Genomic DNA, 113,449 nt, shown 5'->3' on the forward strand with positions numbered 1-113,449 from the left:
CCTGTCCACACCGTGCGGCTCTGGCAGCAATGCTAACCCGCGTTTGATTCCTCACGGCGGGCCAGCCTTTGCCTCACGGGAGTCATACTGTCTAACCGATCATTTTTATGGCGAGCGCTCGGCGACCGTGCGCGATCCATTCGGCCACGAATGGATGCTCGGCGCGCAGATCGAAGCGCTCACGCCTGAAGAGATGCAGCGCCGTTACACGGCGCTGTTCGACAGCTAGTGGATTGTTATATTGGGCTCCTCGCGCTTAATCCCCCGATGCGTGAGCTCTTTTTACATCCCGCCGAACGGCTTTTCCACCGTGAGCTTGTTGGTCACCGAAGTCACCCCCGGAACACCCTTCGCGATCTCCGCGACCTGATTGATCTGGGAAACGTCGGTGACCGTGCCGCTCAGCGTCACCGCGCCGCCTTTTGCGATGACGCTTATATTGCCGGCGCTGATCTCCTTGTGCTTGCCGATCGCGGCATACACCTGCCGACGCAGCGCGCGATTGGCTTGCCTCGAGCTGACGGGGGCGGCTGAGCTAGCTGACATCGCGGGTGCGCCCGAAGCTGCACTAGCCGTCTGGCCCGACTGCGACCATGCGCTGCTCGACGCGGCCAGAATCAATATGGCAATCGCCAACGCGCGTGCCTGAATGCTTTTCATCGAATACTCCAGTTGTTATAGGCGACGTAATCAGAAGTTATGGCGGATGCCGACCATGGCCGCCGTGGTGGACACGCCAGGTGCAACCGGGGCGCCATAGACGATGGTCTGATTCATGGTCCCCCTGTTGTTGACATAACCCACCTGCGCGTAAGCCTTGGTGCGCTGGGACAGGTTGTATTCCGCGCCCACGGCGAACTCGCCCGAATGGTTCGCCGAGTTGTTCTTGTCTTTCAGGTAGTAGTACCCGGACGTGATCTTGAAACGGGGATTGAACTGGTAGCCGAGGCCCCCCGAGATCATTTCGAAGTCCGCGGTGTTGGTATGGGCCGGGTTCTTGCCGGCGCCGTACGAGGCCGACACCGAAAATCCGGCGATCGTGTACATCGCACCGAAATAGTAGAAACGGTTGTTCGCAAGCCCGGTCGCGGGGATAGCGGGCGCCGCCGGGTAGGTGATCGGGTACGGGTTGGTATCGTGGCCGTTGTAATACAACGCGGACAGATTCAGACCGTAGTTCGAATACTTGAGCACGGCCGACTCGCGCGTTCCGCCCTGGAAATGACCGGCGACGCCGCCCGGCGCGTACTCGAGCGCGAGCGACGCGCCATGGAATTTCGGCGAGTTGTAGACGAGCGCGTTGCTGTCGTACAGCGCGCCGATCGGCGCGTTCGTGCTCGTGCCTGGCCAGCCGGCCGCCTGATTGATGCCCAGCCACGCGGTCAGAATACTGCCGAAATACTGCGCGCCGCGGACGTCGGTTTCCGCCATCGCGTAGATCATCGGAATGATCTGCCGGCCGGCGTCGAAGGTACCGAACGGCCCTGATGCGCCGACCGTCGCGAACTGGTTGAAGATCGCCGTGACGCCCGGCGTGTCGGACAGACCGAACTTGCCGTTCGTGGTGTTGAACGCACCCTGCAGCTTGAAGTTGATCTTGTAGCCGCCGCCGATGTCTTCGCTTCCCTTCATGCCCCAGAAGCTCGAATAGATACCGCCGTCCTTCAGCTGATAAATTTTGCCCGTGTTCGGCGCGTGCGGCAGAAAGGTAGCGGCCGATGTGCTCTGATACAGCAGCCCCGTATCGACTACGCCATAAAGCGTCACTGACGACTGCGCATGAGCCGCGGTGGCGAAAATGGCCAACACGACAGCGCTGCTTGACTTCAACTTCATTGTGTCTCCTTCGCGTACCGGCGGTGGCGCAAAAGCCGATGCTGCGGTCGCTTCAAGTGGTTGGTGGTTTTGTGTGCGCCGGGCGTACCCGGTCGCGTTGTTGCGTGAATCGAACTGCGTTGCTGCGAAAGCCGTGCGTCAGGGCAGGTAGTAGTTGCCGAACTGATCGCGTAACTGGTTCTTCAGGACCTTGCCTGTTGCGCCGATAGGCACCGTGTCGACGAACACCACTGCATCGGGAGTCCACCAGCGCGCGACCCGGCCGTTGAAGAAGGACAGCAGTTCGTCGCTGGTCAGCTCGCTGCCCGGCTTTTTTACGACCAGCAGCAGCGGCCGTTCGTCCCACTTCGGATGCCGTGCGGCGATACACACTGCCGTCGAGACTTCCGGATGCAGATAAGCAACGTTTTCGATCGCCGCCGAACTGATCCATTCGCCGCCCGACTTGATCACGTCCTTGCTGCGATCGGTGATCTGCATGAAGCCGTGCCGGTCGATCGTCGCGATGTCGCCGGTCGGAAACCAGCCGTCGCACAATGGCGACTCGACGTCGGCGCCGAAGTACTGCTGCGTGACCCAGTGACCGCGCACCTGCAGATCGCCAGCGCTCTCGCCGCCCCATGGCAATTCATTACCGTTGGAGTCGACGATCCGCATGTCGATGCCGAACAGCGCGCGTCCCTGTTTCGCCTGAACCTTGTACTGATCCTCCATCGGCAGCGACTGCTGATGCGCCTTGAAGCTGCAGACCGTGCCGATCGGGCTCAATTCGGTCATGCCCCACGCGTGCAGTACCTCCACCCGGTGGCGCTTCTGGAACGCCTCGGTCATCGCGGTCGGACACGGCGCGCCGCCGATCACCGTGCGTCGCATCGACGAGAAGGTCCCGCCCATCGCATCGACATGCGTGAGCAGTCCCTGCCACACGGTCGGCACGCCGGCCGACAGCGTGACGTGTTCCGTTTCGATCAGTTCATAGAGCGACTTGCCGTCGAGCGCCGGCCCCGGAAACACCAGCTTCGCGCCGACCATGCAGGCGATATAGGGCAGTCCCCACGCGTTCACATGGAACATCGGCACGACCGGCAGGATCACGTCGCGCGCGGAACAGTTCAGCGAATCGGGCAGCGCCGCCGCGTAGGTGTGCAGCACGGTCGAACGATGGCTATACAGCACGCCCTTCGGATTGCCGGTGGTGCCCGACGTGTAGCACAGCGACGACGCGCTGTTTTCATCGAGCAGCGGCCATTCGAAAACGTCGTCGTGCAGCTCGAGCAGATCCTCGTAGCACATCAGCATGCCGGTCAGGTCGTTCGCTTGCGGCATGTGCGCGCGATCGGTCATCGCCACGAATACTTTCGGGCTCTTCACCCGGGGCGCGACGCTCTCGATCAACGGCAGAAAGGTCAGGTCGAAGAACACGACACGATCTTCCGCATGCTCGATGATGTACGCGAGCTGGTCGACGTGCAGTCGTGGGTTCAGCGTATGCAGCACGGACCCGGAGCCCGACACCGCGAAATAGAGTTCCATGTGGCGATAGCCGTTCCACGCGAGCGTCGCGACGCGCTCGCCCTGGCCGACGCCGAGCGTCGACAGCGCGTTGGCCATACGGCGCGCGCGCTGCGCGAGGTGCCGATACGAATAACGATGGATGTCTCCTTCCACGCGTCGCGACACGATTTCCTGTTCGCCGTGATGGCGCTCCGCGTGCGTGAGCAGCGCGGAAACCAGCAGCGACTGCTGCATCATCAAGCCTTGCATCTTTCCGTCTCCTGATTGGTTGTGGCGTCTCGCGCATGGCCTACGAGGCCTTACGTTGCCGCGCTGCCGGCTCGCGCTTGCGAGGGCGCCGCGGTCGCCGCGTCGAGACTCACCACCACCTTTGAATCCACTATTTCGACCGGGAAGGTCGTCACGCTCAATCCGCCTGTTCCCGCCATGCAGCCCGTGCGCACGTCGAAGCGCAGACCGTGCGCCGGACAGCGCAACATGCAGCCTTCCAGCTGGCCGCTCGACAGCGCGGCCCCGTTGTGCGGACATGTGTTGTCGATGGCGTGAAGCGTGCCTTCGACGTTGAACAGCACGATGCTGCGGCCATCGATGAAGGCCAGCTTGCGCTGGCCCGGCGCGAGCTCGCCGGCAACACCCACCACGATCCGACGCGACATCCCAGACTCCTTCTGATCCGACGCGGGCCGCGTCACATCAGTACCAGGCGGCGAATCAACGTCTCCGCCATCGGCCATTCGCCAAAGCCCGAAGCAGGGTTGAGGTGCCCCACTTCGCCGAGATCGACGAGGCGGCTGCCCCAGTCCTGCGCCATCTCCTGCACCCGCTCGAACCGCCCGAGCGGATCGTTGCGGCTCGCGCCGACGATGCTCGGAAACGGCAGCGGCTTGCGCGGAATCGGCAGCCAGCCGTTCTGCTCGAGCGTACCCAGCTCCGGATAGCCCGCCGGCATCGGCGTCTCGAGGTCCGCGGGCGCCGCGAGCAGCGCAGCGTGAATCTCGCGCTTGTGCTGCGCCGCCCAATGCACGGTGATCATCACGCCAGCGCTATGCGCGACCAGAATGACCGGGCCGTCGATCCGCGCGAGCGTGGCATCGAGCGCCGCGACGCGTGCCGCGCAACTGAGCTTGTCGTGCTCGAGCGGCGGCACCGACAGCACTTTCGGCAGCCGTTGCTGCAGCAGGGTTTGCCAATGCTCCGCGACGTGGTCGCGCAGACCCGGAACCATCAGAATGGTCGGTTTCAATTCGTAATTCATGGGAAGCTACCTGCTGGTTCAGTACGGCTTGTCGCCGACGATGCCGGCGCGCTCCATCTTGCGGTGGCACGGCGGGTAGTCCATCACCGCATAGTGCTGCGTGCTGCGGTTGTCCCAGATCGCGATGCTGTTCTTCTGCCAGCGCCAGCGCACCTGGTACTCGGGGATGTACGCCTGGCTGATCAGATAGCGCAGCAGATCGCCCGCGCCCGGATTCGCGTCCTGCCCGAAGCGCACGCGCTCCGGCGTGTGAAAGTTCGTGAAATGGCTCGTGAAAGCGCTCACGAACAGCACCTTCTCCTCCGTTTCCGGATGCGTGCGCACGACCGGATGCTCCGCGTCCGGAAATTGCGCCTTCAGCGCGAGACGCTTTTCGATCGGCATCGCGGCACCGAAGCTCGCCTCGATGCTGTGGCGCGCGCGCAGGTCCGCGACCTGAGCCTTCACGTACGCCGGCAGATTCTCGTAGGCGAGGACCATGTTCGCCCACATCGTGTCGCCGCCGACGGGCGGACACTCGACGCAGCGCAGCACGGCACCGAACTGCGGCGCTTCGCGCCAGGTGGCGTCGGCATGCCACGCGTTTTCGTAGCGGTCGTTCGGCTGATCCGGGGTCTTGTAGATCCGCACGAGGCCCGGATTTTCCGGATCGCTGCCCGCGACCGGATGGTCTTCCAGTTCGCCGAAGCGGCGCGCGAACGCCACGTGTTCGGCACGCGTGATGTCCTGGTCGCGCAGGAACAGCACCCGGTGCTTCAGCAGCGCCGAGCGGATCTGGGCAAACAGGCCATCGTCGTAGATGGCGTGGGCGAGATTCACCCCTACCAGTTCGGCGCCGATCGAGCACGTCAGTTGTTCGACTCGCATGGCTAGCTCCTTAGATGACGAAGATCGACGAACCCGTCGTCTTGCGCGACTCCAGATCACGATGGGCTTGCGCCGCATCTTCGAGCGCATAGCGCTGATTCAACTCGATCTTGATGCGTCCCGAGGCGATGAGCCCGAAGATTTCGCCGGCAAGCTCGTCCTTCTCGGCCGGGTCGGCGATGTAGTCAGCCAGCGCCGGGCGGGTCAGATAGAGCGAGCCTTTCATAGCCAGCAGTTGCGGATTGAACGGCGGGATCGGGCCGGAGGCCGTGCCGACGCAAACCAGCAGGCCACGGCGCTTCAGCGAATCGAGCGAAGCCTCGAAGGTGTCTTTGCCGACGCTGTCGAACACGACGTTCACGCCGACGCCATCGGTCAGTTCGCGGACGCGCCTGGCGACGTCTTCGTGGCTGTAGTTGATGACGTGGTCGCAGCCGTGCGCGCGGGCCACCTCGCCCTTGGCCTCGTTCGAAACCGTGCCGATCACGGTCAGACCCAGCAGCTTCGCCCATTGCGAAACGATCAGGCCGACACCGCCGGCGGCGGCATGCAGAAGGATCGTGTCGCCCGCCTTGAAGTCGTGAATGCGGCGCATCAGATACGCGCAGGTCAACCCGCGCATGGTCATGCCGGCAGCCGTTTCGCAGTCGATCGCATTGGGCAACCGGATCAGCGGCGCGGCCGGAATCAGGCGTTCGGTGCTGTACGCGCCGAGCGTGTTGATGAAGCCCGTGTAGGTCACACGATCGCCCACCGCGACGTTCGTGACGTCCGGGCCAACGGCCTCGACCACGCCCGCGGCCTCCACGCCCATCCCCGCGGGCAGCGGGACCGGATACAGGCCGCTGCGAAAGTAGGTGTCGGCGAAATTGAGGCCCACTGCCTGATGGCGCAGGCGAACCTGACCGGGACCGGGGTTGCCCACTTCGACGTCCTCGTAGCGCAGCACGTCGGGACCACCGGTTTCATGAAAGCGAACTGCCTTTGCCATGTTGACTCTCCAATTCTTTACTTGATCTGCACTTTGCAGAATTCGTTGCGCCAGCGGCGCAGTTACAGGTTCCGTGCGCCGCGCCGTCCGCGCAGCACCATGCGATATCAGCGTGCGGCCTGCTCGCGCAGCGTGTTCAGTCGATCCAGATCGCCCGAGTAGTTCCGTTTGCCGATCATGAATGCGGCGGCCGCGACGAGCGGTGCGAACGGCACCAGTTGCAACGCGCCCAGCAGTCCGATCCGATCGGCGATGATTCCCGTGAGAACAGCCGCCGGCGCGAGTCCCAGCAGGTTGTTCGCGAGCGTCAGGGTCGCAAACGCCGAGGCATGAATCGTCGGCGGCGTGAGGTTCGCCACCATCGCACCCGACGGGCCGCTCGCACCGGCGCAGAAGAACATGCCGGCGCCGATCACGACCAGCTGCCACGGCCCCGCGGGCATCCGCAAGCCAATCGCGAGCAGAACGAAACAGGCGAGGCAGAAGGCGATCGCGGCGCTCCACTTGCGTTCCCGCATGTTCTTGCTGAGCCGGTCGGCGAGGTTTCCGCACACCACCATGCCCAACCCGGTCACCAGCACGAACACCGCCGCGCACATCGCAGCCTTGCCGGTGGCCATGCCGTAGTAGCGATTCAGGAAGCTCGGCATCCATGCCCACACAGCGGCGGGAACCAGCAGATGGAGTCCGCTGCCCACATAGGCGCACACCACGGACTTCGTCGAAAACAACCCCTTCATCAGCGCGCGCAGGCTCATGCGCATGCCGCGCGATTGCGCCTGCCTCGTCACGCTCGCCGGCTGCAGCGGCGCAAGACGCTTTTCGGTGACGACGAGGCGGTAGATCACGACCAGCACGACCCCCATCGCCGCCATGGCGCCGAATGCCGAACGCCAGCCGAGGTGAGCCGCCACCGCGCCGCCGAGCGCCATGCCCAGCACCGAGCCGAACGCGCCGCCCGCCATGAAGGTGCCGGTCAGCGTGGAGCGCAGCCGGACCGGAAAGATGCTCAGAACAACTGCGATACCGACACTGCCATAGGCCGCTTCGCCGATTCCGACAAAGGCACGCGCCAGCAGCAACTGCCCATAGTTCGCCGAGATCGCGCAGCCCACCGTCGCGAGACTCCACATCGCCGCCATTAGCACGATGCTCTTCACGCGGCCCCAGCGGTCGGCCAGAACCGACAGCGGGAACGTGAGCACACCGACCATCAGCGCGACCACGCTGCTGAGCGAACCCAGCTGCGCGTCGGACAGATGCCATGCCGCCTTGAGCGGCGGAAACACGGCATTCAACACTTGCCGCGACATATAGTCGGAAAGCAGCAATCCGACCGTCAACGCAAACACCACCCACGCATAAGCGCGCACGTCCGTCTGAGCTGCCGAAACTTCGCCCGTCGTGGGCACTGCATTCTGAACGAGCATATTTTGTCTCCTTCCACGCTGACTCCCTGGCGGCCGCCTTGCCCGCATGGGCCGACGACTGTTATGGATTCAGCTATCTGCTCCCCGCTATGCACCGGAAGCGTTAGCCATGAAGCCCGGCCTCGGCCAATGCGCCGGCCCGGGCTCCAGGTGATCACGCCGCGCGAAGCGGCAGGTTCCTGACACCGGCCTGGCGGTTCGGCGCCATGCCGTTGGCGACCAGCGTCTCTTCGACCGTCTCGTACTGCACACCAATACGATAGATCTCGCGCGCTTCTTTGCCAGTGGCAATTTCGCGTCCCAGTTCGCGCGCGACGCGCACGCACTGCTCGATCTGCTGCACCGACGTGAAGCGCTTGCCGTGCTGATCGATGATCGTGTCCTCGATGCCGCAGCGCGGATGCAGGCCCATCGACATCGCCATCATGTTGAACGGCAGCACGTTCTTCAGCAGCGACTCGGCGGTGAGCGTGCAGCCATCCGGCGCGCGATGCACGAAATTGAAGAAGTTGAATGGATTGGGGCCGTCGAAGCCGCCACCGATACCGATCCACGTCAGGTTCAGCGGGCCCTTGTAGACGCCCTTGCGCACGAGGCGCTCGAGCGTTTCGAGCGCGTGGATGCCCGTGAGCTGGAAGTGCGGCTGGATGCCCGAAGCCTGCAGGCGGCGCAGGTGCTCCTCGACCCATGCGGGACCGGCCGGCACCGTCATTTCACTATAGGCGGCCACGAACGCGGGGTTGGCGAGCGAGGTGCCTTCCAGATACTCCGGATAGAGCAGCTCCATGATGTTCATCTGCGTGGTGTTGATCGCGACCGTCACCTGATCGGGCTTCGGATCGAGATCGGCCAGCATATGACGCGTGTCGTCGGACAGCCACTTCGCGGCCTGCCCGTCATCTTCCGGCGCAAACGAGATCGAGCCACCGACCTGAATGATCATGTCGGGCACTGCCGCGCGCACACCCGCGATCAGTTCGTTGAACTTCGACAGGCGCTTCGAGCCCTTGCCGTCCAGTTCGCGCACGTGCAGGTGCAGTACCGTGGCGCCGGCGTTGTAGCAATCGACGGCTTTCTGGATCTGCTCGTCCATCGTCACGGCAATGTCTTCCGGGAAGTCCTCCGGCATCCATTCCGGGCCGTAAGGGGCGGTGGTGATGACTACCTTGTCCTGATTCTCAGGGTGCAACGAATCGTCGAGAAATTGCATTTGTTTGCCTCCATCCAGTTTTGAAGTGACGGTGTTCCGCTATCGCGAGGTCGCATGAAAATTTGCTGGAACACATCGAACGACATGTGCCCACAATACGGCAATCGCGCGCTACACTTTTGTGATTGGACGCCATCCTTTTAGCGATTCGTGCCACTGCGCGTTAACACCAATAATTGCGCGAAGCAAGTGTTTAATGACTAGAAAAAATACCCAGCGTGTGAATCGTCCGGAGAAACTACGATGGAAACGATGGTGACGTCGGTAGCCATGAGCGGTTACTTCGAAGTGACGCGACGGCTTGGACTCAATCCGGTCGAGCTTGCGAAACAGGCCGGCATCGACGCCGGCGCGCTCGCGAATCCGGACGATCGCGTATCGGCCACCGCCTGTTGCCGGCTGCTGGAAATGACTGCCGAAAAGGCGTCGTGCCCCACCCTCGCGCTGCAAATGGCGGAAACGCGGCAGACCTTCGGCAGCGGCGTGATCAATGTCCTGCTCGCGCACAAACGCACGCTGCGCGAAGTGTTGCTGGCCGCGGCCGAATACCGCCATCTGCTCAACGAAGCGCTGGCGGTGTACGTCGAGGACGCGGACAATACGGTCACCATTCGGGAGGAACTCGTCGTCGAACGGGGTACCCCGACAAGGCAGGCGATCGAACTGGCGCTCGGTGTCCTCGCGCGGCACTCCGGTGCCCTGCTCGGCAAGTTCTGGAAACCGCGCGAGGTCCACTTCACGCATCCGGCGCCCGCAGACCTGACGTTTCATCGACGCTTCTTCGGCTGTCCGCTGGTGTTCGGCAGCGACTTCAACGGGTTCGTCTGCGCGAGCGCCGATCTCGACTACCCGAATCCGCTGGCCGACCCCGAACTCGTGCGCTACGCGGAGAGCCTCGCCTCTCCGCTGAACGCGAGCGCCGCGGAATCGGCCGCGCTGGAAGTGCGCAAGGCGATCTACCTGCTGCTGCCGCTCGAGCAGGCGAACGCCGAGCTGGTTGCACGTTATTTGCATCTGAGCGTGCGCACCATGCAACGGCAGTTGAATTCGGCCGGCACCAGTTTTTCGGATCAGGTCGAGGAAGTCCGCGGCGAACTCGCCGTGCGTTACATGAGCAATCCCACCTATCCGATCGGACGGGTCTCGGCGCTTCTCGGCTACGCGCAACAGGGATCGTTCACGAACTGGTTCGTGTCGCGCTTCCACATGACGCCGCGCGACTGGCGCGCGAGCCATGCGAAGTGACGGCCGGTGGCAGTGAAGACAAAAAAAACGGAGGGTGATGCACTGAGCATCACCCCCCGTCGTTGCCGCACCCGCTATCGCCATCCGGTCACTCGGCGCGAAGCTTCACATAGCGGCCCGGTGCGCTCTCGATTGCCTTGTACTTCCTGTTGCCGAGCTTCGTGCGCGCCTCGACCTGCTCGCCGGAATGCTGCTTGACCCAGTCGATCCAGTGATTCCACCAGCTGCCGCGCTGCTGAACCGACGTTGCGAGCCACTCATCGGCGTTCTCGTCGCAGGTATCGTTGGTTCGGTAGCTGCGCTTGTTCTTCGAGGCCGGATTGATCACACCCGCGATATGGCCGCTTGCCCCCAGCACGAACTCGGTTTGACCGCCCAGTAGTTGCGTCGACTGATAGGCGGACCGCCACGGCACGATGTGATCTTCCTCGGCCGCCATCAGATAGCTCGGAATATCGATGTTGCCGAGATCCACCGGCGTGTCGCAGAACTTCAGTTTGTTCGGCACGCGCAGACTGTTTTCGAGGTACATGTTGCGCAGATAGAAGCTGTACATCGGACCGGGCAGATTGGTCGTGTCCGCGTTCCAGTACAGCAGATCGAACGCGGCTGGGGTTTTGCCTTTCAGGTAATTGTTCACGACATACGGCCAGATCAGATCGTTGGCACGCAGCGACTGGAATACGAAGCCGAGTTCGCGTCCGGGATAGAGCCCACCGCCACCGATCGCATGCTCGCGCATCGCCACGCCCTGCTCGTCGATGAACACGCCGAGATCGCCCGGGTCGGTGAAGTCGAGCAACGCCGTCAGCAGCGTCAGGCTGGCCACGGAGTCGTCGCCGTTCGCACGCATGACCGCCAGCGCCGACGACAGCATCGTGCCGCCCACGCACCAGCCCAATGCATTGACCTGGTCGGCCCGGCTAATCGCACGCGCGACGCTGATCGCCTGCATCACGCCGTCCTCGAGGTAGGCGTCCCACGTGGTCTGCGCCATGTCCTGCTGCGGGTTGCGCCACGACACGACGAATACCGTCAGGCCCTGCTCGCAGGCGAAGCGCACGAAGGAATTCTCCGGCTGCAGATCCAGGATGTAGAACTTGTTGATGCACGGAGGAACGATCACGAGCGGCCGCGCGGCGACCTTGGGTGTCAGCGGCTCGTACTGGATCAGCTGAAACAGATCGTTCTCATAGACCACCGCGCCACTGGACGTGGCAACGCTGCGGCCCACTTCGAACGCGCTTTGATCGGTGATCGAAATCGAGCCGCTGCCCAGATCGTCGAGCAGATGCGTGACGCCCGCGAGCAGGCTCGATCCGCCCGATTCCACCGCCGCCCGGATGACTTCGGGATTCGTCGCGACGAAATTCGCGGGGCTGGCGAAGTCGATGAACTGGCGCATGAAAAAGCGCAGCTTGTGCTTGCCCTTTTCGTCGAGCGCGCTCGCCTCGACGAACTCCGCGAGTGTCCGGGCATTGATCAGATAGCTCTGTTTAAGAAGGCTGTACCAGCCGTTGCTGGACCAGTCGTCGGCGTGAAAGCGCCGGTCTCCCTGCTCGGGCTCGGCGACCGCCTTCAACTCCGTGCGCCCGCCGACCAATCCGGCGACGGCGTCGCTCCACAGTTGCGCCTGCTGTTGCAGGTAGTGGGCGCTCGTGTGGGTCACGGAGCCTCGCGCAAACGGCCCGTTGAAATCGAAGTCCGAGCCGTCGGTGTCGGGCACCGTCGTAGCGTATTCATCCTTGACCGGCGAAAAACGCCAGAAATCGAAGCCGGCATTGACCCAGCCCGTGGAAAACTCGTGTGGCATGCTGAATGGCATTCTCATGGCGGGGCTCGCTATCATGCTTCGCTGACGGCGCAAGCCGCGTCCGCGACGACGCGGTCGCGGCAGGTTGTCGGCATGACCACGGCGTCGCCTTCGATCACCACCTTGCCGCCGACCGTGCAAACGGTGGACAGCACCACGCGGCGCTTGTCGTGAATCAGTTCCTTGACGGTCACTTCGGCCTGCACGGTGTCGCCGGGTCGAACCGGCGCCTTGAAGCGCAGGTTCTGGCCGAGGTAGATCGTGCCCGGGCCGGGCAGCCGCCCCGCGATCGCCGCGGAGATGATGCTGGCGGTCAACATGCCGTGAGCGATGCGCCCCTTGAAGGGTGTGGTTTGCGCAAACTGCTCGTTGATGTGAACCGCGTTGATGTCTCCCGACGCGCCCGCGAAGAGCAGAATGTCCGCCTCCGTGATGGTCTTGGCGAACCGGGCACTCATGCCCGGTCGCAGGTCTTCGAAATCGTATCCGTTAAGCTCATTCATGATTATTCCGCTTGCTGGGCGCGCATTTGCCCTCTCTTCTGGCACCTACTGCGCGTTGTGCCGGACGCTAACCGCTGGATGCGGTTAGCCGAGCGCCTGCTCGAGTTCCGGCACGAGGGTGAACAGATCGCCAACGAGGCCGTAATCGGCCACGCTGAAGATCGGCGCTTCTTCGTCCTTGTTGATCGCGATGATGACCTTCGAGTCCTTCATGCCGGCAAGGTGCTGGATCGCACCCGAGATGCCGACCGCGACATACAGTTGCGGCGCGACGATCTTGCCCGTCTGGCCGACCTGATAGTCGTTCGGCACGAACCCCGCGTCGACGGCCGCACGCGATGCGCCGAGCGCCGCGCCGAGCTTGTCGGCCAGCGGTTCCAGCACCTTCATGTAGTTCTCGCCATTGCCCAGACCACGGCCACCCGACACGATGATCTTCGCGCTCGTCAGTTCCGGACGATCGAGCTTCGTCACTTCGCGGCTCACGAACTGCGCGAGGCCTGCGTCGGCTGCCGCTTCGATCTTCTCGACCGCTGCGCTGCCGCCTTCGGCCGCGACGGCATCAAAACCGGTCGAGCGCACGGTGATGACCTTGATCGGATCAGCCGATTGCACGATCGCGATTGCGTTGCCCGCGTAGATAGGACGCTCGAACGTGTCGGCGCTATCCACTGCCGTGATGTCGCTGATCTGCGCGACGTCGAGCTTCGCGGCGATACGCGGCGCGACATTCTTGCCGTAGGCGGTAGCCGGCGCGAGGATGTGCGTGTAGTGCTTCGCCGCATCTTGCACAAGCGTCAGGACCGTTGCTTCGACGTTTTCCGCGAGGCCTTCGGCCAGTTGCGGCGCATCGGCGAGCAGCACCTTGCTGACACCCGCGATCTTCGCGGCCGCATCGGCCGCGCCCTGCGCGTTATGTCCCGCGACCAGCACGTGAATATCACCGCCGATCTTCTGTGCCGCTGCGATCGTGTTCAGCGTCGCGGCCTTGATCGACGCATTGTCGTGTTCTGCAATTACCAGGTTCGTCATTTCTCGGGTCTCCTCACAGCACCTTCGCTTCGGTCTTCAGCTTCTCGACCAGCGTCTTCACGTCCGGCACCTTCACACCGGCGGAGCGCCTGGGCGGCTCGGCGACTTTCAGCGTCTTCAGACGCGGCGTGACATCGACGCCGAGGTCTTCGGGCTTGACCGTTTCCAGCGGCTTTTTCTTCGCCTTCATGATGTTCGGCAGCGTTACGTAGCGCGGCTCGTTCAGGCGCAGATCGGTCGTGACCACGGCCGGCAGCGTCAGCGACAGCGTTTCCGCGCCGCCGTCCACTTCACGCGACACCGTCGCCTTGCCGTCCGCCACGACGACCTTCGACGCGAACGTCGCCTGCGGCAGATTCGCGAGCGCGGCGAGCATCTGGCCGGTCTGATTGGAGTCGTCGTCGATGGCCTGCTTGCCGAGGATCACCAGTTGCGGCTGCTCCTTGTCGACGAGCGCCTTGAGCAGCTTCGCGACGGCGAGCGGCTGCAGGTCTTCACCAGATTCGATCAGGATCGCGCGATCCGCGCCGATCGCGAGCGCGGTGCGCAGGGTTTCCTGCGCCTGCGTCACACCCGCCGACACGGCGATCACTTCGGTCGCGACGCCCGCTTCCTTCAGACGCACCGCTTCTTCAACCGCGATTTCGTCGAACGGGTTCATCGACATTTTCACGTTCGCGATATCGACGCCCGTACCGTCCGATTTCACGCGGACCTTCACGTTGTAGTCGACCACTCGCTTGACTGCTACAAGAACTCTCACAACACTCTCCTTCCCACACCGATAGGGCCGAGCCCTACCGCTTTGAATGACACATTACGTCCGTTGATCGATCAGAACTGGTCTTCGCGCAACGCCAGCGCGCCTTCGCCATCGCGAGCACCGCGAACCGCCGCTTCGAGCGCGATTGCACGAGGCAGCACCTGCGTCGCGTAGCTATGCGCGGTCGCGATCTTCGCGTCATGGAAGGACGGATCTTCGTCGCGCTTGTCGGCCGCCAGCACGAGCGACCGTGCGACTTGCCAACCCGCGAGCACGATACCCGCGAGCATCAGATAGGACACACTGCCGGCGAACACCGCGTTCGGATCGCTTTTGACGTTCTCGACCACGTAGCGCACCGCGCTGTACAACGCCTCGCGGCCGGCGGACAGATGACGATGCATCGCCTGAAAAGCCGCGCTCGAACCATACGAGGGGTGCGCTTGCACCGCGGCCAGGGTCGCGTCGATCTGCGCGAGCAGCATCCCGGCCACCTCGCCGTTGTCGCGCATGGTCTTGCGGCCGACGAGGTCGTTGGCCTGGATCGCCGTCGTGCCTTCGTAGATCGGCAGAATGCGCGCATCGCGGTAGTACTGCGCGGCGCCGGTTTCCTCGATGAAGCCCATGCCGCCGTGCACCTGCACGCCGAGACTCGTCACCTCCAGCGACATCTCCGTGCTCCAGCCCTTCACGATCGGCACCAGGTATTCGTAGATCGCCTGATGATTCGCGCGCGTCGCGCCGTCCGGATGACGATGCGCGAGATCGCAATGCGACGCCGACACATAGGCCAGCGCGCGTGCGCCTTCGGTCAGCGCGCGCATGGTCGAGAGCATGCGCCGCACGTCGGGATGCTGGATGATGGCGACCGACTGCTTCGCGGAGCCATCCACGGGACGGCTCTGCACGCGCTCCTTCGCATACGCGACGGCCTGCTGGTACGCGCGATCCGAGATCGCCACGCCCTGTACCCCCACGGCGAAGCGTGCGGCGTTCATCATGATGAACATATACTCCAGACCGCGGTTCTCCTCGCCGACGAGCTGCCCGATCGCGCCGCCGTGATCGCCGAACTGCAGCACGGCGGTCGGGCTCGCCTTGATGCCGAGCTTGTGTTCGATCGATACGCAGTGAACGTCGTTGCGCTCGCCGAGCGAGCCGTCTTCGTTGACGAGGACCTTCGGCACGACGAACAGCGAAATGCCTCTCACGCCTTCAGGCGCGCCCGGCGTGCGTGCGAGCACCAGATGCACGATGTTTTCCGTCATGTCGTGCTCGCCCCAGGTGATGAAAATCTTCGTGCCGAAGATCCGGTACGAGCCGTCGCCCTGCGGCTCGGCGCGGCTGCGCACGAGCGAGAGGTCGGAGCCGGCTTGCGGCTCGGTCAGATTCATCGTGCCGGTCCAAACACCTGCGATCATCTTCGGCACGTAGCGCTGCTTCAGCTCCTCGCTACCTGCCGTCAGCAGCGCTTCGATCGCGCCGTCGGTCAGGAGCGGGCACAGCCCCAGCGACAGGTTGGCGGCGTTGAGCATTTCGATGCAGGGCGTCGACAGCAGCTTGGGCAGATCCTGACCGCCGTATTCAGACGGATGTTGCAAACCCTGCCAGCCGCCTTCGCTGAACTGGCGAAACGCGTCCTTGAAACCGGCCGTGGCGGTCACCACGCCGTCCTTCCAGGTGCTCGGGCTGCGGTCGCCGTCGACGTTCAGCGGCGCGAGCACGCCTTCGTGCAGCCGCGCGGCCTCTTCGAGCACCGCGCGAGCGGTGTCGGCGGTTGCGTCCTCGCAGCCGGGCAAGCCCGCCAGTTGGTCGATTCCGGCCAGTTCCGTGAGTGCAAACAACATTTCTTTGAGAGGCGCGACGTAGCTCATTACCATTCTTCCGATCAGATAGTCCGTAGGGAAAGTCACCCGTCTGGCACCGATGCGGCCGGGGTAACGTATGGCTGAATCGTAGCGTCGAACGGGCCCTGCCCGGTTGTCCAAACCGGACGATCTATTGACATCTCTGGCCACGTCGGAGGGAGTAAGCGCCCCGTGAGAACTGCGTCGGCGGGTGTTGCAGACGGATCGATATGACGCGATCAGCCACCCCGGCGATAGGCCGCCGGGGTGCTGCCGGTCCAGTGACGGAACGCTCTGTGGAATGCGGTGGGGTCGCCGAAGCCGACGTCGCCCGCGATGATGGCGATGGGCTCGTGCGTGCCCGTCAGGCGCTGGATCGCGATGTCGCGGCGCAATTCGTCCTTGAGCACCTGGAACGCCGTGCCCTCGGCGGCAAGATGACGGCACAGCGTTCTGACCGAGCAGTGCAGGGCTTCCGCCGCCTCTTCGATGGACGGGACGTCGGGCAGCCGGGACGCGAGATGTTCCCGCACGCGATGACTGAACAGCTGCTCGTTGAACGAAACGAAGATCCAGTCTTCCGGCGCGCGAGCGAGAAACCTGCGCAGGTTCGCCTTGCGCTGACGCACGGGCAGGTCGAAATAGCTACTGCTGAACTGCATCGAGGTCTGATTGCAGTCGAACTTCGCCGGTCCGGGAAACAGATAAAGATACTCGAGCGCGTGAGCGGGACGGGGAAAGGCGAACTGCACCTGCAACAACGCAATCCGTTGACCGATCAGCCAGGACGCGATCCCATGCGCGAGCTTGAGCATCAGTTCCTGGCCCAGCATGCCGGGTAGCGCTCCCGTGCTTCCCGGACGCAGCGCCAGGCTCGTGACGAGGTCGCCGCGGCGCGACTCGAAGCGGAAGTCGTCCAGCACGAGATGGAAGAACTGGCCGAACCGGTGCATCGCGGATTCGAGATTCGGCGCATCCAGCAGGCTCAGGCAGAGAAACTTGAGCGCGCCGCTGCGCAGCGGGCGCGAGAAAACGCCGGGCATCTCATCGTCGAGTTCGATCGCGAGCGAGCGGTAGAGCGTGGAGAACTGTTCCTCGGTGACGCGCGCTCCAGGCTGGTCCAGAAGCGCGCGCGGAATGTTCGCGCCCGACAGATGGCGGTCGACGATATCCGGCCGCGTCCCGACGCTGCCGAGGAACCCGTTGACGAGCGAGATCGGTACGGTTGCGCCTGGAGCTTGCATGAGAATTCCGCGAGGCGAAGAGGCATCAGCATAGCGCCTCCCGCCGCATCGTGGCGAGGGTTCGGCGAATCGCTCCGCAAGTGCCGCGTTCGGGGCCCCGTGGTTCCGGTAGCTTGCCGCCTATTGCGCCGATGCGTGCGAGCGCAGATATGGCACGTAGCCGTTCTGAATCTTCAGGATCTTCTCGGCGCACGCGTCATAGTCGTCGCCCTTCGCGTTGTCGGGCCCATACATGCCGCGGCACTGCGCGAACAGCGACAGCGTCGCGCCGCCCGTGCTCCTGTTCGCGCGGGTCGCTGAGAAAGCGGCTTTGCCCGAATCGTCGGGCACGTCGGTATCGATCGCGACCGCGTCCGCGCGGATCACGTGCGTGTCGGAATGCTGCTCGATATAGCGTTTCGTCGCCGCCCACGCGGCATCGCAATTCGCCGGTGTGCAGTCGATCACCGCGTCACGTTGCGCGGCGCGAAGGTTCGGCTCGCTATGAAGGATCTCCTGCTGGGCGCGTTGCGCCTGCTTTTCCGGGGACGAGCAGGCGGCGAGTGCGCATGCGACGAGTGCGAAGGCAGCGATCTTTTTCATGAGTAGACTTCGGAGGCCATGGTCGAGCGCGATTATAGCGGTGCGGGGAAAGCGATTGCGTATTCACGACTCACATGCCGGGTTGGTAACTTCGGTTGACGTCATCGCCCATAGGTGCTCGCCACCAGCAATTCCTCCCCATTGCCCGGCGGTCGCAGCCCATCCGTTCGAGCCGCGAAGTAGCGCTGCGTCAGATCCGCCGCCGACACGTGCCGCGCGTCGTCAAATCCGACTTCACGCGCCATGGCGATCATCTGCTGCGGCATGAAGAAGCTGATGAACGGTGTACCGCTCGCACGCGCGCCCTTCTCTGCCATTTCGAGTCCGGGGCGCACGTCCGGGTCCGCCATCTCCAGCGGCAACAGGAACGTCATCGCGAACGTCGAGCCGCGCGCCAGCCCGGCCACTTCGCGCAGCGTCGCCGCATTCGCCTCTTTCGTCAGATACATGCTGACGCCGGTCGACACGACGACGGCCGGCCTGCTTTCGTCGAAGCCTTCGGCGACGAGACGCTGCCGCCAGCTATCGCCCGCTTCGAAGTCGACCGGCACGAAACGCAGCCAGTCCGGCAGGCCGAAACCAAGCTCGCCGAGCCGCTGACGCTTCCACGTTTGCGGTCCCGGCGGGTCGACCTCGAACACGGTGAGCCGCGACGCAATGTCGGGCCGGCGTTGCGCGAAGCTGTCGAGACCGGCGCCCAGAATCACGTATTGATCCACACCGCGCCCGGCCTGCTCGACGATCAGGTCCTCGATAAAGCGCGCGCGCGCGACGATCGACGCGCGAAACGGCCGCGTGAACCGCGGATCCATATCGCCACGGCTGCGCCAGTCTTCGGCGGGTGCCAGCAACTGCAAGCCGACTTCGTCTTCGAGAACGTGCGGCGGCGCGTCGGCCTGCACGTGCAGCGCACGCCATAACGCGACGCGCGCGGCGGTACTGTCGGGTGCGATGTGTCGTGGATCGCTCATGGTATTTGCCCGCTCGGGTTGATGTGCCAATGCCACCGCTGCTCAATGGAAAAACGGCAGCGCGAGAAACAGTTTGATGATGATCGCGTTGACGATGTCCATGAAAAACGCGCCCGTCAAGGGCACGATCAGGAACGCGATATGAGAATGGCCGAAGCGGTTCGTGATCGCCTGCATGTTCGCGATCGCGGTCGGCGTGGCGCCAAGTCCGAGGCCGCATTGCGCCGCGCACAACACGACCGAGTCGTAGTTGCGGCCCATCGCCGGGAACGTGATGAATACCGCGTAGAGCGCCATCAGCAGCGTCTGTGCCGCGAGGATCGAGATGATCGGCACCGCGAGCGCGGCAAGCCCCCATAGGTCGAGCCGCATCAGCGCCATCGCGAGAAAGAGCGCGAGCGCGACGTTGCCGACAAGCGCGACCGCGTGCTGGTCGATCCGCACACGCACGAGCGCGAGCACGTTGTTCAGGATCACGCCGATGAACAGCGTGCAGACGAACGTCGGCAATTCGAACGCAGTGTCCGCGATCCAGTCGGCAAACATTTCGCCGCCCGCGAGGCAGATCGAGATCAGCGCGAGCGTCGTGATGATCGCGGCGGGCGTGGTGGCCTGCTGCGCCTTCGGTTCTTCGAAGACCAGCGTTTCGTCCTCTAGCTGTTTGACGCGCAGCAACTCGTCGGCGCTGATCCGCCGCATCAGCAGCCGTGCGATCGGACCGCCGAGCACGCCGCCCATCACGAGTCCAAACGTCGCGCAGCCGATCGCGATCTCGGTCGCCGACTCCAGTCCGTGACGCTCGGCAAAGATCTGGCTCCACGCGGCGCCAGTACCGTGGCCGCCCGACAACGTGACCGAGCCGCCGAGAATCCCAAGCAGCGGATCGACGCCGAGGGCGAACGCGAGCAGCAAGCCGACCACGTTCTGCAGGATCAGCAGCCCGCAGACCAGCGCGAGAAAGCGGATCAACACCGGGCCGCCCGCCTTCAAACTTGATAGATGCGCGTTCAGACCGATCGTCGAGAAGAACGCGAGCATCAGCGGCGCCTGCACCGTCGAATCGAACCTGACCTGCACGTGGGTGGTGAGGCGCGTGATCAGCACGCAGATCGCGACGATGAGCCCGCCTGCCACCGGCGCCGGGATCGAATAGGTCCTTAGCACGCCGATCCACTGCACGAGCTTTTCGCCGAGCAGCAGCACGAGCGACGTCGCGACCAGCGTGGCATATACGCCAATAGTCATGAATGGCCTCCGAGCGGGAGCGTGACAACGTTTTCTGTTTTCCCGGCGCGACGCCGCGGCGCATCGGAATGCGGCAAGGCTTTGTCGTCATCCGGAGCGCGCGCGAACCTCCGACATCTTAGCCAATCCGTCCAGGCAAAGTATGATTTTCCTTGGGTTTTATCCGGCAAGGTCGGAGCCCATATTGGGTTTCTCAGTACACGGAGTGACCGACAGATTCTCGCACTGACGTGAATTTCGCCTTCCTCGTTCGATCCGATCTCTGACGCCTGACGTACCGGTTCGGTGGACTTAATTAACGTTGCCCTACACGGGTCTGGCTTGGGTAGTCCCACATAGCATCTCTGCCTTGGCCAACGGACGGACAGCAGCGCGAGGAAGTTCTCGTGCTGCTCGCAGTTACGATGAAGCGTCTGGATGGGCGGGCACCGTGAATTGAAAGATCGCGCCGTGCGGCACGTTCGCGCTTGCCCACAATCGGCCGCCGTGTGCCTCGACGATCGAACGGCAGATCGGCAGCCCCATCCCCAAACCGGTCGGCTTGGTGGTGTAGAAAGGAGCGAAAAGGCGCTCGGCACTGTCCGCGGCAAAGCCAGGCCCCGAATCGAGCACCGTCACGAGTACACAGCCCGAGTCGGCTCTTGCCGTGCTGATGAGCAGTTCCCGCACGCCATCGCTGACACCGCTCATAACCTCCATCGCGTTGATGAGCAAGTTAAGGAGGACTTGTTGCAACTGGACCCGATCTCCTTCAACTAGCGGTAACCGGTCCGCGAGATGCGTCTGCACCGAGGCGCCGTGCTTCCACGCTTCGCCACGGGTGAGCTCAATCACCTCGCGGATTGCCTCGTTGATGTCCACCGGTTCCTTCCGTGGCGGCGTCTTCCTGATCAGTTCATGGATGCGGCCGATTACGTTCCCCGCTCGGTTACCGTCGTCGACGATCCGGCCGAGCGCCTGCCGGGCCTTCTCGACTTCAGGAGGCTGGCCGGCGAGCCATCGCAGCGCCGCCTGAGCGTTGGTGACCGTCGCGGCGATCGGCTGGTTGACTTCATGAGCGATCGAGGCCGTGAGTTGGCCCATGGTTGCGACACGATTCGCGTGCGCCAGCTCCCTTTGCACCTCCTGGTAACGCCGATCGCTCTCGTGGGCTTCGGTTTCGGCACGCTTGCGCTCGGTCAGATCCACGACGAATGCCACACCTTCCGTCCCGCTTGCGTCAAACGTGGCCAAACCGACCAGAACGGGCACACGGCTACCGTCCCTCCTGATGTACTCCTTCTCGTAAGGCTGGGCGCGCCCCGTCTGCCCGGCCTCCACCAGGGCCCGTTCGCTGCGCGGGAGCCATTCCTGCGGCGTCAGATCCCTCCAGCCTACGCGACCTGAGCCTATATCTTCACGCTCGTATCCCACGATGCGCAGAAATGCGTCATTGGCCTCGAGAATCTCACCATCGAAATTCCAGACGATGATCCCGATGATGTTGGCATCCACGAGGCGCCGGATCTTCGACTCGCGTTCGAGCAGTGTTTGTTCGGTGCGTTTGCGCTCGGTGATATCCATTACCGCGCCCACGAAACGGAAGCGATCCGGATCACGGCCGCTCACGCCATGCGCCACAGTTCGCACGTGCTTGATAGAACCATCAGCCATCAGCAGACGATGCTCGGCCGCAAATACAATCCTTTCGCTTGCGGCGCGGTCAATGATTCGCTGCAGACGGACACGATCGTCCGGATGCGTCCGGTCGATGATGGCCTGCACGGTGGGCTTGATGGCAGCGTCGAGCTCGAATATTCGATAAGTCTCATCTGACCAATAGATCTCGCCGCTCGATAGGTTCCAGCCAAAACTCCCTGTGTGGCTTAGTCGTTGGGCTTCCGCCAGATACATCTCGCTCCGGCGTAGCGCCTGCTCGACACTTTTGCGTTCGGCTCGCTCACTTGCTTCGCGCAGCGCGCGCCGCACTGCGGGCACGAGCCTCGACAGCCGCGTCTTCAGAACAAAATCGGTAGCGCCACTCTTCAGCGCCTCTACCGCCAGTTCTTCGCCAAGCGTGCCGGAAACCAGGATAAAGGGCACCTCGGGACGTTCGCGCAGAGTGACCTCCAATGCCGAGAGGCCGTCGAACGCCGGAAGTTTGTAATCCGCGAGAATCAGGTCGATTCCAACGGTTTTCAACGCAGCCTCGAAGTCCGCACGCGATTGCACGCGAACGATTTCGCAGCAGAGATGATCGGCTTGAAGGAACTCTTGAATGAGTTCGGCGTCATTCGCGTTATCTTCCAGCAACACAATGCGAAGCCCCGACATTATTGCCCCTTCCTTGTGCTGCCTGGCGGCGGCTCATTGATCAGTGCCCAGAATACGCCTAGCTCCTTGATGGCATCTATAAATTCATGAAAGTCGATCGGCTTTACTACGTACGCGTTTACCCCGAGTTTATAGCTTTGCATCATATCTTTCTCTTCGTGCGACGATGTGAGCACCACCACGGGAATGAGCTTCAAACGTTCGTCCGACTTCACTGTGTGCAGGACTTCCAAGCCATCGACCTTGGGGAGTTTCAGATCCAGTAACATGACTGAAGGGTTCTCGTCGTAGCGATCGACAAATTCCTCCCTGCAATAGAGGTAATCCAAGGCTTGCTGTCCGTCGCGGACCACCGCAACCTCATTTGCCAGGTTGTATTCATCGAGCGCTGTTAGGGTAAGTTCGACGTCTCTCGGGTCATCCTCGACGAGCAGAATGCGTCCTAGTTGGTCCATGGTGTCCTCGCAGTCTTTGCCGTTGCACCGCGTGCCTTAGGCACTGAGAAATAGAAAGTAGCGCCCTGATCCACCCTCCCCTCTGCACGGACCTTGCCTCCGTGGCGGACGATGATGCGTTGAACGATAGCTAGTCCGATGCCAGTACCTTCAAACTGCTCCGGGAGATGCAGACGTTGAAAAACGCCGAACAGTTTATGCGCATACCGCATGTCAAAGCCTGCACCATTATCTTTCACAAACACCTCCACCACGTCTTTATTCGGGTCCACGCAACCAATCTCGATTTCGGCCCGCGTTCGCATGCGTGTGAATTTCACCGCATTGGCGACGAGGTTGGCGATAACCAGTCGGAGCATGGGACGATCCCCGTAGCAGACCGGAAGAGCGTTGATTGTCCATACAATGTCTCGCCCGCTCGTTTCTTGCCCGATCTCCGCAACGACCTCCTTGACGAGCTGATCGAGGCTCACCGGCGTCTTTGTGGTCTCCACCTGTCCGACCCTGGAAAAGGCCAGCAAATCGTCGATCAGGTTACTCATTCTTTTTGCCGCCTCGACAATCGTTTGTATGTAGCGACGACTTTTATCATCGAGCGAAGAAGCCGCCTGTTTTTGTAGTAGCTCGGAGTATCCGATCACATGGCGAAGTGGCGCGCGTAGATCGTGCGAGACGGAATAGGCGAAGGATTGCAGTTCCTTGTTACTCGTTTCAAGCTGCTCAGCCCGCGCGGTGACTTCCTGATTGAGCCTGTGAATCTCGCTTTCTTTATGCTGACTCTGTTGCAATTCGGCCTGAAGGCGATCGCTGGTGTGACGAAGCTCAGTTTCGATTCGCCGTCGCGCAGCGACGAAACCGGCAAAGGTCAAGCCCCATGCCGTGAAAACTAAAAAACGCGGAAAATTTTTGCTTAGAAGACCGATGGTGTACAGCGGCTCAGAAAGAAAATAATCGTAGGATGCCACCGATAGCACGACTGCCAGCACGGAAGGCCCTACCCCTCCGTACCAGCAAGCAACCCCGATGGCGAAGTTAAAAGGGGACCCGTAGATGTCGTGGATCCCGAAAAACCGGAACACGAGCGCCAGCCCAAGTGCAGCCCCAACGCAGACGACGGATAAGCCGTAGCGCAGAATCGGTGAGCGACTTTGCAAGTCCAGGTGCAAGTGCGCCAAGCTTCGCCTCATTGCCAAAGATGCGGATCCCCTGAACTAAAAATTATAGTCGTCCCAGTTCCGATCGTTGAGCAGGCGGGGACGCCCCAACGCGGATGCGTTGGCGAGCCGGCTCATGCTTGTGCCCGTTGTCCGCCTCGATCATCGCGACGGTGCGGGTGTGGTCCACCAACGATTCGTCTGCCAAATAGACCGCCAGAAGTCTTCCGTTAAACCGATCAACACCGCTTGACAAACATGGATAAGCAAATCGGCGAATGGCAGCTCAGGGATTCAATAGCTGCCGCAGATGGGGTGCCGGGTTCAATGGGTGGGAAGTACCCATTCGGCTCTCTGGAGAAGCGGTCATTGGCAGGCTCCAGCCTGACTTCGACGCCGAAGAGGCGTGGCAGACAGGAAGCCTTCCACCGTGAAGGTACGGACGCCGCGCGTCAAGACGGGCTGCAGACCACCGCGGTCAGCAACAACGGAATCACCATGCGCACGGTAGCGTTGCTGCCAGCATCGCGCACGCGCGATTCGACCGCGTCGCTGGGAGCGGACAGCACAGCGCCGTACAGCGGGCCCGCGAACGCATTGCCGCGGCCCTTCTTGAACGTCCCGTCGTCCTGCTCGTACCCAAGCACGGCGTAGACACGAAAGCCGAAGGCCGTTATGTCGCTGCCTTGCGCTGGCCGAAACGCGTTGACCGAATTCGCCTCAACGTACATCGGATTCGGGTCGATGTACTGGTTGTTGATGAGCTGCCCGATAAACGCGTGTGGACTCGCCCTGCAGTCGAATTGCCCATCAAGCGCGTACGCGTGCGCCGCGACTGGGCGGAAGCCTGCGCCTGACACCAGCAGTATGACGAGTACTTTTAGAAGACGGATTGCCATGGTGAACTTGCCAGAACCGCGGGATCGACCGGCAAAACACGAGCCAGCCTGTAGGCTCGTAGATTTTCGCCGTCCGCGTGTGCGTGTTATGAGCGAACGATGCAGTTGGGATAGAAGTCGGCTGCAGCGGCTCGGCTCCGACCATGCCTGGCGAATGGCCGTTGTTCGCATGCGTACGCCGCCGTGATTGGCCTCGCACGAGCGTCTGAGGTTATGTGCCATCCCTGACATGCAGCGCGCCGATTGCGCTCCGGTGGCGCCGCGGCCCGCGCCGCCGAATCCCGCGCCGGTCATTCCGACCGCGAGATGGACCTTCTTTTTTCCCCATCGGCGCGCAAGCGCACGGACGTCCTTGGCGGGCACGCCGGTTTCGCCCTCCTGCCACTCGGGCGTCTTGGGAACGCCGTCGGATTCGCCCAGAAGATAGGCCCTCCACTCGTCGAATCCGGTCGTGCGGGTGGCGATGTAATCCTCGTCGTACAAGCCCTCCATGACCCATACGTACATGATGGCGGTGGCGAGAGCAGCATCGGTTTGCGGTCGGACCGGAATCCAGCGCCCGCCCAGCAACTGCGCGGTAGGGTTGCAGTGTGGGTCGATATGAACGAACTCTATGCCGAGGTCCTTGGCCCACAGGCGCCGCGGCGTGCCCTCGAATCCCGCGTAGGCCCCGTTGGTACTTTCGGGATCGCAGGACCAGAACACGATCATGTCGGCTTCCTTCAGGCAATCCTCGACGCCACTATTGCCGGATGGCACGCCGACGCGCATCGAGTTAACGAAATGCTGCATGGCGCCCCAGTACCAGCCTTCCCAGCTATCCGGATTGGCCGCGACCCGGGTGAAGCCGATCAACCGCGCAAGGGTCACAGCGCAGATCCAGTCAAGCGGCAGCCCGGTGCCATGCATCCCTTTCAGGCTCGCACCGCAGCGCGAACAACTGGCAACCTGCCCTTTCAGACGCGAAGGTTTGCGAAATAGCAGATCGCATTCCTGGCAGGCAATCAGTTTCTGACGCTCCACACGGACCGACCAGGATGAATTTTCTGGTGTCATTCGACGCGGCTGAAATGCCGGCTCATTTATGTTGTGGGTGCCTAACTAGCGCCTGGCACCACAGCTACTCTCGATGGATGGCGACCCGGTCAAGGGCCGCTCATCCCGAACTCATCGAGGGACGATCATTCTCTTGACGCGGCTACCGACTGACCGGCCGGCAGTTCGCCCATCGACTGGAACAGCGCCGCAGTATCGCTCATACGCTGGCTTGCAGCGCGAATCGAGCTGAGCTGTGCACTTAGAAACCGCTGCTCACTGGCATACTGTGCCGTAGAAGGCAGGGAGCCCATGCGATGGCGCGACGCCGTATCATCGAATGCCGCCCTCGCGGCCTCCGCCGCCGCTTCCGTCGACGCGAGTGTCTGTGCGTCGTTTTCCAGTGCGGCAAGCGAATCCGCGACATTCTGGAACGCCGACAGAACGGTGGACTTGTAGTTCAGCACCGCCGCATCGTAAGCGTCGATCGACGCCTTGCGGTGCGCGAGCAGCGCGCCGCCATGGAAAATCGGTTGCGTCAGGCTCGCACCAATGGCCCAGAGTCCGCCCGCGCCTGAGAGCACCGCTGGCCAGCTAAAGCCGCCGCGGCCCATCGAGCCCGTCAGTGACAGGCTCGGAAAGAGCTGCGCGGTCGCAGCGCCGACATCGGCGGCTGCGGCCTTCAGGGCGGCGTCGGCTGCCTGAACGTCGGGGCGCGAACGCAGCAGGACCGACGGCACCTCGACAGGCACGTGTTCGGGCAACACCAGGCTGTCGAGATCGGGAACGGCCGGGGCGTTGTCCGGCGTGCGGCCCATCAGCACCGCGAGCGCATGGATGGCTGTGGCGCGCTGCTGGCGTAACGCAGGAAGACTCGCCGCAGCCGAAGCCGCATCCTGCGTCGACGCAAGCGCCTGCGCACGCGAGACCGAGCCGAGTGCATAGCGGTGCTGGTCCTCGTCCGCGGCCGTCCTGGCCACGGCGACGAGCCGTTCGGTGAGCGCGATCTGGCGATCGAGTGCCGCCACGCTGATCGTCGTACCGACGATGTTTGCCGCCAGCGCGCGCCGCGCCGCCTCCAGTTGATACGCCTGCACGTCTACGCGAGCGGCGCTGGCCGCGTTCGCCGAACGCGTCGCACCGAACAGGTCAAAGGTGTAGGACGCGAGAACCTGTCCGGCAAAAAAGTTATAGCGAACCTCGCTGGGGCCAATGCCGGGCACAAGCGGTGAACGCCCGCGATCGACTTGTGCGGCACCATCGATTGAAGGCAGCGTCGATGCGCCGACCTGGGCGCGCAACTCCTGCTGCGCGGCCGCCAGCGTCCGCTGCGCAGCCCCGAGCGTGGGGCTGTTGCGCAAGCCTTCCTCGACGAGCGCATCGAGCGCGTCGGACCGGTAAAGCCGCCACCATTGTGGAACGCCCACTGCGCCGATATCGAACTGCTGCGCCACGCCGCCCGCTGCGACGGTCTTCGCCGGCTGTGCCCCGGCACCGTAGTGCGCAGGCGAAGGCATCGCCGGGGGCGCGCCGCTGGGACCGAACGAGCAGGCCGTCAATGCGAGTGCCGCTGTCACGGCAAGAACGGATGTTCTATACACGAGGCTCATGCTCAAATCTCCGTATGCTCGTCCACGACCGGTTGCATTCCGCGCTCGTCGTGCCGGACCCTGAAGCACGCCGCGTACAGCGCGGGCAGGAAGAACACGGTCAGTACCGTCGCAATCGTGATACCGCCCATCAGTGCGGTCGCCATCGGACCGAAGAAGCCCGAGCGCAGCAGCGGAATCAGCGCGAGGACGGCGGCGGCGGCAGTCAGCATGATCGGCCTGAAACGCCTTATCGTTGCGCCGATAATCGCGTCGAAGCGCGGCTGCCCTGCCGCGATATCCTGATCGATCTGGTCGACCAGAATCACGGAGTTGCGCATGATGATGCCGAACATGGCAATCACGCCCAGCAGCGCGACGAAGCCGAAGGGCTTGCCGAACAGCAGCAGCGCGGCCACGACGCCAATCAGGCCGAGCGGCGCCGTCAGCACGACGATGAAGGTCCGCGCGAAGTTCTTGAGCTGGATCATCAGCAACAGCAGCACGGCGATGATCATCAACGGCATTTCGGCATTGATCGACGTCTGGCCCTTCACGCTTTCTTCGACCGCGCCGCCCACCTGAATGCGATAGCCGACCGGCAGCCTGGCGGTTTCCGCCGCGAGCGCACGTTCGATGTCGTGGGTCACGTCGATGCCCTGCGCGTCGCCGCGCACGTCCGCCTGCACCGTGATGGTCGGCTGACGGTCGCGTTGCCAGATGACGCCGTACTCGAGCGTATCGCGCACGTGTCCGAGCGAACCGAGCGGCACCGGGCCGTGGGGCGTCGGAAGCGCGAGGCTCATAAGCTGCGCCGGATTGACACGTTCGCTCTTTGGCGCACGCAGATCGACGTTGATCAGCTTGTCGCGCTCGCGGTACTGCGTCACCGTGTAGCCTGATAGCGTCATCGCGAGGAAGTTCGACACGTCTTCCGAGGTGACGCCAAGCTGGCGCGCGCGGTTCTGATCGATCTCGAACGAGATCGAGCGCTCCGCCGGCTCGTCCCAGTCGAACTGGACGTTGCGCGTGCGGGGATCGGCGCGGACCTTGTCCGACACCGTCTGCGCAATCGATCGGACGGTCGCGATATCGTCGCCGCTCACGCGGAACTTGATCGGGAAGCCGACCGGCGGACCGTTCTCGAGCCGGGAGACGCGCGTGCGCATGCCGGAGAAGTCCTTCTCGAGCATGCCGTCGAGCCAACGCATCAGTTCCTCGCGGTTTTCCACGCTTTTTGCGGTAATCACGAACTGCGCGAAATTCGGCTGTTGAAGCTGCTGGTCGAGCGTCAGGTAAAAACGCGGCGCGCCGGTGCCGACGAAGTCGACGAAGTGGTCGATCCCGGCTTTGCCGTCGAGCACCTTTTCCAGGCGCTTCGCTTCACGCAGCGTCGCTTCGAACGAGGCGCCTTCCGGCAACCGCAGATCGACCAGCAGTTCCGGCCGTTCCGAGTTCGGGAAGAACTGCTGCGGCACGCGCGTGAAGGCCAGCATGGAGATCGCGAAAAGCACGACGGTGACGCCGAGCACGACCCATCGACGCTCGACGCACCACGCAACCCATCCCGACAGGTGCCGGTAGAAGCCGGTGTTGCCGATTTCATGCGGATCATGGTGTGCACCGCCGGGTTGAGGCTTGCGTTCCGGCAGCAGGTGATAACCCAGCAACGGCACCAGCACGACGGCCGCGAACCACGAAACGATCAGCGCGATGGCCGACACTTCGAAGATCGAACGCGTGTATTCGCCCGTGCTCGATTTGGCGAGCGCAATCGGCAGGAAGCCGCATACGGTGACGAGCGTGCCCGTCAGCATCGGGAATGCCGTGCTGGTATACGCGAACGCTGCCGAGCGCGCCCGGCTCCAGCCTTGCTCCAGCTTCACCGCCATCATTTCCACGGCAATGATCGCGTCGTCGACGAGCAGACCCAGCGCGAGCACGAGTGTGCCGAGCGAGACCTTGTCCAGGCCGATATTGAAGATGTGCATGCACAGCGCGGTTGCCGCCAGCACGATCGGAATCGTGATCACGACGACCATGCCGGTGCGCAGACCGAGCGAGACGAGGCTCACGACCAGCACGATCGCCACCGCTTCGCCAACCGATTTCACGAACTCATCCACCGAGTGCTTCACCGCGTGCGGCATGCTCGACACCGGCGCGAGTTTCAGACCCGCCGGCAGCGTGGCCTGCAGTTCGGCGGCTTTTGCGTCGAGCGCCTTGCCGAGGTCGATCACGTCGCCGCCCTTTTGCATCGTCACGCCGATGCCGAGCACCGCCTGGCCGCCGACGCGCATCTGGGTCACCGGTGGATCGTCATAACCGCGTGTGATCTTCGCGATGTCGCCCAGCCGGAACGTGCGCTTGTTGATGGTGATCAGCATGTCCGCGAGCGCCTGCACGTCCTTGAACGCGCCGCTCGGCCGCACGAACACGCGGTCGTCCCCGGTCGTGATGGTGCCGACGGGCGCCACGGTGTTCTGCGCGTCGATGGCCTGAGCGAGTTGCTGCGGCGTGATTGCGAGCCGCGTGAGCTGCGCATTCGATATCTCGACGAAGATGTGCTGATCGGGGTCGCCAAAATAGTCGACCTTGGCCACACCGGGTATGCGCAGCAGGACTGTGCGCAGCTTGTCAGCGTAGTCGTGCTGTTGCGCCGGCGAAAAGCCGTCGCCTTCGAGCGCATAGATGTTGGTGTAGACGTCACCGAATTCGTCATTGAAGAACGGACCGACTGTGCCCTTCGGCAGCGTCGCGGCAATGTCGCCGACTTTCTTGCGCACCTGATACCAGGTTTCCGGCACTTCCTTGACGGGCGCGGAGTCCTTCATGGCGAAGAAGATCATCGACTCGCCGGGGCGCGAGTAGCTCTTGATGTAGTCGATATACGGCGCCGCTTGCAGCTGGCGGCCGATCCGGTCCGTGATCTGTTCCTGCACCTCGCGCGCAGTCGCACCAGGCCAGTAGGTCTTGATCACCATCGTGCGGAAGGTGAACGGCGGATCTTCCGACTGCGCGAGTTGCGTATAACCGATCACGCCGAAAAGCGTGGCGAGCCCGATCAGAAAGATCACGAGCTGCTGATGGCGCAACGACCATGCAGACAGGTTAAAGCCACCTTCACCCGGCGTTTCGGCGTCGGAACGCGGGACGGGCGCGCTGTTGCCTGCGGATTCACTGTCGCGGGCCCTCATGACGGGAAGTCCTCGGGATGAAGCGGGGGCACCACCTGCACATGCTGGCCTGCGCTCACGGCGTGTGCGCCTTGGAGCATGACGCGGTCTCCGTCGCGGAGGCCCGATCCGATCGAGACGGTGCGCTCGTCATATCGCTCGATAGTGACCGGGCGCAGTTCGAGTGTGTCGCTGCCGGCGCGCACCACCCAGACAGCGGGGTGCTCACCCTGGTGAAAGAGCGCCGTCACAGGCAGCGTAAAAATCTGCCCCACGGGCGCGTCGCCGACGGCATCGAACCCCACAATCGCCGTCATGCCGAGGCGCACTGCAGGGCTGGGCGCATTCAGGGTGAGCTTGACGCGCCAGGTGCGGCTTTCTCGATCGGCAGCAGCCGATACCTCGCGCACGCGCGCCTCGAAGGTCTTGCCGGGTAGCGCCGGCAGCGTTACGCGCGCTTTGCTGCCAACTGTCAGTGAGTTCAGCGTCCGCTCGGGCGCGTCGCAGACGATGTCTACGTCGCCCGTCCAGTCGAGGTGATAGATCGATTGGGTTCCCTGAACGTTCTGGCCCGTGTCGGCGTCCTCCGAGGCAATCACGCCGTCGTGGTCCGCTGTCAGCGTCGCATAGCGCAGATTGTCCGAGGCGAGCGCCATCTGGGCGAGCGCCGAGTCGCGCTGGGCGAGCGCGGAGGCGTAGGCGTCCTGCGTCTGTTCAAGTTGCGCCGGCGCGATCAGGTTCGCCTGCGCCTGCGCCTGATCGCGGTCGAGCTGCTGCTTCGCGTAGACAAGTCGATGTTCGGCGGCATCGAGCTGGGCTCGTGCGTTGGCCAGATTATTGCGCAGGTCGGTCGGGTCGAGCAGTGCAACAACCTGTCCCGCCTTGACGGCATCGCCGAGATGAACCCGCCGTTCGATGATTTTGCCGCCCACCCGGAACGAAAGCACCGTCGAGTAGCGCGCCTGCACCTGAGCCGGCAGCGACGCACCTACCGCGCGCCCGTCGGCGTGAACGGCCAGGGCGACCACGGGCTTCGGCTCAGGAGCGGCGGCTTCGCGCGACTGGCATGCCGACAGCAGGATTGCGCTGCAAGCCGCGACCATCACGTGCGTCCGCTTGGGCGATCGTATGAACGAAGATAAGAAGATACGTGCAATTTTAGGCGCGACAGGAACGGAATGTTTCACGATGTTCACAAGGCAGAGGATTGATCCAGGTAAAAAATTTCCCGATGCTGTAGACCCGCCATGCAATGAAGCACGGTTCGCCGTCAGCATGGGTTCGCAAACAATCTCTATCAATACGCTGGACTCCTACGTATTGCCATGGCATGCCGGTGACATGTGCCCTCCCGATGGGACGCGCGCACTCAGCGTCTGATTCGCGCGCTTACATGCACACTTGCCTCACGGGTCTTTTGCTCTCTACGCCGGCATCGACAAAACTACCGATAAATCGCCTGCGCCAGCGCGCAGGGCCCGATCGAGTTCCTCCTCGGCTATCAGCTGCCGGTGCAGCACCGCCTCTCTTAGCATGCTGTATCTGGAATGCGCGCCGGGTATGCGAGCACTCTTGCCGCCAATATAGGGATTTGCCGCAGTCGCCATCGCGCGACGACACTCGGGCATCTCCCGGATCTGTTCGGAATTGGCCGCGATCTCCCTGATGCAATGCTCGGCCAGCGTCTTGCATGGATGCACCTGAACCGATTCAGCCGCGAATGTGACCGCGACGTCGCTCGCCAAAATCCGGAGTGCCATCTGACGGACGACATCGGAAATCACCGCATTCGGTCTGCCAGGCGTGACAAAGGAGTCGGTCCGCATCCACGCGAGATCGATTTCGGGCACGTCGAATAGTGCCCGGATGGATATCAGATGGAGGTCACTGCACGCGTTCGAAAGCTCGACAGCGATGTCGGTCAAAATGCCGGAAATCCGCAAATACGCGGCACACTCTTGGGTTCTTTCAATCGGAGTTGACGCCATAGGCAAACCGAGCGCGGTCATTGCGTTTACTGCATCAACCGCGTCAACTTCAACCGCTTCGACTTCATATCCGGAATGGGCCGTAGCGCCCGCGTCAATCGTCGCGCGAAGATAGATTTCACGAAGCTGCGCGGATGACTCTCGCAACCTGACCATCTGTTCGTCCAGCATAAGCGCATGCGTCAAAAACTTGAAACCCAGCGTGGTGTGAACTGCATCGTATAACTGGGTGGTTCGGTCGAGTTGCAGCAAATCGCGGAATTCCTCCGCCTTTCTGACGAGGGCGGACCGCAACGCATCGCACCCGTCACATAGGTGTTCAATCGCAACGCAGATCGAGATCCGAAGTGCGGTCGAATAGACATTGCCGCCTCCGGGACACATGCGCGCACCTGGATCCAGATGAACATAGTCGCCGCGCGGACGACCCAGAAGTTCAAGAGCGCGGTTGCATATCACCTCGTTGGCGTTCATGTCGTTCTCAGTGTCAGCGCGGCCCTGAGTCACGTCGACGAAGCACTGGTCACACAAGCGTCCTTTCTGCGCCTCCACGCAAGAGGCGACGATTGCGTCACCAAGTGGGGGTTCGAGTCGATGCAACTCGGCATTCACTTCTGCGACAGCCTGCTTGACTGCCGCCAGCGCATTCCGCAGGTTTGGGTATGCGCCTACCGGCGTCCCCGATATGGGACAGTTCTCGACGGCGCCAGGCGTGTGAATGCCATATCGCGCTTCCTCGGGTATTTCCCGCTTGCCCAGCGAATCGTATTCGACCCGGAAACCTGATCTGCCGATCTCCATATTCACTCCTGCCAAGGATGAGTGCTTGCATAAGACACGCAATAGCCAATAGCGGCCGCTCTGCTTATCAAAGGCAGAGCTGGTTCGGACGGGGTTCGTCGGTATGCGTTCCGGTCGAACGAGGCGAGAAGCTATATTCGCGGTAGGCATTGGTCCCTACATAGAGCCAGTTACGCAAAATGTTTGACATGTCACTTCCTTAGCAGCCGTTGGTGAGACCACGATCTCGTGAAGCCGGTGTATAGCCGCATGTTGATTTCCGGCGCCCAATGCGAGTAATTTCCGACGGCTAATCGGAGTGCACCGACTCGGCGCAGAAACGGGCCGAGGAAATACCCCGGTTTCGCTGTCGATGACTATCGCGAAGCCAAGGCGCGCGGACGCTAAAACGCCATTGGGGTCGATGGGGCAACGCAAAAAAGACTCATCGCACACAGGAAAGAGAAAACTTTAGCGGCATGGTGAGCGCCGAGTAGCGCGGCAATGCCTGGGCCAACAACACCGGTCTTGTCGACACCGCCGAGGTGAACGCAGCGTCACCGATGTTCAACAGGAAGTCAGATACTGTCTGGATGAGCGTTCGCCAGGAGACGACATGCGTCGCAGCGGTGACAGCGAATCCGGTATTTCGTCGTTTGACGTCCCGACGCCAAGGATGTGCTTGCGCAAACTGCAATGTCTTCACTCGTGCTCGTTCGTCAAACATGAATTACTTCTCCAGGCGGGTGTGACGGGATCTCCATTATCAGTATGCGTATCGAGGTCTGGCTCGCACGCTACCGTGCATCCGAGCCGCGCGAATGCCACTGGACCATCACGTTTCGGACGCCGCCGGATGAATCAGACTCCGTCGATTGCCCCTGTGCAAAGGCGCTGTCCACATTTCCCACGATAGACGCTAGCGACCCAGGAAGATATCGTACCGTCGGTTATCGCGCTTCTACCTGCCCGTCTAAAGCCTATACGGCGGTATAGCGCAGGCGGCGACAGGGATAAGACCAATCCGCTCAGGTGTAGGGTCCAATACCGTCGTTCAGCAGCGTGCGGAAAGCCGGCGTGTACCCATGCGTGTTGTTCCGGTGGCCGCGATAAAGCGATTCGTTTTTTCGCCATCTCGTCGCTCGCGCCTGCACCGCAGCAGCTATCGCTTTACCGAGATATCGGTGACGAGCCAAACGTTTGTCGCGTCCGTCGAGGTATCAACATATACCGTCACCAATACACTGGAGCGAAGCGGCCGCGACTGCCTCCTGGAAGTGCGCGACGACGGTCGTGGCGAAAACGGACGTCGGTTTTCCTCGCAAACGACGGAATCTGGTCGCGACGCACGCTTCACTATCCTGTGGCTGATCAATCAGCATGCCACCGGCCGCTACGACTCGCGAACCCTCGCATCAGACGAACCCGTACCGCTTACCGAGAGCGGCGAGAAGATCTGGCCACTGATCAACGCTGGCGCCGTCGTGAATCTCCTCAAGTTCGCACAGCAGATCGACAATGCCCGGATCGTAGGCATCGACGTTGGATGCATACAGCGCCTGCAGTAGCTTGCCGTCCCGGGCGTGCCGATAGTACGAAATGCCGATCCCTTCGATGTCCCGGTGATAAAACTCGTCGCTAACGAGCGATCCGACCGCGCACTCGCGGTCGTTGTCGCCGCGCAGCCGGCATGAGCCGTTCTCGTCCTCCGAGACGGCCTCCTGGTTAAGCAGATGAGCGCTGACGCGCTCGTAGATCTCTCTTGCGCACTGCATCACGACACCTGCAACCCTCAAGCAGCGGCTTTCAGAAACGTGGCCGACAGGGCAAATTGTCGAGCAATTGATGCCAGCCGCTCACTCCATTCCCATGTGCCAAATACATCGTGGACGTTCTGCAGACAACTAAGCAATTCGACAGTCACCGGATCGGACACATCGATGCGCGAGCGAAGCAGCGCGCGCTTGAGCGCCGCGACACCGATATCCATATAAGCCGGCACGTCCTTTGGCGGTTTTGCGACGTAGCGGATGGGCACGCCTTCCATTGCCGTCATATAGTCGCGCGGCTTAATGAAGCTGCCGACCGGACAGCTACCGCAGTAGCCTCGATAGGCGCCGCCGCCGCGAGGCAGCAGGGAGGCTCGCGCCTGGCCGAATAAATGCTCTACAGCGTGGTCGAAAATCTCCTGATGTGTCAGGAAGCTCCGGCTTTTCATGTCCACCTCTTTGCGTCTTTCGCATCGGCCAGTCGTTGACAACGGGCAGCCTGCGCTCTAAGTATCAAACGTCGCCGCCGGGGCAAAGGGGCTGCTGCGAATACAAGCGACGCGAAGTCTTGACGGAACCTCGATTTGGCTCGAAGCCGCCTGCGCTAGTCAGACCGGAGGCCGTTCCAGGCGCAAAGCGCGGCTGCATCGGGCATGGGTTTACGGTACAGCCGCGACCGAAATTGGGCTATCACACGGAAGGAAGGAACGCCTCTACGTTGGGATGCACCGGCACGGTGTTCAGAGTTGCGTGAATATACGGGCGTATAGGCTCCGCCTCCGAGATTTCGATAACGATTGAGTACGCGACGCGAGTGGGCGACTGTGGGGCCGTAGCCGCATGCTGCTCGAGCAGCTCTCCCGGGTCACAGCGCCAAAGCGGGGGCTCTACGCCGCGATATGGTGAGCGTGATCGTTGCCCGCGAGCGCCGGATACCATCGCTCGAAGCATGAGACACCGGCGTGGGGCTGCGCGACGGAGAGCTGGAACAGCTTTTTTGAATCGTTTTATACGACGAAAGCGGGAGGCAAGGGCATGGGCCTTGCGATTTGCAGGTCCATCGCCGAGACTCATGGCGAGCGCATCGACGCAGGCGCCGAACAAGCCTGGCAGTGCGGTGTTTCGCTTCGCCATCCCTGTCGAACGGCACGATTGTCCGCGTGCAGCAACTCAGCGCGCCTAAGACCGCAGGTTTAAAGCCCGCGGCGGCAGGGGCGGTTTGCGGCTGCGTTTGTGCTGCCGGGGCATGCAGCGGCCAACAGCAGCTGTTTTCCGGTATCTCCTGCTCTTGTGCTGCCCCCGCGTCAAGCGGGGCCGGGTGGCTGCGCTTGCCAAGGCGCGCAGAGGTAAATCTGCAGCACGCCTCTGGCATCGACGACATAGTAAGTTCCGAACAGAGGGTGTATTCCTCGCCCCATGCCGCGGTTCATGTTCTAGCCGCTTCGTGCGACGCATTGCAGACGTAGATGCAAGGGTAGCGGGCCGCTTGGGCGGCGGCAAAGCTCCATTCGGGCATCTACCCCACTCTCGTTTTACCGTGTCATACTTGAAACGCGTCTTATGGGCGCAAAACGGCGCGGACGCGTCTCTGTCAAGCGGGCGAAATGTCTCGTCAGTTCGCCGCATTCTGGCGTGTTGAGGACTCGTTTATGGCTACCGATCGGCATGTACCGTCGTCCACGGGTGGAATCCGCGGCTCGACAGTCTTCGTCGTCGACGACGAAGAGTCCATCCGCCTCGCGCTGTGCGATCTACTGGAGTCCGTCGGGTATTCCGTCGAGACGTTCTGTTCCGTGCAGGAATTCATGACGTTTCGCAAACCCGCCGGCCCGAGCTGTCTCATCCTCGATGTCAGGCTCAAAGGCGAAAGCGGTCTGGCGTTCCAGCAGGCGATGGCACGCGAGGGACTACAAATGCCGGTTCTCTTCATGACGGGGCACGGCGACATGGAAATGTCGGTGCGAGCAATGAGAGCTGGTGCATTCCATTTTTTCCCGAAGCCGTTTCGTGACCAGGATATGCTCGACGCGATTTCCGAGGCAATTTCGAAAGACTCGCAACGCCTCGAAAAGGAACACGGCCTCGCGGCTGTACGCGCCGCGTACGCCTCGCTGACGCCGCGCGAACGCGAGATCCTGGCGCTGGTGGTCAGCGGAATGCTCAACAAGCAGATCGCCGCGCAACTCAACCTGAGCGAAATCACGGTGAAAATCCATCGCGGCCAGTTGATGAAAAAAATGGGCGCGCGCTCACTCCCGGATCTCGTCTTCAAGGCCGTCGCACTCGAAATTGGGCGGCAACAAACAAAGCCGCGCCCTTAGGCTCGCGCCAGCCGCCATTGACGGAAAGAGGTCCGAAAACGCTGTTTTGAGCGCCCCTGTCTAAATCCCGACGTTGCCGAGTGCTCGCTTCAGGAGCGCCGCGTCCACGGGCTTGTCGAGCAGCGTGATGGCTGTGCTGGACTGCACCTGCGCTCGCAGCGCGTCGCTGGGAAACGCGCTCACGAAGATCGTCGGCGGCGCGGCGCCCAGTGCGACAAGACGGTCAAGCAACTCCAGTCCTGACATGCCGGGCATGCGGACGTCGGAAAGCAGGACTCCGTTTTCGGTGCGAAGGTGCGACGCCCGCGCCGCCAGATAGTCCGAAGGCAGCGAGTAAGTTTCGGTCGAATAGCCGAGCGATTGCACCAGGCTTTCGAGCGCCAGGCGGGATGATTCGTCGTCGTCGACAATCCAGACGATCCCGGAAACGGAAGCCCGCGGCTGTCGTTGCGAGGGGCTTCGGGAGGACATAAGGTCGCTTGCCAATGATTGCTTATTCAATCTAGACCCTGGAGCGTCGACTTGTCCATCATACCGACGTATGTCTGACTATCCCTTCCGGAATGATGAGACGCAGTGCGTCGGCCCCCGCATCGAGACTTGCCGGGCGCGCCCTTCGCTCAAGGTTTCATCGTACGAACGCCGTCCAAGGAACCTTGAGTACACCTCTCGTGGCTAATCTGACCGCCGCGGTGCTGCCTCGGAATGTTGCCCCCGAACCTCTTCTGACTGTCCCCATATCTTTTCCTTACGGTTGCTAGAGTCTTCTGCAGAGCGAGACGCGCAGTCCGGCAAGTTCCATTAGCGATTATTGCGACTGAACTGCTCCACGGCGGCCCGCGTCGACGTTGTCTTCAAACGCAAAAACCTACGCTTTGGATCTTTCAGACCGACGGTAAGCCGAGCCATACCGACGTATGAGCTCGACAAACAACGGTGGGCGAAAGTCCAAACGCTCGCAGAATGGATTCGATACCACCCGGCCGTCTATCTTGGCAATCATAGGCGGTGCTGCTTACAAGTCGACTCCCTTTAAAGGCACGACAGGTCCCGCCCCCGCCTATCGGTGAGCGTTGACCTGCAAGTCGTTGTGTGCGTCGACAGGCTCAGATGCGTTACGTGTTGAAGACACGCGTTTTCGTCTCGGCATGCCAGTCCAAGGTTAACCATGTTTAGCAAACGCATAGGTCATCGCTGTTTTCCGCGGGCGGAAACAAAGGCGTCCAACGGCAACAGCATCGGCGGATCGGCCGGGCTCGCAGTCACCATTTCGGCGCTTGTTGTCTGCTGGTGGGAATTGATCGAGATATCTTTGGACTTCGCATTGACCGACAGCGACGCGGCACTCGGCGCGACAGTAGGCACAAGCCTGATCGTGGTGGTGTCTGGACTCGCGGTCGTAGGCGACGCCCCCTTCGCGCGGCCCGTTTTCTGTTTTCTGTGCGCGATGAGCGTGCTTGCAGTCGGTCCGGCCATCCCGCTTGAGCTCACAGACTCGCTCCTGGTACCAGCCGTCTCGTTCATCGACTGCGTAACGAAAACATTGTATCTCGCTTGCGCGTTCTCCTCGTCTCGCAGGAATGGTCGTGACAAGTGCAACCACAGTCACGTTTTTGAAGTAGCCGTACTGCCGCCACGCGAGTGACGCGCCGACAACGCTTTTTCCCCAACCTTCATTTTGAGGTGACTTTCATGTCCTCCAACTGTTTGCATAACTGGATCTACGTCGGCACGAACGCTTACGACGAATACACCTATGTCCCATGGCTTAAGCGGAACGTCTACCGGAGAACCGTCGACCTTTGCAGAGTTTGCATCCAATAGTAGTCGATACATTTCTATCCGACTTCTCTCATTTCACCGGTAGCACTCGACGTCAAGTCGGCCTTTCTGAGGTCCGAGTGCTCGTCTTGTTCAGTTTGCGCAGGAGTGTTTAGTTCCCAATAAACGACTTGGTGGGAACTAAAGTGGACGAGATATTGAGTCGTAGCCCGGCGGGTTGGGCTGCGCGGCACGGCTCACCGAAGCTTCCTTATCCTTACACAGCAGCAAGCTTCGTACTGCTGCTTCTCGCTTTGGTGGGGTCCTACCTGCCCTACATCATTCCTTTTCAAGTCACGTTGTCTGATGCCGCTGCGCCGCCGGCGTCGCAGGCATTCATGTTCTGGGGCGCAGGGCTCTTCGTGCTACCGCTCATCGTGCTGTACACGTGTGTCGCGTATTCGGTGTTCCGGGGCGAGGTCTCGAAAGACCAGGCCTATCACTGACGTGCCCGCTCCCCACTCAACTTGCTCAAGGACTGGCCATGAAAGTCGCACTCTTCATTCCCTGTTTCATTGACGCGTTCTTTCCTGATGTGGGCATTGCGACACTGCAATTGCTGGAACGCCTCGGCTGCGACGTCGACTATCCACTGGATCAGACGTGCTGCGGGCAGCCGATGGGCAACAGCGGCTGCGAGAAGGAAGCCGTCGCCACAGAAAACCTCTTCGTGCGCAACTTCACCGGCTACGACTACATCGTCGCGCCCAGCGGCAGTTGCGTGCACCACGTGCGTGACCATTTGAGCGCGGCAGACCAGACGCCCGATACGCTGGCAGTGCGGTCCAACACCTACGAACTGGTGGAGTTCCTGCACGACGTGCTGCAGGTACGAGAGTTCCCGTGGGCCGAATTTCCGCACAAGGTCGGCCTGCACAACAGTTGCGGCACGCTGCGTTCGCTGCGCACCGCGAAGATGTCAGAGATCGATGAGCCGTTTTTCTCGAAGCCATTGACCCTGCTCAGGGGTGTCAGGGGCATCGAGTTCATCCAGCCTGACCGTCCCGACGAGTGCTGCGGGTTCGGCGGCACGTTCTGCGTGTCCGAGGAGCCGGTGTCGGCGCGCATGGGCGCCGACAAGGTCCGCGATCACAAGCGCAATGGCGCCGAGTACATCGTGTCGGCCGATTCGTCGTGCCTCATGCACCAGAAAGGTTGCTCGGACCGTCTCGAGCTGGGCCTGAAGTTCATCCATATCGCGCAGATTCTCAATGGAGCACAAGCATGACACGTGTTGACCATGTCGGCTTTTCGGAGAAGTTCATCGCTGACGAAAAGCACATCCAGTTCCACGACAAACGCCTGTGGGAGCTGCGCACCGGACGCGACGCAGAGGTGCATGGCATCGCCGAGTGGGAGGAGTTGCGCTCGCTCGCCTCGGGGATCAAGGAGCATACGCTCACGCACCTCGCGGACTATCTGGAGCAGTTCGAGCGTAATGCGACGGCCAACGGCGTGACTGTGCACTGGGCCAAAGATGCCGAAGAGCACAACCGCATCGTCTACGAGATCCTGAGTCAGCGTCACGCGAGGCTGCTCGTCAAGAGCAAGTCGATGCTGACCGAAGAGTGCGAGATGCGCCCGTACCTTGAGGAGCGCGGCATCACTGTCGTGGAAACGGATCTGGGTGAACAAATCCAGCAGTTCGATGACGAGCTTCCCTCGCATATCGTGGTCCCCGCCGTGCACAAGCTCGCCACGGACGTAGCGAAGATCTTCCCGGAGAAGATTGGCACCGACCCGAACGAGAGCAACATCCCTAAGCTTGCCGAAGCGCAGAGAAAAGCCACGCGTCCGCTTATCCTCAACGCCGACGCGGGCATGACCGGCTGCAACTTCGCGGTTGCGGAAACGGGCGGCATTACCGTCTGTACCAACGAGGGCACCGCGGACCTGAGCGCGAACGTGCCGCCGCTGCATATTGCGTCGATCGGCATCGAGAAGCTGATTCCGAAGCTCGAACATCTCGGCGTCTTTATCCGCATGCTCTCGCGCAACGCCATCGGCTCGCCGATCACCCAGTACACGTCGCACTTTCGCGGTCCACGCAAGGATAGCGAAATGCATTTCGTGCTGGTCGACAACGGCCGTTCAGAACGGCTCGGCATGGACGACTTCTGGTATTCGCTCAAGTGCATCCGCTGCGGAGCGTGCATGAACACATGCCCTGTCTACCGGCGCAGCAGCGGCCTGAGCTATGGCGGTGTCTATTCGGGTCCGATCGGCGCGATCATCAATCCGACTTTCAACCTGAAGAAGTACAGCTCGTTGCCCTTTGCCTCGACGATGAACGGCAGCTGCACGAGCGTGTGCCCCGTCAGGATCAACATACACGAGCAGATCTACAAGTGGCGGCAGATCGTCGCCGAGCAGCACGAGCTTCCGTTCGTCAAGCAGGAGGCCATGAAGGTGACCGGCCAGGTGCTGTCGCACCCGGCGCTGTACCGGGCGGCCGTCAAGACAGCCGGGACGGCCGTTTCCGTGTTGCCGCGCGCCGTGCTCTACAACCCGCTTAATGCGTGGGGCAGGCACCGTGAGGTGCCTGATGCGCCCAAGGAAACATTTCGCGATTGGTATCTCAAGAGGAGCAGCAAATGAGCAGCCGCAATATGATTTTGTCCCGTTTGCGCGAGGTCTCACCCGTGCCGCGCCGCTTGCCGGAGGTGCCGATGTTCGATAGCGCATTGCCACCGGAGGTGAAGAGCTTCCGCAAATCGCTCGACCGGCTTGGCGGCGTCTGGTGCCTACTGCCGGAGGACACCAGCCTCGAGCAATTTGTCCGCTCGCGTTTCCGCGATGCCACGGTGTTCTGTTCAGCGACGCCCGAGTTCACGGGCACGCGTGACATCGCGTTGGTTGACGATCCCCGTGCGCTCAATGACGTGGATGTCGGGATCGTGCGCCCGGCGTTTGCTGTCGCCGAGACAGGGTCCATCTGGCTGAGCGAAGCGCAATACAACGTCAATGCACTCGGCTACCTGTCGCAGCATCTGATCGCGTTGCTGGATCCCGCGGATATCGTGGGCAATCTGCATCAGGCGTATCACCGCAAGGAGTTCTTCGAGGCCAACTACGCGGTGCTGATGAGCGGCCCGTCGGCGACCGCGGACATCGAGGGCGTACTGGTTCGCGGTGCGCAGGGTATCCGGTCGCTGACGGTCATACCGGTCGCGAGGCCGGGTACCGCGCGCTAGGGCAGGAGACCTCCATGAACGGTTTAGCCGCCAGCCGCAACGCGATGATACGGTTCCTGAGCCACGGACGGCATCGCCTGCCCTGTCAGAGGCCTTCAAGGCCGGCCTCATCTGTGCCGCGCCCGCTGGGGATTGCTCAGCCACCGGGGCCAGCAGGGCTCCTGCATTTATTGGCCCACACAAGGCGGTGGCCCCGGTACAGGTTGCCGCTCGCGAACGCGCGCGGCACATAATTAGGATGCGCCTCGTATCAACCGCAGCAGGCCTTCACTTGACACGTATGTGTCGTGCCTTATTTACAAATTGGAGCCAACGAACATGTTCTGGGAGAAGAAGCTGGCGCAGTGGGTGGAAGATATAAAAACCAAGGCGAATTTGCCAGCACGGCTTGTGCTTTGGGATGGTCAGCAACATGACTTCGGGCAGTTTGCCGCGCCCCAGGTCACGTTGCACGTGAAGAGCGCGACGGCGTTACCGTATCTGGCATTGCGATGAACCACGGCATCACGTCGAGCGATTCGGATAGCGGCGAAACCGCGCGTCCGTAACTTTAGGAATTTGAAGGAAGTCTGCTACGCTGCGCGCATCACCACCCTCGCATTGAAACGATGGAAAGCCCTTTCAACGATCGCGGCGTGTCGGTCACGCGCAACGCCCTCTCATCCGCAGGTCAGGTCTTCCCGCTGCGCGATATCGTCGACGTGCAGGTCGTGACCGTGCAGAAGAACAAGGTCGTGCCGCTCGTGATCTCGGTGGCCGGGCTGCTCGGCGCAATCGTCGGGGGCGTGCTGCACTCGGCGGCGGGACTCGTATGCGGGGTGATGCTGATCGTGGTCGGTTGGCTTACCTGGGTGACCCAGGACATCACGCATCGGCTGATGGTCAAGACGGCCGACGGCGAGCGCGAAGCGCTGATGAGTACGGATCGCGAGTTCGTCGAACGCGTCGGCGAGGCAGTGCATCGGGCGAAGGCCGCAGCTGCCGCGCCGAAGGCTTGACGCGGGGCGACGATCGAACATGACGAAGCCGTGCGCGACGGATCAGCACCGGCCTCGCACGGCTTTCGATCTGCTTGCCCGCAAGAAACGACTACGTTGCCGTCATTTCGCGCTCAGTCGAGACTGAGCGGACTCACGCGCCAGATATTGCGCGCATACTCGCCGATCGTTCGATCCGACGAGAACTGCCCCATCCCCGCGACGTTCTCGATCGCGCTTTCGGCCCACGCGTGCTTGTCGACGAAACGCGCATCCACTTCGTTCTGCGCCTTCGCGAACGCGTCGAAATCGGCGAGCACCATATAGTGATCGCCCCAGTCGACCAGCGTGTGAAAGATATCCGAGAAGCGCAGCGGATCGTCCGGCGAAAAGAAGCCCGTGCGAATCTGATCGAGCGCGGTGCGTAGTGCTTCGTTTTCCTCGTAAATATGCCGTGGCCGATAGCCGCTTGCGCGCAAGTCGTCCACCTCGTCGGCGGAGTGACCGAAGATAAAGATGTTCTCGCGCCCCACCGCGTCGCAGATCTCGATGTTCGCGCCGTCCATCGTGCCGATCGTCAATGCGCCATTGAGCGCGAGCTTCATGTTGCCGGTGCCCGACGCCTCGGTGCCGGCCATCGAGATCTGCTCCGACAGATCGGCCGCCGGAATGATCAGCTCGGCCACGCTGACGCCGTAGTTCGGCACGAACACGACCTTCAGCCTGTCGCCGATCAGCGGATCATGATTGACCTTCTCGCTGACGTCGCCGATCAGCTTGATGATCGTCTTGGCCATCCGGTACGCGGACGCGGCTTTGCCCGCGAACAGCACGACGCGCGGCACCCAGTCGCGCTCCGGATTCGCGCGAATCTCGTTGTAGCGTACGATCACGTGCAGCAAGTTCAGCAACTGGCGCTTATATTCGTGAATGCGCTTGACCTGCAGATCGAACAGCGCGTCCGGATCGAAGTGCAGCTTCGTGTGATGTGCGAGCCGGTGCACGAGCCGCAGCTTGCTCTGTCGTTTGGCCTCGCGGAACGCTTCGACGAACTCGTCGTCCTTGCGCAGATTACGCAGCTGCTCGAGTTCGAACAGATTGCTGCGCCAGTGTGTGCCGATGCGCGCGTCGATCAGCGACGACAGCGACGGACTCGCCTGCGCGAGCCAGCGGCGCGGCGTGACGCCGTTGGTCACGTTGGTGAAGCGGTCCGGATAGATGCGCGCGAAGTCGGCGAAGATGTCGCGCGTCATCAGCTGCGAATGCAGCTTCGACACGCCGTTCACCTTGTGACTCGCGACGATCGCCAGATACGCCATGCGCACGCGCCGCTGCCCATATTCATCGACGAGCGAAATGCGGCGGATCATCTCGGCGTCGTGGCCCGAGTGCTCGCTGACGTGCTTCAGAAACTGCGCGTTGATTTCGAAGATGATCTCGAGATGCCGCGGCAGCAGGCGTGACAACATTTCGACATCCCATGTTTCGAGCGCCTCGGGCATCAGCGTGTGATTCGTGTACGAGAAGATCTGCGTCAAGTGTTTCCACGCCTTGTCCCACGGCACATGATGCTCGTCGACGAGCAGGCGCATCAGCTCGGGAATCGCGAGCACCGGGTGCGTGTCGTTCAGATGCACCGCGACCTTCTCCGAGAAGCGTCCGAACGTGCTGTGCGTGCGCTGATAGCGGCGGATCAGATCCTGCATCGTCGCCGACACGAAGAAGTACTCCTGGCGCAGCCGCAACTCGCGGCCCGCCGGCGTCGAATCGTCCGGATAGAGCAGCCGCGACACGTTCTCCGACATGTTCTTGGTGTCGACCGCGTTGCGGTAGTCGCCACGATTGAACGCGCCGAGGTCGAGTTCCTCGGTCGCGCGTGCGGACCATAGACGCAGCGTGTTGGTCGCGTCGGTCGCGTAGCCGGGGATCACGGTGTCGTACGCGGTCGCGTTCACATGCTCGGTGTCGATCCATTCGGTCTTGTCGCCACGCTGCACGGTGCGGCCGCCGAAGTGCACCATGTACTTGATTTCGGGTCGCGGAAATTCCCATGGGTTGCCGGCGCGCAGCCAATAGTCGGGCGCCTCGACCTGCTCGCCATTGACGATTTCCTGACGGAACATGCCGTACTGGTAACGGATGCCGTAGCCGAAGCCCGGAATGCCGAGCGTCGCCATCGAGTCGAGAAAGCACGCCGCGAGCCGGCCGAGACCGCCGTTGCCGAGCGCTGCGTCGGGTTCGAGATCGATCAGCGCGTCCATGTCGACGCCGAGGCTCGAGAGCGCCTCCTTCATCTGATCGTGAATGCCGAGCGCGAGTAGCGCGTTGGTAAAGGTCCTGCCGATCAGAAACTCCATCGACAGGTAGTAGACCCGCTTCACGTCCTGCTCGTATTGCAGGCGGGTGGTCTTCATCCAGCGTGCGACGAGCCGGTCGCGCACGGCCAGCGCGGCCGCGTGCAGCCAGTCGTGCGGGTGAGCGGTGACGGCGTCCTTGCCGACGCCGTACATCATGCGATTCGAAATTGAGCGCCGTAGCGCGTCGACGGTACTGTTGAGCTGGTCGAATTCCAGATCGACGGCTGTCATCGAAGCCTCCGGGAAGGTCGACATGGCAAACGCGAACCGCACGGGAGACGGACGGGAGGCGCGTGCCTGTCGGAGCGGTTTAAAAAAACAGAGTAGGACATTTTAGGGATCGCGCGTACTGGCGCGCGAGCGGACTGTGACGCATACGGCGTGCCCGGCTTACTCGCCCGCTGCCGCGCGACCGAGCCGCGGCGGGTGCCCGGACGCGGTGCAAACCGCGTGGCAGCGGCACTCGGGGTGGGCATCGGCGCGCGTGAGTCGGGTGACGAAAGCGGGTTGGGGAAGGCAAACGCCCGAAGCATCTGCGAGCCGCACATCGATTATTTTTCCGATGCGTGACGAGCGGATGAAGCCCCGAATAGCCTGATTTTGTGATCGAATCGGGCGGCCCGTTCTGCCGGGCGGTTCTGTCGTATGCGTGTTGGATTTGACACGCGGCGTGTACCGATTCGGAGATGGCGAACGGAATTGGCGGTTAGTTGCGTTTCATTGAGATCAAAGCGCCTCATCTTCAAGCCGCCTCCCGGTCCCTGCCCGCCTCCCTGCACGATCGTGTCGTCTCTGCAACAGTCGCGACGTTGCGCCGCACAAGCCGCCACGCTGATCCGTCGTGGACCGACAGCGCGCGCCTCACCCTCGACGAAACCGCCGCCCGAGCGCGTCGCCTCTCCGGAAGCGACCGACACCGGCATGCCCAACCCCGCGAGCCACGCCTTGTCCGATAAGCTCAGCCCCGCCGTCGGCGTCCCCACGCCGACTCTCCCCGCCGACGGCCCGATGTCGGCCGCCAACCGCCGCGCGATGGCCGCGATCATGCTCGCCGTCGCGCTCGCCACGCTCGATACCGCGATCGCCAACACCGCGCTGCCCGCGATCGCCGGCGACCTGCACGCGGCACCGGCCGCCTCGGTCTGGATCATCAACGCATATCAGCTCGCGATGGTCGCGACGCTGCTGCCGCTCGCCGCGCTCGGCGATATCGTCGGGCATCGGCGCATCTATATCGGCGGCATCGCGCTGTTCACGCTGAGTTCGCTCGGCTGCGCGATGGCGCCGACGCTGCCGCTGCTCGCCGCCGCGCGCATCGTGCAGGGCTTGGGCGCCAGCGCGATCATGAGCGTCAACACCGCGCTGATCCGCTATCTGTACCCGCCGCATCGGCTCGGTCGCGGGCTTGGCACCAATGCGCTGATCGTCGGCGTGTCGTTCGCGGTCGGGCCGACGGTGGCCTCGTTGATTCTGTCGGTCGCGACCTGGCCGTGGCTGTTCGCGGTCAACGTGCCGCTCGGTGTACTCGCGCTGAGTTTCGCGATGCCGGCGCTGCCGCATACCGCGCAGAGCCGGCACCCGCTCGATCCGGTGGCGGCGCTGCTCAACGTGGTCACGTTCGCCGCGCTGATCTTCGCGCTCGGCGAGGCGGCGCAACGCGCGTCGCTGCAGATCGTGCTCAGCGCCGCGGCGCTCGCCGGCGTGTTCGGGCTGCTGCTGATCCGCCGCGAGGCGGGCCACCCCGCGCCGATGCTGCCTGTCGATCTGTTCAAGCGGCCGGTGTTCGCGCTGTCGGCGGTGACGGCCGTGTGCTCGTTCGCCGCGCAGGGCCTCGCGTTCGTGTCGCTGCCGTTCTATTTCGAGGACGTGCTGCTGCGCAGCCAGGTCGAAACCGGCTTCCTGATGACGCCGTGGCCGGTCGTGGTCGCGCTCGCCGCGCCGCTCGCGGGCGGCCTGTCGGACCGCTACCCGCCGGGGCTGCTCGGCGCGATCGGACTCGCAGTGCTGTCGGCGGGGATGGCCTCGCTGGCGATGCTGCCCGCCCATCCTCACGTGCTCGACATCGGCATCCGTATGGCGATCTGCGGCGCGGGTTTCGGCTTTTTCCAGTCGCCGAACCTGAAGGCGCTGATGGCGAGCGCGCCGCCGGAGCGCAGCGGCGGCGCGAGCGGCATCGTGGCGACCGCGCGGCTGCTCGGACAGGCAACCGGCGCGGCGCTGGTCGCGCTGTGCTTCGGCATTGCCGGCCGCCAGCATGGGCCGACGCTCGCGCTCGGCCTCGGCGCGTTCTTCGCCGCCGCGGCGAGCCTGGCGAGCGGCTTGCGGCTGCTCGCGCCGTCGCATCGCGCGGGCGTGCAGGCGAAGGCGGCGGTCAAGTGAGATATGCGCCGGACGGCGCGTGAGGCGGGGATGAAGCCTGAATGAAGCGCGCCTCGAACGAGCGCGCACGAGTTGGAGCCAGTGCGGGAAGACGAGGCGGCAACCACGCGAGCCGCCTCGCTTGCGACCCATGCGGCGCGATCAACGTGCCGCGAAATACCCCTTCACCGCGGCAATGAACGTGTCGATATCGTCGCGCGACACATCCATGTGCGTGACGAAGCGCGACGCATACAGCATCTGCGTGAGGATGCCGCGCTCCTTGAGCCACGCCTCGAGCGGCGCGCAATGCTGCTGCGGAAACTGCGCGAACACCATGTTCGTCGCGACCGACTGCACCTTCACCTGCTCGATCGTCTCCAGCCCCGCCGCCAGATGCGCGGCATTTGCGTGGTCGTCGGCGAGCCGCTCGACGTTGTGATCGAGCGCGTACAGGCACGCCGCCGCGAGCACGCCAGCCTGGCGCATGCCGCCGCCGAGCACCTTGCGCCAGCGATGCGCGACGTCGATCAGCGCGCGGCTGCCGACCAGCACCGAGCCGACCGGCGCGCCCAGTCCCTTCGAAAAACAGATCGACACCGAATCGAACGGCTCGGCAAGCGCCGCGACCGGCTTGCCCGCCGCGACCGCCGCGTTGAACACGCGCGCGCCGTCGAGGTGGATCGCGAGGCCGCGCTCGCGCGCGAGCCTCGTCGCATCGGCGACGTACTGCGCCGGCAGCACCTTGCCGCCGATCGTGTTTTCCAACGCGAGCAACCGCGTGCGCGCGAAGTGATCGTCGATCGGCTTGATCGCGGCGGCGATCTTGTCGAGCGGGATCGAGCCGTCGGCGGCGTTTTCGAGCGGTTGGGGCTGGATGCTGCCGAGCACGGCCGCGCCGCCGCCCTCGTATTTGTAGGTGTGCGCGAGCTGGCCGACGATGTATTCGTCGCCGCGCGCGCAGTGCGCCATCAACGCGGCGAGGTTGCTTTGCGTGCCGCTCGGGAAGAACAGCCCCGCTTCCTTGCCGGTGCGCTCGGCCAGCGTGGCCTGCAGACGCAGGACGGTGGGGTCGTCGCCCCAGACGTCGTCGCCGACTTCGGCCGCCGACATCGCCGCGAGCATCGGCGGAGTCGGACGGGTAACGGTATCGCTGCGCAAATCGATCATTGTGTGTCCCTGTGCGTCCATGAATGACAGCCTACGGCAACCGGCCGCCCGTGCATTCCGGAAGGAACGCGCGCGCCGGCAAACGAGCCATACAGTGTATTCAATTCAGACGACGCTGAAAATCGGCGCATCCCCGAGAAGCGCGCCGATCCGGCTGCGATAAGCCGACAGACGCGACGGGGACGCTCAGCCGCCAGGCTTCGGCAACCACTGGAGCGGATCGACCGGCTGGCCGTTCTCGCGCACTTCGAATTGGATCGACGCGACGCCGCGGCTATCGACACCGACCTCGCCGATCGTCTGCCCTTGCGCCACGGCGTCGCCTTCCTTGACGAGTAGCTGGCTGTTCTGGCCGTACGCGGTGATCAGCGAATCGTTGTGCTTGATGATGATCAGCGGGCCGTAGGCTTCGATGCCGGTGCCCGCGTAAACCACGCGGCCGGTCGCCGCGGCCTTGACCGGATCACCGGGTTGGCCGCCGATCACGATGCCGTTGGATTTGCCCGGCGCGAACGCGCGCAGGATCGGTCCGCGCAATGGCCATTGCAGCACGCCCTGCTGTGGCACGGCGGCAGGGGCCGGCGCACCGGGTACGGCGCCCGGCGGCACGTTCGCCGTCGCGCCCGGCGCGGCTGGCGCCCCCGGCGCCACCGCGACCGGCGGCGTGACCACGCTGCCCGAGGCCATCGGCGGTGAAACGCGCAGCACCTGGCCGGGCGCGACCGCCGCGTTGACCGGCAAGCCGTTCCAGGCCGCGATTTCCTGCGGCCTTCGCCCATAGGCCGAAGCGATGCCGGACAGCGTATCGCCCGGATTGACGCGATAGTAGCCGGCGGGCACCGGGACGGTCGCGAGGCTGGTCGTGCTCGACGGCGCGTTGCTGTAGAACGGCGTGCTTTCCCACGGCATCGTCGTGCAGCCGGCGATCGCCACGCCGAGCGCCGCCGCCATCAGCAGGCGGATCGCCGTCGGTTGCCATTGTTGTGTCATCTGATTTTCCTCGACGTGTGTCTCAATCCAATTCAATCGACGCCGTAGCAATTGCCGTGCCGTCACGCTTGCACACGGTCGCGGTTGTCCGCTGCCGCCTGGATATGGTGCGCGACCGCCACACGCGCGCCGTCAAACTGCCGTGTTCTTCAGACGCTGCCCTGCTTTTCGACGACGAGCACGCGTGCCGCGCCCAGCGGATGCGCGACATGCTCGGTGCCGACCGACGCATGGAACACGTCGCCGGTCTCGAGCACTGTCGTGCGTTCGACGCCGTCTTCGCGATAGCGCATTTCGACGCGGCCGTCGAGCACGGCGAATACCTCCTCGCCGTCGTTCACGTGCCACTTGTACGGCTGGTCGGTCCAATGCAGACGCGTGGTGACGCCGTTCATGTTCGCGATGTCGAGCGCGCCCCAGGCACGCGACGCGGTGAAGCTTCTGCTGCGGATGATCTTCATGGTCGATGAGCAATTGGCAAGCGCGCAAGCCCGGCGGGCGGCGCCGTGCGCCCACGGCGACGGCGCTCGCGCGGCTGGCCCTATTATAGGTCGCGTGGCCCGCGCGACTGGGCGAGCAAGCCGCCACGGCCGTTCCGTCCGATCATTGCAGGCGATCGACCATCGCCTATACTCAGTCAAGCCGCGCGGAGCAGCTCACGACAACGTTGGGATTCTGGGAGGAATCGAGGATGAACAAAGCCACCTTTCTGGCCGTGCAACTCAACGTCGACGATGTGGCGGCGTCTGCCGGCCTCGTCGAACTGCTGAACACGCATCTGATCTTCGCCGCCGACGTCGCCGAGGCCGCCGATGCGCTCGTGCAACTGGCGAGCATCGCGGGACTGTCGAGCGGGGTCGAGGCGAGCGTCGAGCTGCCGGCGGTGGCGCTCGAACGGCTGCGCGAGGCGCTCGACAACCTGAGCGACTACGACGAATCGTGGCTGCTCGCGCTGGAGCCGAGCCGCGCGCTGTTCGATGACATCGGCCGGCGGCAGCGAACGCTGCATTGACGGGAACCGTCGCAGCACGGCGCCGTAAACGACAAAACGCCATCCGATCGAACTGGATGGCGTTTTTTCTTGCCCGCCGCGTTCGCGCTATTCCACGAAGCGGCGTCTACAGCGCACTACAACTACCCACTACATCTGCGGACTGCTACTGCGATCAGTTGCCGAAGTACACCGAGTCACGGTTGGCCTTCGCCGGGATGACAGCGTGGCCAGCTTGCGACGTGCCGGCAGCCGGAGCGCCGTAGCCGCTGGTGTCTGCGGGGTTGGCCGCGATGGCCGTGCCGCGTTGCGCATCGACGCGTGCTTGCGCTGCCTGGATGTCGGCCGGGTAGTTCACGTCGCTGGCGCTCGGGTTGTAGCCGGCCTTTTCGAGTTGAATCAGTTCAGCGCGAACCTGAGCACGGGTCGCCGGCTGACTCGCTTGAGCGAACGACGCGACCGGAACAACGAGGGCGGCGGCGATAGCAACAGCGGAAATCAGGGTCTTCATGATTAACCTCCAAAGGACTTGTTGTGTGGTGCGCTTCGGGTTTCTGCTTATCCCTCAGCGATTGAAAACAAGTTTAGAGGTGTCTCGATCTAGGGTAAACCCTTAAACCAGTGAAACTCTATTGCTGCCGTCGCAATAATCATTTGGCATTCTTTAAGTCCGCGTTTAACCCGCGAGACATTTGGTAATAATGCGGCGTTTCCTTGCCGATCCAAACGGAGCAACAGCCCGGCGCGCCCTATCACCATGGCGCGCCGGGCCGTTTTTTCAACCGCTCAGCTCCACTGCGCGTGAAAGCTGCCCGGCTTGTCGATGCGTTCGAACGTATGCGCGCCGAAGAAGTCGCGCTGCGCTTGCACGAGGTTCGCGGGCAGACGCTCCGAGCGGTAGGCGTCGAAATACGCGATCGCCGACGCGAATGCCGGCACCGGCACACCCGCGTTGACCGCGGCCACCACGACTTCGCGCAGCGCCGCCTGGTAGTTCTTCGCGATGTCGCGGAAGTACGGGTCGAGCAGCAGGTTCGCGAGCGCCTTGTCCTTCGAATAGGCGTCGGTGATTTTCTGCAGGAAGCGCGCGCGGATGATGCAGCCCGCGCGGAAAATCTTCGCGATCGTCCCGTAGTCGAGATCCCAGTTGTACTCTTCCGACGCGGCGCGCAACTGCGCGAAGCCCTGTGCGTACGAGATCACCTTGCTGAAGTACAACGCGCGGCGCACCGATTCGATGAACGCGTCCTTCGCGCCTTCGAGCGGCCTCGCCTGCGGACCTTCCAGCACCTTGCTCGCGGCCACGCGCTGCGTCTTCAGCGACGACAGCACGCGCGCGAACACCGCCTCGGTGATCAGCGGCAACGGCGCGCCGAGGTCGAGCGCGTTCTGGCTGGTCCACTTGCCGGTGCCCTTCTGCGCGGCACGGTCGAGAATCACGTCGACGAGGTCCTTGCCGGTTTCGTCGTCCTTCTTGCCGAAGATCTTCGACGTGATTTCGATCAGATAGCTGTCGAGCTCGCCCTGGTTCCACTCGGTGTAGACCTTGCCGAGTTCCTCGTTCGACAATCCGACGACCTGCTTCAACACCGCGTAGCTTTCGGCGATCAGCTGCATGTCGCCGTACTCGATGCCGTTGTGCACCATCTTCACGAAGTGGCCCGCGCCATCCGGTCCCATGTACGCGACGCAGGGCTCGCCGTCCGGCGCCTTCGCGGCGATCTCGGTGAGGATCGGCGCGACGAGGTCGTACGCGTCGCGCGGGCCGCCCGGCATGATCGACGGGCCTTTCAGCGCGCCTTCCTCGCCGCCCGAGACGCCGGTGCCGATGAAATGCAGACCCGCCTTCGCGAGTTCCTGGTTGCGGCGGATCGTGTCGGTGAAAGGCGTGTTGCCGCCGTCGATCAGGATGTCGCCTTTTTCGAGCAGCGGCTTGAGCGAGGCAATGGTCGCGTCGGTCGGCTCGCCGGCCTTGACCATCATCAGAATGCGGCGCGGCTTTTCGAGCGAGTCGACGAACTCTTCCAGCGTGAAAGCCGGCACCAGTTTGCGGTCCGGAAATTCGGCGATGAGTTCGTCGGTTTTCGCGCGGCTACGGTTGTAGACCGACACCGCGTGGCCGCGGCTCTCGATGTTGAGCGCCAGATTGCGGCCCATGACCGCCAGCCCCACCACGCCGATTGCCTGTTTGCCCATTTGAATTCTCCAGAGTCCAAAAAAATGTCGTGGCGCCGCGCCATGAGAACGGCGGCGCGGCGTCGAGGGTGAAAGGATAAAAGAAATGCGCGCTTGCCGCTTGGGAGGGGGCAAGCACGCCAGTTGCTCGTGCTCATGTTTGCGCGTGACGACAGGTATTGTGCGCGCGTCGGCGTTTGCGCGGCGGGTTCGGTTTGGGATCGGACCGAGGTTTGGCGCAAGGCGTGGACGAATGCCCGGCCCGTCGGTGCACCCGCTACCCTGCCCGCTTCGTGAACACCAGGCTGAAGTTGTTCGCGGGCATCGCGACCACCCGTTCGCAGGTGAGCCCCGCCGTGTCGCCGAGCGCGACGACCGCTTCCATATCGCGCACGCCCCATTCGGGATCGCGGCTCTTCAACCATTGATCGAACGCTGCGTTGCTCGGCGCCGTGTGCGCGCCGCCGCGCCGGTAAGGACCGTATAGATAGAGCACGCCGCCGTCGACGAGGCGCCGCCCCGCGCCGTCGAAAAGTGCCTGCGCCGCGCTCCACGGCGAGATGTGGATCATGTTGATGCAGACGACGGCGTCGAGCGCATCGACGCCCCAGTCCGGCTGATGCACGTCGAGCGCGAGCGGCGCGCGCACGTTCGCGAGCCCCGCGTGCGCGGTCCACGCCGCAATCGACTCGCGCGCCTCCTCATCGGCATCGCTCGGCTGCCAGTCGAGACCGGGCAGCGCGCCGGCGAAGCAGATCGCGTGCTCACCGGTGCCGCTCGCGATTTCGAGCACGCGGCCGCTCGCCGGCAGCGCCTCGCGCAGCACGGCGAGGATCGGTTCGCGATTGCGTTCGGCGGATGGCGAATGTTGCCGGGAGTCGGTCATGGTCGGCTCTGGGTGTTCCTCAGGTTTTGACGGTGATCCACGGGATCTACTCATTCTCAATCGCCAGCCAGCAGACCGGCGAGCGCGCTCAAGGTATCGCCGCACGGCGCGGCCACCTTCAGCGACAGCAGCGGATCGGCGCGCGTGCGGCCGAGGTTGATCGCCGCGATCGGCTTGCCCTGGCGCTGCGCCCACACGCAGAAGCGGTAGCCGGAATACACCATCAGCGACGAGCCGGCCACGAGCACGGCGTCGGCCGCATCGAGCGCATGCGACGCCGCTTCGACGCGCGCCTTCGGCACGTTCTCGCCGAAGAACACCACCGACGGCTTCAGCAACCCGCCGCAGTTCGCGCATGCCGGTACACGAAAACCGCCGAGATCGTGCCACTCGAGATGCGCGTCGCCATCGGCGGCGGCTTCGGCCGTGACGTCGAGCAGAGCGGGGTTGTCGGCTTCGAGCGTCTGCTGGATCGCCGCGCGCGAGTGCTGCATGCCGCAGTCGAGACAACTGACGCCGTCGATGCCGCCATGCAGCTCGATCACGTCGCGGCTGCCCGCGCGCTGATGCAAGCCGTCGACGTTCTGCGTGACCAGCGTCGGCACGTGACCGGCCGCTTCGAGCCGCGCGAGCGCGACATGCGCGGCATTCGGCTGCGCGCGCGCGACGAGCGGCCAGCCGACCATGCTGCGCGCCCAGTAGCGCTGACGCATCGCCGGCGTGCCAAGGAACTCCTGCAGCGTGATTGGCGGCGAGCGCTTCCATGCGCCGTTGTCGTCCCGGTAGCCGGGGATGCCGGAGTCAGTGCTGATGCCCGCGCCGGTCAGCACGAACAGGCGCGGATGACGCCGCACGAAGCGATGCAGATCGTCGAGCGTGTGCGGATCGGTGAGAGATTCGGTCGGCGTGAGCTGAAGGTCGGTCATAACGGAGACGGTGGACGATCGTGCGCGAATTCGTGCGCGAATCAGCGGCGAGGGCTCGGTTTGCCGCGCGTAGGTGTCGAGCGACGCGCGTCGGCTTGCGGTTTCGACTTCGCGCCCTGCTGCGTGTCCGGTCGCCGCGCTGGCCGCGCCTTCTGCGCCTGCCGCTTGTGCCACGCAGCCAGCGCGAGCTCGTAGCGCTCCAGCGCTTCATCGTAGAGATCGAACACACACTGCGTGCAACCGCTATGACAGCAGTCGTCGAGATCGGGCCGCACGGGCGGCTGCGGCGGCGGGTCGTCGCTGGGTGTGGCGCGGGGCACGGCGGCTTGCTTTGCGTGGAAAAACGGCGGAGCGCCCAGTATAAGTTGAACGCGCGCGCCCCGCTCCCCGCCCCGGCGTTGTGAGCCGGTGCTGCGCGCCGCTCAGCCGCGCCCGACGAACGGCATCTTGCTCGCCATGATCGTCATGAACTGCACGTTCGCCGACAGCGGCAGGCTCGCCATGTGCAGCACCGCGTCGGCGACGTGCTGCACGTCCATCAGCGGCTCGACCGCGATCTCGCCGTTCGCTTGCGGCACGCCGCGCGCCATTCGCGCGGCCATCTCGGTCCCCGCGTTGCCGATGTCGATCTGCCCGCACACGATGTCGTATTTGCGGCCGTCGAGCGACACCGCCTTCGTGAGTCCGGTAATCGCATGTTTGGTCGCCGTGTACGCGGCGCTGTTCGGGCGCGGCGCATGCGCGGAGATCGAGCCGTTGTTGATGATGCGGCCACCGCGCGGATTCTGCGTCTTCATCAGGCCGAACGCCGCGCGCGTGCACAGGAACACGCCGTTCAGATTGGTATCGACGATGGAACGCCATTCGTCGATGCTCACTTCGTCGAGATCGACGGGCGAGCCGTTGCGTCCCGCGTTGTTGAACAGCAGGTCGAGCCGGCCGAAGCGCGCGCGGATCGTCTCGAAAAGCGCGGCGACGCTGTCGGCGTCGGTCACGTCGCACGCAACCGCGAGCGCGTCGCCGCGCAGCGCCCGCGCTTCCTGCGCGACCGCATCGAGCGCGGCCTGGCGGCGTCCGGCGAGCACCACGCTATAGCCGTGCTGCGCGAGCGTCAGTGCGCACGCGCGGCCGATGCCGCTGCCCGCGCCCGTCACCAGCGCCACTTTTCCGTTTCCTGTTTCCGACATCACGCATCTCCTGTTGTGTTGGGTAGCGACGCGAGCTTGTTGCGGCGATCGGTCCGATCGCCATCGACACGCGCGACTCTTTTCGCCCCGCACCATACAACAGCGAATCGGCGATCGCAAACCGCGCGACGTCTTTCAGGGCGCTTTCACCGGCATATGTGGCCGCCGAACGCGGCACGTCGACGAGCGCAACAGTGGTATCGTTCGCGGTTGCGCATCGCGCAAGATTCACGGCCTTCCCGGGACGGAGGAAGGCGTACTGGAAGCACGTTCGATGAATGAATGCCCGAACCCGCGGCGCCGCTGGCCCCGTAGCCGCAACTCCGCACTGCTGAACGGCACGATCGGCTGGCACGTGATCGTGCTGATCGGCGTGGCTGTCGCACCGGCCGCGTGGCCATGGTGGCTCGCCGCGATCGTCGCGAATCACGCGCTGTTCACGATCGCCGGACTATTGCCGCGCACCACCCTGCTCGGGCCCAACTGGACCCGCCTGCCCGCGAACCCGCGCAACGCGGATGCAATCGCGCTGACCATCGACGACGGTCCCGATCCCGCCGTCACGCCGCAAGTGCTCGATCTGCTCGACGCGTTCGACGTGCGCGCGACGTTCTTCTGCATCGGCGCGAAGGTGGAGCGTTATCCGCAACTCGCGCGCGAGATCGTCGCGCGTGGGCATGGGCTCGAAAATCACTCGCAGGTGCACGTGCATACGTTTTCGGTCACGTTTCCGCGCGCGTTGACGCGCGAGATCGCCGCCGCGCAACGCACGCTCGAAACCGTCAGCGGCGCGCGGCCAATGTTTTTCCGCGCGCCCGCCGGCCTGCGCAACCTCTTCCTGGAGCCGGTGCTGCGCAAGCTCGACCTGCGTCTCGCGGCCTGGACACGGCGCGGCTACGATACGCGCAAGCGTGACCCTCACGTGGTTGCGCGGCGGCTGCTCGATGGTCTCGCCGCGCGCGACATCCTGTTGCTGCACGATGGCAACGCCGCGCTGACGATCGAAGGCCAGCCGCTGATTCTCGCGGTGCTGCCGAGCGTGATCGAAGCGGCGCGCGAGCGCCATCTGCGTTTCGTCACGCTGCGCGAAGCGCGCGCCGATGCGTGACGGTGCGCGTGAAGTGACACCACGCGCACGCAGCGCTACACACGGAAATCCGCCGCCATGTCCTCGTCGGTGCGCGCTTCGAGCTTGCCGTCGCGGCACGCTTTGATGAACACGTCATAGTCGCGCTCGACCTGATCCGCGTAGGCGCTCGCGTAGCCGCTCAGCGCTTCGCCGAACTGATCGCCGCGGCCGATGTACGCGCTGATCTCGATCGCCTGGCCGCTCGCCTTCGCATGCGCGCGCGCCATGATCCAGCCGCATAGCCGCGCATAGCCGTCGAGCAGATCGCTGTCGAACAGCTCGATATTCGCGGACAGCTTCATGTCGCGCAGCTGGCGGAAATAGAAATGCCGCCCGAGCGGCCCGGTCCCCCAGCCGAGGAAGACGTCGCTCGCGGCCTGCAGCAGCCGCTGTCCTTGCACGACGCGCTCGCCCTGATGCTTGACCGCCGGCGACTTGTAGAACTGCGCGATGACCGACGGCCGCGCCTCCTTCAATTGCAGGAACAACGGCTTGCCCATGTGATCGACGAGCAGCACGACCAGACAACGCGTGCCGACGCTGCCGACGCCGACCGCCTTGAACACGACGTCGTGCCTCGTGAACTGATCCAGCAGTTCGCGCCGATCGTGCGAGATCGTCTTGCGGTACTCGTCCCACACTTGCTCGACCATCTTGTCGACGTTGCCGGTCCGGTAGGTTTCGGTTTCCTCGGCCGTCAACAACGTGTTCGCACCGTGCACGTGAAACAGCGCGGGCGGCGCATCGTGGATGGTCCAACGATTGCCGTCGAACGAGGCCATTTTTTCGAGCAGGCTTTCATGCGTGCGGCTCGCGGCCTTCTCCATGCCGCGCCGCACCGCGCGCCGGCGCTCGGGCGTCAGTGCGATCTCGGCCATGCGGTCGAACGTGATGCGGTCGTACCACAGGTCGAGCGCGCCGAACTGCGCGTATTGCGCGACACGATCGCGATACGAGCCGACCGCCGTCATCACCAGACTCTCGGCGGTGCCGCGGCTCAGGCGCATCTGGCGCGCGGCCACGACGAGGCTCGCGCACAGGCGTTTCAGGTCCCATTCGAACGGGCCGATCGAGACTTCATCGAAGTCGCTCAGGTCGAAGACCAGTTGCCGCTCGGGCGTTGCGAAGCCGCCGAAATTCATCAGATGGCCGTCGCCGCAGATCGGCATGGTGAGGCCGGTGTCGTGCACCTTGCTCAGATCGTGCGCCTGCAGAATCGCGCTGCCTCGAAAGAACGAGAACGGCGAGGCAGCCATGCGCCCATAGCGCAGCGGCACCAGATTCTCGACGCGCTCCGCGCTGCTCTGTTTCAGCAGCTCGATCGGATCGCGGTGCAACTCGCCGACCGCCCGGTGACTCGAGCGTTTCGAATGCTCGCGCGCGGCGCGGCCGCGCGCTTCCCGTTCGGCAATGGTGCTGGCTTTCATGCTTTCTCTCCGTTTTGCGAGTCTTGAGCCGGCGCTGACAGAGACTGCTTGCCGCGCCCGGCGTCGTTAACATCGAGGGCTGCAGCCGCGATCATAACGGGTCGAAACACACGATGAATCGCCGCCAGTGAGCGCGGCGCTTGCAGCCGTGGCGGCGAGCTTGCAACCGGCTTTACAGCCAGCCAGTAGCTCGCGTAGTACGCCGTAGTATTTTGCCAACGCCGGCGCGCGCGGGCGCGAAAGCCCATGCAGCCGCGCGCGCACCGCGCGTAGAATCGAGCGCATGCGCCCTACCCTCGCTCCGCAGCGCGAGCCCGAGCTGCCGCTGCATACGCCCAGTGTGTCGTCGCTGACGTTGGCGGCGGTCATTGCGCTGATCGCGTGGATGGCGATCCTCGCGCAAGCCGACCTCACGATCGATCGATCGCTCGCGCGCGGGCTCACCGTGTTCGACGCGCTCGCGCGCATGAGCAGCTACCTGACCAATCTGACGGTGCTCGCCAGTGCGCTCTGCTTCACCTGCATCGTGCTGTGGAAGCACCGCTCGCCGCTCGCGCGCTTTTTCCGGCAGCCCACGGTCGTGACCGCGGTGGTCGCGTACATCGTGTTCGTCGGCCTCGCGTACAACCTGCTGTTGCGCGGACTGTGGCCGCTGTCGCCGTACCGGCGCCTGCTCAACGAGTCGCTGCACAGCGTGCTGCCGATGCTCGCCGCGCTCTACTGGGTGCTGTTCGTGCCGCGTTTTCATCTGCGGTTGCGCCACGCTCCGCTGTGGCTCGTCTATCCGCTCGCCTATCTCGGCATCACGTTCTGGCGCGGCAGCCTGTCGGATTTTTATCCGTATCCGTTCATCGACGTCGAAACGCTCGGGCTGCGCCAGGTGCTCGTCAATGCCGCGCTGCTGTTCGGCGGTTTTCTGATGCTGCTGGCCGTGTTCGTCGGCATCAATTTCGGGCGTCGACGATGATGTTCGAGCACGTCCCATTTGGCCGGATGCATGGCGTCCCGTCGCCGGGCGCACTTCTTGCACCCCTTTCGTCACTGACGCAGGCTCACGCCGCACTGGCACGGCTTGCGCGGCGCCCTTGTGCGAGCGCGTTGCAATTGCAGCGGGCCCGCACGTAAATATGACAACAGGAGCGATGCATATGGATACGAATTCAGCGGCAGGCGCGGTAAAGGAAGTCGCGGGCAAGGTGCAAAGCGCGGTCGGCGATGCCGTCGGCGACACCAGCGCGCAGGTGGCGGGCAAGGCGCGCGAATTGAGCGGCAAGGCGCAGCAGTTATGCGCGAATACGACGAGCCTCGTGCGCGATACGACGGCCGAAAACCCGTTCACGACGCTGGCCGTGGTTGCACTCGCCGGGTTCGTGATGGGCGCGCTGTGGTCGCGCGGCGGTCGCGACTACGACTGAAGCAGGCACGGCGCCGGATCATAGGCGCCGATCAACAGGGCGCAGCAGTCGCGCCAAAGCGGGCGATCCGCCGCAAGCGGATCGCCCGCCGCTTCACTAGCCGCTCTTCTTCTTGCGGCCGGGGCCCATTTCCAGTTCGATCCACGTCGGCGCGTGGTCGCTGGCATGCGGTTCGCCGCGCACCCAACGGTCGACGCCCGCATCGCGCAGGCGCGGCGCGAGGTCGGCGCTCAGCAGCAGATGATCGATGCGCAGCCCCGAATTCGTATCCCAATGACGGCGGAAATAATCCCAGAACGTGTACACGCGTTCGTCGCCGAAATGCGTGCGCAGCGCATCGGTCCAGCCTTGCGCGAGCAGCCTGCGATAACGCTCGCGGCTCTCCGGCTGCAGCAGCGCGTCCTTTAGCCACGAGCGCGGGTTGTAGATGTCTTCGTCGGTCGGCACGACGTTGAAGTCCCCAGCGATCACGACCGGGTGGCCGCTCTGGTAGAGCTGCGCCGCATGCGCGATCAGATGATCGAACCACGCGAGCTTGTAGTCGAACTTGGGGCCGGGCTGCGGATTGCCGTTCGGCAGGTACAAACACACGATCAGCACGCCGCCGACCGCGGCCTCGATGTAACGGCTATGCGTGTCGTCTTCGAAACCGGGCAGACCGCGCCGACGTTCGAGCGGTGCGCCGCCTTTGGCCAGAATCGCCACACCGTTCCATGCGCTCTGGCCTTGCCACACGGCGCCATAACCGGCGTCGCGCAATGCGTCGACTGGAAATGCGCTATCCACCGCCTTCAGTTCCTGCAGGCAGACGACGTCCGGCGCCTCGCGCTCGAGCCATTGCAATAGCGCCGCCTGCCGCGAGCGGATACCGTTGATGTTGAACGTCGCAATGCGCAGCTTCGCCATGATTATCCCTCCCTCGCCTATTGCTCCGCGACGTCGCGATACTCGGTCGCCCGCGAACGCGCGGCAATCAGGGGGTTATCCCCGATCGGTTTTGCTCATAGCACCGACTCCATTTTGGCCCGGTTGGCCAGTTCCAAATTTATCACCCGCAAAGCGGACATTTTCCGTCCAGTTCAAACCTGTCGACATCCGCGGCGAAGCTACCCGTAAGTCTGATGAATGGGACTGAAAGTCCGATGATAATTAGACGGTAAGAGCATGTGTATTGCATTATAATTTTGTGCGCCCACGAGCCGCCGGCACGACGACCGGCTCAGGCCTGGCGGGTTGCTCGCCTGCTTTTTTACTGACTGACTCAAAATCGTTTCAATGGAAGCTGCAATGAACGCTGCCCCTTCATGCCCGCAATGCGCAATGGAAAACACTTACCCTGACGGCACGCTGTACGTGTGCGCGGACTGCGGTCACGAATGGTCGGCGAACGCTGGCACCGACGCGAGCGATGAACCGGCGGGCAGCGTCGTCAAGGATGCGAACGGCAACGCGCTGTCGGACGGTGATTCGGTCGTGCTGATCAAGGATTTGCGCGTCAAGGGCTCGTCGATCACGCTGAAGATGGGCACCAAGGTGAAAAGCATCCGGATCGTCGGTGGCGATCACGAAATCGACTGCAAGACGGACGCCGGCAGCTTCATGCTCAAGGCCTGCTTTCTGAAGAAGGTCTGACGGGCCGTTCCCCGTTGGCGGCCCCGCCCGGAAGCGCGGTCCGCAGTGCATGATTCAATCGACTGTCTGGCTACCCGAGCATACCGAGAATGGCTGAGGATCGAACCTCGTACGACGCGTTCGTCAAATTCATGTCCACGCCGATCAGTAATGAGCAACCGTTTGTGCTGGAGACGCAGCACGCGGTGTCGCTACACTTCGATCACTTCGCCACTCAGAGCTTCATGTCGCTCAGGAATCCGGAGAAGCTCACCCTCGGCTATACACGCGCGATGATGGGATTTCTGCTGCTGCAGCCAGCTCCCACGCACATCTGCATGATCGGACTAGGCGGGGGATCGCTGGCGAAGTATTGCTATCGGCATCTGCCCGAGGTCACGATCGACGCAGTCGAGATCAGCCCCGAGGTGATCGCGCTGCGTGACGTGTTCAGGATTCCCGCGGACGACGCGCGGTTCAAGGTGGTTTGCGCCGATGGCGCGGACTACTTGACGAAGGATCACATCCGCACGGACGTGATCCTGCTTGATGCGTTTGGTGCGGAGGGGATGGCGAGCCGGTGTGCGGACATCGCGTTCTTCGCCGCCTGTCGCGAGCGTTTAACCGAGACGGGCGTCCTCGTCATCAACTTTACGGACGATGATCCGGCCATACCGCGGCACCTCGAGCGGCTGAAATCGGTATTTGGCGTTTCCTATGCGATCGTTCGGTGCGGCGACGACAGCAACTTCGTCGCGTTTGCCTGGAAAAGCGGGCGTCGTTTGCCGCCCAGACAAGTCCTGTTCGAGCGCGCCCTCTCGTTTGACTTTGCAGGCGAACTCAAGCTGTCCGTCACTGCTCGCCACCTGAAAACGGGAGAGCGCCTCGATCCGAAGCGGCTGATCTGGCATGCGCAAGGGCAAGGGCACTGGGAAATCGGCGGTTGACCGGCACCACGCCTCGACCTGGGCGTCACTTTCCCCGCTTGGCGAGTGGACTCTTGGTCTTGTAGGTCACGCCGTGATGCTCGAGATACTCGCGGATCAGTTGGCGGACGACTTGTGACGGCGTCAGATCTTGCGCCGAGCAGAGCATTTCAAATGCTTCTTTCTTGGCGGGGTCGATCAGGACGGTCAGGCGTGCGGTTTTCGTTTCCATTACGAGGACGGGTCGGCGAATATGCTAACCAAATTATAATGCATTTGCTTTCGACGAGGATTCACCCCGCCTCCTATGAGGTCAGTGCCTGCGCTCGAACCGATAGAGATAGGCCAGCACATCGTCGGCGACGGGCACGATCGCGAGTGTGACGAGCGCGCCGGCGAGCGGCACGGTCGACACGTAGCCCACATGCTTGAAACCGATTGCGCCGATCAGGCCGCCCACGAAAAACGACGTGAGCATCGTGCCGTGGATCTTCAGCTTCGCGCGGTTTGCGATGACCGCTTGCGCGTCGTCAATGAGCGCCGATCGATTCCAGTAAAAAAACTTACCCAACTCAATTCCGAGGTCCGTGACGATGCCGGTCATGTGTGTGGTACGGATCTCCGCGCCCGACAGCTTGGTGATCATCGCATTCTGCAGCCCCATGATGAAGCACAGCAGGATCACGGTAACGGGGACGAAGAACGCTTCGCGTAGCGCGAGGTGGCTGCCGAGCAGACCGAACAGGAGCAGCAGCGCGGCCTCGACCGCCAATGGCAGCACGTACTGGCTTTGCAGGCCGCGGCGGCGCCCCCAGTTGACGAGCACGGCCGAGCACCCCGCTCCGACGACAAACGATGCCAGCGAACCGATGCCAGCCAACACGAGCCGGATGTCCCCGAGCGCCGTCTGGTCCGCGATCGCCGACACGATGCCGCTCATATGGGACGTGTATTGCTTGACCGCGAGGAAGCCGCCGGCATTGGTGGCGCCGGCCACGAAGGCAAGAGACAACCCGAGCTGACGGTTCGCGGTCGTGCTGCGGTGTCTTCCCGTCAGGCTTCGAAAGTACTGCGCAGGCATAGGATCTTCACTCAATCGCTCGGAACAACAGCAAAGACGCGGCGAATAGACGCTTCGCGCACCGGATGCAGGCGAGCTGCGCACAGGGCCGCCGATTCGCTCGAACATGTGGTTCACATGATAACGCTATTATCATATCCTGTTATCCAGATTGGTTTTCTGATGTCATAATGCGGTTTGAGTGAGCCCGGCAAGCTGGAGCTCATTCCATGCTCCTCGTCCCAATCCGAGCGTACTGGAGACATTCCGGATGGCACCCTTCACGGTCGTCCATTTCGTCCTGCTGGTGGCGGCCGCCTGGCTTGCGACCGGCACGCTGGGTCTCGGAGTTCTGCATCGCACGCGATTCGTTGCCCACGGGCTGTTTCCGCTCGGCGCGCTGGGAGGGCTACTGCTGGGCGCGGCGGGACTCGCCGGCATCTTCTCCGAACCGACCACCGCGGTGCTGCCGATCGGACTGCCCGGGTTGCCGTTCCATCTGCGCGTCGATGGGCTATCCGGCTATTTCCTGTTCGTGCTTGGTGTCGTCAGCGCGGGGATCGGCGCCTTCTCCGCCGGTTATTTCCGTAAGGGCGAAGGGTCCGCGCCGGGACTCATCTGCTTCGAATACCACGTTTGCATCGCGAGCATCGCGCTCGTGCTCATCGCCGACGATGCGTATGTGTTCATGGTCGCCTGGGAAACGCTGACGCTGTCCGCGACGTTCCTCGTGATGACCAACCATCGGATCGCCGAGATCCGCCGCGCAGGTTACCTGTATTTCCTGATCTCCCACGTCGGCGCGCTCGCGCTGCTGCTTTGCTTCGGCATCCTGCAGGCGCGCACCGGTGACTACACGTTTGCCAATCTGCGCGCGCAGTCGCCCGATGCGTTGTGGGCATCGCTCGCGTTCCTGTTCGCGCTGGTTGGATTCGGTGCCAAGGCGGGCGTGTTCCCGTTGCACGTGTGGCTGCCGGACGCCCATCCCGCGGCGCCGTCCCCCGTATCGGCGCTGCTCAGTGGATTCGTGCTGAAGGTCGGCCTGTATGGCCTGATCCGGACCGTGTTCGACCTGCTGCACGTGCAGTTCGCCTGGTGGGGCGTGCTGCTGCTCGTGCTGGGTATCGGCACCGCGCTGCTCGGCGTGGTGTTCAGTACGATCCAGGTCGATATGAAGCGCCTGCTCGCGTATTCGTCGATCGACAACGTCGGCCTGATGATCGTCTCGCTCGGGCTCGCGGTGCTGTTTCGCGCGTACGGGATGACGGCCCTGTCCGCGCTTGCGCTGAGCGCGATGCTCTACCAGATCGTCGCGCATGCGGCCTTCAAGAGCCTGCTGTTCCTCGGCACCGGCGCTGTGCTGCACGCCACCGGGGAGCGCAATCTCGGCAAGCTTGGCGGCCTGATCCGCGTCATGCCGTGGACCGCCTGGGCCGTGCTCACTGGCGTCGCAGCCAGCGCCGGCTTGCCTCCCATGAGTGGTTTCGTCGCGGAGTGGCTCCTGCTGCAAAGCTTCCTGTTCACGCCCGGCTTGCAGAATTCCGTGCTGGCGATGACGGTGCCGATTGCGGCCGCACTCGTCGCGATGACGGCAGCTCTCGCCGGTTACACGATGGTCAAGTTCTACGGCATCGTCTTCCTCGGGCAGCCGAGAGAAGCGAAACTGAGTCGCGCACACGACGCGAATACCTGGGAACGGCTCGCGTTCTGCTGGTTCGCGGTGGCCGGTGTACTGCTCGGACTGATGCCTACGCAGTTCGTCAAGGTGCTGGACCGGGTCACGCGCGTGCTCGTCGGTGCCGGGATCGGCGCGGAAAATCATGGCTGGCTGATCTTCGTGCCGGTGTCGACCGCGCGGGCGAGTTACATGCCCGTCATGTTCATGCTGTTTTTCGTCGCTTGCTGCGGCCTTGCGTGGGTGCTGGTACGGCGCTTCTACCACGGTCGGCTGCGACGGGCCGCGCCGTGGAGTTGCGGCTTCCCGTTTACGACCGCGCGGATGCAGGATACGGCGGAAGGCTTCGGGCAACCGATCCGGGAGATCTTCGCGCCGCTGCTGCGCATCGAGCGGCAACTGCCGTCGCCGTTCGACGCACAGCCGGCTTACCGGGTCTCGGTCGCTGACCGCACGTGGTCGATTCTCTACGACCGTATCGCGGCACTCACGCAACGCGCGGCGGAATGGGCGGGGCGGCTGCAGACGGGCAAGATTGCCGTGTACCTGACCTACAGCTTCGCCGTGCTGATCGTGCTCCTGCTGCTGGTGAGACGATGGTGACCGTATCCGGCGTGCTATCGCAAACCCTCGAGATCGTCCTGGCGCTTGCCGCGGCGCCACTGCTCACGGGTTGGGTCAACCAGTGCCGCGCGTGGCTGCAGAACCGGCGCGCGCCCAGCATCTGGCAACCGTACCGGATGCTCCACAAGCTGTTCAACAAGGAATCAGTCGTCGCTTATGGCGCGAGTCCGGTGTTCCGCGGCGCGCCGTATGTCGTGTGGGCGGCGATGACGCTCGCCTGTGCAATCGTGCCGACGCTGTCGACCGAATTGCCGCTGTCTCCCGCCGCGGATGCGATCGCGCTCGTCGGCCTGTTTGCGTTCGCGCGCGTCGCGTTGTCGCTCGCGGCGATGGATATCGGCACGGCGTTCGGCTCGCTCGGCGCGCGCCGCGAGATGCTGGTCGGTTTCCTCGCGGAACCGGCCTTGCTGATGGTGCTGCTGTCGGCCTCGCTGATCACGCAGTCGACCCTGCTCACGAGCATCGTCGCGACGCTCGGACACAGCGAGCTGACGATCTATCCGAGCCTGGCGTTCGCCGGCATAGCGTTCACGCTGGTGTCGCTCGCCGAAAATGCGCGGCTGCCCGTCGACAACCCGACCACCCACCTCGAGCTGACGATGATCCACGAGGCGCTGATCCTCGAATATTCGGGGCGGCACCTCGCGCTGATGGAATGGGCGGCCAGCCTCAAACTGTTCGCCTACTCGTGCATCGGCATTGCGCTGTTCATGCCGTGGGGGATCGCCGCGGCGGGTAATCCGCTCGCGCTGCTGCTCGCGGTGCCGGCACTCTTCGTCAAGCTGATGGCGGGCGGCGCCGCGCTGGCCGTGGTCGAGACCGCCAACGCGAAGATGCGGATTTTCCGGGTCCCGGAGTTCCTCGCGACCGCCTTCCTGCTCGCGGTGATCGGCATGCTCGTTCACCTCCTATTGGGAGCATGAATGCACACCTACGCGACGCAACTGATCAATTTCCTCGCGGCGGTGCTGCTGATGCTGTCGTTCGCGATGCTGAGTCAGCGTCGGATCCTGTCGCTGATCCACCTCTATACGCTACAGGGTGTCGCGCTGGTTCTGGCCAACCTGATCCTCGGTTTCGTGACCGGTGATGCGCATCTGTACGTGTCGGCCGGACTGACGCTCGTGCTGAAGGTCGGCGTGATTCCGTGGCTCCTGTATCGCCTCGTGCGCAAGCTCGACATTCAGGCCGACGTCGAGCCGCTCATCAACATTCCGACGACGCTGCTGATCGGCATCGTGCTCGTGATCGTCGCGTTCAACGTCGCGTCGCCGATCAGCCAGCTCGCGACGTCGGCCGCGCGCGGCACGCTCGGGATCGCGCTTGCGTGCGTGCTGCTGTCGTTCATGGCGATGATCACGCGCGCGAAGGCGATTCCCCAGGTGATCGGCTTCCTGTCGATGGAGAACGGGCTGTTCTTCGCCGCAACGGCCGCCACCAATGGCATGCCGATGATCGTGGAACTCGGTATCGGACTCGACGTGCTGGTCGGGATTCTGATTCTGGGCGTGTTCATGTTCCAGATTCGCGAGCAGTTCGACAGCCTGGACATCCGTCACCTCGAGACACTCAAAGATGAATGACGCCCACGTCGTGCTCGCCGTGCTCGGCATTCCGCTCGTGGCGGCCGCCTCTCTTGCGGCCGTGCGACCCGCTCATGTCGCGCGCAACCTGAACGCCGGCTTCAGCGCCGTGACGTTCGCGGCGACGCTCGTGCTCGCCGCGCGTACCGTCGAACATGGACCGTCGTTCGCGTTCGAACGCGCATTCTTCGTCGATCCCTTCAACGTGTACCTCGTCGCGCTGACTGCGTTCGTCGGCTGGACGACATCGCTGTTCTCGCGGCCGTACATGCAGGTCGAAGAGGCGCGCGGCCGGATGACGGCGACGCGCATGCGCCTCTATCACAGCATGTACCAGTTGTTCATGTTCGCGATGCTGCTCGCGCTGCTGACCAATAACCTTGGCGTGCTGTGGGTCGCGATGGAAGGCGCCACGCTCGCGACCGTGCTGCTCGTCAGCGTCTATCGGACCGCCGCGAGCCTCGAAGCCGCCTGGAAGTACTTCATCCTGTGCGGTGTCGGCATCGCGCAGGCATTGTTCGGCACGATCCTGCTGTACCTCGCCGCGAGCCGGCAACTGACCGACGGCGATGCGCTGCTGTGGACGAGCCTTGCCGCCGTCAAGACGCACCTCGACCCGTCCATCGTGTCGATCGCCTTCGTGTTCCTGCTGGTCGGCTACGGCACGAAAGTCGGACTCGTGCCAATGCACAACTGGCTGCCGGACGCGCACGCCGAAGGCCCGACACCGATTTCAGCGGTGCTGTCCGGGCTGCTGCTGAACGTCGCGCTGTACGCGGTGCTGCGCTGCAAGGTGTTGGCGGACGGTGCGCTTGGCAACGGCCTGCCGGGGCGATTGCTGGTCGGGTTCGGGCTCGTGTCGGTGCTGGTCGCCTCGTTCTCGCTGTTTCGGCAGAAGGACGTCAAGCGGCTGTTCTCGTATTCGTCGATAGAGCATATGGGATTGATGACGTTCGCGTTCGGCCTCGGCGGCCCGGTCGCGACGTTCGCCGGTCTGCTGCACATGACCGTCCACTCCCTCGTCAAGTCGGCAATCTTCTTTGCGGTTGGCCACGCGACGCAGAAGGCCGGTACTCAGGCGATCGAAGGCATTCGCGGGCTGCTGCAGGTCAGCCCGACGGTCGGCTGGGGCATGTTGCTCGGCGCGCTCGCGATTCTCGGCCTGCCGCCGTTCGGTGTGTTTGCAAGCGAATTCCTGATCCTGACCACCGCGATGAACACGATACCGTGGACGGCGCCGTTGTTGCTGCTCGGCCTCGCCGTCGCATTCGCGGCGATCTTCGCGCGCGTGCAGCAAATGGTGTTCGGTGAAACGACGACGGCCAAACCGCTCGAGCATCGTCCCGCGCCGCTGCCGGTATTCGTGCATCTGGGTTTGGGGCTGATGCTTGGGCTTTATGTGCCACCCTACCTGGCGACGTGGTATCGCCAGGCCGCAACGATGTTGGCGGGGTGACGGATGCGACTCGAATCGATGCAAATTGCCGCCATCCGCCTCACGCACCGTGCGGGCCAGATTCCAGCGCATGTGGTGAGCGCCGATGAATCAGTGTGGCTCGAGCTGGTGCGAACCGCGAGATCCGAGCAGCGGCGCCTCGTTGCAATGTGGGGCAGCGAAGCAGCCGAAGACGGCTTCTCGGTGAATGCCGCGTACGAATGCGATGACGGCATATTGTGGGTACGCCTCGCGATCGGGCGGAAGCAGGATGCCGGTGGAGACTATCCCGATCTCGCCACCGTTTTCCCGTGCGCGACTCGCATGCAACGGGCGATCTTCGATCTGCTCGGCCTGCGGGCGCGTGGCGCCCAGGACACGCGGCCGTGGCTCAATCACGGCAACTGGCCCGAAGATTATTTCCCGCTGCAACGGCAGGCGACGGGTGTCGAAGACTTTGATTCGAGCGAGGCGGACTACCCATTCGTGCAGGTCGCGGGCGATGGCGTACACGAGATCGCGGTCGGGCCGATTCATGCCGGCATCATCGAACCGGGGCATTTCCGGTTCTCGGTCGTCGGCGAGAAGGTGTTGCGCCTTGAAGAACGTCTCGGCTATGTCCACCGTGGCGTCGAGCGTCTGTTCGAACGTACTCCGGCATCGCGCGGTCATCGGGTTGCCGCCAGGATTGCGGGCGACTCGACCGTCGCGTTCTCGTGGGCCTTTTGCATGGCGCTCGAGCAAGCCAGCGGCACGCTACTGTCGAAGCGCGCACTGTATATGCGAGCGCTTCTGCTGGAACGCGAGCGCGTGGCCAACCACCTCGGCGACCTCGGCGCGCTGGGCAACGACGCCGGGTTCGGCTTCGGACTCGCGCAGTTCTCGCGGCTCAAGGAGGACTGGATACGGATGAACGCACGTACATTCGGACATCGGTACCTGATGGATCGGATCGTGCCGGGTGGCGTATCGATCGACGTTCGCCCCGACGACGCGGCGGTGCTGGCGGAGCAATGCGAACGCATCGAACGCGAGGTCCACGTGATGCGCAAAGTCTACGATGACCAGTCCGGACTGCAGGATCGATTCCTCGGCACGGGCCAATTGACCCCCGCTGTCGTCGAGCATTTTGGCGTGCGTGGCATGGCCGCCCGCGCCAGCGGTCGAACCTTCGACGTTCGCGCCAACTTGCGGCCCGCTCCGTATGACGACATCGCGGTCAATGCGGTTAGTGATGCGCGCGGCGACGTTGCCGCGCGCGTCGCGGTGCGCTTCGCCGAAATCGATGAATCCCTGCGCCTGATCCGCACGCTGCTGGCCAATCTACCGGATGGTCCGGTGGTCGTCGCCACGACGCCTGCAACGACGCCCGCGCAAGGCATAGGCTGGGTGGAAGGTTGGCGGGGGGACGTATTCGTCGCCCTCGAACTCGCCCCCGGCGACGTCATCGCTCGATGCCATTGCCACGATCCGTCGTGGCAGAACTGGCCGGCGCTCGAGCACGCGATCATCGGCAACATCGTTCCCGATTTCCCGCTGATCAACAAGTCGTTCAACCTGAACTACGCGGGGCACGATCTCTGATGTGGCAACTGATCCGGCAATTCGCGCGCACCGATTTTCCCGGCGAACCCGCGCCGGCGGCGGAACACGCGTGGCATCACGAGGAGCGACGCATTCGCGAGGATATTCTCGATCTGCTCGGGCGGGCGCTGTGCATCCGGCAGATCGACGCGGGTTCATGCAACGGTTGCGAACTGGAGATCCACGCGCTGAACAACCCGTACTACAACATCGAAGGACTTGGAATCAAATTCGTCGCGAGTCCGCGGCATGCCGACCTGCTGCTCGTGACCGGGCCGGTGACGCTGAATATGCGAGCAGCCATGCTCGCCGCGTACGACGCGACACCCACCCCGAAACTCGTCGTTGCCGCAGGCGAATGCGCGTGCACGGGCGGCATTTTTGCCGACAGTTACGCGGTGTGCGGCCCTGTTTCGTCGATCTTGCCAGTCGACGTGACGATCCCCGGATGTCCGCCGCCGCCGATCGATTTGCTGCGAGGCATCCTCGCAGCCTGCCGGGCGCGTTGAGCCCGGAGGTCGATTTCACATTTTCCCCGTTGCAACGTGCAGCTTTTGCCCGTGTTTGTGCGGCTCCAGCCGGGCTCCATCGCGGTCATTGCGCATATTGGCCTGCCTTTATTGCGCAGATCGGCTTTGCGCTTGCAGCGAGTTTTTAATACCGTGTTAGCTGCAACGGCATTCAAATTGCTGCGCAATAGTTTTGTTTCAACGCGATGCGTTGGACATCGACGCGTCGTCAGCCTGCATTGACCTTTCAGTGGAGTCAACAGATCGTAATGACTACGCCTACAGAATGTCAGCATTGCGGGGACGCCCCCGCATCAGAGTCCGCCGCCGAGCCCACCACCACGCCTTCCCAACCGTCACGACGTCGCTTCCTGCAATCGGCGGCGGCCGCCGCGACGATCGGTGCGGCGCCGCATCTGCGCGCGCAAACGCAAGCGCCGGCGCCCGCCTCACCCGCGCCGCCAGGCAACCCCGTGGTGCCGCCGCGCCCCGTCACGTTGACCGTCAACGGCCGCGCGTACACGCTGCAGCTCGAACCGCGCGTGACGCTGCTCGACGCGTTGCGCGAATACGCGGGTCTGATGGGCACGAAGAAAGGCTGCGACCGCGGTCAATGCGGCGCCTGCACGGTGCTCGTCGACGGCCGCCGCATCAACTCGTGTCTGACGCTCGCGGTCATGCACGAAGGCGAGAAAATCACGACCGTCGAAGGACTCGCGAGCAACGGCGCGTTGAGTCCGGTGCAGGCCGCGTTCATCGAACACGATGCGTTCCAGTGCGGCTACTGTACGCCCGGGCAGTTGTGCTCGGCGACCGCCCTGCTCAGCGAATTCCGCAACGGCACGGCGAGCACCGTGACCGCCGACGTGCGCGCGCGTCCCGCCGCGCTCACCGACGACGAAATCCGCGAACGCATGAGCGGCAACATCTGCCGCTGCGGGGCGTACGTGAACATCGTCGCCGCGGTCCGCGCCGCGCACGACAACGCCTGACGGAGACCGACATGGACGCGATCTCCTACGAACGCGCCGGCGATGTCGCTAGCGCGGTGCGCGCCGCGCAACAGCCGGGCGCGGTATTCATCGGCGGCGGCACGAATCTGCTCGATCTGATGAAGGGCGGCGTCGCGCGGCCGGTGCGGCTCATCGATATCACGCACATCGGCGGCCTCGACTCGGTGACGACGCTGGCCGGCGGCGGCATCCGCATCGGCGCGCTGGTGCGCAACAGCGACGCGGCCAATCACGCGCTGGTGCGCGAGCAGTACCCGCTGCTGTCGCAAGCGCTGCTCGCAGGCGCCTCGGCGCAGTTGCGCAACATGGCGACGGTCGGCGGCAATCTGCTGCAACGCACCCGCTGCGGCTACTTCTACGACACCGCGTTCACGCAGTGCAACAAGCGCCTGCCCGGCAGCGGCTGCGCGGCGCTCGACGGCCATAACCGCGCGCATGCGATCCTCGGCGCGAGCCCGCAATGCATTGCGGTCAACCCGTCGGATATGAGCGTCGCGCTGGCCGCGCTCGATGCGCTGGTGCGCGTGAGCGGTCCCAAGGGCGAGCGCACGATCGCGTTCGCCGATTTCCATCGGCTGCCGGGCGACCGGCCCGATGTCGATACCACCTTGCAGCCCGGTGAGCTGATCACCGCAGTCGATCTGCCGCCGCCGCTGTTCAGCGCGCATTCGCACTATCTGAAGGTGCGTGACCGCGCCAGCTACGCGTTCGCCCTCGTATCGGTCGCGGCCGCGTTGCAGATGGACGGCGAGCGTGTTCAGAGCGCGCGCATCGCGCTCGGCGGCGTCTCGCACAAACCATGGCGCGCGAACGTGGCCGAGCAGATGCTGAGCGGCCAGCCGCTCAGCCAGGCCACGCTGAAGAACGCCGCCGCGGCCGCGTTGAGCGGCGCGCAGCCGCGCCACGACAACGCCTTCAAGGTGCAGCTCGCGCAGCGCGCGATCGTGCGTGCGGTCAATCAGGCAGCCGGCAACACGGGAGGTATCGCATGAATCTGATCGGACAACCGCTCGATCGCGTCGACGGACTGCTGAAGGTGACCGGCGACGCGCGTTATGCAGCCGAATTCCCCGGGGCGCGCCTCGCGCATGCGGTGCTCGTGACGAGCACGATCGCGGCCGGCACGATCGCGTCGATCGATGCGAGCCGCGCCGAGGCCGTGCCCGGCGTGCTGCTCGTGATGACCTACCAGAACGCGCCGCGCCTGCCGAATGGCGGCCGGCCCGCGCTCGCGCCGCCGGCCGGCCGGCATCTGTCGCTTCTGCAGGATAACGAAGTGCACTACAGCAACGAGCCGGTCGCGGTGGTCGTCGCCGATACGCTCGAACATGCGGCCGATGCCGCTCGCCAGCTGCGCATCGCCTATCAGCCGGGCGCCGCGGCGCTCGACTTCGAGCAGGCGAAGGCGCACGCGCATGCGCCGGACAAGCCGCAGGGCCGCCAGACCGACACGCAGCGCGGCAGCTTCGAGGACGGCATGCAAAGCGGCGACGTGCATATCGAAGCGACCTATACGACGCCGATCGAGCACCACAACCCGATGGAGCCTCACGCGACGATGGCGCAATGGGACGGCCCGCAGTTGACGGTCTACGACTCGACGCAGGGCGTGAGCGGCGCCGCGCAGGTGCTCGCGAAGACGTTCGCCATCCCTGTGTCCGACGTGCGCGTGATCTCGCCGCTGATCGGCGGCGGCTTCGGTTGCAAGGGCTCGTCGTGGTCGCACGTGTCGCTGTGCGCGATGGCCGCGCGGCAAACCGGGCGGCCCGTGCGGCTCGCGCTCGAACGCCCGCAGATGTTCGGCCCGGTCGGCGCGCGGCCGCGCACCGAGCAGCACTTCGTGATCGCCGCGCGGCATGACGGCACGCTGAGCGCGATGCGTCACGACAGCATCTCGAACACGTCGATGATCGAAGACTGGACCGAGACCTGCTGTATGGTCACGCGCATGCTGTACGCGGTGCCCAACCAGATAACGACGCACCGGCTCGTGCAACTCAATGTCGGCACGCCGACCTTCATGCGCGCACCCGGAGAAACCACCGGCTCGTTCGCGCTCGAATCGGCGATGGACGAACTCGCCGTCGCGCTGAAGATGGACCCGCTCGCGCTGCGCCTGAAGAACTACGCTGACAGCGATCCGCAGGAGCACAAGCCGTGGTCGGGCAAGTCGCTGCGCGAGTGCTATCGGATCGGCGCCGAGAAGTTCGGCTGGTCGCGCCGCCCGCACGCGCCACGTTCGAGGCGCGACGGCAACACGCTGATCGGCATGGGCATGGCGACCGCGACCTATCCGGCCAACCGCAGCGAGGCGTCGGCGCTTGTGCAGATTCTGCCGGACGGCACCGCGGTGGTCGCATCGGGCACGCAGGACATCGGCACCGGCACCTACACGGTGATGACCCAGGTCGCCGCCGATGCGCTCGGCTTCACGCCCGAGCAGATCCGCTTCGCGCTCGGCGATTCGTCGCTGCCGCGCGCGCCGGTCTCGGGCGGCTCGCAGTCGGCGGCCAGCGTGTCGCCCGCGGTGCGCGACGCGGCGAGCCAGGCGCGCAGCCAGCTGATCGCGCTGGCGCTTGCCGATGCGGCGTCGCCCGTGCATGGCCTGCCGCTCGATGACGTCACCGTCGCAAGCGGCTGGGTCGTGAGCCGCTCGCAACCGGGCAAGCGCGATCCGGCCGCGGCGATCGTCGCGCGCGCGGGCGGCAAGCCGATCGAGGCGTCCGCGACCGTGAAGCCCGGCAATGAGAGGCAGAAGTACTCGTTCCACTCGTTCGGCGCGGTGTTCGTCGAGGTCCACGTTGATGCCGAGCTCGGCACGATCCGCGTGCCGCGCGTGGTCGCGGTGTACGACGTCGGCCGCGTGCTGAACCAGAAGACCGCGCGCAGCCAGATGATGGGCGGCATCGTATGGGGCATCGGCGCGGCGCTGCAGGAGGAAAGCACGCTCGATGCGCGCTTCGGACGCTTCACGAACGCGAACCTCGCCGAGTATCACGTGCCGGTGAATGCCGATATCGGCACGCTCGACATCACCTTCATCGACCGGCCCGATCCTTATATCAACTCGCTCGGCGTGCGCGGTATCGGCGAGATCGGCATCACGGCCGTGGTGGCCGCGATCGCGAACGCGGTGTACAACGCGACCGGCGTGCGGGTGCGCGATCTGCCGATCACGCTGGACAAGGTGGTGCGGACCTGAACCGGCGGCAGTGCCGGAATTGGAGTGAAAGCGAAAGCGGCGGGCGGCTTGCATCGGGCGTGCCTTGCCGCTTGCTTCGCGCCCCGTTGCATCGCACAATCGGGGGCATTCCTGTCTACCGGTATCCGCCGATGGCCTACGCCTCGCTCGCCACTGGTGTGTTGCTCGCCGCCGGTCTCGGCTCGCGCTTCGATCCGCACGGGCTGCACAACAAACTGCTCGCACGTATGCCCGACGGCAAGCCGGTTGCGCATGAAGCCGCGCATCGGCTGCTGCGGGTCGTGACGCGGGTGCTCGCTGTCGTGCGGCCGGGCTCCGACGCGCTCGCCCGCGCGCTGAACGATGCCGGCTGTGATGTCGTGTTTGCGGCGAGCGCCGAGCGCGGCATGGGCGCGAGCCTCGCCGCCGGTATCGAAGCGAGCGACGACGCCGAGGGCTGGATCGTCGCGCTCGCCGATATGCCGCGCATTGCGGTTCCGACGATCGAAGCGGTAGCCCGCGCGCTCGACAACGGCGCGCCGCTCGTCGCGCCGTTCTACGACGGCCAGCGCGGCCATCCGGTCGGCTTCGGCAGCGAGCATCGCGACGCGCTACTCGCGCTGGACGGCGACACCGGCGCGAAAGCGCTGCTCAGGTCACACGCGCTGACGCGCATCGACGTCGACGATCCCGGCATTCTGCGCGACGTCGACACGCCGGACGATTTGCGCACGCTCTAGCCGCCAACATCAGCCTCGCCGAGACTGGCTGCCCGCAGCCGGTCGACATCGAGAATCTTGCCGGACAAGCAAAGGAACACTGATACGGCATGAAGCCCCTGGATTTGACGCGTTTCGATCTCAACCTGCTGGTTGTACTTGAGGCACTTTGGACCGAAAGGCACGTCGGCCGCGCCGCCGAACGACTGCATTTGTCCCAGTCCGCCACCAGCCACGCCTTATCGAGGCTGCGTACTGCCTTTGCTGATCAGCTGTTCATTCGTCATCCCCGCGGGATCGAGCCGACGCCGCTGGCCATCGAATTAATGCCGCGAGTGGCGGCGGTGCTCGAGTCGGTCAGGCTCGTCGCCAGTCCACGTGGCCCGTTCGATCCAGCTCGCGTGCAAGCGATGCTCTCGGTGGCGGCCACTGATCACGCCATATTGACCGTCATCGCCCCCGTTCTGGCCGGGATCCAGGCCGCTGCGCCGGGTGTCGTGCTGAGGCTCAGGCCAGCCGATAGCGAATCCGCGCTGCGCATGTTGGACGCCGGCGATCTCGACATCGTGCTAGGGTCCGGCTCCTTTGCCCAGATCCCGCAGCGTTTCGATTGCCAGCTTGTCCACAAGGAGCGTTTCGTCGGCATTGCGCGCAAGGGGCACCCGGCTCTGGTCAAGCGAGGCAAGAAGCTGCACATGGAACTGGATGACTTCGCTCGGCTGCCGCACATTCTGGTATCGCCGCGCGGCGATACGCGAGGCGCTGTCGACGATGCGCTGGAGGCCGTCGGTCGTACCCGCAAGGTGAGCGCGACCTGCCCCAGTTTTCTGGCTGCTCCTTTCATGGTCGGTGCTTCGCAATCGATTGCGGTTATCGCCGAGCGGGTCGCACTCCGGATGCAGGATCCCGCGCAACTGAGCCTTTTCGAGCTCCCCCTGGCGTTACCGAGCTGGGAGGTGCTTGTGATTCGAGCCCGAGGGCGCGCCAACGAACCCGCCGTTCAGTGGATTACCAACATGATGATCGCCCACTGAACATCGGCAGCGGCTTGCTGCGGTTGCAGCGACATGGAGGCCATGAATCTCGTGCATCGACATGCTGTGTAAATGCCATTGGATCGAATACCTCGGGCCACATAGAGTTCGGTTGTCGATTATTCAACCGCTCGGAGTACCCCATGAGAACAGACCCCACCCTGGTCATGATCCCTTGCTTCGCAGGAGCGCCGTGGCAGCTCAACCAGTTGACCTGCTTGCAGGGTCGCCCGATGCGTACACTTCGTTTGCCGGACGACGTGTGCGAGCTGGAAACGTTGGCTGACTTCATCGCTGACCAGGTGAAGGACCTCGAGAGCTATGTGCTGGTTGGCGATTCGTATGGCGCGGTCTGCTCGATCGCGGTTGCGACGCGGCAGCCGAAGGGCCTGAAAGGCCTCGTGCTCTCTGGTGGTTTTGCCAGGAGCCCGATCGCTTCGCCCTTGCTCAAGACGCTGGCGGCGCTTGCACCGTTCTTCCCCGGGCCCTTTTATCGACAGCTAACTCTTTCATTCCACGCAGCGCAGCTGGCTTCGTCGTTTGACGAGGCGGGAGAGATACCCTGGTCAACCAGAAAGAGCCGCGACTTCTTCATCAGGGAGACGTCGCATAAGGCCTACGTCAATCGCATCCGCTCGATCGGGAAGACGGACTATACGGCCTTGCTGAAGAGGATCGACGTCCCCACACTGATCCTGACTCCCGAGGAAGACAAGCTGATCGGCAAAGAAGCCGCGGGGGTCCTGCTGAACGGCATCAAGGGTTCGCAGGAAGTCGTCATGCCGCGCACCGGTCACATGTTCAGGTTTTCGCACCCTGGCGCCTACTCTCTCGAGATCAGAAAGTTTCTGGAGCGAGCGTCGCTATAAGGACTCGTGTTCGGAGAATTCGCGAAGTACACAAAAAACGTGCGCTTCAAGGGCCCCTGACGGCGGCGCGCGACGAGCCGGAAAGCCACGACCGTCACTGGATGGACGGATCGAAAGTTCGATCCGCGGTCTTTCAGGCACGCGCGTTGCGCCCCGCAAGTTTCGCGCGCAAGCCGCGCCAATTGCGCCTAAGCTGAGGTGACGTCACGTTTTTTGCGCACGCGGCGCCTTGACGACCGGCAGCCTCGATGCCTCATCCGTGCCGCCTCGAATCCCCACACGCAAGCCCATGAGCGAAACCACTCCACGCCTTTTCATCGTCTCGCCCCATTTCGACGACGCCGTCTTCAGTTGCGGCGCCTTGCTCGCCGCCCATCCCGACGCCGCTGTCTGCACCGTGTTCGCCGCGCCGCCCGAACACGACATGCACACGGAGTGGGACTTAAAAGCGGGCTTCGCGAACGCCCATGAAGCGGTCCGCGAACGCACGATCGAAGACAACCGCGCGCTCGAAGTGCTCGACGCGATCCCGCTGCGCATGCCGTTTCGCGACAGCCAGTACGCCGACTCGCCGTCGATCAGCCAGATGGCCGCGGCGCTGGAGGAAACGATTTACCGCACGACCGTGAACACGCTGCTGATGCCGCTTGGCCTGCATCACGACGATCACGCGCGGGTATTCGAAGCGTGCTGCGAGATCCTGCCGCGGCTCACGCATCTGGACTGGTTCGGTTACGAAGAAGCGATTCACCGGCTCACGCCGGGCGCGGTGCAGGCGCGGCTCGCCGATCTCGCGCAGCGCGGCATCGTCGCGACGCCGGCAACGCCGAGCGCGGGCCACACGATCGACGTGCAGCGCCGCGCGCATCTGAAACGCGAAGCGGTCAACGCGTACGCGAGCCAGTTGCGGGCGTTCGGCGCCGGCAACTACGACGACGTGTTCGCGACCGAGCGCTACTGGCAGCTCAGCGTCGGCCGCAAACGCGCGAAGAAATAGCAAAAAGGAGCGAGCAGGAAGCGCGGCGAGCGCCTACGCTTGAAGACAGATAGCCGACGCGGCGGCACACATCGGCGGTATCAAGCCGCTTCCGCCGGACCCGCGCATTTCAACCGCAAGGGTGACGCAATGAGCTACGACATGCACACCAGCCCGATTCCCGACCCGAACGCCGATCCGAACCGCGACCCGGAAGCCGACCCGCTCGTGCCGCCGTCGCCGGGGCATCATGTCGAGGAGCCGCAGCGGCCTGACGGGCCGCCGGACAAGGATCCGGTGTAAGGGAGCCGCGAGCGGCGCGGTCGCGGCGCGCCGCTCGGCGCAGCGTCAGCGCATCAAGTCGCTGAAGCCCTGCAGCAGGCGGTCGATATCGGCCGCGTGAATGTTGCCCATCGTCGAGATGCGGAACAGCTCCACCGACAGCCCGCCCTGCCCCGCATAGATCACGAAGCCGCGCGCCTTCAGTGCGTCGTGCAGTTGCGGATACGCGATACCGTTGGGCAAGCGGTACGCGCGCAACACCACCGACGACTGCCCGGCCGGCAACACACTGTCGATGCCGCGCGCCGCCAGCCCAGCGCGCACCTGCTCGGCAAGCGCCGCATAGCGCGCGTGACGCGCGCGCCAGCCGCCTTCGTCGGCCAGCTCACGCAGCGCCTCGACCAGCGCGTAATACGCGTGCACCGACGGCGTAAACGGCGTGTTGCGCTGATCCTGCAAACGCGCGAGCCGCGCGAGATCGAGGTAGTACGTGCGGCTCGCCGCGCGTGCGAGCGCCGCGCGCCGCACCAGCACGAACGACGCGCCCGGCACGCCATGCAGGCACTTGTTGGCGGTCGCGGCGAGCGCGTCGAGGCTCGCGTCCGCGAAATCGATCGTTTCGGCGCCGAAGCTGCTGACACCGTCCACCAGCAGACGCAAGCCGCGCTCGCGACACAAGGCGCCGAGCGCCGCGATGTCGTTCAGACGGCCCGTGGTCGTTTCATGATGAATCACCGCGACGTGCGTGAACGACTTGTCGGCGTCGAGCCGTTCGGCGATCTTCGCCAGATCGGGCGCGTCCATCCAGTCGTGCTTCAGCGCTTCGTGCGCGATGCCGTATTGCGCGGCGATCTGCGCGATACGCTCGCCGTACACACCGTTTTCGACGACCAGCAGTTTGCCGTTGTGCGGCACCAGCGCGGCCGTCATGCTTTCGACGGCGGCCGTGCCGGAGCCGGTCATCAGTACTGCCTGCCATTCGTTCGGGTCGAGCCCGTACACGTCGACGAGACGCGTGCGCGCCTCTTCCTGGAGATCGAAAAACTCGCTCTCGCGATGGCACAGATCCGTCTGCAACAGGCTGTTGCGGACACGTTCGGTGAGCGTCACCGGGCCGGGGTTGAGCAGCAGCATGGGCGCTCCTGTTGGCGTTGGGTTCAGATCGCGCCGATGTGGCGCATCAGGCGCGTCTTCACATCGGGCGGCGTAATGGTCGGGCGCGGCAGGCCGTCGGGCGTGCCGCGGCGGATCGTCAGGCGCGCGAAGCGCGGCCCGTCGAGCGGCGGCGCCGCGAACAGCTCGTCGATGATCGCAGGATCGTCGCTCTCCACCGCCGACGCGTAACCGCACGCGGCCGCCACGCCCGCGAACGACACCTGCGACGATACCGTCGCCTGACCGCCGGTCGAGTCGTGCGCGCCGTTATCGAGCAGCACGTGCGTGAGGTTCGACGGGCCGTACGCGCCGAGCGTCGCGAACACGCCCATGCGCATCAGTGCGGCGCCGTCGCCGTCGAGCGCGACCACGCGCAGATCGGGGCGCGCGAGCGCGAGGCCGAGCGCGAACGGCGTCACGCAGCCCATCGAGCCGACCATGTATAGCTGGTTCGCGCGATCGTCGATCGCATAGAGTTCGCGGCCGCAAAAGCCGGTCGACGCGAGCACCACCGTGGAGTCGAGCGGCGTATGCGCGATCACCTTTTGCAGCGCGTCGTGGCGCGTCGCGAGTTCGTTCGCGGCGCTGTCGCGAAACCGCGCGCGAGGCTCGACCGGCGTGCGCCGCCTGGGCGCGCCGCCGTCCCTCAGTTCATACGGCGCAACGCTGCCCTTCTGCATTACGAGCGCGTACGGACGGCCGGTTGCATCCATGTGCGCGATCGCGCGATCGAGCGCCGGACCGATCGCGTCGGCCTCGGTCGGGAACGTCTCCCACGGAATTTCCATCGTGTCGAGCATCGCCGGCGTGATCGGGCCCATCAGCGCGTGCTGCGGCTCGTCGGCGACGCCGGGCTGGCCGCGCCACGTGACGATCAGCAGTTGCGGCAGGCGGAAGGTCCACGTCAGCGACGTCAGCGGGCTTACCGCGTTGCCGAGCCCTGAGTTCTGCATCATCGTGATGCCGCGCCGGCCGTTTTTCGCGCCGAGCGTAACGCCGGCGATCAGCGCGACCGCGTCGCCCTCGTTGGCCGCCGACACGTAGTGCAGCGATTCGTCCTGCAGCACGTAGTTGATGAACGGCGTCAGATACGAGCACGGCACGCCCGCATACCAGTCGAAACCGCGCTCGCGCGCCGCCTCGACGAACTGTGCTGCTTCGATCATTGCGCGCCTCCGTGCGCATCGTTCGTCGTCGCCCCGCCGCCGACGGCCGTCGCGAACGGCGCCTGCGCGTGCGCGAAGTCGCCCGCGAGGCGGAAATCGTCGAGATCGTTGACGCCGCGCCAGTGGCCGTGCACGTATTGCACCTCGATCGACTCGCCCGCTTCGATCAACGCGTTCAGCAGCGCGGGCATGTCGAGCGACGCGAAATCGTCGCGCGTGCGCAACTCGCACATGACCGCCCGCAGGCGCTCGCGACCCGCGCCGCGCACGTTCAGCAGACCCACCCAGCGGCCATGCGGCACTGGGGCGACGCCCGCCGCCGACGACTGCTCCCGCCCGCTCGCGACATGCCGCAGCACGATCTTGTTGCCGAACAGACCGCGGTCGTCGGCGGCCGAGCACCACGCGAAATCGCGCACGCTCGCGTTCTCCGCATCGGTCAGCGACGAATCGACGACCACGCTGAACGCGGCCTCGCTTTCCACCAGATCGCGCAGGATGTAGCTGCGAAACAGCAGGTCGCCGTACGAAATGACCGTGTCGCCGCTCAGGTGGTCGAGTGCGCACGCGAGCGAGGCAAGCTCGCCGGTCTGCGCGTGCTGCTCGTTGACCACGAGGCGGATGCCCGCGGTATCGATCGCGTCGGCGCGATAGCCGCCGACCACGGTGATGTCGTTGACGCCCTGCTTCTTGAATCCGTCGACGAGCCAGCGCAGCAACGGTTTGCCGGCGATCGGCAGCATCACCTTCGGACGGTCCCCGGTCACCGCTTCAAGGCCTTTGCCGCGGCTCGCGGCGAGCACGACGGCCGAGCCGGCCGCGCGGCCGCTCGACAGATAGCGGTCTTCGGCTTCCGAATATTCGTCGGCGTTCTGCAAACGGAAGATTTCGTTGACGGCCGCGATGCTGTCCTCGACGTTGACGAGCGTCTCGCTCGAATGGATTTCCTTCGCGACGGCCTGCATCGCCGAGGTCGCCGCGCGGATCAGATGGTTCGCCCAGATCACGGTGCTGATGCCCGCTTCGCGGAACACCTCGGTCGGCGTGCTGTAGTACTTGGTCGGCACGATCACGAGCGGCGCGCGCCCGGCCCATTCGCGCGCGAATTCGAGAATCTCGTCGGGGCGCGACAGCTTGCTGTGAATCAGGATCGCATCGGCACCAGCTTGGGCGTACGCTTGCGCGCGGCGCAGCGCTTCGTCCATGCCCCAGCCCGCGATCAGCGCCTCGACGCGTGCGACGATCGAGAAATGCTCGTCGTTCTGCGAGTCCTTGCCCGCCTTGATCTTGCCGCAGAATTCGTCGATATCGGCAAGCGGCTGCGCCTCGCCGTTGATGAAACTGTTGGTCTTCGGAAACTGCTTGTCCTCGATGCACACGCCGGCGATGCCGCGCTGTTCGAGCTTGCGCACGAGGCGGCGCACGTTGTTGAAGTTGCCGTAGCCGGTGTCGCCGTCGAGCAGGATCGGCAGATCGCTCGCGTCGGCCATGAATTCGAGCGTATCGACCACCTGCGTCCAGCTCGCCTCGTTGTTGTCGCGCACGCCGAACTGCGCGGAGATCGCGAGGCCCGAGCCCCAGATCGCCTTGAACCCAGCTTCGCGAACGATGCGCGCGGACAGGCCGTTATGCGCCTCCATCATGAATTCGAGTTCGCTACTGACGAGCATCTGGCGCAGGCGCGCGCTGCGGGACTGGGAAACGAAAGCGGGATCGCGTGCATTCATTCTTCGGGACTCCTGGTGGCGGGCTTATTGGCGTTCTTCGATGCCAGGCTGGCAATCGGAAAAGGGCGACTATAGCGGAATTTTTTATGACGAGTCTTTGAAGGTCTCAGCGGTCTTTCGTGGTTGCGCTTAAGTGGAAAAATGTGTTGTTTTTTGCACGCGCGACCATTTAACGGGATTTTTTGGATTTGATTGGCGTTTTGTGGGATGTTGGTGCGAGCCTTCCTGGATTGGGCTCAGCAGGTTTTACGCAGACCAGCGCCAGCATTTTTCATGTCGATTTTCTCGCGCATTTTTCAATCGCTGCGATTTACCTAAAATCGCCAGTTAATTCAGATTCGCGAATAATGCACAAAAATCTTTTTCGAATTGCACGCATGGAACGCCGCTTAAAACGCGCAATAAATTCGCCTATTAATCGGACGAATAGCGATGTCGAACAGCGGGTTTTCCCTGCCTCGATCAATGCCATTTCGCGCCGTAAACACAGCGAGCGGTATCCGACCGCAATTCAATGGACCTTACTGGCCAAAACGCCTATTCCCATCGCTATGACTCTGAACCGAAAACTGGCGTCCATGATCGCCGTTCTGTGGGTCGGCCTGATCCTGATCGGCGCGTTCGGCGCGTGGCAGAACCGCGCATCGATGATCTCGGACCGACGCGAGCAATTGCGCTCGTTGATCGAAGAGGCAAACCACGTCGTCGGCCACTACTACTCGCTCGCCCAGCAGCATGCGCTGTCCGAGGACGACGCGAAAAAGCAGGCGCTTGCGACGCTCGGCGCGATGCGCTACGGCAAGGACGGCTATTTGTCGATCAACGACTCGCAGCCGGTCATGCTGATGCATCCGATCAAGCCCGAACTGATCGGCAAGAACCTCGCGCAGTTCACCGATCCGGCCGGCAATCATCTGTTCGTCGATATCGTCAACTCGGGCAATCACGACGGCGGCGGCTTCGTCGATTATTTGTGGGCCAAGCCCGGCAGCGAGCAGCCCGTCGCGAAGACCAGCTACTCGATGCACTTCGCGCCGTGGGACTGGTACCTCGTGACCGGCATGTACATGGACGACGTGCAAAGCGCGTTCTACCGCAGCCTGCTGCGCTGGCTCGCGATCACCGTCACGCTCGGTGCGCTCTCTACGGTCGTGATGCTGGTCGTGCTGCGCAGCATCCGCCGCTCGCTCGGCGGCGAACTCGAAGTGGCCGTCGAGCACGCCCGGTTGATGGCGCAAGGCAACCTCGCGACGCCGGTGCCGATCGAGCCGCACGACAACAGCAGCCTGCTGCATGCGCTGCGCACGATGCAGGCGGGACTCGTCGACACGGTCTCGCGAGTGCGCCAGGGCACCGAGAACATCAACGTCGGCGCGACCGAAATCGCAGCGGGCAACACCGACCTGTCGCAGCGCACCGAGGAGCAGGCGGCGGCGCTCGTGCAAACCGCGTCGAGCATGGATCAGATGACGGTGAACGTGAAGCAGAACGCGGACAGCGCGACCCAGGCCGCGCAACTCGCGAGCGACGCAGCGAACGTCGCGACGCGCGGCAGCCGCGTGGTCGACGACGTGGTGCGCACGATGGGCGAGATCACCGCGAGCTCGCGGCAGATCGGCGACATCATTGGCGTGATCGACGGCATCGCGTTCCAAACCAATATCCTCGCGCTGAATGCCGCCGTCGAGGCGGCTCGCGCCGGCGAACAGGGCCGTGGCTTCGCGGTGGTCGCGGCCGAAGTGCGCAGCCTCGCGCAGCGCTCGGCGACGGCCGCCAAGGAGATCAAGGCGCTGATCGAAACCTCGACCGATACCGTCGAGACCGGCTCGTCACTGGTCGCCAACGCGGGCGCGACGATGGGCGAGATCGTGCAGTCGGTGCGGCGAGTCAACGAGATCCTCGAAGAAATCAGCCACGCGTCGCGCGAGCAGAGCGCGGGCATCGAACAGGTCAATCGCGCGGTCGGCGAGATGGATCAGGTCACGCAGCAGAATGCGGCACTGGTCGAACAGGCCGCGGCCGCCGCGCATTCGCTGAAGGACCAGGTCGGCGTGTTGCGCGACGCGATTGCGAGTTTCGCGTTGCCGGCTTGAGCTTGCCCCGCCGCGCCCGCAACGGGCGCGAAAAAAGAAGGCGCCCCACAGGCAGGGAGCGCCTATTCAACACGCCGCGTCGGAGTCGACGCATCAATCGAACGAATCAGCCGCGCGGATTTTGCAAGTCCGCGCGGCTTTTCGTGATCAAGCTTCGGCTCGGCTCGCCTTTGCTCCAGCTCGAACGCGCCTCCTTTCACACTCCTCGCATTTAAATTACGTTTTATTTACAATCGGCCCGGCGACAGTCCTTGCCGCCAGGCCTCGTGGCTTTGGCGGCCTCGTTCAATCGAAAGTACGTGAGGTCCGCTGCCCGCCGCCATGATCCGCCAGAAAAAACCGCCGTCGCCCGATCCCTATGCCTTAGCCGCGAAGAACCCGCTGCTCGATGCGCGACTACCCGCGTGGCGCTCGAAGTTCGTCGTGCTGCTCGTGTTCGGCGCGTTCGCGACGCTCGCGCTCCGCGCGTTCTGGGTGCAGGTCGTGAATCAGGACTTCTACGTCGACCAAGGGCAGAAGCGCTATCAGCGCCTGCTCGAACTCGACGCGACGCGCGGCCGGATCGTCGATCGCAATGGTTCGATGCTCGCGGTCAGTCTCGCGACCTACGAAATCTGGGCCACGCCGAAGCTCGTCGACGAAAGCGCGTTCGCGCCGCTGGCAAAGCTGCTCGATCTGCCGCTCGCGGAACTGCGTCGGCGTCTGAACGGCGAGCGCAGCTTCGTGCTGCTCAAGCGCCAGGTCGATGCGGACACTGCCGGGCATCTGTCGCGCCTCGGGCTCGCCGGGATCACGCAGATCGCCGACACCAAACGCTTTTATCCCGAGGGCGAGTCGGCCGCGCACGTGGTCGGCTTCACCGACATCGAGGACAACGGCCAGGAAGGCGTCGAACTCGCCGCCGATGCGCAGTTGCAAGGCGTGCCCGGCCACCGCGAGGTGATCCGCGACCGGCTCGGCCGCGTGATCTCGGAGACGCGGCCGCTCGTGCCCGCGCGCAACGGCGCCACGATCCAGTTGACGATCGACCGGCGCATCCAGCAACTCGCATACACACAACTCAAAGCCGCGATCGCGCAGCACCGCGCCGAAGCGGGCAGCGTGGTCGTGCTCGATGCGCGCAACGGCGAGATCCTCGCGCTCGCCAACTACCCGAGCTTCGATCCGAACGACCGCACGCACCTGTCCGGGCGGCAGCTGCGCAACCGCGCGGTGATCGACACGTTCGAACCGGGTTCGACGATCAAGCCGCTGGTCGTCGCACTGTCGATCGACGAAGGCAAGGTGCGGCCGCAGAGCATCATCGATACCGCGCCCGGCTGGTATCGGATCGGCCCGGCCGTGATTCACGACACGTCGAATCATGGCGCGATGACGGTCGCCGAGGCGGTGCAGAAGTCGAGCAATATCGCGCTGGCAAAGCTCGCGCTGAATCTGCCGGCCGAGACGATCTGGACCAAGTATCGGCAATACGGGCTCGGTCTGAAGCCCGAGCTGCCCTTCCCTGGCGTGGCCGCCGGCAAGCTGCGGCCATATAAGCGCTGGCGCCCGATCGAACAGGCCACGATGGCGTATGGCTACGGGCTGTCGGTATCGCTGCTGCAAATCGCGCAGGTCTACACCGCCTATGCGGGCGACGGCGCGCTGAGGCGTGTGAGCCTGCTGCGCGAGCCGCTCGACGCGGACGGCCCCGCGTCGTTCGCCGAGCGCGGCGAATCGGTCACGACGCCCGGCACCGCGCGCGCGATCCGCAACATGCTCGAAATGGCCACGGGCCACGGCGGCACCGGGCGCGCCGCGACCGTGGCGGGTTATCGCGTCGGCGGCAAGACCGGCACCGCGCGCAAGCAGATCGGCGCGGGCTACGCGAAGAACCGCTACCGCGCGCTGTTCGTCGGCATGGCGCCGATGAGCGAACCGCGCCTGATCGTCGCCGTGATGATCGACGATCCGGCTGGCAAGGCGTTCTATGGCGGCACGGTCGCTGGACCGGTGTTCAGCGGCGTGATGGGCGGCGCGTTGCAGCTGCTCGGGGTGCCGCCGGATGCGGCAGGAGTGTGACGCGTAGTTAGTGTTAGTTACCGTCGATCAGCCCTGCTCATCGAGCGCATCGACCTGCGCCTCGATACGATTGCGGCCGTTGCGCTTGGCCTGATACATCGCGCGATCGGCCTCGTCCATCATCGCCTGACCGAGCGACATCGCCTCGGCCGGGCTGCCGGCGACCACGCGCCCGGCCACGCCGATCGACACGGTCAATGTAATGAGCTCGCCGTGCTCGTCGCGCACGTCGAGATTCTCGACCGCACGCCGCACGCGTTCCGCGACGGTCAACGCGTCGCTGCGATCGCCTTGCAGCAGCGCGGCGAACTCCTCGCCGCCATAGCGCGCGACGATGTCGCCAAGCCGCACCTGCTGTCGCACGCAGGCGGCCACCGCCGCGAGCGCGCGGTCGCCGGACTGATGGCCGTGGCTATCGTTGATGCGCTTGAAACCGTCGATATCGATGAAAAGACACGCGACCGGCACGCGATAACGGGCCGCGCGCATCAACTCCTCGCGCAGCCGTTCGTCGAAATAGCGGCGATTCGCGAGGCCGGTCAGCGAGTCGGTCATGCCGAGCTGCCTGAGCCGCTCGCGATGCGCGACGTTGTCGAGACTCGCGGTGACGATGCTCGCGAAGCGCTCGAGAATGTCGGTGGCCATGCCCGCGCCGAAGCGCGCGGGGTCGTCGCTGCCGAGGCATAGGTAGCCGCTGACGCTCGTGCCCGCGGCGAGCGGCAGCAGGATCGCGCTGGCCGGCACGTGAGCTGGCGCGGCACCGAAGAACGCGCGGCGCGTGTCGTCGTCGAGTTCGCCAGGGCGGCCGAGCCACGGCCGATCGTCTTCGCACAAGGATTGCGCGACGAGACCGCCCTCGCGCGACGTCTTCAACTGCGCATGATCGAGCGCGCGCAGGTTGCCCGGCTCACGCAGTTCGAGCAGCATTGGCGCGCGCTCGTCGAGCCACAGCACCACGCTCGCGAGCGAGAACTCCCGCGGCAGATGGCTGAACAACGTATCGAGAAACGATCCGAAATCCTGCGCGCCGATCAACCGCAACTCGACGTTCTGGAAGCGGCGCAACGTGCGCTCGTTGTGCTGCACGGTGTCGACGAGCGAGCGAAGGCGCTCGGAAAGCGGCGTTTGGGCGAGATTCGTCACGGTATCAGTAGGGCGGCCCTGAAGGCGAAGCGGGGTCGTCGCCCCAACTCTACTGATAACGGCCGATCCGCCGGGGTCTTGAGGGCAGGCTCGCGACGTGTCGGCCGGCCTGCGGGCGTTCGTGCCCACGGTTGTCAGCTCCCGCTTGCATTCACTTGCACTCGCTTACACGCAGTGAGATCCGTTTGCGTAATGATTGCGGTTCTTAAGTTTCGCTTAATTGTTCCCTGCAAGTATGTGGCACATCCCCTGTTGAGCCGCCAGAACATCGGCGGCGCTTTTTCTTGAGGGGTGCCAGAAGCGCGACCGAAAACGGTTACGCGCACAAGAAGGAGGTAAATCATGGTTGAAGAGATGGTAGTCGAACACCTGCGTGCGATGCCCGGCCATCAATGGACTCGCCAGATTCATTCCTGCAAGGTCTCCGATCCGCTGCAACCGCCCTGGGGCCGTTCATACCGGCTCGTCGAATGGACGATGAAGCACGCGCCCGAATCGAGCCGTCGCGTCGTTCCCGCCGAAAGTACTCCGCTCGAAATCGCCCAGGCCGTGGTCTCTCACGTGCCGGGTCGGCGCTTCTGCCAGCAGGCTGATTAAGCGCTCCCGCTGACGTTCAATGACGCGCCGCGATCGCGTCGCAGTGGTCCAACGCGTCCTCCAGCCTGTCATTGCCCCAGAACATCTCCCCGCCGACAAAAAACGTCGGCGCCCCGAAAATCCCCTTGTTGATGGCCCGTTCGGTCTGCTCGCGCAAGCGGAGCTTGTTCGCGTCGCTTTGCGCGGCGTCGATCACGCTCTGCGCCGGTAAGCCAAGCGAGTCGAGCGCGTGACTGACGACATCGATTGAACCGATGTCGCGGTCGTCGACGAAATTCAACTGCATGATCTTGCGGCACCAGGCACCGATCCACGGCTCGTTCGCACCCAGCAGCGCGACACGCATCGCGAGAAGCGCCGCCCGCGGAAAACTGCTGGGGCGCGTGAGCGCAATGCCGTATTTGCGGCATTGACGCTCCATGTCTTTCCACACGTACGCGCCTTTTTCTTTCTGCAATACGAAGGGCGAGTTGTCGAAACCGAGCTGGCGAAATACCGGACCGAGCAGAAACGGCCGCCAGACGATCGTCACGTTGCGCGCGGCCGCCAACGCTTCGATCCGCATCATGCTCAGATAGCTGTAGTTGCTGCCGAAGTCGAACCAGAACTCGATCGCGCGCGCCGTCGAAGTTGCGTCTTCATTCATCGCTGTCTCCTGAATCGCGCGTGCCATGGCATCGTCGCCTTGCAATGCTTAACAGTCGCGTCGTTGGGTCGCTGATCCTGCTGGCGCCGTCCTGAACTCGCGCTTCCGGACTCAGCGTGTTTGCACTGCCACGCGCAGGCCGAGCGAAATGAACAGCACACCGATGAGCTTGTTCTGCCAGCGCGTCAACCACGTCAAACGCTTCACGAGTTTGCCCAGCGGCCGCATCGTCAGGACGATCAGCGTCGTGTAAAGCGCGCTCATGGCAACGAAAATCAGCCCGAGTGTCGCGAACTGCAGAAACGTCGAGCCATGTTCGGGGCGCACGAATTGCGGCAGAAACGCAAGGAAAAACAGCGCGGTCTTCGGGTTCAGCACTTCGGCGGGAATCGCCTGCAAGAACGCCTTCGAACCCGACACCGGCGCGACGACCGGCAGGTGCGCACTCGCCTGCTTTTCGCGCAACGCGCGAATGCCCAGATAGACGAGATACGCGGCACCGACGAATTTCACCGCATTGAAGGCCAGCGCGGACGTCATCAGCAGCGCGGAGAGGCCAACCGCGGCGCCCAGCGTATGCACGAAATCGCCAGCTGCGATACCGAGACCGGTCAGAATGCCGGCTTTACGTCCGCCGTGCATGGTGCGCGTCAAAACTAGCAGCACGGCCGGCCCTGGAATCAGAAAGAGCCCGAGCACGACGGCAACGAACGTCCCCAACGTGGATAGGTCAAGCATGTCGTCTCCTTGCGACGCGCGGGGTCGAAATGATGGGCACGCGTTCAGCGGACCATTGTAGACGAACCCGCGAAGCGGCCCTGGCGCCTCGCTGGCACCGACGATCCGTTACCATGACGGACATCGCGCCGCCTACCGCGTGCTTCTTTTCATCCACCGACGTTTCCGCCTTGCCCACCTATACCCTGCCCGCGCCACTGAGCGCGGAACTCGAGATTCGCAAGAGCCGCTTCATCGCGCATGCGATCCCGGTCGCCGATCGCGATGCCGCGATGGCCGAATTGCAGCGTCTGCGCGACGAACATCCTGCCGCGACGCATGTGTGCTGGGCGCTGCTCGCGGGCGGCCAGTCCGGCATGTCCGACGACGGCGAACCGTCCGGCACCGCCGGTCGGCCGATTCTCGAAGTGCTGCGGCATCACGATCTGGATGGCGTGCTTGCGGCGGTCGTGCGCTATTACGGCGGTGTGAAGCTCGGCGCGGGCGGTCTGGTGCGCGCATACACCGATGCGATCGCGTCCGCGCTGCTCGACGCGCCGCGCGTCGAGAGGATTGCCCAGGTGTTGCTGGGCGTCGAAGTGAGTTATGCCGACGAAGCCAAAGTCCGTCGATGGATGGACGCCGAAGGCTATGCGCTCGTGGACAGCGCCTACGGCATGCTGGTGAAGATGACGATGCGCGTGCCCGCCAACGCACTCGACGACGCCAAGGCAACGCTGATCGATATCACGCAAGGAAAGGCGGGCTTTTTCTGAACGGCTCAGGTCCGGCCCTGACGCGGGCAATTCCGAAAACATCTCGAAAGCGCTTCGGGCGTGGCCTCGACGTCCATCGCTAACGCGGCCCGTTATGATGGGCGAGCTGCCAGCCCCGATGCGAGGCTTGCTGCCCGGATCGGCAAGGAGCGCCCGGAGCCCGTTTGAAGGTTCGACGGTCCGGTTCGCTGCTACCATGCTGTTCTTCACCGGGATGACTCCACTGAAAAGGGCAACTCCTCTGACTTCGACCGCCGCTTTCTCCCGCATGGCTGCTGTGCGTTCGCCGTTGAGATCCGTCGTGCTCAAGGGCTGCGGCGCCATACTGCTGCCCACGCTGCTGTCCGCGTGCTCTTGGTCATGGTTCGGCCTGAACAGCAGCGCCAGCGCAACGCACACGAAGACCCACGGCACCGGCTCGCTCAGCGTCGCCCCTGCACGCGACTTCGCGTATCTGCCCGCGCGCGACGGTCATCTCTCGCCGAACCGCATCGAAAATACCGGGATGACCGGGCTCGTGCTGAAGGACGACGTCAGCCTCGTGGTGCGCAATGGCGTCGCGAATAGTCTGCGAGTGGCCGGTTTTCGTATCGACGACAACAAACGCGTGCTCAGCGGCAGCATCGAAACCTTCACGGTGGACGATACGCGCTCGCCGGCGCTGTGGACGCTGAAGATGCACTACGTGGTCATCGATGCGGCGACCCAAAAAGTCATGTACACGACCACGCGCACCGTGAAGCAGAAGTCGCCGAAATTCACCAGCAACACGATCGCGATCGAAGACACGGTCAAGCTCAGCGTCGATACATTGATTGGCGATCCAGGCTTTATCAAGGCGGTGAACTGAGCACGCGGCCAGCCGAGGCGCGGCGCGGTTTCGCTACAATCCCGGTAACGCATCGCGCGCGATGCATCGTGATCTCCCGTTCGGAATGCAAGCCGTCATGTCCCTTACCGCCTGGCTATTCTTTTTACCCGCCTGCTTCGCCATCAACCTCGCACCCGGGCCCAACAACCTGCTTTCGATCAACGTGGCCGCGCGTCATGGCTTCATGAAAGCGTTCGTCGGCGGCAGCGGCCGGCTGCTCGCCTTCGCGATGATGCTCGCACTCGCCGCGACCGGTCTCGCGGTCGTGCTGCATGCGTCCGAGTGGATCTTTCTGGCGATCAAACTCGCGGGCGCCGCTTATCTGATCTGGCTCGCGATCCAGTTGTGGCGCAGCGACGCACCCGCAATCGATACATCGCAACCCCAGGAGGCCGCGCTCTCACGCATCGCCCGGCACGAGTTTTTCGTGGCGGCGGGCAATCCGAAGGCGATTCTGGTTTTTACCGCGTTCCTGCCGCAATTCGTCGACGTCGCGCAGCCGATACTGCCGCAATTCGCCGCGCTCGGCGCGAGCTTTCTGGTACTCGAATGGGTGGCGATTGCATTGTATTCGTGGGCCGGCATGTATCTCGGCAAATGGCTGATGCGCGCGCAGATCCGCCGCTGGTTCAATCGCTGCTGCGGCGGATTTCTCGCGGCAATCGGCGTGAGTTTTCTGCTGGTTCGGCGCGGCTGACGTATCTAGGGCCTGTTCACGCTAATAACAGGCCCTAGGCTCTCCGACAGTCGAAGCAGCATTCACATCGCGGTCTTTTCATAACGAATAACTAATACATCGACGGAGAAACTTTAACTATCAGCATTCGTCACGCCACCTTATGCTCGAACCGTGACCGGCCGCGAATGACTGCAATGCGGCATTGGGCGAACGGCTTTTTCATCGTCACGGAGCGACATCATGAAGATCTGCATCTTCGGAGCGGGAGCGATTGGCGGTTTAATGGGCGTGCAATTGGCACGCGCCGGCGCGGACGTCAGCTTCATTGCGCGCGGCCCGCATCTGGCCGCGATGCGTGAACACGGCGCGCGCCTCATCATGGATGGCGAAACGTTCAGCGCGCCGGTGCGCTGCACGTCCGATCCACGCGAACTCGGCGTCCAGGACTTCGTCATCGTGACGCTGAAGGCGCATTCGCTGCCTGGCGTGGTCGATTCCATGCAACCGCTACTCGGCAAGCACACGGCGATCGTTACCGGCGTCAACGGTATTCCCTATTGGTACTTCTATCAGCACGGCGGGCGCTTTGCCGGCACTCGGCTGACGAGCGTCGACCCCGACGGTTCGCAATGGACCAGGCTCGGACCCGAGCGCGCGATTGGCTGCGTACTCTATCCGGCGGCGGAGATCGTCGAACCGGGGGTGATCAAACACGTGTACGGCAAGAAGTTTCCCATCGGCGAACCCAGTGGCGAGCGCACCCCGCGCATTCAGCAATTGCACGAGATCATGCAGGCGGCCGGCTTCGAAGCGCCGATTCGCGACAACATTCGCGACGAAATCTGGCTCAAGCTATGGGGTAATCTGTGCTTCAACCCGATTAGCGCATTGACGCATGCAACGCTCGATGTGCTCACGAGTGACCCGGGCACGCGCGCGGTCTCACGCACGATGATGCTCGAAGCGAAGCGAATCGCGGATCAGTTCGGCGTGCACTTTCGCGTCGATGTGGAAAGGCGTATTGATGGCGCGGGTGCGGTCGGTGCGCACAAGACATCAACGCTCGTCGATCTCGAGCACCGCAGGCCGATGGAAATCGATCCTTTATTGACCGTCGTGCAGGAAATGGGGCGACTCGTTGCCGAACCGACACCCACTATCGACGTCGTGCTCGCACTGATCAAATTGCGCGAGAAGATGGCTTTGCAGGGCAATTGACCGAGTACTCGTCAATTCCTTTTCGTCTTGCAACACGACCTGAAGGATCGGATGGCCATGCATCCGATCCTTTTTCGCATTTGCCGCTATTGATCGATGGCCACCCACACCGCCTTCGGTTCCGTGAAGTTCTCGATCGCGACATCGCCATGCTCGCGACCGAAGCCCGAATCGCCAGCACCGCCCCACGGCAAACGCACGTCCGTATAGCCGTAGGTATTGATCCACACCGTGCCCGCCTTCAGGTCGCGCGCCACGCGATGCACGCGGCTCAAGTCAGCGCTCCACACGCCTGCCGCGAGACTGTACGACGTGCCATTGGCGATTCGGATCGCGTCCGCTTCGTCGTTGAAACGGATCACGCTCGCCACGGGCCCGAAGATTTCTTCCTGCGAAATCCGCATTTCGTGCTCGACATTCGCGAACACGGTTGGCTCGACGAAAAAGCCGCGATCGCCGAGGCGCGCGCCACCCGTCACGAGCGATGCACCTTCCGAGCGTCCCGTGTCGACATAGCTCAATACGGTCTTCATCTGCGCGGCCGAAATCAGCGGTCCCATCGACGTTTCGCGCAGCGACGGGTCGCCGACCTTGATCGACTTCGCGCGCGTGGCCAGACGCTCGACCACTTCGTCATACACGTCGCGATGCGCGAGTATCCGCGACCCGGCGGAGCACACTTGCCCCGTATTGAAGAACACGCCCGACGCCGCGGCTCGCACCGCATTGTCGAGATTCGCGTCGGCAAAAATCACGTTGGCCGACTTGCCGCCGAGTTCCAGCGTCACGCGTTTGAAGTTGCCCGCCGCGCCCTGCAGGATGCCTCGTCCGACCGAAGGCGAACCGGTGAACGTGACCTTGTCGATACCGGGATGCGAGACCATCGCGTCGCCCACCACGCTGCCTTTGCCGGTGACGATGTTGAGCACGCCCGGCGGCACGCCCGCTTCGAGCGCCAGCTCGCCGATGCGCAACGCGGTGAGCGGCGTGATCTCGGCGGGCTTGACGATCAGCGTGCAACCGCATGCGAGCGCGGGCGCGATCTTCCACATGCCGATCATCAGCGGAAAATTCCACGGCACGATTGCGGCGACCACGCCGACAGGTTCGCGCAACGTATAGGTCAATGCATCGGGACGCGTCGGCACCACCTGGCCGTTGATCTTGTCGCACCAGCCTGCGTAGTATTCGACGGTATCGATCGCGGCGGGCACGTCCTGACGCATCACCGCGGCAATCGGCTTGCCGCCGTCGAGACTTTCGAGCGCGGCAAGTTCTTCCATGTTCTCGCGCATCAGGCCCGCGAGACGTTGCAGGATGCGCCCGCGTTCGGCGGCCCGAATCGAATTCCATACTTTCAATGCGCCGCGCGCGGCGCGCACCGCGGCATCGACGTCGGCGGCGCTGCCTTGCGCCACCAGTGCGATCGGCTCCTCGGTCGCGGGGTTGATGTCGACGGAATATTCCCCGGTGCCTGGCGGCATGCGCTTGCCGTCGATCAGCAGATCGTGGTGCCTGAGATCGGTCTGGATTTCCATCATGAAGCTCCTTGAGTAGGACGTTATGTGGTTGACTGACGGCGCATCGATCGAATGCCGCGCGTCGCGCAAGCTTGTTGGTCGGCCCCTGTCTAAGGTTCCGGCAACAGGCTTTGCCGCACGGACCGCCAGTTGAAGCTTTGCGTCGCGGCTGCGGCAGGCGCTTCGTTTGCGATCGGCGAATGATCAGTCGTCGACGCAACGAACTGCGCCCACGCAGCAGCCGCATTGGGACGAAGCGAGCGATTTCTGCGGTGCACGAGTACCGTCGTCAATGCCGTTTCGGGGACGAGCGGACGGCTCACCAACGAAGCGCCCGGCGAAGGCCAATGCGCATCGACAGGCAATACGCCGACGCCCAGTCCCAATTCGACCATGCGCGCTACCGTCGCAACGTGTCCGAGTTCCTGCAACGGCCGGCGCTTCGATCCGTTCGCGGCGAGCACCGGGGCGAGCGCGGCACGCACGCCAGTATCGGCATTCAGCGTTATCAGCGGACTTTCGCGCAACGCGTGCCATCCGATGCTGTCTTGCCGCGCTAGCGGATGCGCGGATGGAAGCACCGCATGCAGTGGCGTAGTGAAAAGTACCTGCGCGTGCAGTAGAGGACTATCGACAGGTACAGTCACACAGACCGCGCCGAAATCCACCTCGCCCTGCTCGACACTGGCCAGTACGCTGCTTTGAGGTTGATCCTTGACCGATACGACCAGCTCGGGAAAAACCGACGCGCACTGCGCCAAAGCCTGCGGCACCCAGCCCGATGACAACACCGGATTACTCGCGAATAAGACGACGCCCGTGTGTCCGTCATAAGCAGCGCGCTCTTCGAGCAGCGTCAACTCGATTTCATCGAGCAGACGGCCAATTCTTCTCTCGAGACTCGCACCCGCATTCGTCAGTTCGACCTGGCGTGTCGTGCGATCGAACAGCTTCAATTCGACCGCGTCTTCCAGTTCACGCACGCAACGGCTCACGGCCGACTGCGTCAGATCGAACTCGCGCGCCGCGCGCGTGAAACTGCGCTCGCGCGCGACCGCGACGAATACCTTGAGCTGCTGCAGCGAAACATTCATAACGTCGGTTCCGGGCGCGCGACGCTCACGTTATTCGCCAGACTGTTCGGGCCAGTGACTCATTCGCGACGCATTGCCATTGCCATGACCCGCGACGGCCAGCGCGCCCTGAGGTTCGTTGTGCGATTCGATCCAACGCGCGCGCATCGGCTTGAGGATGAACTTCGCGGAAATGCCGGCTGCGATCGTGATGACAGCGGCAAAGACGAAGACAAGGCTCCAGCCGCCCGTCGCCGCGAGTACGGACGCGATCGGCACCAGCAACGAGGCCGTGCCCTTCGCGGTGTACAACGTGCCGGCATTGGCGGCCGCGTACTTGCTGCCGAACGTATCGGCGCAAGTCGCCGGGAAGATCGAGAAGATCTCGCCCCAGAACAGGAAGATCAGCGCGGCAAAGACCATGAACGCATACGGATTGCTGCCGAACTGCATCATGCCGAGCAACGCGAGCCCCTCGCCAATGAAGATCACGAACATCGTGTTTTCACGGCCGATCTTGTCGGAGATGAAGCCGGACAGCGGACGCGTCAAGCCGTTGAAGATATTGTCGATCGACAGCGTGAGGGTCAGCAGCGGCAACGTCGCGCCGAAGACCGTCATCGGAATGCGCGCTATGCCCCAGTCTTTCGCGATCGGGCCGATCTGCGCGGTCGCCATCAAGCCGCCCGCCGCGACCGCGACGAACGACGCGTAGATCACCCAGAACACTGGCGTTCTGATCATCTGGCGCGAGGTGAAATCGACCTTCGACACCGCCAAGCGGCTCTTGCGTATCCCTGGCTGACGCAAGATCGGCCGCGTCAGGAGCATCGCGAGCAGCAGAATGCTGACGCCTTGCACGATGCCGAAGAACAGGAACGTCTCTTCATAGCCGCGGCGCGTAATCATGTTCGCAATCGGAATCACCGTCAGCGCCGCGCCTGCGCCAAAGCCCGCTGCCGTCAAACCCGCGGCGAGACCGCGCCGGTCGGGAAACCATTTGAGCGCATTGCCGACGCATGTTCCATACACACCGCCCGCGCCTATCCCGCCAATCACCGCCGCGAAATACAACATGCCGAGCGTGGTCGCATGCGAATTGAGAATCCACGACAAACCCGCGCATACCGCGCCGGCTGCCACCACCGGGCGCGGCCCGAATCGATCGACGAGCCAGCCCTCGAACGGCACGAGCCACGTCTCCGTCAGAATGAAGATCGAGAACGCGAGCTGGATCGACGCCTCGCTCCAGTGATGCCGCGCATGCATAGGAGCCACGAATAACGTCCACGCATATTGCAGATTCGCCACCAGCGCCATGCATACCATGCCGATGACGAGTTGCCACCATCGGTTACGCCAGGACGTACGGGTCGTCGATTGCTGGGTGATATCGTTCATGAGCCTTGTCTCCACTATTTATTTAGTGCAGCCGGCTTACGCGCCGCGCTGGATGCGTCCCGCCTTATCGTTATGGCCCGAGAACTTCGCTATTCGGGAAAAATCTCAATTGACGCTTTGGTGTTTCCGCAGATCCCCCGAACTCGTCTTCTATAAAATTCTTGCTTTATTCCGACCAAAACCACGCTTGAGGCGGTAAGCATTACAGCTTATTCCCCGCTATTGAGTCCGCCACACCGCATATCTATGCGTTAACCCGCGTATTACGGCGGTTATTCGGCTTGTTATAGGTTTCATGCTAGGGTCATTGCTGAATTACTCATAATTAAAGTTTGTTATTATGTTGATTCACGTTTCCTTATACATCGACCATGACGATGCGCAATGCAACTCTGCGGCAACTGAAGGTCTTTGAAACGGTAGCGCGCCACCTGAGTTTTTCGCGCGCCGCGGAGGAATTGCATCTGACTCAGCCGGCCGTTTCCACCCAGGTCCGGCAACTCGAGGAACATGCGGGGCTGCCTCTGTTCGAGCAACTCGGCAAGAAGATCTATCTGACGCCGGCCGGCACGGAAATGCTCCACTACAGCCGCGCGATCATGCAGCAGTTCCATGAAGTCGACGAAGCGATGAGCCAGTTGAAGGGCGTCTCCGGCGGCAAACTGAATGTTGCGGTGATTAGCGCGGGCGACTATTTCTTTCCGCGCCTTCTCGCCGAATTCACGCGTCGCTATTCGGGTGTGGAACTGAATCTCGCGGTACACAACCGCGAAGAACTGCTTCATCAACTGGCGACCAATCAGACCGACCTCGCGGTCATGGTGCGTCCGCCTCACGAAACCGACGCGACCAATGAACCGTTCGCGCCGCACCCGTACGTGATCGTCGCGGCGCCCACTCATCCGCTTGCGCACAAGCGCAATATCCGCTTCAGTCAACTCGCGAACGAAGCGTTCATCGTGCGCGAACGCGGTTCGGACACGTGGAATTCGATGGAAGAAGGTTTTGCCGGCCGGCTGTCCAATCTGAAGATTGCGATGGAGATCAAGAGCACCGAGACGATCAAGCAGGCGGTCATCGCCGGCATGGGCATCGCGTTTCTGTCCGCCCATACGATCAGCCTCGAATTGCAACTGGGTCATCTGGTCGTGCTCGACGTCGAAACCTTTCCGGTCATGCTCAATTGGTATGTCGTGCATCGGAAGAACAAGCGTCTGCCACCGGTTGCCGTCGCCTTCAAACGCTTCCTGATGGAGGAAGGCGCCAATCTGATCGAAAAGATCACCCGCGTGCAGGAACTGAGCGTGCATAAGCCGTAGGCTATGGAAAGCCAATAAAACTTTAACTATTGCAAATCGATCGCGACTTCTATGCTGCAAGCGAGTTCTTTCACTTGCGAGCCGAGGAGGCCGATCATGAACCACGCTCCGGTTGAATCCCGTATCAGTACACGAAACGCTCGCACAGCGGCGGCGGATCACGAAGACCAACCCGACGATCCGCATCTGAGCGCCTACAATGCCGCGTTCAGCGAACTTGGGCTGCGGTTTCGCTGGGACCGTGCGACGCTCGACATGCTGAAAGAGTTCAATGGCGAGTTGGCGCGAATCACCGCTTATATCGAGCGCTATCACAGCCACCTGCATCGCGCGTACGATGCCGATTTTCTCGCGCAACTGATTCTGCATAGGAAGACGCAGTACTACAGCGAATTCGCCGCGACCGTGGGCGACTAGAAGCATCGAAACAGACTCGGGCGGCGGGATCATCGTCCCGCCGTCTTCGCTATTGGCAATCAGGTCTCCTGGCGGCGCATGCATCATTGATCACCGACGTGTAGTGAAATGAACCGGCCGCTCGTGCGCGCATTGGCGTGCATAGTCGCGCTGGCGGCCGTTGCCGCGTCTACCATCACGCCCGTCCCGACCATCTGCAGAGGCGCTCACGCGCATCATCGCCGGCGTGACATCGCGAAGCGCCCACGTCTGCTCTTCCCCGCCATGCCACTCGATGTTCGCGAGCAGGCCCGGCTTGCCGATCGCCAGGCCATCGCTACGCGCGGCGAAGGCATACATGCGCGCTGCGCAACTGACGCGATTCGCCGCGTGAGCGGGATCGCCCGAGTACTCGCGGCTCAGCATCAGATGCACGCCCATTGCCAACGCTAGCGCGCCCGTCGCGAGCAATGCCGCGAGTCCGAATGGCTGTGCCTGTTCAGTGACGAAGCCGTAACCGAGCCATCCGCACAAAAACAGCGCAAACAGATTGACGACGTGATGTCCCGGCCGCGCGACCGCCTCGAGTTGCAATGCGCCGAGCAGCTTGCAGAACGCAATCGCCGAGATCGCAAAGAGCAGCGCGCCGATCAACACGGCGGCAAACAGTTCGATGCGTTCGCTGTTCTCGCGCGCCGCCGCCAACAGGTAGCGCGCAAAGCCTGTCGACGCGACCGCCAAACCGATGCCGCTGCCAAGCAATGCAAGCATCCGGTGCCTGCGTGTCAGATCGCGTTCGCGCACGCATGAATGCCGCTGCGCCGAACATCGGCCGAACTGTCGTCGCGAGAGCGCGGCCAACGCCACCATCAGCACCGCAACCAACGCAGCGATGACAGTCATGGCGAGCAGCAGCAACAGGTCCATCCACACGGCGCTTCCACAGGCTTGCGGCATGCGTGATTCTCCGTGATGCGATGAAAAGGCAAGAGCCGCGAGGTCCGGCCCTCGTCAACCGACGTTCGCGGTATCGCCCGATCGCCGTGGCTCGTCGCGCTGCGCCGCGCTCAAGGTATTGGTCAGCGTGCCTATCCCATCGATCGTGATCGAGACCGTTGCGCCGTCCTTGATCGACCCCACGCCCACCGAGGTACCGCACGCAATCACGTCGCCGGGTTCGAGCGTCAGATCCTGCGATATCAGACTCACCTGCTCGGCCGGCGAAAAGACCATATCGGCGAGCGGATAGTTCTGACGCTCGGCGCCGTCGAGCGTGGTCAGGAGGCGCGCCGCCCGCCAGTCGAAACCGGAGACGATGGCCGGACCCAGGCAACAGAAGGTATCGAAGCTCTTCGCGCGACACCACTGCGGAAAATGCGGATTCTCGTTAAGCAGATCGGCGGCGGTGACGTCGTTGACGAGCGTGTAGCCGAAGATCGCCGCCTCCGCCTGCTGCGCATCCACGTCGCGGCAACGCTGGCCGATCACGATGCCGAGTTCGCCTTCGTAGACGATCTTGCCCGCGTAGTGACGCGGCCGGCGGATCGGCTCGCCCGCGCCGATCACCGACGCCGCCGGCTTCAGCAGAAACAGCGGGTGCGTGGGCACGGGTTTGTCGAGCTTCGCCGCGAGCGCGTGATAGTTATTCCACAGCGCGACGATCTTGCCGGGCGAGCACGGCGCCAACGGCGTCAATGCGCGCAGCGACAGTACTGCGCCGGTCGGCACCGGCTGCGCGAGACTTTCGTACTCGTGCAGATAGGCGCCTTCGACACGGCCGAACACGATGCCGCCGTCGCCCGACATGAACCGCATCCACGTCTGCATGCCTCGCTCCTAGATTGCGCCCGCCGTGCGCAGCGCCGTGATCTGCTCGGCCGAATAACCGAGCTCGGCCATCACTTCATCGGTATGTTCGCCAAGCAGCGGCGAGCGTTCGACGTCGGTCGGGCTGTCGGACAGTTTGATGGGATTGCCCACTGTCAGATACTTGCCGCGCTTCGGATGATCGACTTCGACGATCGTGCCGGTTTTGCGCAGCGATGGCTCCTCGGCAATTTCCTTCATCGACAGGATCGGGCCGCACGGAATGTCGTATTCGTTCAGGATCTGCATCGCCTCGAACTTGGACTTCGTCATCGTCCAGCGTTCGATTTCGGCGAAGATCTCCTTCAAGCGCGGCAGGCGCGCGGGCGCCGTCGCGTAGTCGGGGTCGGTGGCCCACTCCTCCTTGCCGATCACGTTGCAGATCTTCGCCCACACGGGCGCCTGCGTGATGAAGTAGATATAGGCGTTGGGGTCGGTCTCCCACCCTTTGCATTTCAGAATCCAGCCCGGCTGGCCGCCGCCCGACGCATTGCCCGCGCGCGGCACCGCTTCGCCGAACGTGCCGTTCGGATATTGCGGATACTCCTTCATCACGCCGGTACGGTCGAGCCGCTGCTGGTCTCGCAGTTTGACGCGGCACAGATTGAGCACGCCGTCCTGCATGGCCGCGAGCACGCGCTGGCCGCGTCCGGTATGCGTGCGTTGATAGAGCGCAGTGACGATGCCGAGCGCGAGATGCAGCCCCGTGCCGCTGTCGCCGATCTGCGCGCCGGTCACGACCGGCGGGCCGTCGTCGAAGCCGGTGGTCGACGCAGCGCCGCCCGCGCATTGCGCGACGTTTTCATAGACTTTGCAGTCCTCGTAAGGACCGGGACCGAAGCCCTTCACCGAGGCGACGATCATGCGCGGATTCAATTCCTGAATCCGCTCCCAGGTAAAGCCCATCCGGTCGAGCGCGCCCGGTGCGAAGTTTTCGACCAGTACGTCGCATTTCTGGATCAGCGCTTCGAGCACCTGCTTGCCTTCCGGATGCTTGGTGTCGATCGTGACCGAGCGCTTGTTGTGATTGAGCATCGTGAAGTACAGGCTATCCACGTCGGGAATATCGCGCAGCTGCTCGCGCGTGATGTCGCCCGCGCCTGCCCGTTCCACCTTGATCACGTCCGCGCCGAACCATGCGAGCAATTGCGTGCAGGTCGGCCCCGATTGCACATGCGTGAAATCGAGGATGCGCACACCGTCGAGTGCCTTGGCCATGTCGTATCTCCTGAACGATGAGGGTTATTTGTACATGGTCTGGTTCTTCGTGCCCGGTGCGTACTCGCGCGGGTCGACCCAGATGTTGACCACCGCCGAGCGGCCGGTGCGATGAATCGCTTCGCGCGCACGCTGTAGCGCGCTCGCGATCTGCGCGGGATCGCGCACTTCCTCGCCATAGCCGCCGAGCATTTCGGCGAATTTGCTGAACGGCACGTCGCCGAGCAGATTGCCGACGTTGCCGCGTTCTTCGCCGTACTTGGCAAGCTGGCCGTAGCGGATCTGGTTCATCGCCGAGTTGTTGCCGATCACCGCGAGATACGGTGCGCCGAAGCGGTTCGCGGTTTCCATGTCGAACGCGGTCATGCCGAACGAGCCGTCGCCGTAATAGCAGAGCACTTCCTTGTGCGGATGCGCGAGCTTCGCCGCGAGCGCGAAGCCGGTGCCGACGCCGAGCGAGCCGAGCGCGCCGGGGTCCATCCACTGGCCGGGGCGGCGCGGGCGCACCGCTTGCGCGGAGATCGTCACGACGTCGCCGCCGTCGCCGATATAGACGGTGTCGTCGGACAGGAATTCGTTGAGTTCGTACGCGACACGATACGGATGAATCGGCGTGCTGTTCGAGCGGAACAGCGGCATCAGTTTTTCGGTTGCGCTCGCTTCGGCGTCGCGCAACTGCGCCATCCATTTGCGGCGCGCCTGACGCTTGTCGTCCTTGATACGACCGCTCGCGGCCTGCAGCACCGCGGCGAGAATCGCGCCCGGATCGCCGACCAGGCCCAGATCGATATCGCGATTCTTGCCGACGGTTCGATAGTCCATATCGATCTGCACCAGCGTCAATTCCTTGCTGATGCGTCGGCCGTAACCCATGCGGAAATCGAACGGCGTGCCGACCACGATCAGCACGTCGGCATTCGCAAACGCCTGCGAACGCGTGCGATCGAAATGATGCGGATCGCCCGGCGGCAGCAGCCCGCGGCTCGCGCCATTGAAATAGCCGGGAATCTCGATGCCGCGCAGCAGCGCGATCGCTTCCTCGTGACCGCGCGCGGTCCACACCTGCTGGCCGTACAGGATTGCGGGGCGTTCCGCATCGACGAGAATGTCCGCCAGTTTCTCGATGTCGCGCGGGTCACCGATCGATTTCGTCGACGCGCGATAGCGGCCCGGCCGCGGCACGATCGCGCGCGACGCGTCGACTTCGCGGTCGAGCACGTCGCGCGGAATTTCCAGGTAGGCGGGACCGGGCGCGCCGTTGAAGCATTCGCGCGCGGCCATCGAGATCATGTCCGCGACGCGCTCGGTGCTCGACACGCTCGCGGCGAACTTCGTGATCGGCGCCATGATGTCGACGTGCGGCAGGTCCTGCAGCGAGCCCATCTTGTGCTGCGTCAGCGCGCCCTGCCCGCCGATGTGCAGGATCGGGCTTTCCGAGCGGAACGCGGTCGCGATGCCGGTCACCGCGTTCGTGCAGCCGGGGCCGGCGGTCGTCACCACGCAGCCGAGCTTGCCGGTCTGGCGCGCGTAGCCGTCGGCCGCGTGTGCGGCGACCTGCTCGTGGCGCACGTCGATGATGCGGATGCCTTCGTCGACGCAGCCGTCGTAGATATCGATGATGTGGCCGCCGCACAGCGTGAAGATCGTGTCGACCCCCTCGTTTTTCAGCGCCTTTGCGACCAGATGGCCGCCCGACACGACGCCCGCGTCGCGGGTCTTCTGCTTGAGCGTGTCGTCGGCGGTCGTGGTGGCCGTGGCCGGACTCAGGGATGAAACAACTGCAGACATGGTCATCTCCTCATCAATCGGATGTGCAACGGTTATCGACGGACGCGTCCGCTTCGATATACGTCCGGTTGCACCGACGTTTCACGGCTTCGAAGATACCGTATGTGATATATCACATTCCTTCAAGGCCAATTTCGAGACATAGACGGCGCGAAGTTTGTGCTGCTCGAGCTTGCCAGCCGCAGCTTTGCGCCGAATCTACAAGGCTCTGCGGCAGTCATTTCAAGGGAAAACACCAGGCCGTGCTTTACATCGGTCATTTTTGATATATCACATACCATATTTTTAAGACCGTCAAGCAAGGTTTATCCCGCAGCGCGGCGGCGACCTCGTTTTGTTTGCCGTTCGCCGCCGCGCGACCTGCGCATCGCTCGAAGTGCGCGCACGCAAAAAAGCCCGCGGTGCTTGCACACGCGGGCTTTTCGCAATCAGCAGCCAGGCAGCGTCTAGGCCGCCATCAATCGAGGAAATCGCAATTGGCTTCGACGAACGCCGCGAGATCGAGCGAATGCTGGCGCGTGAGCCGCTCGGCGAGTTCGGTGTCGCGCTTTTCGAGCGCCTCGATGATGCGCAGATGATCGACGATCGAGCGCGCGGCCCGGTCGCTCTGCGAGATGGTCATGCGCCGGATCGCGCGCACGTGGATGAAGATGTTCTTGATCGTGTCGAGAATGATCTGCGACTTCGACAGCTCGACGATCGCCTGATGAAACGCGATGTTCGCGTCCGAATACTCGGCGATATGCTCGGCCGGCGTCGTGTCGCGGAAATTGTCGAACATATGGCGCAAGCGGCCGATTTCCTCGTCGGTCGCATGCAGCGTGGCGAGCCGCGCGGCCATGCTTTCGAGCGCGGCCCACATCTGGATCATCTCGACGATTTCGCGTTTGCTCTTGCGCACGATGTAGATGCCACGCCGCGGCACCATGCGCAGGAAGCCTTCCTGCTCGAGCAGCGTCATCGCTTCGCGCACCGGCGTGCGGCTCACGCCGAGCGATTCGCTGAGCACGCGCTCGTCGAGACGGATTTCTTCGCGATTCTGGTAGATATCCGCGTCGGCGATTGCCTGACGCAGCATCGCATAGGCCTGATCGCGCAAGCTCGCACTCGCGCCGATTGGCTGCAACGACAGGGTCAACGGGGTGGCCACTGTTTCAGTTGGAAGTTCTGACGACATTCATCGCCTCTGCTTGAACACGCGCGCGATTCGGCGCCGCCGTTTTGCCGCGCTGCTCGCCCAGACCCACGAAGCGGCCATGTTGCGATGCAGGTGCAGCGACCGATTCGGGAATCCAGTCGGTCAGCAGAACGGTGGCGGCACAGCCCAACCCAACGACGGCCATGGCGAACAGCGCAAGAGGCACGAATTCCACGTGTAACTCCGGATGATTGAGAAGATTGATCCCTCAATCATATGCTGCAACGCCGCATTTTTCAATATTCGGTATGTAGTATATCAATGACTGTTGTTTTTAAGGTTGCTTTCACGTTAGCACGCCGCGCGCTGCGTGGGTTCGCCCACATCATTCCCCGCGGCGGTTCTCCGTGGCGCTTGGTGTAAACACGCAAAACGCGCGCTATTCGCGCAGCCGCGAGCGATGATCGCGCATTTTCTCCCTCACGCGGATTGTGAATTCCGGGTCGCGTCATTAACCTTCCGGACATTCCCTGCGCGGATCGATCGCGTCGAAAGACTTGCCCGGGCGGCGCGATCGATTAAAGCACATATCACATTGAAGGAGACTCGATGAGCACCACCCATCCGCAGGCCACAGTGGCCACTCACCGCAATGCGCGCAGTCAGGCTCGCAAGGCCGCGCTCGGCAGCTTTATCGGCGCCGTGGTCGACTGGTACGACTTCCTGTTGTACGGCATCGTCGCCGCGCTCGTGTTCAACGCCGAGTTCTTCCCGAACGTCGGCCCGGCGATGGGCACGCTTGCCGCGTTCGCCACCTTCGGCGTCGGCTTTCTGTTCCGGCCGCTCGGCGGCTTCGTGTTCGGCCATTACGGCGACCGGCTCGGACGCAAGCGCATGCTCGTGCTCACCGTGATGATGATGGGTCTGTCGACGGCCGCGATCGGTCTGCTGCCGGGGTTCTCGACGATCGGCTGGTTGGCGCCGGTGCTGCTCGTCACGCTGCGCGCAATCCAGGGCTTTGCGGTCGGTGGCGAATGGGGCGGCGCGGCGTTGATGGCCGTCGAAAGCGCGCCCGAGAAAAAGAAGGCCTTCTACAGTAGCGGCGTGCAGGTCGGCTACGGCGTCGGGCTCGTGCTGTCGACGGGACTCGTCGCGCTGATCAGCCGCTCGATGGACAACGCCGCATTCCTCAACTGGGGCTGGCGTCTGCCGTTTCTGTTCAGCGTCGTACTGGTGCTGATCGCGCTGTGGATCCGCTCGAGCATGGAGGAATCTCAGGAGTTCGTCGAGAAAGTCGGCCAGCATGGCGAGCGCCGCGTGCGCCTACCGATCGTCGAAGCGCTGCTGCGCCATCCGAAAGCCTTCCTGCTGATCATCGCGCTGCGGCTCGCCGAGCTGTTCACGATGTACATCGTGACTGCGTTCGCACTGAGCTACTCGACCACGAACCTGCACATGCCGCGCGAGTTTTTCCTGACGATCGGCTTCGTCGTCGGCGCGCTCAGCTGCGTGACGATTCCGTGCTTCGCCTGGCTCGCGGATCGCTTCGGCCGCCGTCGCATCTATATGATCGGCGCGCTGGTCGGCGTGTTCAGCGCGGTGCCGTTCTTCCTCGCGCTCGAAGCGCGTTCGACAGTATGGATCGTCGTGTTCGCGGTGATGCTTGCCAACATCGCGCACGACATGGTCGTCAGCGTCCAGCAGCCGATGTTCACCGAGCTGTTCGGCACCGAGTACCGCTATAGCGGCGCGGGTGTCGGCTATCAGGTGGCGAGCGTGGTCGGCGGCGGATTCACGCCGTTCATCGCGGTCGCGCTGGTCAGCTTCGCGGGCGGCTCGTGGCATCCGGTGGCCGCGTATCTGGCGATCGGCTGTCTGATCTCGGTACTCGTTGCAGCACGCATGAAGACCGGGCGCAAGATCGCTTGACACCGGCGGAACTCGCCGTCGATACACGACGGGCCGGCGCGGCGAAGAAGCCGCGCCGGCCCGTTTCTTTGTGTGCCGCGCGTCGTGCGCGGCTCGCCTATGGCGAATTTGCATAGTGGCTCTAGTCGGAAGTACGGAGCAACCGGCTCTGAGCGTCCCACGATTTGCACGATCGCGTGAAGAATACCCGCGTTTCACCAGGTTCACACCTTATGTCCGCGCGCTTCATATTGCGAAGCCATCGACCACGTCCTATTGTCGAGCCAGGCACGATTTTGGGTACGTGGATCCAGGTCATATGAAATAAAAGTACATATAGCGATGACGCGACGGCCTGCGCAAGTTACACTCCGCCGCCTCAAGTTAAATGCACAAAGCGCCGATAAACAGAACAACTGTAAGGAGACCCACTTATGAGTAGCATCAGCGAGCCGGGCGGCCAACGAGGTTCAGCCCCATTTTTTTCCAAACAGGCCACCGTCGCACAGCCCGGCTTTTCGCGCTGGATGGTGCCCCCCGCGGCGCTCGCCGTGCATCTGTGCATCGGTCAGGCCTATGCGTTCTCGGTATTCAACGGACCGCTGACCAAAGTGATTGGCATCACGCAGTCCGCGCCCGATGACTGGTCGCTGACCGCGCTCGGCTGGATCTTTTCGCTCGCGATCGTGTTCCTCGGTTTGTCGGCGGCATTCGCGGGCAAATGGCTCGAACACGTCGGTCCGCGCCGCACCATGTTCACGGCAGCATGCTGTTTCGGCGGCGGGTTCATGGTGTCCGCGCTCGGCGTCTATCTGCATCAGATCGTGCTGCTATATCTCGGTTATGGCGTGATCGGCGGGATCGGGCTGGGGCTCGGTTATGTGTCGCCGGTGTCGACGCTGATCCGCTGGTTCCCGGACCGCCGCGGCATGGCGACCGGCATGGCGATCATGGGCTTCGGTGGCGGCGCGATGATCGCGGCGCCGTTGTCGGTCGCGCTGATGAACCACTTTCATAGCGCAACGAGCGGGGGCGTCGCGGAGACCTTCGTCGTGCTCGGCATCGTCTACTTCATCTCGATGACGATCGGCGCGCTCGCGATCCGCGTGCCGCCCGCCGACTGGAAGCCGGCCGGCTGGACGCCGCCCGAAGTCACGCAGCACCGGCTGATTTCGCGCAACCACGTGCATATCGATCAGGCGTTGAAAACACCGCAGTTCTATCTGATCTGGTTCGTGCTGTTCCTGAACGTGACGGCCGGGATCGGCGTTCTCGGCCAGGCCTCGGTGATGATCCAGGAGAGCTTCAAGAACACCGTGACGGCGTCCGCTGCGGCCGGCTTCGTCGGATTGCTGTCGCTGTTCAACATGGGTGGACGTTTCGTGTGGTCGTCGGCATCGGACTGGATCGGTCGCAAGAACACCTACGCCATCTTCTTCGTGCTCGGCGCGGTGCTCTACTACTTCGTGCCCAGCTTTGCCGCGAACGGACAGATCGCGCTGTTCGTGCTGACGTACTGCATCATCCTGTCCATGTACGGCGGCGGCTTCGCGACGGTGCCGGCCTATCTCGCCGACATGTTCGGTACGGCGTTCGTCGGCGGCATTCATGGACGGCTCCTGACCGCGTGGGCGGCGGCGGGTGTAGCGGGTCCGGTGCTCGTCAATTACATCCGCGCATATGAAGTCGCGAACGGTGTCGCCAAAGCAGACGCGTACACGATGACCGTGCACATCATGGCCGTGCTGCTCGTAATCGGCTTTATCTGCAACCTGCTGGTCAAGCGTGTGGATGAGAAGCACCACATGACCGATGCACAAGTCGCCAAGGGCGCGTGAGGAGATCCGTATGTCGACCGTTCAAACCGTACATCCGACCAACAAGGTGATGCTCGCGGTGTTCTGGCTGTATGCGATGATTCCGCTTGCCTGGGGGGTGATCAATACGCTGACGCAGGCGATGAAGTTGTTCAAGTGATGACCATCTGATGGGGTGCGCACCCCGGCCTGGTTGAGGGGCGGGGTGCCGATAGCGCGCCCCGCGTAGTATCCCCCTCACCGCCCCAACCCACTATGCGCGATCTGCTGCTCGACGAACTGCGCAAACAACGCATGCATATGCGTCGTCGGATGCAAATCATCGGCGAACATGTAAGTCTGATCCGCATTGGCGCTCACATAGGTCGCCGGCGAACATAGCAGCGCGGTGTCATCGGGCGTTTTCTTCGGATCGCAGGCCTGCCCCGTATTCGACACGGTAAAACCGTTCGCCTGAAAGCTTCCGATGACCTGATTCGTCCACGTGTACGAATCGACCTCGATCACCTTCGACTGCAGCCCATCGGTTTGCAACGCGGTGTTCAACGTAGCGTTGAAAAGCTGCGACAACTGCGTGAGGTTCGCGCCACCATCGGCCGAAGCGAGCCCCTTCGGCGACAGCCCGATATTCGGCAGATTGATCACCACCACATGCGCGCCGCCGTTCTGCACGATCTGCCCGACGAGCTGGGCAAGCGTCGTGGCCGCCGCCTGCACGATCGGCGCCGCGGCGGGCAGGTTGCCGGCGCGGAGCACATCGTTCGCGCCCACCCACACGAGCACGAGCTGATTGGCGTTGAAGCTGCCGTGAGCGCTCAGATAACTCGACAGTTGCTGATTGACAGGCATTTCGATGTTGCCGATGACGTCGCTCAGATAGTCGTACTGGTTCGCCGGCGTCGCCACCGTCGAGCCGCCTTCCGCATAACCGAGGCCGCCCTGCGCACTCAGCTTATGCGTGAAATCGATCGTGAACGCGGCGCCGAGCGTATCGCCGTAGTATTGCGCGACGTCCTGGGCCCACACCTGGCCGGGATTGGTCGTGAAACGCCCGCCCCCCACCGCGCTCGCGAGCGGCGCATAAGTCCCGACGTCCGACAGGCTGTCGCCGAACGACACGACCTGCAGCTTGACGCCACCAGCCGGCTCGGCCGCCGTGCTGCCGCCGCTACTCGACCCGCCGTTGTCGTTACCGCCCCCGCCGCAAGCCGAGAGCAGCACGATCGACATGGCAAAAACTACAGCGCGGACCTTGTCATTTATGCTTCGCATTTGCTCCTCCTCGCCGGGCGGGCCAGCGGTGTCGAGTGCCTCACGTGCGTGGTCGGTGCCGGATCGGTACCTGACCGCACGCGGCTCTTCAAACAAGCATCGCGTATGCCCAGCAAGGAAATGCGGCCCGCTCAAAGCCTTTCGAACACCACCTCCTGCGCGCCTTCCCACAGTACCTTCGTGCCGAGCTCGCGCAGTTTTTCCTTGCCTTCGACGATCGTCAGAAAATGATTGCCCGCGAGTTGCCCCATCTTGCTCGCGAAGCAGCATGAGCCATATGCGAGGATGATCTCGGTCTCGCTATAGCCGCCCGGATAGAACAGGATGTCGCCGACCGATGGATGGCTCGTGTGATTCTCGAAGCCGACCGCGACGCTGTCGTTCTCGAGCTTGAATTCGCCGAGCGGCACCCAGCAGCCCTCACCGCTCCAGCGCACATGGATCAGCTTCTGCCGGTACGGCAGAAGCTTCAGGAAGGCGGCCACGGTCTGCGGCGCATCGGGATGGGTTTCGGCGATGAAGGCGTGGCCGCAGGCGGTCATCTTGAGTCGGGTCATGGCGCGTTATCCGGTATGTGGGGTTCAAAAGCCGTTCGATTCTGTCGTCCGATGCAAGGTTTCGACAGATACAGTTGTCGGCGCCGCGGTCAGTCCAGTTAGACCACGCCCGATCACGGGTGGCCGGCCGAACCGCGAAGCCTTGCGCCACGTGCCATGCCAGTTTGCACCGCGCGCCGCCACGAAAGTTCGTAGTTTGCAAGCCGCGCAATGCAAAGCACACTGCGCAAGTGCGTGATTCCTACTGTAGAAAGGCGAGCCGTTACGGCGTGCGCAGGCAAGCATCGGCCGGCGTGCATCTCAAGCGCGCAGCCGGTAGGCGAGCGGCGTCGCACCATAGCCACGCTTGAACTGCACGGAGAAATGACTGGCATTCTCGAAGCCAACTTCGAGCGCGATTTGCAGCACGGTTCGATCCGTGGCGCGCAGCAGCCTCGCCGCTTCCTCGAGCCGCAAGCGCGTCACGAACTGATGCGGCGTCTCCCCGGTCTCGCGGCGAAACACCCGGGCAAAATGAAAACTGCTTAGGCCGGCCTGCTCGGCCAGTTCGGCGATCGCCAGATCTTCGGCGAGATTGGTGCGGATGTACTCGGTCACTCGGCGGATCCGGCGCGGCACCAGCCGTTCGGGCCGCGTCGCGCCGCCGCGCCGCGCGTCGTTGCCGCTCGAATAGTGCTGCAGCAGGTGCGCGGCGAGCGCGTGAGCCAGCGTATCGACATACAGACGCGAATCGGCCGGATCGCGGGCGGCGCGATGCAGCGCGGCAAGCATCGCGGCGATCAGCGGATCGTTGAAGCGCATCGCGTCGCCGAGCGACAGTTCACGCGACGCGTCGAGCCCCATCTGTTGCGCGACGCTGTCGATCAAATCGCGCTCGATGTGCACGTGCAACGTAGACAACGGCTCGTCGCTGATCGAATGCCAGCGCCACGAGATCGGCGTGGGCGGCACGAACCACAGGTCGTTCACGCGCATATCGGCGCTTTCCCAAGCTCCGCCGAGGTTGCGTTCGAGATGCTCGGCGCCGCTCGCGAGCGTCATCAGCGTGAAGTCGCGCAAACCGGGCGCTTCGAGCAGGTCTTGCCGCACCGGCTCGAGATACGAGCGCAGCACCAGATGCCGCCACTCGCGATCCACGCTCGACACGAGTCGCTGGCCGGCCATGTAGCGGTCGTAGGCGAGCGTCGTCGTGAGCTTGGGAATTCGTGCCATCACATCCCCTCGAAGGAGGTGCCGTATGGAAGGAGAAACGCCGCCGTACCCGTATTGCCGGTCCACTGTCAGCGCAAGATCACAAAAATGATAGCAAGGAACCGGCTACCGACATTTCACGAAATCGCTAATCATTGAGGTTGTCGTCTTTCACGCGTTTAGAACGCCGGAGCTACCGTTTCATGGAACATGAATGCGATACG

General features: G+C 63.5%; 105 protein-coding genes and 2 pseudogenes (1 of these 107 cut by a window edge). 45 read left to right on the plus strand and 62 right to left on the minus strand.

The genetic code is table 11. The features are described from left to right. On the plus strand, positions 1-229 hold a 229-nt coding region (locus HDG33_RS37615; RefSeq protein WP_409259082.1), incomplete at its 5' end, for a VOC family protein. A gap of 53 nt (positions 230-282) precedes the next feature. Here HDG33_RS37615 and HDG33_RS28380 read toward each other — a convergent pair. The 9 genes from HDG33_RS28380 to HDG33_RS28420 form a co-directional block, all read right to left on the minus strand. Continuing rightward, entirely contained in the window at positions 283-660 is a 378-nt protein-coding gene (locus HDG33_RS28380; RefSeq protein WP_184036974.1) for a BON domain-containing protein, read from the minus strand. Positions 661-690: 30 nt separating this feature from the next. After that, positions 691-1,836, minus strand: coding sequence for a porin (locus HDG33_RS28385; RefSeq protein WP_184036977.1), 1,146 nt, complete (start codon positions 1,834-1,836; stop codon positions 691-693). A 138-nt stretch (positions 1,837-1,974) separates the two neighbouring features. After that, positions 1,975-3,600, minus strand: a complete 1,626-nt coding sequence (locus tag HDG33_RS28390) for a 3-(methylthio)propionyl-CoA ligase (RefSeq protein ID WP_090809462.1) — start codon at positions 3,598-3,600, stop codon at positions 1,975-1,977. Between the two features lie 50 nt (positions 3,601-3,650). Continuing rightward, positions 3,651-4,007, minus strand: a complete 357-nt coding sequence (locus HDG33_RS28395) for a Rieske 2Fe-2S domain-containing protein (protein WP_184036993.1) — start codon at positions 4,005-4,007, stop codon at positions 3,651-3,653. 32 nt (positions 4,008-4,039) lie between these two features. After that, on the minus strand, positions 4,040-4,606 hold the full coding sequence (locus HDG33_RS28400; RefSeq protein ID WP_184037006.1) for an alpha/beta hydrolase: 567 nt from the start codon (positions 4,604-4,606) through the stop codon (positions 4,040-4,042). Between the two features lie 18 nt (positions 4,607-4,624). Further along, positions 4,625-5,473, minus strand: a complete 849-nt coding sequence (locus tag HDG33_RS28405) for a TauD/TfdA family dioxygenase (protein WP_184037022.1) — start codon at positions 5,471-5,473, stop codon at positions 4,625-4,627. Positions 5,474-5,483: 10 nt separating this feature from the next. Continuing rightward, a complete protein-coding gene (locus HDG33_RS28410; RefSeq protein WP_184037026.1) occupies positions 5,484-6,464 on the minus strand; it encodes a quinone oxidoreductase in 981 nt (326 codons plus the stop codon). Positions 6,465-6,571: 107 nt separating this feature from the next. Further along, on the minus strand, positions 6,572-7,894 hold the full coding sequence (locus tag HDG33_RS28415; RefSeq protein WP_184037030.1) for an MFS transporter: 1,323 nt from the start codon (positions 7,892-7,894) through the stop codon (positions 6,572-6,574). Between the two features lie 154 nt (positions 7,895-8,048). After that, on the minus strand, positions 8,049-9,104 hold the full coding sequence (locus HDG33_RS28420) for a 3-keto-5-aminohexanoate cleavage protein (protein ID WP_184037035.1): 1,056 nt from the start codon (positions 9,102-9,104) through the stop codon (positions 8,049-8,051). Between the two features lie 243 nt (positions 9,105-9,347). On the opposite strand from HDG33_RS28420, the gene HDG33_RS28425 reads away from it, so the two are divergent. Next, positions 9,348-10,349 (plus strand): AraC family transcriptional regulator, encoded by a 1,002-nt coding sequence (locus tag HDG33_RS28425; RefSeq protein WP_184037041.1) that lies wholly within the window; start codon positions 9,348-9,350, stop codon positions 10,347-10,349. Positions 10,350-10,437: 88 nt separating this feature from the next. On the opposite strand, the gene phaC is transcribed toward HDG33_RS28425, so the two are convergent. The 20 genes and pseudogenes from phaC to HDG33_RS28530 form a co-directional block, all read right to left on the minus strand. Next, on the minus strand, positions 10,438-12,180 hold the full coding sequence (gene phaC, locus HDG33_RS28430) for a class I poly(R)-hydroxyalkanoic acid synthase (protein ID WP_184037046.1): 1,743 nt from the start codon (positions 12,178-12,180) through the stop codon (positions 10,438-10,440). Between the two features lie 14 nt (positions 12,181-12,194). After that, a complete protein-coding gene (locus HDG33_RS28435) occupies positions 12,195-12,665 on the minus strand; it encodes a MaoC family dehydratase (RefSeq protein ID WP_184037051.1) in 471 nt (156 codons plus the stop codon). Positions 12,666-12,749: 84 nt separating this feature from the next. Continuing rightward, entirely contained in the window at positions 12,750-13,697 is a 948-nt protein-coding gene (locus tag HDG33_RS28440; protein ID WP_184037053.1) for an electron transfer flavoprotein subunit alpha/FixB family protein, read from the minus strand. Positions 13,698-13,710: 13 nt separating this feature from the next. Next, positions 13,711-14,460, minus strand: coding sequence for an electron transfer flavoprotein subunit beta/FixA family protein (locus HDG33_RS28445; protein ID WP_184037056.1), 750 nt, complete (start codon positions 14,458-14,460; stop codon positions 13,711-13,713). Between the two features lie 71 nt (positions 14,461-14,531). After that, on the minus strand, positions 14,532-16,334 hold the full coding sequence (locus HDG33_RS28450; protein ID WP_184037059.1) for an acyl-CoA dehydrogenase: 1,803 nt from the start codon (positions 16,332-16,334) through the stop codon (positions 14,532-14,534). A 212-nt stretch (positions 16,335-16,546) separates the two neighbouring features. Further along, positions 16,547-17,551 carry an AraC family transcriptional regulator gene (locus tag HDG33_RS28455; protein WP_184037062.1) on the minus strand — a complete coding sequence of 335 codons (1,005 nt, stop codon included), beginning with the start codon at positions 17,549-17,551 and terminating at the stop codon, positions 16,547-16,549. A gap of 120 nt (positions 17,552-17,671) precedes the next feature. Continuing rightward, positions 17,672-18,133 (minus strand): hypothetical protein, encoded by a 462-nt coding sequence (locus tag HDG33_RS28460; protein ID WP_184037065.1) that lies wholly within the window; start codon positions 18,131-18,133, stop codon positions 17,672-17,674. 101 nt (positions 18,134-18,234) lie between these two features. Continuing rightward, positions 18,235-19,104, minus strand: a complete 870-nt coding sequence (locus HDG33_RS28465) for a class I SAM-dependent methyltransferase (RefSeq protein WP_184037068.1) — start codon at positions 19,102-19,104, stop codon at positions 18,235-18,237. 42 nt (positions 19,105-19,146) lie between these two features. Continuing rightward, positions 19,147-20,349: a sodium/glutamate symporter gene (gene gltS, locus HDG33_RS28470; RefSeq protein ID WP_184037070.1), complete on the minus strand. Its 1,203-nt coding sequence runs from the start codon at positions 20,347-20,349 to the stop codon at positions 19,147-19,149. Between the two features lie 399 nt (positions 20,350-20,748). Further along, complete coding sequence (locus tag HDG33_RS38120) at positions 20,749-22,662, minus strand: hybrid sensor histidine kinase/response regulator (protein ID WP_184037072.1); 1,914 nt, start codon at positions 22,660-22,662, stop codon at positions 20,749-20,751. Continuing rightward, positions 22,662-23,117, minus strand: a complete 456-nt coding sequence (locus HDG33_RS28480; protein ID WP_184037074.1) for a response regulator — start codon at positions 23,115-23,117, stop codon at positions 22,662-22,664. The genes HDG33_RS38120 and HDG33_RS28480 overlap by 1 nt, the downstream gene beginning before the upstream one ends. Continuing rightward, on the minus strand, positions 23,105-24,292 hold the full coding sequence (locus HDG33_RS28485; RefSeq protein WP_184037076.1) for a PAS domain-containing sensor histidine kinase: 1,188 nt from the start codon (positions 24,290-24,292) through the stop codon (positions 23,105-23,107). Before HDG33_RS28485 ends, HDG33_RS28480 begins: the two co-directional genes overlap by 13 nt. A gap of 1,106 nt (positions 24,293-25,398) precedes the next feature. Next, positions 25,399-26,037, minus strand: a pseudogene (locus tag HDG33_RS28495) (pyrogallol hydroxytransferase large subunit); the annotation flags it as partial. Between the two features lie 314 nt (positions 26,038-26,351). Then, positions 26,352-27,815 (minus strand): efflux transporter outer membrane subunit, encoded by a 1,464-nt coding sequence (locus tag HDG33_RS28500; protein WP_184037078.1) that lies wholly within the window; start codon positions 27,813-27,815, stop codon positions 26,352-26,354. Positions 27,816-27,817: 2 nt separating this feature from the next. Next, complete coding sequence (locus tag HDG33_RS28505; RefSeq protein WP_184037081.1) at positions 27,818-30,991, minus strand: efflux RND transporter permease subunit; 3,174 nt, start codon at positions 30,989-30,991, stop codon at positions 27,818-27,820. After that, positions 30,988-32,073, minus strand: coding sequence for an efflux RND transporter periplasmic adaptor subunit (locus HDG33_RS28510; RefSeq protein WP_184037313.1), 1,086 nt, complete (start codon positions 32,071-32,073; stop codon positions 30,988-30,990). The genes HDG33_RS28505 and HDG33_RS28510 overlap by 4 nt, the downstream gene beginning before the upstream one ends. Before the next feature lie 321 nt (positions 32,074-32,394). Continuing rightward, positions 32,395-33,759, minus strand: coding sequence for a lyase family protein (locus HDG33_RS28515; protein ID WP_184037084.1), 1,365 nt, complete (start codon positions 33,757-33,759; stop codon positions 32,395-32,397). Positions 33,760-34,183: 424 nt separating this feature from the next. Further along, positions 34,184-34,465, minus strand: coding sequence for a hypothetical protein (locus HDG33_RS28520; protein ID WP_184037086.1), 282 nt, complete (start codon positions 34,463-34,465; stop codon positions 34,184-34,186). A gap of 688 nt (positions 34,466-35,153) precedes the next feature. After that, a complete protein-coding gene (locus tag HDG33_RS28525) occupies positions 35,154-35,513 on the minus strand; it encodes a hypothetical protein (RefSeq protein ID WP_184037315.1) in 360 nt (119 codons plus the stop codon). Positions 35,514-35,530: 17 nt separating this feature from the next. Further along, the gene (locus HDG33_RS28530; protein WP_184037089.1) at positions 35,531-35,956 is read right to left on the minus strand and encodes a hypothetical protein; all 426 of its coding nucleotides are present in this window, start codon (positions 35,954-35,956) and stop codon (positions 35,531-35,533) included. 466 nt (positions 35,957-36,422) lie between these two features. Here HDG33_RS28530 and HDG33_RS38405 point away from each other — a divergent pair, with 466 nt between their 5' ends. Then, the gene (locus HDG33_RS38405; RefSeq protein ID WP_409259083.1) at positions 36,423-36,704 is read left to right on the plus strand and encodes an ATP-binding protein; all 282 of its coding nucleotides are present in this window, start codon (positions 36,423-36,425) and stop codon (positions 36,702-36,704) included. Positions 36,705-37,156: 452 nt separating this feature from the next. Beyond that, positions 37,157-37,828, plus strand: coding sequence for a response regulator transcription factor (locus HDG33_RS28535; protein ID WP_184037092.1), 672 nt, complete (start codon positions 37,157-37,159; stop codon positions 37,826-37,828). A 60-nt stretch (positions 37,829-37,888) separates the two neighbouring features. Here the strand turns inward: HDG33_RS28535 and HDG33_RS28540 are convergent, their stop codons facing one another. Beyond that, positions 37,889-38,329: a response regulator transcription factor gene (locus HDG33_RS28540; protein ID WP_260330610.1), complete on the minus strand. Its 441-nt coding sequence runs from the start codon at positions 38,327-38,329 to the stop codon at positions 37,889-37,891. Between the two features lie 667 nt (positions 38,330-38,996). Between HDG33_RS28540 and HDG33_RS28545 the strand changes: the two genes are divergently transcribed. The 7 genes and pseudogenes from HDG33_RS28545 to HDG33_RS28575 all read left to right on the plus strand — a co-directional run bounded on the left by HDG33_RS28545 (position 38,997) and on the right by HDG33_RS28575 (position 43,841). Continuing rightward, positions 38,997-39,473, plus strand: coding sequence for a hypothetical protein (locus tag HDG33_RS28545; protein WP_184037094.1), 477 nt, complete (start codon positions 38,997-38,999; stop codon positions 39,471-39,473). Positions 39,474-39,795: 322 nt separating this feature from the next. Then, positions 39,796-40,095: a cytochrome d ubiquinol oxidase subunit II gene (locus HDG33_RS28550; protein ID WP_311548389.1), complete on the plus strand. Its 300-nt coding sequence runs from the start codon at positions 39,796-39,798 to the stop codon at positions 40,093-40,095. A 38-nt stretch (positions 40,096-40,133) separates the two neighbouring features. Continuing rightward, entirely contained in the window at positions 40,134-40,877 is a 744-nt protein-coding gene (locus HDG33_RS28555) for a (Fe-S)-binding protein (protein WP_090809405.1), read from the plus strand. Next, positions 40,874-42,247 (plus strand): lactate utilization protein B, encoded by a 1,374-nt coding sequence (locus tag HDG33_RS28560; RefSeq protein WP_184037098.1) that lies wholly within the window; start codon positions 40,874-40,876, stop codon positions 42,245-42,247. The genes HDG33_RS28555 and HDG33_RS28560 overlap by 4 nt, the downstream gene beginning before the upstream one ends. Then, the gene (locus HDG33_RS28565) at positions 42,244-42,843 is read left to right on the plus strand and encodes an LUD domain-containing protein (RefSeq protein ID WP_184037102.1); all 600 of its coding nucleotides are present in this window, start codon (positions 42,244-42,246) and stop codon (positions 42,841-42,843) included. The genes HDG33_RS28560 and HDG33_RS28565 overlap by 4 nt, the downstream gene beginning before the upstream one ends. 318 nt (positions 42,844-43,161) lie before the next feature. After that, a pseudogene (locus HDG33_RS28570) lies at positions 43,162-43,326 on the plus strand (SAM-dependent methyltransferase); the annotation flags it as partial. Between the two features lie 125 nt (positions 43,327-43,451). Continuing rightward, entirely contained in the window at positions 43,452-43,841 is a 390-nt protein-coding gene (locus HDG33_RS28575) for a DUF6232 family protein (RefSeq protein ID WP_184037105.1), read from the plus strand. A gap of 113 nt (positions 43,842-43,954) precedes the next feature. On the opposite strand, the gene HDG33_RS28580 is transcribed toward HDG33_RS28575, so the two are convergent. Continuing rightward, entirely contained in the window at positions 43,955-46,408 is a 2,454-nt protein-coding gene (locus tag HDG33_RS28580) for a glycogen/starch/alpha-glucan phosphorylase (protein ID WP_184037108.1), read from the minus strand. Positions 46,409-47,185: 777 nt separating this feature from the next. Between HDG33_RS28580 and HDG33_RS28585 the strand changes: the two genes are divergently transcribed. Further along, on the plus strand, positions 47,186-48,556 hold the full coding sequence (locus HDG33_RS28585; protein ID WP_184037324.1) for an MFS transporter: 1,371 nt from the start codon (positions 47,186-47,188) through the stop codon (positions 48,554-48,556). A gap of 141 nt (positions 48,557-48,697) precedes the next feature. Here the strand turns inward: HDG33_RS28585 and ltaE are convergent, their stop codons facing one another. From ltaE to HDG33_RS28600, 3 genes are all read right to left on the minus strand, one after another. Then, positions 48,698-49,705, minus strand: a complete 1,008-nt coding sequence (gene ltaE, locus HDG33_RS28590) for a low-specificity L-threonine aldolase (RefSeq protein WP_184037111.1) — start codon at positions 49,703-49,705, stop codon at positions 48,698-48,700. Positions 49,706-49,891: 186 nt separating this feature from the next. Then, positions 49,892-50,695, minus strand: a complete 804-nt coding sequence (locus tag HDG33_RS28595) for a peptidoglycan DD-metalloendopeptidase family protein (protein WP_184037114.1) — start codon at positions 50,693-50,695, stop codon at positions 49,892-49,894. Between the two features lie 149 nt (positions 50,696-50,844). Then, a complete protein-coding gene (locus HDG33_RS28600) occupies positions 50,845-51,156 on the minus strand; it encodes a cupin domain-containing protein (protein ID WP_184037116.1) in 312 nt (103 codons plus the stop codon). A 230-nt stretch (positions 51,157-51,386) separates the two neighbouring features. Here HDG33_RS28600 and HDG33_RS28605 point away from each other — a divergent pair, with 230 nt between their 5' ends. Further along, entirely contained in the window at positions 51,387-51,707 is a 321-nt protein-coding gene (locus HDG33_RS28605) for a hypothetical protein (RefSeq protein WP_184037119.1), read from the plus strand. Positions 51,708-51,861: 154 nt separating this feature from the next. Here the strand turns inward: HDG33_RS28605 and HDG33_RS28610 are convergent, their stop codons facing one another. From HDG33_RS28610 to HDG33_RS28635, 6 genes are all read right to left on the minus strand, one after another. Further along, positions 51,862-52,197, minus strand: coding sequence for a DUF4148 domain-containing protein (locus tag HDG33_RS28610; RefSeq protein ID WP_184037122.1), 336 nt, complete (start codon positions 52,195-52,197; stop codon positions 51,862-51,864). A gap of 275 nt (positions 52,198-52,472) precedes the next feature. After that, positions 52,473-53,882: an NADP-dependent phosphogluconate dehydrogenase gene (gene gndA / locus HDG33_RS28615; protein ID WP_184037125.1), complete on the minus strand. Its 1,410-nt coding sequence runs from the start codon at positions 53,880-53,882 to the stop codon at positions 52,473-52,475. 256 nt (positions 53,883-54,138) lie between these two features. Continuing rightward, on the minus strand, positions 54,139-54,747 hold the full coding sequence (locus tag HDG33_RS28620) for a DUF938 domain-containing protein (RefSeq protein ID WP_184037128.1): 609 nt from the start codon (positions 54,745-54,747) through the stop codon (positions 54,139-54,141). Positions 54,748-54,803: 56 nt separating this feature from the next. Continuing rightward, on the minus strand, positions 54,804-55,673 hold the full coding sequence (locus tag HDG33_RS28625) for an NAD-dependent protein deacetylase (RefSeq protein WP_184037131.1): 870 nt from the start codon (positions 55,671-55,673) through the stop codon (positions 54,804-54,806). A 41-nt stretch (positions 55,674-55,714) separates the two neighbouring features. Continuing rightward, the gene (locus HDG33_RS28630) at positions 55,715-55,993 is read right to left on the minus strand and encodes an oxidoreductase-like domain-containing protein (RefSeq protein WP_184037133.1); all 279 of its coding nucleotides are present in this window, start codon (positions 55,991-55,993) and stop codon (positions 55,715-55,717) included. A gap of 102 nt (positions 55,994-56,095) precedes the next feature. Continuing rightward, positions 56,096-56,860, minus strand: a complete 765-nt coding sequence (locus HDG33_RS28635) for an SDR family oxidoreductase (protein WP_184037136.1) — start codon at positions 56,858-56,860, stop codon at positions 56,096-56,098. A 274-nt stretch (positions 56,861-57,134) separates the two neighbouring features. Here HDG33_RS28635 and HDG33_RS28640 point away from each other — a divergent pair, with 274 nt between their 5' ends. Further along, a complete protein-coding gene (locus HDG33_RS28640; RefSeq protein ID WP_184037139.1) occupies positions 57,135-57,968 on the plus strand; it encodes a polysaccharide deacetylase family protein in 834 nt (277 codons plus the stop codon). Between the two features lie 35 nt (positions 57,969-58,003). Here HDG33_RS28640 and HDG33_RS28645 read toward each other — a convergent pair whose 3' ends face one another. Continuing rightward, entirely contained in the window at positions 58,004-59,416 is a 1,413-nt protein-coding gene (locus HDG33_RS28645) for a DUF2252 domain-containing protein (protein WP_184037142.1), read from the minus strand. A gap of 283 nt (positions 59,417-59,699) precedes the next feature. Between HDG33_RS28645 and HDG33_RS28650 the strand changes: the two genes are divergently transcribed. Both HDG33_RS28650 and HDG33_RS28655 read left to right on the plus strand, forming a co-directional pair. Next, a complete protein-coding gene (locus HDG33_RS28650; RefSeq protein ID WP_184037145.1) occupies positions 59,700-60,383 on the plus strand; it encodes a Pr6Pr family membrane protein in 684 nt (227 codons plus the stop codon). A gap of 181 nt (positions 60,384-60,564) precedes the next feature. Then, the gene (locus HDG33_RS28655) at positions 60,565-60,831 is read left to right on the plus strand and encodes a CsbD family protein (protein WP_013091250.1); all 267 of its coding nucleotides are present in this window, start codon (positions 60,565-60,567) and stop codon (positions 60,829-60,831) included. Positions 60,832-60,927: 96 nt separating this feature from the next. Here the strand turns inward: HDG33_RS28655 and xth are convergent, their stop codons facing one another. Next, positions 60,928-61,737 (minus strand): exodeoxyribonuclease III, encoded by an 810-nt coding sequence (xth, locus tag HDG33_RS28660; RefSeq protein WP_184037148.1) that lies wholly within the window; start codon positions 61,735-61,737, stop codon positions 60,928-60,930. A 381-nt stretch (positions 61,738-62,118) separates the two neighbouring features. Here xth and HDG33_RS28665 point away from each other — a divergent pair, with 381 nt between their 5' ends. Both HDG33_RS28665 and HDG33_RS28670 read left to right on the plus strand, forming a co-directional pair. Further along, positions 62,119-62,463, plus strand: coding sequence for a zinc ribbon domain-containing protein YjdM (locus HDG33_RS28665; RefSeq protein ID WP_184037151.1), 345 nt, complete (start codon positions 62,119-62,121; stop codon positions 62,461-62,463). Positions 62,464-62,552: 89 nt separating this feature from the next. Beyond that, positions 62,553-63,389 (plus strand): spermidine synthase, encoded by an 837-nt coding sequence (locus HDG33_RS28670; protein ID WP_184037153.1) that lies wholly within the window; start codon positions 62,553-62,555, stop codon positions 63,387-63,389. Between the two features lie 25 nt (positions 63,390-63,414). On the opposite strand, the gene HDG33_RS28675 is transcribed toward HDG33_RS28670, so the two are convergent. Both HDG33_RS28675 and HDG33_RS28680 read right to left on the minus strand, forming a co-directional pair. Further along, the gene (locus HDG33_RS28675) at positions 63,415-63,600 is read right to left on the minus strand and encodes a CopG family transcriptional regulator (RefSeq protein ID WP_184037156.1); all 186 of its coding nucleotides are present in this window, start codon (positions 63,598-63,600) and stop codon (positions 63,415-63,417) included. Positions 63,601-63,681: 81 nt separating this feature from the next. After that, positions 63,682-64,449: a YoaK family protein gene (locus HDG33_RS28680; RefSeq protein WP_184037161.1), complete on the minus strand. Its 768-nt coding sequence runs from the start codon at positions 64,447-64,449 to the stop codon at positions 63,682-63,684. Positions 64,450-64,699: 250 nt separating this feature from the next. Here HDG33_RS28680 and hyfB point away from each other — a divergent pair, with 250 nt between their 5' ends. From hyfB to HDG33_RS28750, 14 genes are all read left to right on the plus strand, one after another. After that, on the plus strand, positions 64,700-66,706 hold the full coding sequence (hyfB, locus tag HDG33_RS28685) for a hydrogenase 4 subunit B (RefSeq protein ID WP_184037165.1): 2,007 nt from the start codon (positions 64,700-64,702) through the stop codon (positions 66,704-66,706). Next, positions 66,700-67,650, plus strand: coding sequence for a respiratory chain complex I subunit 1 family protein (locus HDG33_RS28690; protein ID WP_184037167.1), 951 nt, complete (start codon positions 66,700-66,702; stop codon positions 67,648-67,650). The genes hyfB and HDG33_RS28690 overlap by 7 nt, the downstream gene beginning before the upstream one ends. Beyond that, positions 67,651-68,310 carry a formate hydrogenlyase gene (locus HDG33_RS28695; protein WP_184010569.1) on the plus strand — a complete coding sequence of 220 codons (660 nt, stop codon included), beginning with the start codon at positions 67,651-67,653 and terminating at the stop codon, positions 68,308-68,310. Continuing rightward, a complete protein-coding gene (locus tag HDG33_RS28700; protein ID WP_184037169.1) occupies positions 68,303-69,766 on the plus strand; it encodes a hydrogenase 4 subunit F in 1,464 nt (487 codons plus the stop codon). The genes HDG33_RS28695 and HDG33_RS28700 overlap by 8 nt, the downstream gene beginning before the upstream one ends. Positions 69,767-69,769: 3 nt before the next feature. Next, entirely contained in the window at positions 69,770-71,329 is a 1,560-nt protein-coding gene (locus HDG33_RS28705) for an NADH-quinone oxidoreductase subunit C (RefSeq protein WP_184037172.1), read from the plus strand. Then, positions 71,329-71,838 (plus strand): NADH-quinone oxidoreductase subunit B family protein, encoded by a 510-nt coding sequence (locus HDG33_RS28710; protein WP_184037175.1) that lies wholly within the window; start codon positions 71,329-71,331, stop codon positions 71,836-71,838. The genes HDG33_RS28705 and HDG33_RS28710 overlap by 1 nt, the downstream gene beginning before the upstream one ends. Positions 71,839-72,107: 269 nt before the next feature. Continuing rightward, the gene (locus tag HDG33_RS28715; RefSeq protein ID WP_184037178.1) at positions 72,108-72,830 is read left to right on the plus strand and encodes a (2Fe-2S)-binding protein; all 723 of its coding nucleotides are present in this window, start codon (positions 72,108-72,110) and stop codon (positions 72,828-72,830) included. A gap of 11 nt (positions 72,831-72,841) precedes the next feature. Further along, on the plus strand, positions 72,842-73,843 hold the full coding sequence (locus HDG33_RS28720; protein ID WP_184037181.1) for a xanthine dehydrogenase family protein subunit M: 1,002 nt from the start codon (positions 72,842-72,844) through the stop codon (positions 73,841-73,843). Then, positions 73,840-76,053 (plus strand): xanthine dehydrogenase family protein molybdopterin-binding subunit, encoded by a 2,214-nt coding sequence (locus tag HDG33_RS28725; protein WP_184037183.1) that lies wholly within the window; start codon positions 73,840-73,842, stop codon positions 76,051-76,053. The genes HDG33_RS28720 and HDG33_RS28725 overlap by 4 nt, the downstream gene beginning before the upstream one ends. Before the next feature lie 131 nt (positions 76,054-76,184). After that, positions 76,185-76,772: an NTP transferase domain-containing protein gene (locus HDG33_RS28730; RefSeq protein WP_184037185.1), complete on the plus strand. Its 588-nt coding sequence runs from the start codon at positions 76,185-76,187 to the stop codon at positions 76,770-76,772. 89 nt (positions 76,773-76,861) lie between these two features. After that, complete coding sequence (locus HDG33_RS28735; RefSeq protein ID WP_184037187.1) at positions 76,862-77,785, plus strand: LysR family transcriptional regulator; 924 nt, start codon at positions 76,862-76,864, stop codon at positions 77,783-77,785. A 143-nt stretch (positions 77,786-77,928) separates the two neighbouring features. Continuing rightward, on the plus strand, positions 77,929-78,654 hold the full coding sequence (locus HDG33_RS28740; protein ID WP_184037190.1) for an alpha/beta fold hydrolase: 726 nt from the start codon (positions 77,929-77,931) through the stop codon (positions 78,652-78,654). 289 nt (positions 78,655-78,943) lie between these two features. Then, the gene (locus tag HDG33_RS28745; RefSeq protein ID WP_184037193.1) at positions 78,944-79,651 is read left to right on the plus strand and encodes a PIG-L family deacetylase; all 708 of its coding nucleotides are present in this window, start codon (positions 78,944-78,946) and stop codon (positions 79,649-79,651) included. A 129-nt stretch (positions 79,652-79,780) separates the two neighbouring features. Further along, a complete protein-coding gene (locus HDG33_RS28750; protein ID WP_008921009.1) occupies positions 79,781-79,933 on the plus strand; it encodes a hypothetical protein in 153 nt (50 codons plus the stop codon). Positions 79,934-79,978: 45 nt separating this feature from the next. Here HDG33_RS28750 and HDG33_RS28755 read toward each other — a convergent pair whose 3' ends face one another. The 3 genes from HDG33_RS28755 to aepX are packed head-to-tail and all read right to left on the minus strand — an operon-like array spanning position 79,979 to position 83,960. Further along, positions 79,979-81,046 (minus strand): 2-aminoethylphosphonate aminotransferase, encoded by a 1,068-nt coding sequence (locus HDG33_RS28755; protein ID WP_184037196.1) that lies wholly within the window; start codon positions 81,044-81,046, stop codon positions 79,979-79,981. Between the two features lie 23 nt (positions 81,047-81,069). Further along, on the minus strand, positions 81,070-82,233 hold the full coding sequence (gene aepY / locus HDG33_RS28760; RefSeq protein ID WP_184037213.1) for a phosphonopyruvate decarboxylase: 1,164 nt from the start codon (positions 82,231-82,233) through the stop codon (positions 81,070-81,072). Beyond that, complete coding sequence (gene aepX / locus HDG33_RS28765; RefSeq protein ID WP_184037230.1) at positions 82,230-83,960, minus strand: phosphoenolpyruvate mutase; 1,731 nt, start codon at positions 83,958-83,960, stop codon at positions 82,230-82,232. Before aepX ends, aepY begins: the two co-directional genes overlap by 4 nt. A gap of 551 nt (positions 83,961-84,511) precedes the next feature. Between aepX and HDG33_RS28770 the strand changes: the two genes are divergently transcribed. Both HDG33_RS28770 and HDG33_RS28775 read left to right on the plus strand, forming a co-directional pair. Next, on the plus strand, positions 84,512-86,053 hold the full coding sequence (locus HDG33_RS28770) for a methyl-accepting chemotaxis protein (RefSeq protein ID WP_184037233.1): 1,542 nt from the start codon (positions 84,512-84,514) through the stop codon (positions 86,051-86,053). Between the two features lie 321 nt (positions 86,054-86,374). Then, positions 86,375-88,114 (plus strand): penicillin-binding protein 2, encoded by a 1,740-nt coding sequence (locus HDG33_RS28775; protein WP_184037236.1) that lies wholly within the window; start codon positions 86,375-86,377, stop codon positions 88,112-88,114. Between the two features lie 27 nt (positions 88,115-88,141). Here HDG33_RS28775 and HDG33_RS28780 read toward each other — a convergent pair whose 3' ends face one another. Continuing rightward, positions 88,142-89,257: a diguanylate cyclase gene (locus HDG33_RS28780; protein WP_184037239.1), complete on the minus strand. Its 1,116-nt coding sequence runs from the start codon at positions 89,255-89,257 to the stop codon at positions 88,142-88,144. 342 nt (positions 89,258-89,599) lie between these two features. Between HDG33_RS28780 and HDG33_RS28785 the strand changes: the two genes are divergently transcribed. Further along, positions 89,600-89,854 (plus strand): DUF2866 domain-containing protein, encoded by a 255-nt coding sequence (locus tag HDG33_RS28785; protein ID WP_184037242.1) that lies wholly within the window; start codon positions 89,600-89,602, stop codon positions 89,852-89,854. A 16-nt stretch (positions 89,855-89,870) separates the two neighbouring features. Here the strand turns inward: HDG33_RS28785 and HDG33_RS28790 are convergent, their stop codons facing one another. Then, positions 89,871-90,500, minus strand: a complete 630-nt coding sequence (locus tag HDG33_RS28790) for a 2-hydroxychromene-2-carboxylate isomerase (RefSeq protein ID WP_184037244.1) — start codon at positions 90,498-90,500, stop codon at positions 89,871-89,873. A 111-nt stretch (positions 90,501-90,611) separates the two neighbouring features. Then, a complete protein-coding gene (locus HDG33_RS28795; protein WP_013091224.1) occupies positions 90,612-91,238 on the minus strand; it encodes a LysE family translocator in 627 nt (208 codons plus the stop codon). A gap of 113 nt (positions 91,239-91,351) precedes the next feature. Between HDG33_RS28795 and HDG33_RS28800 the strand changes: the two genes are divergently transcribed. The 4 genes from HDG33_RS28800 (at position 91,352) to HDG33_RS28815 (ending at position 94,761) form a co-directional block, all read left to right on the plus strand. Beyond that, entirely contained in the window at positions 91,352-91,993 is a 642-nt protein-coding gene (locus tag HDG33_RS28800; RefSeq protein WP_184037247.1) for a YigZ family protein, read from the plus strand. Between the two features lie 268 nt (positions 91,994-92,261). Then, complete coding sequence (locus HDG33_RS28805) at positions 92,262-92,843, plus strand: hypothetical protein (RefSeq protein WP_184037250.1); 582 nt, start codon at positions 92,262-92,264, stop codon at positions 92,841-92,843. A gap of 97 nt (positions 92,844-92,940) precedes the next feature. Continuing rightward, positions 92,941-93,561 carry a LysE family translocator gene (locus HDG33_RS28810; protein WP_026226576.1) on the plus strand — a complete coding sequence of 207 codons (621 nt, stop codon included), beginning with the start codon at positions 92,941-92,943 and terminating at the stop codon, positions 93,559-93,561. 222 nt (positions 93,562-93,783) lie between these two features. Beyond that, the gene (locus HDG33_RS28815) at positions 93,784-94,761 is read left to right on the plus strand and encodes a 2-dehydropantoate 2-reductase (protein WP_184037253.1); all 978 of its coding nucleotides are present in this window, start codon (positions 93,784-93,786) and stop codon (positions 94,759-94,761) included. Positions 94,762-94,847: 86 nt separating this feature from the next. Here HDG33_RS28815 and HDG33_RS28820 read toward each other — a convergent pair whose 3' ends face one another. The 3 genes from HDG33_RS28820 to oxlT form a co-directional block, all read right to left on the minus strand. After that, positions 94,848-96,299 (minus strand): aldehyde dehydrogenase family protein, encoded by a 1,452-nt coding sequence (locus HDG33_RS28820; RefSeq protein WP_184037255.1) that lies wholly within the window; start codon positions 96,297-96,299, stop codon positions 94,848-94,850. 92 nt (positions 96,300-96,391) lie between these two features. Then, positions 96,392-97,375, minus strand: coding sequence for a LysR family transcriptional regulator (locus HDG33_RS28825; RefSeq protein WP_184037258.1), 984 nt, complete (start codon positions 97,373-97,375; stop codon positions 96,392-96,394). Positions 97,376-97,405: 30 nt separating this feature from the next. Continuing rightward, positions 97,406-98,755, minus strand: a complete 1,350-nt coding sequence (gene oxlT / locus HDG33_RS28830) for an oxalate/formate MFS antiporter (RefSeq protein WP_184037261.1) — start codon at positions 98,753-98,755, stop codon at positions 97,406-97,408. A 371-nt stretch (positions 98,756-99,126) separates the two neighbouring features. Between oxlT and HDG33_RS28835 the strand changes: the two genes are divergently transcribed. After that, positions 99,127-100,074 (plus strand): LysR family transcriptional regulator, encoded by a 948-nt coding sequence (locus HDG33_RS28835; protein WP_184037264.1) that lies wholly within the window; start codon positions 99,127-99,129, stop codon positions 100,072-100,074. Positions 100,075-100,170: 96 nt separating this feature from the next. After that, positions 100,171-100,491, plus strand: coding sequence for a hypothetical protein (locus HDG33_RS28840; protein WP_184037267.1), 321 nt, complete (start codon positions 100,171-100,173; stop codon positions 100,489-100,491). A 90-nt stretch (positions 100,492-100,581) separates the two neighbouring features. On the opposite strand, the gene HDG33_RS28845 is transcribed toward HDG33_RS28840, so the two are convergent. The 6 genes from HDG33_RS28845 to HDG33_RS28870 form a co-directional block, all read right to left on the minus strand. Then, positions 100,582-101,427, minus strand: coding sequence for an NAD(P)(+) transhydrogenase (Re/Si-specific) subunit beta (locus HDG33_RS28845; RefSeq protein WP_260330611.1), 846 nt, complete (start codon positions 101,425-101,427; stop codon positions 100,582-100,584). 54 nt (positions 101,428-101,481) lie between these two features. Then, on the minus strand, positions 101,482-102,297 hold the full coding sequence (locus HDG33_RS28850; protein ID WP_184037269.1) for a fumarylacetoacetate hydrolase family protein: 816 nt from the start codon (positions 102,295-102,297) through the stop codon (positions 101,482-101,484). A gap of 9 nt (positions 102,298-102,306) precedes the next feature. Beyond that, positions 102,307-103,554, minus strand: coding sequence for a formyl-CoA transferase (gene frc, locus HDG33_RS28855; RefSeq protein ID WP_184037272.1), 1,248 nt, complete (start codon positions 103,552-103,554; stop codon positions 102,307-102,309). A 24-nt stretch (positions 103,555-103,578) separates the two neighbouring features. Next, a complete protein-coding gene (locus HDG33_RS28860; RefSeq protein WP_184037275.1) occupies positions 103,579-105,342 on the minus strand; it encodes a thiamine pyrophosphate-binding protein in 1,764 nt (587 codons plus the stop codon). Between the two features lie 457 nt (positions 105,343-105,799). Beyond that, positions 105,800-106,519 carry a GntR family transcriptional regulator gene (locus HDG33_RS28865; RefSeq protein WP_013091210.1) on the minus strand — a complete coding sequence of 240 codons (720 nt, stop codon included), beginning with the start codon at positions 106,517-106,519 and terminating at the stop codon, positions 105,800-105,802. Next, positions 106,497-106,715 carry a hypothetical protein gene (locus HDG33_RS28870; RefSeq protein WP_184010619.1) on the minus strand — a complete coding sequence of 73 codons (219 nt, stop codon included), beginning with the start codon at positions 106,713-106,715 and terminating at the stop codon, positions 106,497-106,499. The genes HDG33_RS28865 and HDG33_RS28870 overlap by 23 nt, the downstream gene beginning before the upstream one ends. A 374-nt stretch (positions 106,716-107,089) precedes the next feature. Here HDG33_RS28870 and shiA point away from each other — a divergent pair, with 374 nt between their 5' ends. From shiA to HDG33_RS28885, 3 genes are all read left to right on the plus strand, one after another. Beyond that, the gene (shiA, locus tag HDG33_RS28875; protein ID WP_184037278.1) at positions 107,090-108,409 is read left to right on the plus strand and encodes a shikimate transporter; all 1,320 of its coding nucleotides are present in this window, start codon (positions 107,090-107,092) and stop codon (positions 108,407-108,409) included. Between the two features lie 413 nt (positions 108,410-108,822). Beyond that, positions 108,823-110,226, plus strand: a complete 1,404-nt coding sequence (locus HDG33_RS28880; protein ID WP_184037281.1) for an OFA family MFS transporter — start codon at positions 108,823-108,825, stop codon at positions 110,224-110,226. Positions 110,227-110,236: 10 nt separating this feature from the next. Beyond that, complete coding sequence (locus tag HDG33_RS28885; protein WP_184037284.1) at positions 110,237-110,365, plus strand: oxalate:formate antiporter; 129 nt, start codon at positions 110,237-110,239, stop codon at positions 110,363-110,365. Positions 110,366-110,442: 77 nt separating this feature from the next. On the opposite strand, the gene HDG33_RS28890 is transcribed toward HDG33_RS28885, so the two are convergent. From HDG33_RS28890 to HDG33_RS28900, 3 genes are all read right to left on the minus strand, one after another. Further along, the gene (locus HDG33_RS28890) at positions 110,443-111,477 is read right to left on the minus strand and encodes an SGNH/GDSL hydrolase family protein (protein ID WP_184037287.1); all 1,035 of its coding nucleotides are present in this window, start codon (positions 111,475-111,477) and stop codon (positions 110,443-110,445) included. Positions 111,478-111,608: 131 nt separating this feature from the next. Then, positions 111,609-112,034 carry a DUF3830 family protein gene (locus HDG33_RS28895; protein WP_184037290.1) on the minus strand — a complete coding sequence of 142 codons (426 nt, stop codon included), beginning with the start codon at positions 112,032-112,034 and terminating at the stop codon, positions 111,609-111,611. A 300-nt stretch (positions 112,035-112,334) separates the two neighbouring features. Continuing rightward, positions 112,335-113,246 carry an AraC family transcriptional regulator gene (locus HDG33_RS28900; protein WP_184037292.1) on the minus strand — a complete coding sequence of 304 codons (912 nt, stop codon included), beginning with the start codon at positions 113,244-113,246 and terminating at the stop codon, positions 112,335-112,337. Between the two features lie 182 nt (positions 113,247-113,428). Between HDG33_RS28900 and HDG33_RS28905 the strand changes: the two genes are divergently transcribed. After that, a protein-coding gene (locus HDG33_RS28905; RefSeq protein WP_184037295.1) for a LuxR family transcriptional regulator crosses the window boundary here: on the plus strand, positions 113,429-113,449 show its 5' end (the start). 981 nt of this gene lie beyond the right edge of the window; 21 of the gene's 1,002 nt are visible here — the first part of the coding sequence; the start codon lies at positions 113,429-113,431; the stop codon falls past the right edge of the window.

Origin of the sequence: Paraburkholderia sp. Cpub6 (assembly GCF_014201065.1) — a bacterium.
Taxonomy (GTDB): domain Bacteria; phylum Pseudomonadota; class Gammaproteobacteria; order Burkholderiales; family Burkholderiaceae; genus Paraburkholderia; species Paraburkholderia tuberum.

What these genes read in the sequence shown, in the direction of transcription:
- HDG33_RS28380 (WP_184036974.1), bottom strand. Translation starts at nt 660, where the DNA reads ATGAAAAGCATTCAGGCACGCGCGTTGGCGATTGCCATATTGATTCTG.
- HDG33_RS28385 (WP_184036977.1), bottom strand. Translation starts at nt 1,836, where the DNA reads ATGAAGTTGAAGTCAAGCAGCGCTGTCGTGTTGGCCATTTTCGCCACC.
- HDG33_RS28390 (WP_090809462.1), bottom strand. Translation starts at nt 3,600, where the DNA reads ATGCAAGGCTTGATGATGCAGCAGTCGCTGCTGGTTTCCGCGCTGCTC.
- HDG33_RS28395 (WP_184036993.1), bottom strand. Translation starts at nt 4,007, where the DNA reads ATGTCGCGTCGGATCGTGGTGGGTGTTGCCGGCGAGCTCGCGCCGGGC.
- HDG33_RS28400 (WP_184037006.1), bottom strand. Translation starts at nt 4,606, where the DNA reads ATGAATTACGAATTGAAACCGACCATTCTGATGGTTCCGGGTCTGCGC.
- HDG33_RS28405 (WP_184037022.1), bottom strand. Translation starts at nt 5,473, where the DNA reads ATGCGAGTCGAACAACTGACGTGCTCGATCGGCGCCGAACTGGTAGGG.
- HDG33_RS28410 (WP_184037026.1), bottom strand. Translation starts at nt 6,464, where the DNA reads ATGGCAAAGGCAGTTCGCTTTCATGAAACCGGTGGTCCCGACGTGCTG.
- HDG33_RS28415 (WP_184037030.1), bottom strand. Translation starts at nt 7,894, where the DNA reads ATGCTCGTTCAGAATGCAGTGCCCACGACGGGCGAAGTTTCGGCAGCT.
- HDG33_RS28420 (WP_184037035.1), bottom strand. Translation starts at nt 9,104, where the DNA reads ATGCAATTTCTCGACGATTCGTTGCACCCTGAGAATCAGGACAAGGTA.
- HDG33_RS28425 (WP_184037041.1), top strand. Translation starts at nt 9,348, where the DNA reads ATGGAAACGATGGTGACGTCGGTAGCCATGAGCGGTTACTTCGAAGTG.
- phaC (WP_184037046.1), bottom strand. Translation starts at nt 12,180, where the DNA reads ATGAGAATGCCATTCAGCATGCCACACGAGTTTTCCACGGGCTGGGTC.
- HDG33_RS28435 (WP_184037051.1), bottom strand. Translation starts at nt 12,665, where the DNA reads ATGAATGAGCTTAACGGATACGATTTCGAAGACCTGCGACCGGGCATG.
- HDG33_RS28440 (WP_184037053.1), bottom strand. Translation starts at nt 13,697, where the DNA reads ATGACGAACCTGGTAATTGCAGAACACGACAATGCGTCGATCAAGGCC.
- HDG33_RS28450 (WP_184037059.1), bottom strand. Translation starts at nt 16,334, where the DNA reads ATGAGCTACGTCGCGCCTCTCAAAGAAATGTTGTTTGCACTCACGGAA.
- HDG33_RS28455 (WP_184037062.1), bottom strand. Translation starts at nt 17,551, where the DNA reads ATGCAAGCTCCAGGCGCAACCGTACCGATCTCGCTCGTCAACGGGTTC.
- HDG33_RS28460 (WP_184037065.1), bottom strand. Translation starts at nt 18,133, where the DNA reads ATGAAAAAGATCGCTGCCTTCGCACTCGTCGCATGCGCACTCGCCGCC.
- HDG33_RS28465 (WP_184037068.1), bottom strand. Translation starts at nt 19,104, where the DNA reads ATGAGCGATCCACGACACATCGCACCCGACAGTACCGCCGCGCGCGTC.
- gltS (WP_184037070.1), bottom strand. Translation starts at nt 20,349, where the DNA reads ATGACTATTGGCGTATATGCCACGCTGGTCGCGACGTCGCTCGTGCTG.
- HDG33_RS38120 (WP_184037072.1), bottom strand. Translation starts at nt 22,662, where the DNA reads ATGTCGGGGCTTCGCATTGTGTTGCTGGAAGATAACGCGAATGACGCC.
- HDG33_RS28480 (WP_184037074.1), bottom strand. Translation starts at nt 23,117, where the DNA reads ATGGACCAACTAGGACGCATTCTGCTCGTCGAGGATGACCCGAGAGAC.
- HDG33_RS28500 (WP_184037078.1), bottom strand. Translation starts at nt 27,815, where the DNA reads ATGAGCCTCGTGTATAGAACATCCGTTCTTGCCGTGACAGCGGCACTC.
- HDG33_RS28505 (WP_184037081.1), bottom strand. Translation starts at nt 30,991, where the DNA reads ATGAGGGCCCGCGACAGTGAATCCGCAGGCAACAGCGCGCCCGTCCCG.
- HDG33_RS28510 (WP_184037313.1), bottom strand. Translation starts at nt 32,073, where the DNA reads ATGGTCGCGGCTTGCAGCGCAATCCTGCTGTCGGCATGCCAGTCGCGC.
- HDG33_RS28515 (WP_184037084.1), bottom strand. Translation starts at nt 33,759, where the DNA reads ATGGAGATCGGCAGATCAGGTTTCCGGGTCGAATACGATTCGCTGGGC.
- HDG33_RS28520 (WP_184037086.1), bottom strand. Translation starts at nt 34,465, where the DNA reads ATGTTTGACGAACGAGCACGAGTGAAGACATTGCAGTTTGCGCAAGCA.
- HDG33_RS28525 (WP_184037315.1), bottom strand. Translation starts at nt 35,513, where the DNA reads ATGCAGTGCGCAAGAGAGATCTACGAGCGCGTCAGCGCTCATCTGCTT.
- HDG33_RS28530 (WP_184037089.1), bottom strand. Translation starts at nt 35,956, where the DNA reads ATGAAAAGCCGGAGCTTCCTGACACATCAGGAGATTTTCGACCACGCT.
- HDG33_RS28535 (WP_184037092.1), top strand. Translation starts at nt 37,157, where the DNA reads ATGGCTACCGATCGGCATGTACCGTCGTCCACGGGTGGAATCCGCGGC.
- HDG33_RS28545 (WP_184037094.1), top strand. Translation starts at nt 38,997, where the DNA reads ATGTTTAGCAAACGCATAGGTCATCGCTGTTTTCCGCGGGCGGAAACA.
- HDG33_RS28555 (WP_090809405.1), top strand. Translation starts at nt 40,134, where the DNA reads ATGAAAGTCGCACTCTTCATTCCCTGTTTCATTGACGCGTTCTTTCCT.
- HDG33_RS28560 (WP_184037098.1), top strand. Translation starts at nt 40,874, where the DNA reads ATGACACGTGTTGACCATGTCGGCTTTTCGGAGAAGTTCATCGCTGAC.
- HDG33_RS28565 (WP_184037102.1), top strand. Translation starts at nt 42,244, where the DNA reads ATGAGCAGCCGCAATATGATTTTGTCCCGTTTGCGCGAGGTCTCACCC.
- HDG33_RS28575 (WP_184037105.1), top strand. Translation starts at nt 43,452, where the DNA reads ATGGAAAGCCCTTTCAACGATCGCGGCGTGTCGGTCACGCGCAACGCC.
- HDG33_RS28580 (WP_184037108.1), bottom strand. Translation starts at nt 46,408, where the DNA reads ATGACAGCCGTCGATCTGGAATTCGACCAGCTCAACAGTACCGTCGAC.
- HDG33_RS28585 (WP_184037324.1), top strand. Translation starts at nt 47,186, where the DNA reads ATGTCGGCCGCCAACCGCCGCGCGATGGCCGCGATCATGCTCGCCGTC.
- ltaE (WP_184037111.1), bottom strand. Translation starts at nt 49,705, where the DNA reads ATGATCGATTTGCGCAGCGATACCGTTACCCGTCCGACTCCGCCGATG.
- HDG33_RS28595 (WP_184037114.1), bottom strand. Translation starts at nt 50,695, where the DNA reads ATGACACAACAATGGCAACCGACGGCGATCCGCCTGCTGATGGCGGCG.
- HDG33_RS28600 (WP_184037116.1), bottom strand. Translation starts at nt 51,156, where the DNA reads ATGAAGATCATCCGCAGCAGAAGCTTCACCGCGTCGCGTGCCTGGGGC.
- HDG33_RS28605 (WP_184037119.1), top strand. Translation starts at nt 51,387, where the DNA reads ATGAACAAAGCCACCTTTCTGGCCGTGCAACTCAACGTCGACGATGTG.
- HDG33_RS28610 (WP_184037122.1), bottom strand. Translation starts at nt 52,197, where the DNA reads ATGAAGACCCTGATTTCCGCTGTTGCTATCGCCGCCGCCCTCGTTGTT.
- gndA (WP_184037125.1), bottom strand. Translation starts at nt 53,882, where the DNA reads ATGGGCAAACAGGCAATCGGCGTGGTGGGGCTGGCGGTCATGGGCCGC.
- HDG33_RS28620 (WP_184037128.1), bottom strand. Translation starts at nt 54,747, where the DNA reads ATGACCGACTCCCGGCAACATTCGCCATCCGCCGAACGCAATCGCGAA.
- HDG33_RS28625 (WP_184037131.1), bottom strand. Translation starts at nt 55,673, where the DNA reads ATGACCGACCTTCAGCTCACGCCGACCGAATCTCTCACCGATCCGCAC.
- HDG33_RS28635 (WP_184037136.1), bottom strand. Translation starts at nt 56,860, where the DNA reads ATGTCGGAAACAGGAAACGGAAAAGTGGCGCTGGTGACGGGCGCGGGC.
- HDG33_RS28640 (WP_184037139.1), top strand. Translation starts at nt 57,135, where the DNA reads ATGAATGAATGCCCGAACCCGCGGCGCCGCTGGCCCCGTAGCCGCAAC.
- HDG33_RS28645 (WP_184037142.1), bottom strand. Translation starts at nt 59,416, where the DNA reads ATGAAAGCCAGCACCATTGCCGAACGGGAAGCGCGCGGCCGCGCCGCG.
- HDG33_RS28650 (WP_184037145.1), top strand. Translation starts at nt 59,700, where the DNA reads ATGCGCCCTACCCTCGCTCCGCAGCGCGAGCCCGAGCTGCCGCTGCAT.
- HDG33_RS28655 (WP_013091250.1), top strand. Translation starts at nt 60,565, where the DNA reads ATGGATACGAATTCAGCGGCAGGCGCGGTAAAGGAAGTCGCGGGCAAG.
- xth (WP_184037148.1), bottom strand. Translation starts at nt 61,737, where the DNA reads ATGGCGAAGCTGCGCATTGCGACGTTCAACATCAACGGTATCCGCTCG.
- HDG33_RS28665 (WP_184037151.1), top strand. Translation starts at nt 62,119, where the DNA reads ATGAACGCTGCCCCTTCATGCCCGCAATGCGCAATGGAAAACACTTAC.
- HDG33_RS28670 (WP_184037153.1), top strand. Translation starts at nt 62,553, where the DNA reads ATGGCTGAGGATCGAACCTCGTACGACGCGTTCGTCAAATTCATGTCC.
- HDG33_RS28675 (WP_184037156.1), bottom strand. Translation starts at nt 63,600, where the DNA reads ATGGAAACGAAAACCGCACGCCTGACCGTCCTGATCGACCCCGCCAAG.
- HDG33_RS28680 (WP_184037161.1), bottom strand. Translation starts at nt 64,449, where the DNA reads ATGCCTGCGCAGTACTTTCGAAGCCTGACGGGAAGACACCGCAGCACG.
- hyfB (WP_184037165.1), top strand. Translation starts at nt 64,700, where the DNA reads ATGGCACCCTTCACGGTCGTCCATTTCGTCCTGCTGGTGGCGGCCGCC.
- HDG33_RS28690 (WP_184037167.1), top strand. Translation starts at nt 66,700, where the DNA reads ATGGTGACCGTATCCGGCGTGCTATCGCAAACCCTCGAGATCGTCCTG.
- HDG33_RS28695 (WP_184010569.1), top strand. Translation starts at nt 67,651, where the DNA reads ATGCACACCTACGCGACGCAACTGATCAATTTCCTCGCGGCGGTGCTG.
- HDG33_RS28700 (WP_184037169.1), top strand. Translation starts at nt 68,303, where the DNA reads ATGAATGACGCCCACGTCGTGCTCGCCGTGCTCGGCATTCCGCTCGTG.
- HDG33_RS28705 (WP_184037172.1), top strand. Translation starts at nt 69,770, where the DNA reads ATGCGACTCGAATCGATGCAAATTGCCGCCATCCGCCTCACGCACCGT.
- HDG33_RS28710 (WP_184037175.1), top strand. Translation starts at nt 71,329, where the DNA reads ATGTGGCAACTGATCCGGCAATTCGCGCGCACCGATTTTCCCGGCGAA.
- HDG33_RS28715 (WP_184037178.1), top strand. Translation starts at nt 72,108, where the DNA reads ATGACTACGCCTACAGAATGTCAGCATTGCGGGGACGCCCCCGCATCA.
- HDG33_RS28720 (WP_184037181.1), top strand. Translation starts at nt 72,842, where the DNA reads ATGGACGCGATCTCCTACGAACGCGCCGGCGATGTCGCTAGCGCGGTG.
- HDG33_RS28725 (WP_184037183.1), top strand. Translation starts at nt 73,840, where the DNA reads ATGAATCTGATCGGACAACCGCTCGATCGCGTCGACGGACTGCTGAAG.
- HDG33_RS28730 (WP_184037185.1), top strand. Translation starts at nt 76,185, where the DNA reads ATGGCCTACGCCTCGCTCGCCACTGGTGTGTTGCTCGCCGCCGGTCTC.
- HDG33_RS28735 (WP_184037187.1), top strand. Translation starts at nt 76,862, where the DNA reads ATGAAGCCCCTGGATTTGACGCGTTTCGATCTCAACCTGCTGGTTGTA.
- HDG33_RS28740 (WP_184037190.1), top strand. Translation starts at nt 77,929, where the DNA reads ATGAGAACAGACCCCACCCTGGTCATGATCCCTTGCTTCGCAGGAGCG.
- HDG33_RS28745 (WP_184037193.1), top strand. Translation starts at nt 78,944, where the DNA reads ATGAGCGAAACCACTCCACGCCTTTTCATCGTCTCGCCCCATTTCGAC.
- HDG33_RS28750 (WP_008921009.1), top strand. Translation starts at nt 79,781, where the DNA reads ATGAGCTACGACATGCACACCAGCCCGATTCCCGACCCGAACGCCGAT.
- HDG33_RS28755 (WP_184037196.1), bottom strand. Translation starts at nt 81,046, where the DNA reads ATGCTGCTGCTCAACCCCGGCCCGGTGACGCTCACCGAACGTGTCCGC.
- aepY (WP_184037213.1), bottom strand. Translation starts at nt 82,233, where the DNA reads ATGATCGAAGCAGCACAGTTCGTCGAGGCGGCGCGCGAGCGCGGTTTC.
- aepX (WP_184037230.1), bottom strand. Translation starts at nt 83,960, where the DNA reads ATGAATGCACGCGATCCCGCTTTCGTTTCCCAGTCCCGCAGCGCGCGC.
- HDG33_RS28770 (WP_184037233.1), top strand. Translation starts at nt 84,512, where the DNA reads ATGACTCTGAACCGAAAACTGGCGTCCATGATCGCCGTTCTGTGGGTC.
- HDG33_RS28775 (WP_184037236.1), top strand. Translation starts at nt 86,375, where the DNA reads ATGATCCGCCAGAAAAAACCGCCGTCGCCCGATCCCTATGCCTTAGCC.
- HDG33_RS28785 (WP_184037242.1), top strand. Translation starts at nt 89,600, where the DNA reads ATGGTTGAAGAGATGGTAGTCGAACACCTGCGTGCGATGCCCGGCCAT.
- HDG33_RS28790 (WP_184037244.1), bottom strand. Translation starts at nt 90,500, where the DNA reads ATGAATGAAGACGCAACTTCGACGGCGCGCGCGATCGAGTTCTGGTTC.
- HDG33_RS28795 (WP_013091224.1), bottom strand. Translation starts at nt 91,238, where the DNA reads ATGCTTGACCTATCCACGTTGGGGACGTTCGTTGCCGTCGTGCTCGGG.
- HDG33_RS28800 (WP_184037247.1), top strand. Translation starts at nt 91,352, where the DNA reads ATGACGGACATCGCGCCGCCTACCGCGTGCTTCTTTTCATCCACCGAC.
- HDG33_RS28805 (WP_184037250.1), top strand. Translation starts at nt 92,262, where the DNA reads ATGGCTGCTGTGCGTTCGCCGTTGAGATCCGTCGTGCTCAAGGGCTGC.
- HDG33_RS28810 (WP_026226576.1), top strand. Translation starts at nt 92,941, where the DNA reads ATGTCCCTTACCGCCTGGCTATTCTTTTTACCCGCCTGCTTCGCCATC.
- HDG33_RS28815 (WP_184037253.1), top strand. Translation starts at nt 93,784, where the DNA reads ATGAAGATCTGCATCTTCGGAGCGGGAGCGATTGGCGGTTTAATGGGC.
- HDG33_RS28820 (WP_184037255.1), bottom strand. Translation starts at nt 96,299, where the DNA reads ATGGAAATCCAGACCGATCTCAGGCACCACGATCTGCTGATCGACGGC.
- HDG33_RS28825 (WP_184037258.1), bottom strand. Translation starts at nt 97,375, where the DNA reads ATGAATGTTTCGCTGCAGCAGCTCAAGGTATTCGTCGCGGTCGCGCGC.
- oxlT (WP_184037261.1), bottom strand. Translation starts at nt 98,755, where the DNA reads ATGAACGATATCACCCAGCAATCGACGACCCGTACGTCCTGGCGTAAC.
- HDG33_RS28835 (WP_184037264.1), top strand. Translation starts at nt 99,127, where the DNA reads ATGACGATGCGCAATGCAACTCTGCGGCAACTGAAGGTCTTTGAAACG.
- HDG33_RS28840 (WP_184037267.1), top strand. Translation starts at nt 100,171, where the DNA reads ATGAACCACGCTCCGGTTGAATCCCGTATCAGTACACGAAACGCTCGC.
- HDG33_RS28845 (WP_260330611.1), bottom strand. Translation starts at nt 101,427, where the DNA reads ATGCCGCAAGCCTGTGGAAGCGCCGTGTGGATGGACCTGTTGCTGCTG.
- HDG33_RS28850 (WP_184037269.1), bottom strand. Translation starts at nt 102,297, where the DNA reads ATGCAGACGTGGATGCGGTTCATGTCGGGCGACGGCGGCATCGTGTTC.
- frc (WP_184037272.1), bottom strand. Translation starts at nt 103,554, where the DNA reads ATGGCCAAGGCACTCGACGGTGTGCGCATCCTCGATTTCACGCATGTG.
- HDG33_RS28860 (WP_184037275.1), bottom strand. Translation starts at nt 105,342, where the DNA reads ATGTCTGCAGTTGTTTCATCCCTGAGTCCGGCCACGGCCACCACGACC.
- HDG33_RS28865 (WP_013091210.1), bottom strand. Translation starts at nt 106,519, where the DNA reads ATGTCGTCAGAACTTCCAACTGAAACAGTGGCCACCCCGTTGACCCTG.
- shiA (WP_184037278.1), top strand. Translation starts at nt 107,090, where the DNA reads ATGAGCACCACCCATCCGCAGGCCACAGTGGCCACTCACCGCAATGCG.
- HDG33_RS28880 (WP_184037281.1), top strand. Translation starts at nt 108,823, where the DNA reads ATGAGTAGCATCAGCGAGCCGGGCGGCCAACGAGGTTCAGCCCCATTT.
- HDG33_RS28885 (WP_184037284.1), top strand. Translation starts at nt 110,237, where the DNA reads ATGTCGACCGTTCAAACCGTACATCCGACCAACAAGGTGATGCTCGCG.
- HDG33_RS28890 (WP_184037287.1), bottom strand. Translation starts at nt 111,477, where the DNA reads ATGCGAAGCATAAATGACAAGGTCCGCGCTGTAGTTTTTGCCATGTCG.
- HDG33_RS28895 (WP_184037290.1), bottom strand. Translation starts at nt 112,034, where the DNA reads ATGACCCGACTCAAGATGACCGCCTGCGGCCACGCCTTCATCGCCGAA.
- HDG33_RS28900 (WP_184037292.1), bottom strand. Translation starts at nt 113,246, where the DNA reads ATGGCACGAATTCCCAAGCTCACGACGACGCTCGCCTACGACCGCTAC.